The sequence below is a fragment of the Achromobacter sp. NPDC058515 genome, from assembly GCF_042721735.1.
Lineage (GTDB): Bacteria > Pseudomonadota > Gammaproteobacteria > Burkholderiales > Burkholderiaceae_B > Achromobacter.
This window is the reverse complement of the sequence record NZ_JBHXNI010000010.1, coordinates 110,719-225,419: the sequence shown is the minus strand read 5'-3', so window position 1 is coordinate 225,419 and position 114,701 is coordinate 110,719. Positions and strand designations below refer to the sequence as shown.

Genomic DNA, 114,701 nt, shown 5'->3' with positions numbered 1-114,701 from the left:
GGAAAAGCACCTGCAATTGGCCCTGGCGCACTGCAAGCGCCGTGTCCAGGGCGAAGCCTGATGAACCCAACCCAACCTTTATCCGTCGTCGAAGCCGCCGCGAGCGCATGGTTCATGCGCCGGCGCGAAGGCATGCTCGATGCCGGCGCGGAACGCGACTTTCAGGCGTGGCTGGCGGCGTCGCCGCTGCACCGGCAGGAATACGAACGCCTTGCCCAGGTCTGGGACGATATGGCGGCGCTGCCGCGTCCGGCGTCCCGGCCCGCCGCATTGGCGTCCGTGGCGCCCCGCGGACAGCGCGCGCCGGGATTTCCCCGGTTCGCGAAGTGGGGCGGTGCGGTCGCGGCGCTGCTGGTCGCGATGGCGACCGGCTACCAGTACATGCCCGTCAGCTATACCTCGGTGGCCAATGCGTCCACGCAGACCCGCAGCCTGGACCTGCCCGACGGCACCCGCGTCCACGCCAATGTCGGCACGCGGGTCAGCGTGCGCTACACGCTGGCCGAACGGCACATCAGCATCGAAGGCGGCGAGGTATTCATTGACGCCGCGCCCGACCGGCGTCCGCTGATCGTGGCGGCGGGCGACGCTCGACTGCGCGACATCGGCACCGAATTCAACGTGCTGCTCTTGCCGGAGACGCTTCAGGTGGGCGTGCGCAGCGGCACCGTGCTGCTGGATGCGGGGGGAGCGGACGCCATGGCCACCCGCAGGCTGCAGGCCGGCGACACCGTGCAGCTTGCCCGCGGCCCGGGCGGGCAGATGCGGCAGCAGCGGGTTCCGTTGACCGAGGTCGGCGCCTGGCAGGATGGGGTGGTGGTGGTGCATGACGTGACGCTGCAGCAGCTCGCCGCCTATCTGGGGCTGCACCGCGACGCGCCCGTGCGGATCTCGGATCAGCGCGCAAGCAATCTGCGGCTGTCCGGCACGCTGGACCTGCGCCAGCCCGAGGCCTTCCTGGATGTCCTGCCCAGCCTGCTGCCGGTGACGCTGAACCGCAGGCAGGACGGAGCGGTGGTGATCGCCAGCCGCTAGCCGGGCGCTCGTGTTCCAGTGCGAATAATTATTTTTCTCGACACGTTCGGGTTCTGGCCGCTCGTGCGTCTTCCCCTGTGAAGCATCCATTTTTTATTCTGGGGAAAGACCATGGCGCCATGCCATTTTCAACGCCGGCTGAGCGTCGGCCGCTACGCAATCCTGTGCGCGTTGTCCGTGACGGCACTGGCGGGCGCAACCGTCGCGTCCCGGCCGGCCTACGCGCAAAGCGCCGTCTCGCTTGCCTTTGAGCTGCCCGCGGGCAGCATGGCCGATTCGCTGGTAAGCCTGGGCCGCCAGGCCCAGGTGCAGATCCTGTTCAGCCCCGGCTCGGTCGCCGGCATGGAAGCGCCCGCCGTGTCCGGCAAACTGACGCCGCAGGCCGCGCTGGACCGCCTGCTGGCCCGCAGCGGGCTGGTCGCGGTGCCCAGCGGATCGGGATTCATCGTTAGGGCGCCCGCCCCAACGAGCGGCGCGGACGCGACGACGCTGGCGCCGGTGACGGTCACGGGCCGGGACCTGGCCACGACCGAAGGCACGGGCTCCTACACGACCGCTGCGGTCACGATGGGCAAGAGCGTGCAAAGCCTGCGCGAGATCCCGCAGTCCGTGTCGGTGGTGACGCGCCAGTTGCTGGACGACCAGAACCTGGTGAACCTGGACGACGCCATGCGCACGGTGACCGGCGTCACGGTAGAGGCCGGCAGCATCGGCGGCAACCATGGAAATTTCTATTCGCGCGGCTATGCCCTGGACACGATCCAGGTGGATGGCGTCAATACGCCCGCAAGCACCGGCAATGACTTGTCCGCGGGGTTTGGCCTTGCCATCTACGACCGCATCGAAGTGCTGCGCGGCCCGGCCGGCCTGTTCCAGGGCGCGGGGGACCCGGGCGGCACGGTGAACCTGGTGCGCAAGCGCGCGCAGAAGGAATTCGCGTTCAGCGGCCAGGTCATGACGGGGTCATGGGACCGCTACTACGCCGACGCCGATATCACCGGCCCGCTGGACAGCGACGGCCGGCTGCGCGGGCGGCTGGTGGCGTCCTATGACGACCGCCGTTCCTTCGTGGACGGCGTCTATACCCGCAAGCCGCTGTTCTACGGCACCATGAGCCTGGACGTGACGCCGGACACGACGCTGACGGCGGGCGCGACCTACCAGCAGTACAAGGGCCGCCCCTTCTTCGGCCTGCCCGCCTACACCGATGGCCGGCTGCTGGACGTGCGCCGTTCGACCAACCTGGATCCCAGCTGGAACCACATCACCGAGGAAATCACCGAGTACTTCGCGGATGTGGAGCATCGCCTGTCGAACGGCGGGCGCATCAAGGTCAGCGGCCTCTACCGCGAGCAGGACGAGCCCAGCCGCGAATTCGGCTGGTCCGATTGCGCGGTGGACCCGGTCACTGGCGACACTTGCCTGGTGAGCTGGAAATACCGCAGCCACTGGAAAACCTACGGCCTGGACGCTTTCGTGGCCACGCCGTTCGAGGCCCTGGGGCGCAAGCACGAACTGATCGTGGGCGCCGACTATCGCAATATCCACAAGAACTTCCAGTACGGAGGCGGAGACAACGCGGACATCAATCTCTACCACCCGGACAACAACGTTCCCAAGCCGGACTACGAGTTCACCAACGGCAATGACGGCAAGACGGAGCAATACGGCCTGTACGCGCGCGCCAATCTGCGCGTGTCGGATGCCGCAACCGTCATCGCCGGCAGCCGCCTGACCTGGTGGAACAACAAGACAGCCAACCGCAACGCCTACTTCAACCAGTTCACCAACACCGACACCCGCATCAACGGCAAGTTCACGCCGTACCTGGGGCTGGTGGTGGACCTGAACGACCAGCTGTCGGCCTACACCAGCTACACCAGCATTTTCTCGCCGCAGACCACGACCGACGTCAACGGCCAGCCGCTGGACGCGCGCACCGGCAAGCAGCTGGAGGTCGGGCTGAAGGGCGAGTTCCTGGACAAGCGCCTGAACGGCCATGCCGCGCTGTTCCGCATGGACGACGAGAACCGCGCCATGACCGACCCGGACAATCCGCTGTTCTCGATGGCGGCGGGCAAGATGCGCAGCCAGGGCTTCGAGGCGGAGATCAGCGGCAGCCCGGCGCCGGGCTGGGACATCACCGCCGGCTACGCCTACACCACGACGAAGACCTTGAAGGGCACGGAGGACCAGAAGTCGCAGCAGTACGTCTTCATCACGCCGCGGCACACCTTCAATCTCTGGACCAAGTACTCGTTCGCGACCGGCGCGCTGGAAGGCTGGTCGCTGGGGGCGGGGGTGCGCAGCGTCAGCAGCATGTACCGGCTGAACGGCCCGGTGAAGTTCGAGCAGCGCCCGTACACCACGGTGTCCGCGCAGGCCGGGTATCGCTTCAACAAACATGTGGACGCGACACTGACGGTGAACAACCTGTTCGACAAGGTCTACTACCAGCGCGTGTGGGCGGCCTACGGGTCCAACTATTACGGCGAGCCGCGCAGCGTGATGCTGGCCGTGCGCTACGCAATGTGAGGCAGGCGCGGCTCAGGGCTTCAAGCCGATGCGCCGCGCCAGCTTGTGCAGGTTGCTGGGGTCCACGTCCAGCGCGCGTGCGGCCACCGCCCAGTTGCCTTGGTGCGCGTCCAGCGCGCGGCGGATCGCCTGGCGCTGGCAGGCATCCACGGCCTCGCGCAGCGACTGCGCGGGCGCGCCGGCTTCGGGCATGTCCGCCGGATCGTCGGCGAGGGATGCCGGCATGTCGCCATCGGACAGGTCCAGCAGCTTGACGCCCAGGGTCACGATTTCATTGCGGCTGGCGCCGTGGCTCACCGCCTTGATGGCCGCCCGGCTGATGACGTGTTCCAGCTCGCGCACGTTCCCCGGCCAGCGATAGCGGCGCAGCATCTCTTCGGCGTCGGGCGACAGCCGCAGGCTGCGCAGGCCGAGCCGCGCGCGGTTCAGTTCCAGGTAGCGCCCGGCCAGCAGCAGCACATCGTTGCCGCGGTCGCGCAGCGGGGGGATCGGGATCGGATAGACCGACAGGCGGTGGTAGAGGTCGGCCCGAAAGTCGCCGGCGCGCACCAGGTCGCGCAGGCTGCGGTTGGTGGCGGCCACGATGCGCACGTCCACCGTGCGGGGGCGGTCGTCTCCAAGCCGCTGGATTTCGCCGTTCTGCAGGGTGCGCAGCAGCTTGGCCTGCACCAGCAGGGGCAGCTCGCCCACTTCATCCAGGAACAGCGTGCCGCCGTTGGCGGCCTCGAACCGGCCGGGGCGGTCGGCGACGGCGCCGGAGAAGGCGCCCTTGGCGTGGCCGAACAGTTCGCTTTCGGCAAGCGATTCGGGCAGCGCGGCGCAGTTCACGTGCACCAGCGGCTTGTCGCGGCGGCGCGAAAGGCCGTGCACGCGGTGCGCGAACAGCTCCTTGCCCACGCCGGTCTCGCCCAGCAGGAGGATCGGCAATTCCGAGTCGGCCACAACCTCGATCTCGTGCAGCAGGCGGCCGATGGATTCGCTTTGCCCGAGGATCTCGCTGCCGGCGGGGGCGGCATTGTCCGCCGGCGCCGGGCCGCGCGCCACGCGCAGCGCGCGGATCTCGGCTTCCAGGCGGGTGGTCCGCAGCGCGGCCTCCAGCAGCACGATGTAGTCGCGCAGGTCGGATTGGGCCTCGGCGTCGAAGGTGCCGACCTCCAGCGCATCCAGCGTCAGCACGCCCCAGGTCCGGCCTTCGATGTGCAGGCTGGTGCCCATGCAATCGTGCACGGGCAGCGGCTCGCCGGCCATGCCGTTGATCAGGCCGTCGTAGGGATCGGGCAGGGTGCTGTCATGGTGAAAGCAGGTGACGCCGCGCCGGCCCAGGATGGCGGCCAGGCGGGGGTGCTGCTGCACGGCAAAGCGGCGGCCCAGCGCGTCTTGCGTCAGGCCGTCCACGGCGATGGGGCGCAGGTGGTCTTCTTCCAGCTGGAGCAGCGCCACCGCGCCGCAGCGAAAGTGCGTGCGCAAGCTGGAGACCAGCCGCTGAAGGCGGACGGCGGGAGGGAGGTCGGCGACCAAGTCGGCAAGCAGGAGGTTTTGCATGGGTGAATTCTACCGTCTGAAGGTGAATAGAACCCTGCTTTAGGAGGGTTATATCTACCCTTTAATTCGCAAGCGCTTGATAAAACGCAATTTTTTTCTGGCACGGTTTTCGCGTCTATCCCAGTACCGTCAAGATCAATGGAGAGACGCGATGAGCATGGTTGAGCAATCCCTGGGCCAGTTGGCCCGCAGCATTCCCGGCGCGACGCAGGTGTTTCATGAATACGAACTGGATTTTTGCTGTGGCGGCAAGAAAAGCCTGGCGGAGGCGGCAGCCCAGCGTTCGCTGGACGTCGCGCAGATCGAAGCGCGCCTGATCGCGCTGGCCCAGAACCCCGCAGCGGAAAAGGACTGGGGCCTGGCGTCGCCGGCCGAACTGGTGGACCACATCCTGGAGCGCTACCACGAGGTGCACCGGCAGCAGTTGCCCGAGCTGATCCGTCTGGCGCTGAAGGTGGAGCAGGTGCACGCCGACAGCCCGGACTGCCCGACCGGCCTGGCCGACCATCTGCGCGGCATGCAACAGGAACTGGAAAGCCACATGCAGAAAGAAGAGCAGGTGCTGTTCCCCATGCTGGCGCGCGGCCATGGCGGCATGGCGACCATGCCGATCATGGTGATGCGCATGGAGCATGACGACCACGGCGTGGCGCTGGAACGCTTGCTGGCGTTGACCAACAACGCGACCCTGCCGCGCGCCGCCTGCAATACCTGGCGCGCGCTGTACCTGGGCATCCGCCAGTTCAAGGAAGACCTGATGGCGCACATCCACCTGGAAAACAACATCCTGTTCGAAAACGCTGCGGCAGCGGCGGCGCGTCCCCGCGCCTGAAGGGCGCTTGCGGCATTGAAGAAAAGGCGGGGCCCGCCGGCCCCGCGGCATCAGTCGGGAAGGCCGGTATGAATATCGATAAGTTCAAGCAACAGCACGTGGATATCCTGCAAGGCATTGCGTCGCTACGCCGGCTGGCGCAGGCGGGCGTGGCGCGCAACGCGGCCGGGATCGCGCAGGGCATCGTGTCCATCAGCGCCACCATCAAGCTGCATCTGGCGGTCGAGGACCGGGCGCTGTATCCGGCCGTGGCGCGCAGCCGTGACCTCGACCTGGCAAGAAAGGGCCGGGAGTTCCAGGAGGAAATGGACGCGATCGCCGCCGCCTACGAGGCGTTCGCCAGGCGCTGGAACAACGCGCGCAGCCTGGAACTGGACGAAGAGGGTTTTCGCGTCGACGCCAACACGGTGCTGCGCCGCGTCCACGAGCGGATGCAGCGCGAAAACCGCGATCTGTACCCGCGCATTGAAGCGATGTAGCGCCTAGCGGTCCTGGGGCGCGATGCCCTCCAGGCTGCGGCGCAAGGCTTCGTGCGCGGCCAGGTCCACGGGGCGGTGCCTGCGCTCCGTGCTGGCGGGGTGCCTGCCCAGGAAATTGCCGCCCTTGCGGTCGCTGGCCGGCCGCACGGGGCGGGGCACGAAGCCGCCGCCGCAGTTGGGACAGACATTGCCCAATATGCGATCCGCGCAGTCGGCGCAGAAGGTGCACTCAAAACTGCATATCCTGGCCAGGCCGGATGCCGGCGGCAGGGCGGTGTCGCAGTGTTCGCAGGTGGGACGCAAGGCAAGCATGGAAGACTCCTGGGCGGGGGATGCCGACGGGCTAGCGTAGGTCTCCCGGAGCTTACCCGGCCATGCCCGATCCGGACACAAAGGGAATGAAAACGGCCAATCGCGTTGCACGAATCCGGCCCCCGTCGCCTGTACACTCGGAAAACCTTATGGGGCAAGAGGGGATCCTTGATGGCCGGAAGCAGTTTCTTCGCATTGTTCGACGATATCGCCACGATTCTGGATGACGTTTCCGTCATGACCAAGGTGGCGGCCAAGAAGACCGCCGGCGTGCTGGGCGACGACCTGGCCCTGAACGCGCAGCAGGTCAGCGGGGTGCCGGTCAACCGGGAGCTGCCGGTGGTGTGGGCGGTGGCCAAGGGTTCCTTCATCAACAAGCTGATCCTCGTGCCCGCGGCGCTCCTGATCAGCGCGTTCGCGCCCTGGGCCGTGACGCCGTTGCTGATGCTGGGCGGCGCGTTTCTCTGCTACGAGGGCGTCGAGAAGCTGGCGCACAAGTACCTGTCGCACGGCGAATCCGCCGAAGGCCATCACGCGGCGCGCGCCGAAGCCCTGCAGAACGAGGCGGTCGACATGGTCGCCTTCGAGCGCACCAAGATCAAAGGCGCCGTGCGCACCGACTTCATCCTGTCGGCCGAAATCATCGTCATCAGCCTGGGGGCGGTGGCTGGCGCCGACTTCACCCGCCAGGTGTCGGTGCTGTCCATCATCGCCATCGCGATGACGGTCGGCGTCTATGGCCTGGTGGCGGGCATCGTCAAGCTGGACGACCTGGGCCTGTACCTGAGCCAGAAGTCCTCGCAGGCCACGGCCTGGCTGGGCAAGCGCATCGTGGGGGCGGCGCCCTATCTGATGAAGACGCTGTCCGTGGTGGGCACCGCCGCCATGTTCATGGTCGGCGGCGCCATCCTGACCCACGGCATCCCGCCCGTGCATGCCGCCATCGAACATGCCGCCGCGGCGGTGGGCGGGGGCGGCGTCGTCCAGGCGCTGATCTCCACCCTGCTCAACGCCTTATTCGGCGTCGTGGCCGGGGCCGCGGTGCTGGGCGTGGTCGGCATCGTCAAGCGGCTGTTCAAGAAAGGCTGAGGCCGGCGCCGGCGCACAGCGCCGGCGCGTTCTTCTTCAGCAACACTGCGCGGATCGCATCGCAAGCCGCGCGAGCCCCCATCGCTCGTCCTAGGGAATCCCCTGCCTTGTTGTGCCGAATTGCATGCGCCTAAAATTGGCGCCAATTTATGTGATTATTGTTTCGACCACCGGCACAGACCATGCGCCCGCCGACGCGGCCATGGAAACGAGGAAATCATGCAGTCCAACGCAGCACTCGCCATCCAGCCCGACGCCGCCCGCGCACGGGCCATCTACGACCTGGGCCACAGCACCGTCTTTTCCGCGCGCACCGATCCGCGCTTTTCCTATTGCATGTACGTGCCGCCGCATATCGACACGGCCAGGCATCCGATGGAGCTGGTGGTGATCATGCACGGCACGGGCCGGGCGTTCGTGGAGTACCGCGACGCGTTCGCGGAGTTCGCCCGCTGGAACGACTGCATCGTGCTGTGCCCGCTGTTTCCCGTCGGCCCGCTGGGCGACGGCAATCGCGACGGCTTCAAGCAGCTGCGCGAAGGCGAGATCCGCTATGACCAGGTGTTGCTGGACATGGTGGCGGAGGTAGGCGAGAAGTTCGGCCGCGATTTCAAGCAGTTCGCGCTGTTCGGCTATTCCGGCGGCGGCCAGTTCGTGAACCGCTTTGCGCTGCTGCACCCGGAAAGCCTGTGGGCCGTGTCGATCGGCGCGCCGGGCTCGGTGACGCTGCTGGATCCGGGCCAGGACTGGTGGGTGGGCGTGCGCGACGCGGAAGCCCGCTTCGGCAAGCGCATCGACGTCGACGCCTTGAAGCAGGTGGCCGTGCACATGATCGTCGGCAAGGCCGACCTGGAAACCTGGGAAATTACCCACCGCGAAGGCGGCAAATTCTTCATGCCGGGCGCCAACGCCGCCGGCAAGAACCGCCCCGAGCGCCTGGAATCGCTGCGCCGCTCGTTCGAGGCGGCCGGCGTGAACGTGACGCTGGACATGGTGGAAAACGTGCCGCACGACGGCCTGAAGTGCGTCGGCCAGGTCCAGGACTTCCTGGCCACGGCGCTTGCCAGGCTGCGCAATGCGTAACACCGACATCAAGGCGGGCGCACTGCGCGCCCGCGCCGCGCAATAGGAGAGGGCCATGCTGCGTTTCGCGCTATCCCGTATCGTCATGGCCGTGCCCACCCTGCTGATCGTGGCGGTGGCCGTGTTCGTGATGATCCGGCTCATCCCCGGCGATCCCGCCCAATTGCTGCTGGGCGACCTGGCGACGCCGGCCGCGCTGGCGGACCTGCGGGCGCGGCTGGGCCTGGACCAGACCTGGGCCGAGCAGTTCGGCATCTGGTTCGGCAACATGCTGCACGGCGACCTGGGCTCGTCCATCAATACCGGCCAGCCGGTGCTGCCCCTGGTGTGGGACCGCTTCCTGATCAGCGGCCGCGTGGTGCTGGTGGCGGTGCTGTTCGCCGCGCTGGTGGCCGTGCCGGCCGGCATGATCGCCGCCTGGAAGCAGAACAAGGCGCCCGACCTGATCCTGGTGGGCGCGGCGACGCTGCTGGTGTCCATTCCCACGTTCTGGCTGGGCCTCCTGCTCCTGATCTTCTTCGGCCTGAAGCTGCAATGGCTGCCGGTGGTGGGCTATGTGTCCATCGGCGAGGACTGGAAGGCCGGCCTGCTGTACCTGGCCATGCCCATCCTGACGCTGTTCCTGCACGAGATCGGCGTGCTGATGCGCATGGCGCGCGCCAGCACGCTCGAAGTGCTGCGGCTGGACTACATCACCCACGCCCGCGCCAAGGGCCTGTCGGAATCCGCCGTGCTGATGCGCCACGCCTTCCGCAACGCCTTCGGCCCGACCTGGACGCTGATCGGCCTGGTGCTGGGCAACCTGCTGGGCGGCATCGCGGTGGTGGAAACGGTGTTCACCATTCCCGGCCTGGGCCGGCTGCTGGTGGATTCGATCTTCGCCCGCGACTATCCCGTCATCCAGGGCTGCCTGCTGTTCGTGGGCGTGGTCTACGTGATCGTGAACCTGCTCATCGACCTCTGCTACCCCATCTTCGACCCGAGAGTGACCGCCGAATGAAAAAGCGAATTGCAGCCAACGCGCTCCTGGGCGGCCTACTCGTCGCCGTGGTGCTCGTCGCGGCCATCATGGGCGCCGTCTGGACGCCGCATGATCCGCTGAAGATCAACTTCGTCGCGCGGCTGAAGCCGCCCGGCGGGGATTTCCTGCTGGGCACCGACGAGTTCGGCCGCGACGAGCTGTCGCGCCTGCTGGCCGGCGCCTCCAGCAGCGTCTGGATCAGCCTGCTGACGGTGACGTTCGCCATCGTCGCCGGCACGGCCATCGGCACCCTGACCGGCTTTGTGCGCGGCTGGACCGACCGCATCATCATGGCCTTCAACAACGCGCTGCTGGCCTTTCCCGGCCTGCTGCTGGCGCTGGGCCTGCTGGCCGTGGTGGGCGCGAACAAGTACGGCATCATCCTGGCGCTGGGCCTGGCCTATACGCCCTCGGTGACGCGGATCGTGCGCGGCACGGTGCTGTCGCTGCGCGAGAAGGAGTTCATCGAATCCTCCCGCGTGCTGGGCAATTCCGAGCTCTACACCATGTTCCGCCACGTGCTGCCCAACTGCGTGGCGCCGCTGACCGTGCTGGCCACTTCCATGTTCGGCTGGGTGATCCTGGCGGAAAGCGCGCTGTCCTTCCTGGGCCTGGGCGTTCCGCCGCCCGCGCCCACCTGGGGCAACATGCTGGCCGCCGCGCGGCCGTTCATGGCCCAGGCTTCGTATCTTTCCATCCTTCCCGGCCTGGCCATCGCGCTCGCGCTGCTGGGGATCAACCTGCTGGGCGACGCGGTGCGAGACCGTCTCGATCCCCGCATGAGGGGCGTGCAATGAGCGCACTGGTATCCGTATCGAATCTGTCCTTGACGGTGGGCGCGGGTGGACGCGAGATCGTCAGCGGCGTGTCCTTCGAGGTGGCGCCGGGCGAGATGGTCGGCATTGTCGGGGAATCCGGCAGCGGCAAGACCCAGGCCGCGCGCGCCATCATGGGCCTGACCCCGCCGCCGCTGGTGGTGGCGGGCGGCTCCATCCTGTTCGAAGGCGTGGACGTCGCGACAGCCAGCCAGCCCGTGCTGCGCAAGCTGCGCGGCGCGCGCATCGGCATGGTGTTCCAGGAGCCCATGACCTCGCTCAACCCGTCCATGCCCATCGGGCGCCAGCTGGACGAGGGCCTGAAACTGCACCGCAAGGACCTGTCGACCGCCGCGCGCCGCGAACGCATCCTGGAGATGCTGCGACGCGTGGGCATCCGCGATCCGAAGGCGGCGATGGAGGCCTGGCCCCACGAATTCTCGGGCGGCATGCGCCAGCGCATGATGCTGGCGTCGGTGATGCTGCTGGAGCCCGCGCTCCTGATCGCCGACGAGCCCACCACCGCGCTGGACGCAGTGGTGCAGCGCGACGTGCTGGAACTGATGGTGGACCTGACGCGCGAACACCATACGGCGGTGCTGATGATCAGCCATGACCTGCCGATGGTGGCGCGCTACACCGAGCGCATGGTGGTGATGCAGCACGGCAAGGTGCTGGAAACCGGCACCACGGCCGGCATTCTTGAACGCCCGCAGCATCCCTACACGCGCAAGCTGCTGGACGCCATGCCGCGCCGGCTGCCGGCGCGTCCGGCGACAAAGGAAGCGCCCATCGTCGAGGTCAGGAACCTGGTGGTGGACTACGCGGGCCATCAGCGCCTGTTCTCCCGCACGGGCGCCAAGCGGGCGTTGAACGGCATCGACCTGTACGTGAAGCCGCGGGAAGTGGTGGCGGTGGTGGGCGGTTCGGGCTCGGGCAAGACGACGCTGGGCCGGGCCATTGCGGGGCTGCTGGCGCCGACGTCCGGCCAGATCCTGTTCCGCAACCAGCAGGTGAGCCGCCGCTCGGCCGCCTGGCGCGATTACCGGCTGAATTGCCAGATGGTGTTCCAGGACCCGTACTCGTCGCTGGACCCGCGCATGACCATCGGCCAGCTCGTGGGCGAAGGCCTGCGGATGCTGGACGACATGCCCGCCGCCGACAAGCGCCGCCGGGTCGACGAGGTGTTGGCGGAGGTCGGGCTGGGGTCGGAATACGCCAAGCGCTTTCCGCACGAAATGTCAGGCGGCCAGCGCCAGCGCGTGGCGATCGCGCGCGCCATCGTGCGCCGTCCGGCATTCGTGATCGCCGACGAACCTGTGTCCGCGCTGGACGTGACCGTGCGCGCGCAGGTGCTGGACTTGTTTGCCGACCTGCAGGAGCGGCACGGCTTTTCCTGCCTGTTCATCAGCCACGACCTGGGCGTGGTGGAGCAGGTGGCCGACCGCGTGGTGGTGATGCGGGACGGCGGCATCGTCGAGCAGGGCACGCGCGACGCCGTGTTCGACCAGCCGCAAGAGGAATACACCCGCAGCCTGCTGTCGGCGATTCCGGCGCTGGAGTCCACCGATACGGGCGGGGTGCGCCTGCGCTGGCGGCTCGACCAGCAGGAGCCCCTTCTGGCAAGCGCATGAGGGGGGCGGGTTTCCCGGGGGGCGGCGCGCGTCGTTCCCGCCGGGACTTATGCCTAAAATACGCGCTTCGGATTTGATTGACGGGAGTGGTCCATGCCGAAAGCGGCGGCGACACAGCCCGGCCTGGTTGATCGCATTGCCCATGATATTCAAGCGGGCGTGTATGGTCCCGGCGCCTGGCTGAAGCAGATCGACCTGCAGGAACGTTACGACGCCAAGCGTCTGGACGTCCGGCGGGCGCTAGACCAATTGGCCGCCAAGCGGCTGATTGCGCATATCCCGAACCGGGGCTACCACGTGTACGCCATGGATCCGGACCAGCATTTGCAGATCCGCGACATCCGCGTCCTGCTGGAGACCGGCGCCGCCGCGGACCTGATGCCCAACGTCACGGCGGCCAAGGTGCGCGCGCTGCGCACGCTGGCCGAGCGCTTCGCCAAGCTGCTGCAGGACGGCACCTTGCTGGAGCAGTACGAGGTCAACCTGGCCTTTCATGCCGCCCTGTACGACCTGTGCAGCAACCGCGAACTGGCCGCGCTGATCCAGGAGACGCGCGCCCGCGGCCCTGCCGCGCCGGCCAAGGAATGGGTGACTCGTTCACGCATCGAGATTTCCGCCCGCGAGCACTTCGACATGGTTGAAGCCCTCGAAGCGCGCGACGTGAAGCGCCTGCAGAAGATCATTGCCCAGCACGTCGGCCAGGATATTTCCTGAGCCTGCGCGTTCCCTGAAAGAACGGCGGCGCTCCCGGACGGGGGGCCGCTGTTCTTCGTTTCCGCCATCCTTCAGGGATACCCCCGATAGCGCCGCCCAGCATTCTGCTCATAATGGTCAGCTAATTTTGGCGCCAATATATGCGTGAATTTTGCGCCGCACGCCGGGGAGTCTTTGCATGCACCACGTTTTTGTTCCCAGAGCGCTTGCGCTCAGCCTGGCCCTGGCCGCCGCTTGCTCGGCCCAGGCCGCGCAGCTCACCATTGCCCAACCGGCCGACATCCGTTCCACCAACCCCGGCGTCAACCGCGACAACACCACGGACGGCGTGGTGCTCAACATTGTCGAAGGCCTCGTCGGCTACCGCGAAAACGGCACCGTGGGCCCGCTGCTGGCCAAGTCGGTGGACCTGTCCGAAGACGGCCTGACCTATACCTTCAAGCTGCGCGAAGGCGTGAAGTTCCACAATGGCGCCACGCTGACCTCGGCCGACGTGATCTGGAACTGGCAGCGCTACATGGATCCGAAGACGGACTGGCGCTGCCGCAGCGACTTCGACGGCCGCAACGGCCTGAAGGTGACGGACGTGTCCGCGCCGGACGCGCAGACCGTGGTGATGAAGGTGGATCGCAAGTCGGCGGTGTTCCTGGATTCCCTGGCGCGTACCGACTGCGGCATGACGGCCATCATCTCCAGGGATTCGGTCGCGGCGGACGGCTCCTGGATCAAGCCCGTGGGCACCGGCCCTTACGCCTTCAAGGAATGGAAGCGCGGCGAGTACACGCTGCTGACCGCGTTCAAGGACTACGTGTCCCCGCCGGGCGACAAGTCGGACGGCTACGTGGGATCCAAGCGCCCGCTGGTGGAGGACGTGAAGTTCCTGGTGGTGCCGGACCCGTCCACGTCCAAGGCCGGCCTGATGTCGGGCGCCATCGACGCCAGCCAGATCACCAATACCGACGTGGGCGAACTGAAAAGCGCGAAGAACCTGTCGGTGTTCAGCCCGCACGATGCGGTCAAGCACGTGCTGCTGTTCCAGACCGATGACCCGGTGTTGAAGAACGTGAAGATCCGCCAGGCGATCGCGGCGTCGCTGGATATCCCGCAAGTGGTGGCGGCCGCCTCCGAAGGCCTGGGCCAGCTGAACAACTCCGCTGTCTATGCCGGCTCGGCGTACTACAAGGACGCGGAAAAGCGCAGCTACAAGTACGACCCGGCCCGCGCGCAGCAATTGCTCAAGGAAGCGGGCTATAAGGGCGAGCCCGTCGTCATCTACGCCAATAAGCGCGCCCACGTGCCGAGCTACCAGGTCGCGGTGATCGCCCAGGCGATGATGCAGTCGGTGGGCATCAACGCCAAGATCGAGGTGCTGGAATGGGCGACGCAGCTGGACCGCTACAACACCGGCAAGTACCAGATCAGCTCGTTCTCGTTCTCGTCGCGGCTGGATCCTTCGCTGAGCTTCGAGCAGTTCTCGGGCGACAAGGCGAAGCAGCCGCGCAAGGTCTGGGATGATCCCGCGGCGCAGAAGCTGATCGACGAGAGCTTCCTGGAATCCGACCCGGCCAAGCGGCAGGCCCTGTTCGACCAGCTGCATGCCTTGATGCTGGAGCAGACGCCGATGCTGATGCTGTACAACGGGGCGGATGCGTGGGCTAGCAATAGGCGTGTCGAGGGCTTCTCGGTCTGGGAGGGGAAGCCGCGGGCATGGGAGACTAAGGTAGTGGCGAAGTAGGGGTTTTTGTGTGAGGCGGTTGCTGGTTCCTTAGGCGCTTGTTGCTGGTTCTTTAGGCGCTTGTTGCTGGTCCTTGTGACGCTTGCCGTGGGTTCTTGAGACGCCTGGCGCGTCGGGGGCCTGGGGGGCGCGGGGTTCTTGAGGTTCCCGCCACGGGTGGGGTGTGGCGGTGGATCTTGCGGGGCCCGTCCCCGGCCGGGTGTAGTGGTCTCGAACTAGGTGTCTGACACCCATGAGGCGGCGGCTCAACCTGAAGACCGTCTCACACGGGTGTCAGACACCGGCAGATACTGCCTGACCAGGGTCTGATACCGATGAAACGCCGAACTAGGTGTCTGACACCCATAAGGCGGCGGCTCAAGCTGAAGACCGTCTCAGACGGGTGTCAGACACCGGCAGATACTGCCTGACCAGGGTCTGATACCGATGAAACGCCGAACTAGGTGTCTGACACCCATGAGGCGGCGGCTCAAGCTGAAGACCGTCTCACACGGGTGTCAGACACCGGCAGCTCACACGGGTGTCAGACACCGGCAGAGCAATGGCAGGGCCAAGATTTTCGGCTCTTCGCTAATCGCCATTTCAACTCCAGTGCCCATCACCGCGCCTCCCCTTGAAGCGAGCGCCATTGGCGAACCAGCCGACGCATTCGCGCAAGCGAACACCGCATCGACGCCCCAACGCCCATATGCCGAAATGCAGCCGCCCGGGCGGCTGCATTTCGGCGACTCCGCGGATTCCCTGCCCTGACCACGGCGCTAGCAGCGCGACAACCCCAGACACTCGTAGCCCACCGCCCGCATCGCCGGGCGACCTACGAAGATCCTGCTACGGGCAACGCGCCAGCTACCTACGAAGACCCTGCCACGAACAATCCGCCACGTTGCCTACGAAGCCCTCGCCACGCCCCAAGCACCTGCCCCCATGGCAGCAAAGCTCACTTCGCCACCCGTTCCACTTCCCAAGCCCGCGGCTTTTTCACAGCCCATGGCTGGTATCCCTTCACATCCGCCCGATAAGCGCCGATATCCAGCCCGTTATACAAAGGAATGCTGGGCACGTCCGCCAGGAACAGCTTATGCAGTTGATCGAACGAAGCCTGCCGCTTCGCATGGTCCGTGTCCACCGACGCCGCGTCGATCAGCTTTTGCGCTTCCGGGTTGTCCCAGACCTTGCGCGGCTGCTTCGCCTTGTCGCCCGTCACCATCTCGTAGTTCAGCGCCGCGTCCAGGCGGGCGGAGTAGGGGAAGGTCATCATCTGGTAGGTGCCGGCGTTATAGCGGTCGAGCTGCGTGGCCCATTCCACCACCGACAGCTGGGCATTGATGCCCACCGACTGCAGCATCGCCTGGATGATGACGGCGGAGTTATAGGACTGCGGGTAGCGCTTGGTGGTCAGGATCGCCAGTTCCTGGCCTTTGTAGCCGGCTTCCTTCAGCAGCTTCTGCGCCGCTGCCGGATCGTAGTTCCAGCCTTGCTTCTGGGCGGCGTCATAGTAGGGCGACACCAGCGGCACGACGGAATTATTGGGCTGGGCCAGGCCTTCGGTCACGGCGGCGGCCAGTTGCTTGTAGTCGATCGCGTGGGCCAGGGCCTGGCGCATCTTCGGGTTGGACAGCACCGGGTCCTTGGTCTGCAGCAGCAGCGCCGTCATGCTCATGACCGGCGCGTAAGCGACCTTGACGTTGGGCGTGCCTTGCAGCACCGGCACATCGTTGTTGGAGACGTCTTCAATCACGTCGATGTTGCCGCGCTGCAGGGCGGCCTTGGCGGTGGAGTCGTCGGGCACGATCATGAAGCGCACCTCGTCCACCAGCGGGCGCTTGGAGCCGGTGTAGCCGTCGCGCTTGCCGTCCAAGTTGGCGTAGCCCGCGTATTTGGTCAGGCGTATGTACTCGCCGCGCTTCCATTCGGCCAGTTCGAAGGGGCCGGTGCCGATGGGCTTGTCCCAGGCGCCGTCCGCGCGGACGGAGTCCTTGGACAGGATGCCGGTGCCGCCGCAGTCTGTGCGGGCCAGCGAGGCAAGGAACAGGCTGCTGGGCTTTTCCAGGCGATAGACGACGGTGTGCGCGTCCGGCGCTTCCACGCCCGTGACCTTGACGGCGCCGCGTCCGTCGAATTCGCTGGCGCAGCGCCAGCCGGCATTGGCCGCCGTGTAGTGCTGCCAGGTCCACAGCACGTCGGCGGAGGTCAGCGGCTTGCCGTTGTGGAATTTGACGCCGTCGCGCAGCTTGAAGGTGTAGGTCTTGCCGTCGGGGCTGATGTCGACGGACCGGGCCAGCAGCGGACGGACCTCGGCGTCTTCGCCGTAGGCGACCAGGCCCTCGACGATGTGCAGCACCACGGCGTCGCTGTTGCTGTCGCGATTGACGCCCGGTTCGGTCGAGCGGATGTCGGCGGTGAGCGAGATGCGCAGCGGCTGGGCCGTCTGCGCGCTGGCCGCGCCGGCAAGGCCGGCAAGCGCCAGCGCAACCGCGGCGCTCAATTGACGGATCTTCATTGATACTTCCTCGGGTTGCGCGGGCGCGTCGCGGGTCAGGCGGCGGCCAGCAGTTCGGGTTCGGCGGTCAGGCTGTAGCGCGTGAACGTGCGGTTCAGGGCGGGCAGGGGCGCCACTTCCATCAGGCCGGCGGCGGGCTCCATGATCACCATGGCGACCGTGGCGGACAGGTTGTCGTGGCTGCCGGGACGCGGCGGGCGGCAGACGGAATAGGGCGAGCCGAAATCGTCGAACAGCGCGCGCTTCATGTCTTCGCGCGTGAGCTGCTGCTTTTCGTTCAGCAGGCGGCGCACGCGCCAGTCGCGGTAGGCGCTTTCCGGGGTGCTGGCGCGGCCGGTGTCGCGCAGCTTGCCCAGGGCCACTTCGCTGACCCAGTGGTTGGCGTGCACGATCAGGTCGTCGTTGCCCGGATAGATCGGGAAAGCCTCGTCGGTGGTGCATTCGAAGTCCACGCCAAAGCCCGCCGCCATGCCGATCATGATGTTGTTGGAGCAGGACTTGGGCGTGGTGGCGACGGCCTTGATGGCCAGCGCGAAATGCGCCTGTTCCAGCACCTTGCGGCGGATCAGCGACAGCGGCACGCCGAGTTGGCGGAAGTCGCGGTCGGATTCCAGGTAGTTGGCGGTGATGGACACGCCGGCGCTGTTCAGCCCGCTGCGGGCCAGGCCGCCGGCTTCCACGAAGGTCAGGATGTCCGGGCCGTTGTCGTTGCGCACGCGCAGCACGATGGCGGTCTCGGCGCATTCGGCGCGCCAGTCCCAGTTCTGGCCGTGGATCAGGTTGCCGTTGGCCGAGCGGGTGGGCAGGATCAGGGCGCCGGTGCAGCCGTCGCCGGGCTCCAGTTCGGCGGCCTTCTTCTTTTCGGCGCGCGCCTTGGCGACCACTTCGGTGCGGGCGTTGACCATCACGATGTCTTCGAACGGCACGTCGGCGCCGGCCGCGATGCCGCGCATTTCTTCCAGGTAGTGGGGCGCGAAGTCCTCGATCTCGCGCGCGAAGTGGGCGATGAGCTGGGTGCGCGCCATGGCGTCGTAGCCCAGGTCGACCAGCGTCTGGCCGTACATCGCGGCGCTTTTGCGCACGCGGGCGGCGGCCTGCTGGCCATAGGAACGGCCACGGGCTTCTGGCGCGCCGGAAACCGATACGAAGGGGAATTGGGTGGTCTGGGTCATGGACGGGTAGCGGCGCCGGGCGCCGTGAGGACGGAAGGAGGGGAATCGATATGACGAAAATGTTAGCTTATTTTGGCGCCAATATTGCTCAGGGTTTACACCCAATGAAGAACGGCCGCCTGGCGCCAGGCGGCCGTTCGTTCAGTCGGGCCGTGCGTGTTCGGCAGCCAGTTGCGCGCCGGTCTTGAAGCCGGCGCCCGCCGCGCGGAAGCGCTCCAGCAACTGCTCCACCTTTTGCAGGCGGGCCGCGCGGCCGACGCCGTTGTCGGCGCGCGGATGCAGGGTCAGGCAGGCGTAGCCGTCGGCCGCCAGCAGCGCGTCGCCCTGTTCGACCCAGTGCGCGTAGGCGCGGTCCTGCGTGACGCGGCGGCTGAAGTGCGTGGCGTCGCACAGGCCTTCGCTCCACGGCAGTTCCACCATGCCCGGGCCGCCATCGGCGTCCAGGGCATAGGGGGCGTCGTCGTCGATGGCGCTGCTGTCGTAGCGGTAGCCCAGTTGCTGCAGCAGCGGCACGGTCCGCGGCGTAAAGGCGCCGCCGGTCCAGCGAAAGCCCTGCGGCTGGGCGCCTGCCAGCCGCGCCAGCCGGTCGCGGGCGCGCTCGAGCACTTCGCCTTCGCGGTCGCCCAAGGCGCCCAGGTCTTCATAGGCATTGCCTTGGGAAGCGGCTTCGTGGCCGTCGCGCAGGCTTTGTTCCAGCAGGCCGTGGCAGCGTTCGGCCTCGAACACCGGCCAGAAGAGCGTGGCGCGGATGTCTTGCCGGCGCAGCATGTCCAGCACGCGCGCCAGGCCGCCGCCATAGGCGTAGCGGCCGTGCGCGTCGCGCCCGTGCAGCGCCGTTTCAGGCTGGGTGGCGGCTTCCGGGCCGATGCCTTGCACATTGAGGGTGACCAGCACGGTCTTGGCGGCGCTCATGCGCTCCTCCAGTTCTCGGGATGGGCAAGGCAGTGGCTGGCCAGCGCCTGCAGGGTCATGACGTGCACGTCGGGCTGGGCGGCCAGGTAGGCCAGAAAACGGTCCAGCGCGGCGGCGCGGGCGGGCGTGCCGGACCCGCCGGCAGCCTTGGGATGCACGGTCAGGTGCACGTAGCCTTCCGCCTGGCGCAGGGCTTCGAACTCCTGCACCCAGTTGTCATAGGCCTCGGCGGCCAGGCTGTGGCCCGTGAAGTAGAAGGGGTAGTCGTCCAGCGACACGGTGTTGTTGGGCAGCATGATGAAGTCCGCCGCGCCGCGTCCGTCGTCGGGCAGGTAGGGCCGGTCCTGGTCTTTTTCGCTGGCGTCGTAGCAGTAGCCGAGCTTGCGCAGCGTGGGCAGGGTGCGGTGGCTCTTGCGCCCGGATGGCGAGCACCAGCCCACGGGCGTCACGCCCAGTTCCTGCTGGATGATGCGGTGGGTTTTCTCCAGCAGCGCGGGTTCTTCGTCGCCCAGGTCCCAGGCTTCGTGCAGGTAGCCGTGCGCGGCGATTTCGTGGCCGGCCGCCAGGATGTCGTGGAAAACGGCGGGGTAGTGCTCCACGTCATAGCCGCAGGCGAAGAAGGTGGCGGGCATGCGGTGGCGCGCCAGGATCTCCAGGTGCCGCGGCACGCCGCGCCGGATGGCGTAGCGGCCCGCGGTGTAGAGGCCGGCCGGGAACTGCTTGCGGCCCACCTCGACGGCGGGGCCGTCCACGTGGACGGTGACGCAGGCCACGGCGCGCACCGGAGCGGCGTCGGCGGCCCGCAGCCCTTGCGCGCGCAATTCGCGGTCTAGCGGCAGCCAGGGATTGGCGTCGGTGCCGGGCGGGACGCCATAGGGAATCCGTTGCATCAGGTGGCCTTGATGTTGGCGTTCTTGATCAGGCTGCGCCACTTCTCGCTTTCCGTCGCGACAAAGCGGCCCAGCGCTTCAGGCGTGCCGCCATGCAGCTCCAGCCCGTTCTGCGTCAGCTGGGCCAGCGCCGGCTGCTTGAGCGCGCTTTGCACGGCGCCGTTCAGCGTGTCGACGATGCTCTTAGGCGTGCCGGCAGGCACGAACACGCCGTTCCAGCCGATCGCCTGGTAGCCCGGAAAGCCGGACTCGGCCACGGTAGGCACGTCGGGCAGGGCCTGGGCGCGCTGCGCCGAGGTCACCGCCAGCGGGCGCGACTTGCCGCCCTGGATGAACTGCTGCTGGTTGATCACCACGTCCATCAGGATGGGGAACTGTCCGCCCAGGAAATCGTTCACGGCCGCCGCCGCGCCCTTGTACGGCACACCGGGCAGGTCCAGGCCGGCCGTGGCCTTCAGCAGTTCCATGGCCAGGTGCGCCGAACTGCCGTTCTGCGTGATGCCGTAGAAGTACTTGCCCGGATTGGCCTTGATGATCGCCACCAGTTCCTGCAGGTTGCGCGCCGGAAAGGACGGATGCACGACCAGCACGTTGTTGTAGTAGCAGACCATGGACACGGGCTCGAAGTCCTTGATCGGGTCGTAGGCGATGTTCTCGTACAGGCTCTGGTTCACCGTGTGCGTGCCGGTGGAGCCCAGCGCGATGGTGTAGCCGTCCGGCGCGGACCGCGCCGCCTGCTGGGTGCCGATGATGCCGGCCGCACCCCCCTTGTTGATGACGACGACGCTTTGCTTGAGCGCCTCGCCGATGCCCTGGGCCAGCGGGCGGGCCACCAGGTCCGTGCCGCCGCCGGCGGGGAAGGGCACGATGAACTGGATGGGACGCTCGGCCGGATAGCCCGCGGCCCAGGCCCGGCCCGGGCGCGCCACGGCCGCGCCGGCCACGGCGGCAGCCGTGGCCGCAAGGAAGTGGCGGCGGCTCATGCCGCCCCGCGGCGGGTTGCCGCTGCAAGACTGCTTCATACATTTCCCCTAGGGTTTTGTTATCGCATAAATATCATTATTCGATAAAAAACTAGACTTACCAATTAGTATTTATCTATAAATGATAAAAATACGAAAGATGATAGCCTTGGACTTGTTGGGAAGGAAGCATCGATAGCCTGGCTCGATGAGGCCCCCGGCCCCGCAAAAGCGCTGTGATACGCTGCGCCGGTCCCGCGTTGTTCCTTGTCCCCGAACCCCATGTCCACCCTGAAGCGAGCCCTAGCGATTCTTGACCTCTTCAGCCTCGACACCCCGGTGCTCACGGCCGAAGACATCATTTCCCGCCTGTCGTACTCGGCGCCCACGGGCTACCGCTACATCCGGGACCTGTCGGACCTGGGCTATCTGCTGCGCATGACGGGCGGCGGCTACAAGCTGGGGCCGCGCATCATCGAACTGGACCACCTGATCATCGACGGCGATCCGGTGCTGGGCGTGGCGCGGCCGATCATGCGCGAGGTGGTGGACCAGGTCGGCGGCGACGTGCTGCTCAGCGTGATCCACGGCCTGCGCATCCTGAACATCCACCACGAACGCGGCCCCGATGCGCTGGGCATCCCCCACGGGCGCGGCCGCGCGCATCCGCTGTTTCGCGGCGCCACGGCCAAGACCATCGTCGCGTTCCTGCCGCGCAAGGATCAGCGCAAGCTGTACGAGGGGCATGCTGAAGAAGTCCGCGCGCAGGGCCTGGGCGACACGCTGGCCGAATTCACGGCCAGGCTGGACACGATCCGCGTGCAGGGTTTTTATCTGGGGGTGGGAGAGATCTCGCCGGAGCGGGCGGGCATCGCGGTGCCGGTGTTCCAGGAAGACCGCCGCATCTTCGGCGCGCTCACCGTCACCTTTCTGGCGACGCGGCTGAACACGATTGCGCAGGACAAGACTACGGCGCTGCTGCAGTCCGCCGCCCGCCGCATCGAGTCGCTGGCGCTGGCGACGCGCATAAAGGAACAGGCCCCCGCGCCGTAAGCGCCGGGGCCTGCGTTTTCCGGCAAGGCGCCGGTCTACGGGGTCTGCCGCGCCGCTTGCGGAGCGTCCGCGGGCGATCCCATCGCCTGGAACAGCGCCGCCGTTTCCGTCAGGCGGTCGTTGGCGTATTCCAGTTCACGCAGCCGCGCCGCGACGTAATGCTGCTCGGCCGCGTACTCCGTATAAGGCGCGAGCGCGCCCAGCCGCACCCGGCTGGCCGTGTTGCGGTAGGACAGCTCCGCCGCGCGCCGCGACGCTTCGGCCGACGCCAGCGCCTGCCCGTCCGCGTCCAGGCGCGACAGCGTGTCGGCCACGTCGCGGAAGGCGGTCAGCACGGTCTGCTTGTATTGCAGCACCGAGGCCTCGTACCGCTCCTTGGCCGCGCTGCGTTCGGCCAGCAGCGCGCCGCCATGGAAGATGGGCTGCGTGAGCGACGCGCCGATGGCCCAGATGGAGCCGGCGCCAGAGAGCGCGTCGGCCCAGCCGAAGCCGCCCTTGCCCATGGAGGCCGACAGCGACAGGCTGGGAAAGAGTTGCGCGGTGGCTACGCCCACATCGGCCGCGGCGGCTTGCACCACGGCTTCGGCCACCAGGATGTCCGGGCGTGCGGCCAGCAATTCGGACGGCACCACCACCGGCACCTGTTCGGGCACGGCCAGCGTGGCGAAGGCCAGATCGGGTGGCGCCTGATCGGGGCTGCGGCCCAGCAGCACCGCCAGCGCATGCCGCGTGGCGTGCCAGCGCGCGCGCAATCCGGGCAGCGACGCCTCCAGCGTGGCGGCGTCCTGGTCGGCGTCCAGGGCATCGTTCTGCGATGCGGAGCCCAGTTCGTAGCGGCGCTGGGTGTCGCGCGCCACCTGCCGCAGCAGCACCACCTGCTTTTCCGTCAGCGCCACGCGTTCGGCCAGCGAGGCCGAGGTGACGGCGCCGGTGACGATATTGCCGGCCAGCGAGCGCCGCGCGGATTCCAGCTGGAACGCCTGCTGCTCGACCTGCGCCGCCAGCGAGGCGTTGGCGAAGCGCGCGGCGCCGAACAGGTCGAGTTCGTAGGTGGCCTGGATCTGGCCGGTGAAGACGTTGTAGAGCGCCGTGGGCTGGGGCAGGTTGGGCATCGTCAGCGCGCGGTTGCGCGTGGCGCTCGCGCCTGCGTCCACCGAGGGCAGCAGCGAGGAATTCACCTGTCCGCGCAATTGTTCGCGCGCGCCGGCCAGGTTGCGTTCGGCGGCCGCCAGGTCCGGGCTGTTGGCCAGGCCTTCTTCAACCAGGGCGTTCAGCGCCTCGGAACCGTAGCGCTTCCACCATTCGGGCACGGGCTGCGCGCCCCGCTCAAAGCGCTGCGCCACGCCCTGGGCGTCGGCGCCGGCGGCGGGCGCCGGCTCCACGCCGTACTGCGCGGGCTGCGCCACGGCCGGCGGCCTACTGTCCGGCGCGAAGGCGCAGGCGCCCAAGGCCAGCACCAGCGGCAAGGCGGCCAGCCGCCAGGGCGTGGGATAAGTATGCATGCTCATCGTCAGGCTCCTCGTTCCACCGTGTCGCCCGCGTTGGCGCCGGGCGGCACGCCTTCCGGCTCGTCGCGTTCTTCATGGCGCACGCGGAACCAGGCGGCATACAGCGCGGGCAGGAAGAACAGCGTCAGCACCGTGGCGCTGGTGATGCCGCCCATGAGGGCGGTGGCCATGGGGCCGAAGAAGTTGCTGCGCAACAGCGGGATCAGCGCCAGCACCGCGGCCGCGGCCGTCAGCGTGATGGGGCGGAAGCGCCGCACCGTGGCGCCGACGATCGCGTCCACCCGCTTGTGGCCCGCGCTGATGTCCTGCTCGATCTGATCGACCAGGATGACGGAGTTGCGCATGATGATGCCGAACATGGCGATTACTCCCAGCATCGCGACAAAGCCGAAGGGCTTGCCGAACAGCAGCAGCGCGGCCACCACCCCGATCAGCCCCAGCGGCGCCGTCAGCACCACCATCAGCACGCGGGCGAAGCTCTGCAGCTGCACCATCAGCAGCGTCAGCACCGCAACCGCCATCAGCGGCATCTGCGCATTGATGGACGACTGCCCCTTGCCGCTTTCCTCGACCGGGCCGCCCACTTCGATGCGGTAGCCGACAGGCAGTTCGGCGCGCAGGGCGTTGAGCTGCTTGTCGATGGCATGCGTGACGTCGATGCCTTGCGAGCCGCTGGCGACATCGGCCTGCACGGTGATGGTGGGCTGGCGGTCGCGTTCCCAGATGACGCCGTACTCGAGGTCGTAGCGAACCTGGCCCAGGCTGCCCAGCGGCACCGGGCCGTTGGGCGTGGGCATGGCCAGGGTGGCCAGCCGGGCGGGGTCGACGCGCTCTTCGCGCGGCGCGCGCAGGCTGACGTTGATCAGCTTGTCGCGCTCGCGGTACTGCGTCACCGTGTAGCCCGACAGCGTCATGGCCAGGAAATCCGAGATGTCGCTGGAGCTGATGCCCAGTTCGCGCGCCTTCTGCTGGTCGATCTCGAAGCGCACCGACCGCTCCGAAGGCTCGTCCCAGTCGAACTGCACGTTGGCCGAACGCTTGTCGGCGCGGACCTCGGCGGCGACCTTCTCGGCAAGCGCGCGCACCTCGGGAATCTTGTCGCCGCTGACGCGGAACTGCACCTGGTAGCCGACGGGCGGTCCGTTCTCCAGGCGCGACAGCCGGCTGCGGATGGCCGGGAAGTCGCTGCGCAGCATGGGCTCCAGCCACTGCGCCAGCTTTTCGCGGTCTTCCACCGAGTGCGTGGTGATGACCAGCTGGGCGAAGTTGGGGGTGGCCAGCTGCTGGTCCAGCGGCAGATAGAAGCGCGGCGCGCCGGTGCCGACGAAGCTGACGGAATGGTCGATCTCCGGCCGGCCCTCCAGCGCCTTTTCCAGCCGTTCCACCTGACGCAGCGTGGCGGCGAACGACGCGCCTTCCTGCAGGCGGACGTCCACCAGCAGTTCGCTGCGGTCGGAACTGGGGAAGAACTGCTGGGGCACGAACTTGAATCCGGCCATCGACACGACGAACACCACTACCGTGGCCGCCAGCACCAGATAGCGGCGGTCCACGCACCACGCCACCCAGCCGCGCAGGCGCCGGTAGAAGCGGGTGTTGTAGATATCGTGCTCGTGGTCGTCGGGAAGATGCGCTTCGCGCTTGCGCTCGGGCAGGAGCCGATACCCAAGCAGCGGAATCAGCACCACCGCCGCAAACCAGGAGGTGATCAGCGCAATGGCGGAAACCTGGAAGATCGAACGGGTGTATTCGCCGGTGCTGGACTTGGCCAGCGCGATGGGCAAAAAGCCCGCCACCGTGACCAGCGTGCCGGTCAGCATGGGGAAGGCGGTGCTGGTGTAGGCGAAGGCCGCGGCGCGCGCGCGGCTCCAGCCCTGCTCCAGCTTCACGGACATCATCTCCACCGCGATGATCGCGTCGTCCACCAGCAGGCCCAGCGCCAGCACCAGCGTGCCCAGCGACACCTTGTGCAGGCCGATGCCGAACATGTCCATGAACAGCGCGGTGATGGCCAGCACCACCGGGATCGAGATCACCACCACCATGCCGGTGCGCAGCCCCAGGGACACCAGGCTCACGGCCAGCACGATGGCGACCGCCTCGGCCACCGAGCGCAGGAAGTCGTCGACCGAGTGCGACACCGCCTGCGGCATGCTGGAGACTTCCGTCAGCGCCAGCCCCGCCGGAAGCTGGGCCTTCAATTCCTCGAACTTGGCGCCCAGCGACTTGCCCAGGCGCACCACGTCCTGCCCGGGCTGCATGGTGATGCCGATGCCCAGCACCGGTCCGCCGGCCAGGCGCATCTGCTGGGCGGGCGGATCGTCGTAGCCGCGGTGGATCGTGGCGATGTCGCCCAGCCGGACGGACTTGCCGTTCACCCGGATCAGCGTGTCCGCCAGGGCGCGGCTGTCGGGGTACTGCCCGGTGGGCCGGACGAAAATGCGGTCGTCGGCGGTGGTCAGCGTGCCGGCGCTCTCCACCGCGTTCTGCGTGTTGATCGCCTGGGCGATCTGCTGCGGCGACACGCCCAGCCGGGTGAGCTGGGTATTCGTGATCTCGATGTAGATGTGCTCGGGCTGGTCCCCGAAGTAGTCGACCTTGGCCACGCCGGGCACGCGCAGCAGCACCGTGCGCAGCTTGTCGGCATAGTCGTGCAGTTGCGCCGGCGAGAAGCCGTCGCCCTGCAGGGTGTAGATGTTGGTGTAGACGTCGCCGAACTCGTCGTTGAAGAACGGGCCCTGCACGCCCTGGGGCAGCGTCGCCCGGATGTCGCCGACCTTCTTGCGGACCTGGTACCACTGGTCGGCCACCGTGTTGGCGGGCGCCGAGTCCTTCATCGTGTAGAAGATCAGCGATTCGCCGGGGCGCGAGTAGCTGCGCAGGAAATCCGTGTTGGACGTTTCCTGGAGCTTCTTGGCGATGCGGTCGGTGACCTGCTCCTGCACCTGCTGCGCGGTGGCGCCCGGCCAAAGGGTCTGGATGACCATGACGCGGAAGGTGAACGGAGGATCCTCGGACTGCGCCAGCCGGGAATACGACAGTACGCCGAACAGGGTGACCAGCGTGATGATGAAGATGACCAGCGGCTGGTGGCGCAGCGCCCAGGCCGACAGGTTGAACCTGCCTTCCTCGTGGCGATGCGAGTCGGCGCCGGCGTCCTTGTCCGGCGCGCTCATGACTTGAAGTCCTCGGGATGCAGCGGCGGCACCGGCCGGACTTTTTCGCCCGCGGATACGGTGTGCACGCCTTGCCAGACCACGCGTTCGCCGGCCGCGAGCCCCTGCGACAGGGTCACGGTGCGCGCGTCGTAGCGCAGCACTTGCACGCGGCGCAGCTCCAGCGTGTCTTCCTGCGGCTTCACGACCCAGATGGCCGGTTCGGGGCCGTCATGGAACAGGGCGGTGGCGGGCACGGTATAGGTGGCGCGGCCGTTGGCCGAGCGATTGTCGAAGCTGATGTTGGCGGTCATGCCCAGGCGGACCTCGGGCGACGGCGACTCCAGCGTGAGCTTGGCCCGGTAGGTGCGGCTTTGCGGGTCGGCGGCCGGCGCGATCTCGCGCAGCACCGCGGCGAAGGTCTGGCCGGACAGGGGGCCCAGCGTGACGGTGGCGCGCTGGCCGATCGCCAGGCCGGCCAACAGGCTTTCGGGCACGTCGCACAGCGCGTCGACATCGCCCGACCAGGCCAACTGGTAGACGGGCGTGGCCGCCTCGACGTTCTGCCCGGTATCGGCCTGCTCGGCGGTGATGAGGCCGGCGTGGTCGGCCTGCAGCGTGGTGTATTTGAGCTGGTCCGCCGACAGCGCGGCCTGCTGGGCCGCCTGGTCGCGCTGGGCCAGCGCCGAGGCATAGGCGTTGCGGGTCTGTTCCAGCTGCGTTGCGGCGATGAGGTTCTCGCGCGCCTGGGCGCGGTCCCGGTCCAACTGCTGGCGCGCGTATTCCAGCTGATGCTGGGCGGCCGACAACTGCGCGCGGGCGGCGGCTGCGTTCTTGGCGGCGTCGGCGGGGTCCAGCTTGGCCACGACCTGGCCGGCCGCGACGGTGTCGCCCAGCCGGACGTGGCGCTCGATGATCTTGCCGCCCACCCGGAACGACAGCGGCGTGCTGTAGCGCGCCTGCACTTCGCCGGGCAGGGTCCAGGCGGGCAGGCTTTCGTCCGCCTGCGCGGGCATGGCGACGACGGGGCGCGGGGCGGGCGCCGGCGCCTCCTTGCGGCCGCAACCGGCGATGGCCACGGCCAGCGCCAGCGCGGCGGGCAGCGCCAGCAGGCGCGTCCAGCGGCGGGCGGAGTAGGGGGAGGGAAGCGGCGCTGCGGCGGCAGCGGCGTTGCGGGCGACGGTGCGCGCGCAAGGGCCAGGACAATTCACGAAACACCTCGCGGCGCGGAAATGGGCGTAAGAAAGGGCGAGCCAGGCTCGATACGGTCTGAATTCTAATACAGGTATGTATCTGGATTCAATGTTGAATCTGAAAGGCGCGCCAATGCTAAACTCGCGCCATGTCAAAAGTCCGCCTAACCCGAGAGCAGAGCCGTGACCAGACGCGTCAGCGCCTGCTCGACGCCGCGCAATCGATCTTTCTTTCCAAGGGCTTCGTCGCCGCCAGCGTCGAAGACATCGCGGAGCAGGCGGGCTATACGCGCGGGGCGTTCTATTCGAATTTCGGCAGCAAGTCCGAACTGTTCCTGCAGCTGCTCAAGCGCGACCACGAGAGCGTCATGGCCGACATGCGGGCCATCTTCGAAGACGGCGAATCGCGTTCGCAGATGGAAGCGCGCGTGCTCGAGTACTACAGCACCCACTACCGCGAAAACGACTGTTTCCTGCTGTGGATGGAAGCCAAGCTGCAGGCCGCGCGCGATCCGGACTTCCGAGTGGGTTTCACGGCCTGTCTGCGCGAACTGCGCGAGGCCACGACCGAATACATCCGCCAGTTCTCGGCGCACGTGGGCACGCCGCTGCCGCTGCCGGCCGAACAGCTGGCAATGGGCTTGCTGGCCTTGTCGGACGGCATGCAGTTCAGCTACGCCTTCGACCCGCAGGCCGTCACGCCCGAGATGACCGAAGCGGTGCTGGCGGGCTTTTTTCGCCGCGTGGTCTTTGGCGACCCCAAGCCCGAATAGGGCCGCGAGCCGCTATTCCAGCAGCTCCGAAATCTCGATCAGGTTCAGGTCCGGGTCGCGCAGGTAGACCGAGCGGATCTTGCCGGTGGTGCCCGTGCGCGGCACCGGGCCTTCGATGATTTGCGCGCCCGCCTCTTTCAGCCTGACGATCGCCTCGTCCAGCGGCCGGTCGGCGATGAAGCACAGGTCCAGCGCGCCCGGCACGGGCAGGTGGGCCTTGGGCTCGAACTCATGGCCGCGCACATGCAGGTTGATCTTCTGGTTGCCAAAACGCAACGCCTGCCGGCCGGCGCCAAAGGTCTCCAGGCGCATGCCCAGGATGCGGGTGTAGAAATCCACCGTGGCCTCGGGGTCGGTGCAGGTCAGGACCAGGTGATCCAGGCGATCGATCATGAATGTCTCCAGGCGGCGCAAGGCGCGGGCTGCGCGGCGGATCCGCGGTTTCGATTGTCAGCCGGCCCAAGCCCGTGATAGTAATACCGGCAGCGCACCGGTCGGGCTGAGGGGGCCAGCGCCATACTTCGCGACCCTTGGGCGTAAGGAGTGGCAGCATGACTTCGGAATCCCGACCGCGCACGACCATCAACCGGCCCGTTTTCTTCACCTCGGCCCTGTTCACGCTGATGCTGGTGGGATTCGCGATCATCGCGCCCAAGGCGGCCCAGGACCTGTTCGAATCGGTGCAGGCCTGGATCCTCGGCAACGTCAGCTGGTTCTACATCCTGGTGGTCGCCATCATCCTGCTGTCGGTCGCGTTCCTGGCGATCAGCCGCTACGGCGACATCAAGCTGGGCCCCGACCACAGCGAGCCCGACTACCGCAACTTCACCTGGTTCGCCATGCTGTTCTCGGCGGGCATGGGAATCGGCCTGATGTTCTTCGGCGTGGCCGAACCCGTCATGCACTTCATGTCGCCGCCGGTGGGCGAGGGCGGCACGGCGGCCGCGGCGCGCGAGTCCATGAAGATCACCTTCTTCCACTGGGGCCTGCACGCGTGGGCCATCTACGCGGCGGTGGCGCTGACGCTGGCCTTCTTCTGCTTTCGCCACGGGCTGCCGCTGACCTTGCGCTCCGCGCTGTATCCGCTGATCGGCAACCGCATCCACGGGCCCATCGGCCACGCGGTCGACATCTTCGCCATCATCGGGACGGTGCTGGGCGTGGCGACGTCGCTGGGCCTGGGCGTGGCCCAGATGAACAGCGGCCTGAACCACCTGTTCGACATCCCGGTGGGGGTGACGACGCAGATCGTCCTGATCGTCATCACCTGCGGCCTGGCGACGCTGTCGGTGGCAAGCGGGCTGGACAAGGGCATCCGCATCCTGTCCGAAGTCAACATGGTGCTGGCCGTGATCCTGCTGCTGTTCGTGCTGGTCATGGGCCCCACGGTGTTCCTGTTCCAGACCTTCGTGCAGAACACCGGCGCCTATCTGTCCGACATCGTCGGCAAGACCTTCAACCTGTACGCCTACGAACCCACCGACTGGCTCGGCGGCTGGACGCTTTTCTACTGGGGCTGGTGGATTGCCTGGTCGCCGTTCGTCGGGCTGTTCATCGCGCGCATTTCGCGCGGCCGCACCATCCGCGAATTCGTCTGCGGCGTGCTGCTGGTGCCGGCGGGCTTCACCCTGTTCTGGATGACGGTGTTCGGCGACACGGCCATCCACTTCATCCTGATCGGCGGCGTGAAGGACCTGGCGCAGGCCGTGGACGCCGACAGTTCGCTGGCGCTGTTCGCCTTCCTGGAGCTATTGCCCTGGAGCAACGTGATATCCGTCTTCGCCATCGCGATGGTGGCGGTGTTCTTCGTCACGTCCGCCGACTCGGGGGCGCTGGTGGTGGACCTGCTGGCCTCGGGCGGCGCGGACCGCACGCCGGTGTGGCAGCGTATCTTCTGGTCGCTGTCGATGGGAGCGGTGGCCATCGCGCTGCTGCTGGCCGACGGCCTGACCGCCCTGCAGACCGCCACCATCGCGAGCGCGCTGCCGTTCTCCGTCATCCTGCTGCTGTCCTTGTGGGGGCTGTTCAAGGCGCTCAAGCTGGACGCGACCAAGCGCGGCATACGCTACCAGTCGCTGACCCTGTCCCGGCCCGCGCGCGGCGGGCAATCCTGGGAAAGGCGGCTGCGCAACATGGTCATGATGCCGCGGCGCGCCCATGTGCTGCGCTTCATCTCCGACGTGGTGCGGCCGGCGTTTGACGATGTGGCGGAGGCGCTGCGCAAGCAGGGCTACGCCGTGGACGTGCGCGAAGACGAGGAAGACGGCAGCGCGATCCTGGAGGTGTTCCATGGCGAGCACCTGGATTTCTCCTATGCCGTGCAGCCGCTGGCCTTCGTGCGCCCCAGCCTGACGCCCGACGAGGCCGCCGACGAGGAAGAGCGCAAGTACTTCCGCGCCGAGGTCCACCTGCGCGAGGGCGGGCAGGACTACGACATCATGGGCTGGAGCCGCGACGCCGTGATCGGCGACATCCTGGACCAGTACGAGCGGCATCGCCACTATCTGCACATGGTGCGGACCTAGCCGTCCGCTCCCGACTCCCCGAAGCCGCCAGGGTCTGCCTGGCGGCTTTTTTATTGCCCATAGCGCCTCCCTATCCTGAGCATTGCTTAAGCCGCTTTGACGAAAAAGCCGGAATCGTGGATTATCCAAGAATATTCTTGTTTAAATAAAGAGAGCGAATCATGAAGGCGAGATCAGGGGCGTTGACGGCGGGCGCCGTGGCGCTGGTGGTGGCGGGCGCGGGGCTGTACTGGAAATTCGGCGGGGTGCAGCAAACGGGCGGCTGGGCGATGGCGCCCGCCAAGGTGGCGGTGGCGGCGGCCGTGCAGGCCGACTTCCCGATGGCCCTGAGCGGCATCGGTTCCCTGGAGGCGACGCGCCAGGTGCTGGTGCCGGCCGAGGTGGACGGCCGGGTGGCCCGGATTCTGTTTACGCCGGGCGAACAGGTAAAGGCCGGCCAGCTGCTGGTGCTGCTGAACGACGCGCCCGAGCAGGGCGAACTTGCCCGCCTGCAGGCGCAAGCCCGCAATGCGCGGGCCCTGCTGGAACGCACCCGCCGCCTCGTGCCCCAGCAGGCGGCCACGCGCGAGCAGCTCGACCAGGCCCAGGCCGACTACGACCAGGCGGCCGCGGACATCGCGCGGGTGCAGGCGCTGATCGACCAAAAGCGCGTCAAGGCGCCGTTTGACGGCGTGCTGGGCGTGCGCCGGGTGAACCTGGGCCAGTTCGCCCGGGCGGGCGACCCGCTGGTGTCCCTGACCGACGGCTCCTCCATGTACGCCAACATCACGCTGCCCGAGCAGGCGCTGGGCGCGCTGCGCACTGGCCAGCCGGTGACGATCACCGTGGACGCTCACGCCGGGCGCGAGTTCGAGGGCAGGGTGACCACGGTGGAGCCGCAGGTGGATCCGGGCACGCGCACCGTGCGCGTGCAAGCCCTGTTTGCCAACGCCGACGGCGCCCTGGCGGCCGGAATGTTCGCGCATGGGCGGATCGGCCTGCCGGACCGCCCCAACGTGATCACCGTGCCGGAGACCGCCGTCAGCTACAGCGCCTATGGCGATTCCGTCTATGTGGTGGCGCCGCCCAAGCCGGGCGGGCAAGCCGCGGACCCGACTGTCAGGCAGGCCTATGTGAAGACGGCCGAGCGCCTGCGCGGCCGGGTGGTGGTGACCGAAGGCCTGCAGGCCGGCGACCGGGTCGTGACCTCGGGCCAGCTGCGCCTGCACAACGGCGCGGCGGTCGAGATCCTGCCCGGCGATACGGTGGCGCTCGGCAATGCGAAGCAAGCCGTGGCGCAAGCCCGGTAAGGCGCGGAGGCGGACATGAAATTCACCGATCTCTTCGTGCGCCGGCCGGTGCTGGCCCTGGTGGTCAGCACGCTGATCCTGCTGCTGGGCATCAAGGCGCTGAGCGGCCTGCCCGTGCGGCAGTACCCGCTGACCGAAAGCACCACCATCACCATCACCACCCAGTATCCGGGCGCATCGCCCGACCTGATGCAGGGCTTCGTGACGCAACCCATCGCGCAGTCGGTGGCCACCGTCGAGGGCATCGACTACCTGTCCTCGTCGTCCACGCAGGGCCGCAGCGTGATCACGGTGCGGATGAAGCTGAACGCGGACTCCAACAAGGCCATGACCGAAGTGATGGCCAAGGTCAACGAGGTCAAGTATCGCCTGCCGCAAGACGTCTATGACCCGGTGCTGGTCAAGTCCGCGGGCGAGGCGACGGCCGTCGCCTACGTGGGCTTTTCCAGCACCGACCTGTCGCTGGCCGCGCTGACCGACTATCTGTCGCGCGTGGTGCAGCCGCAGCTCTCGTCCATCGACGGGGTGGCCAGCGTGGAGCTGTACGGCGGGCAGAAGCTCGCGATGCGGGTCTGGCTGGACCCGGACCGCATGGCGGCGCGCGGCATTTCGGCGGGCGAGCTGGCCGGCGCGCTGCGCGAGAACAATGTGCAGGCCGCGCCCGGACAGGCCAAGGGCCTGTACGTGGTGTCCAACATCCAGATCAATACCGACCTCGTCAACGTGGCGGAATTCCGCGACCTGGTCGTCAAGCGCGACGGCGGCGCGATCGTGCGGCTGGGCGACGTGGCCACGGTGGAACTGGGGGCGGCGTCCACGGATTCCAGCGGCCTGATGGACGGCGAGCCTGCGGTGTACTTCGGCCTGAACGCCACGCCGGTGGGCAACCCGCTGGTCATCGTGAAGCGCTTGAATGAGCTGCTGCCCAACATCAAGCAGAACCTTCCGCCCGGCACCAGCGTGCAGGTGCCGTTCGAGCTGGCCCGCTTCATCAGCGCGTCGATCGACGGCGTGACCCGCACGCTGCTGGAGGCCATCGCCATCGTGGTCGTGGTGATCTTCCTGTGCCTGGGATCCCTGCGCGCCGTGCTGATCCCCGTGGTGACGATCCCCCTGTCCATGCTGGGCGGAGCGGCCGTCATGGCCTTGTTCGGCTTCAGCGTGAACCTGCTGACCTTGCTGGCCATGGTGCTGGCCATCGGCCTGGTGGTGGACGACGCCATCGTGGTGGTGGAAAACGTGCACAGGCACATCGAGGAGGGCAAGTCGCCCGTGCGCGCCGCGCTGATCGGCGCCCGGGAGGTGGCCGGGCCGGTGATCGCCATGACCATCACGCTGGCGGCGGTCTACGCGCCGATCGGCCTGATGGGCGGGCTGACGGGGTCGCTCTTCAAGGAATTCGCGTTCACGCTGGCAGGCGCGGTGGTCGTGTCGGGCGTGATCGCGCTGACCCTGTCGCCCGTGATGAGCTCCTTCCTGCTGAACAGCCGCGTGTCCGAAGGCTGGATGGCGCGCCGGGCCGAACATTGCTTCGGCCGCCTGGGCGAGGCCTACGGCCGCGTGCTCGATGTGTCGCTGCATCACCGCTGGGTGACCGGGCTGGTCGCCGCGGCGGTGCTGGTCAGCCTGCCGTTCCTGTACAACGCGGCCCAGCAGGAGCTGGCGCCGGTCGAGGACCAGTCCACCGTGCTGACGGCGATCAAGTCGCCGCAGCAGGCCAACATCGACTATGTGGAGAAGTTCGGCAAGAAGTGGGACGACGTCATGAAGACCCTGCCCGAACAGAAAGGGCGCTGGCTCATCAACGGCTCCGAAGGCGTGTCCAACAGCATCGGCGGCGTGGACTTCGTGGACTGGGAGGAACGCGCGCGCTCGGCCGACGAGATCCAGGCCGACATGCAGTCCATGGCCAACCAGATCGAAGGCAGCAACATCTTCGCCTTCCAGCTGCCGTCCCTGCCGGGGTCCACGGGCGGCCTGCCCGTGCAGATGGTCCTGATGAGCGCGTCGGACTACTCCGTGGTCTACGAGGCCATGGAAGGCATGAAGAAGGCGGCGCGCGAAAGCGGCCTGTTCATGGTGGTGGACAGCGACCTGGACTACAACAACCCGGTCGTGCAGCTGAAGGTGGACCGCGCCAAGGCCAACAGCCTGGGCGTCACGATGAAGGCGATCGGCGACACGCTGGCCGTGCTGGTGGGCGAAAACTACGTCAACCGCTTCGGCATGGACGGGCGGTCCTATGACGTCATTCCGCAAAGCCTGCGCGAACAGCGCATCTCGCCCGAGTCGCTCGCGCAGTACTACGTCAAGAGCGCCAGCGGAGCGCAGGTGCCGCTGTCCAACATCGTGTCGGTGTCGATGGGCGTGGAGCCCAACCGGCTGACCCAGTTCAACCAGCTGAACGCCGCGACCTTCCAGGCCATTCCCATGCCGGGCGTCACCATGGGCGACGCCGTGCAGTTCCTGGCCCGGCAAGCGCAGGCGCTGCCGGCCGGCTTCAGCTACGACTGGCAATCGGACGCGCGCCAGTTCAGTCAGGAAGGCTCGGCGCTGATGATCACCTTCATCTTTGCCATCATCGTGATTTACCTGGTGCTGGCCGCGCAGTACGAAAGCCTGCGCGACCCGTTCATCATCCTGGTGAGCGTGCCCATGTCCATCTGCGGCGCCCTGATACCGCTGGCGCTGGGCATGGCCACCGTCAACATCTATACGCAGATCGGGCTGGTGACGCTGATCGGGCTGATCAGCAAGCACGGCATCCTGATGGTGGAATTCGCCAACGAGATGCAGGTCAGCCACGGACTGGACCGGCGCGCCGCCATGGAGCAGGCCGCGCGGATCCGCCTGCGTCCCATCCTGATGACCACGGCCGCCATGGTCATGGGGCTGATCCCGCTGCTGTTCGCGAGCGGCGCGGGCGCCCACAGCCGCTACAGCCTGGGGCTGGTCATCGTCGTGGGACTGCTGGTGGGCACGCTTTTCACGCTGTTCGTGCTGCCCACCGTCTACACCGTGTTTGCGCGGGATCACCGGGCGGCGAACGACACGCCGCGCGCCCGCGAACTGGCAAGGGCCGAGGCCGAGGACGCGCAGGCGTCCGCCGCCGCGGTCCAGCCCTGAAGGAATCGATCATGAATACGCTACATCTCTCCGCGCGCCTGCGCCGCGCCGCCACGGTGCTGCTGGCCGCGCTGGCCGCCGCGGGCTGCGCCGTCGGGCCGGACTACCGCAAGCCCCAGCCCGCGCCCGTGGCCCTGGCCAGCCCCGAGCAGGCGCTGTTTTCCACGGACCAGTTGCAGCGCGACTGGTGGAAGCAGCTGCAGGATCCGCAGCTGGACCGGCTGATCGCCCTGGCTCTGGCCCGCAATCACGACATCCGCATCGCCCAGGCCCGGCTGGCCGAGTCGCGGGCGGCGCTGGACGAAAAGGAACTGGACCAGTTGCCGGCGGTGACCCTGGGCGGCCGCTACGAGCGCAGCCTGTCGCAGGCCAATCCCGGCGTCGCCGGGCAGCGCAACCTGGCCCAAAGCTACCGGGCCGGCTTTGACGCCGCCTGGGAGCTGGACCTGTTCGGCCGGCTGCGCCGGGCGGCCGAAGGCGCGGCCGCGCGCAGCGAGGCCCAGGCCGCGGATCTTGCCCAGGCCCGCATCGTGGTGGCGGCCGAAGTGGCGCGCAATTACTTCGAGCTGCGGGGCGCCGAACAACGGCTGGCCGTGGCCCGCGCCAACCTGGACAGCCAGCGCGACAGCCTGCGCGTGACCCAGGCCATGGTGTCGGCGGGGCGCGGCGACGAAGGCGACCTGGCCAGCGCGCGGGCCGAGCTGGAAACGGTGCTGGCAAGCGTGCCGGTGCAGGTCACGGCCAGGCGGCTGGCGCTGTACCGCATTGCGGTGCTGGCCGGCCTGCGGCCCGTGGAGCTTGGCGAACTGGACGCGGGCAAGCCGCTGGCGCCCCTGGCCGCCCGCCTGCCCATCGGCGACGCGGGCGCCTTGCTGTCCCGCCGTCCGGATGTCCTGGCGGCCGAGCGCAACATGGCCGCCGCGAACGCGGACGTGGGGGTTGCGACCGCCGAGCTGTATCCCCGCATCGACCTGGGCGGATTCCTGGGCTTTGTCGCGCTGCGCGGGTCCGACTTCGGCTCGGCGGACAGCCGAGGCTTCAGCGTGGCGTCGGGCGTGAACTGGCCGGCGTTTCACCTGCCCACGGCGCTGGCCCGCAAGCGCGGGGCCGTGGCGCGTTCCGAGGGCGAAGTGGCGCGCTACGAACAGGCGGTGCTGCGCGCGGTGGAGGAGCTGGAGTCGGCGCTGACCGAGTACGGCCAGACGCAGCAGCGCCTGGGCAACCTGGCCCAGGCCGCCGCGCACAGCGCGCGGGCGGCGGACCTGGCCAGGCTGCGATACCGCGAAGGAAGCACCCCTTATTTGACGGTGCTGGACGCGCAGCGTACGCTTTTGCGCGCCCAGGACGCCGTGGCTGTGGCCGAAACAGAGTCCTACACCCGCCTGATCGCGCTATATAAGGCGCTGGGGGGAGGATGGGAGGCGCCGCCCGAATCGGCGGCGGCCGACTTGCGGCCGCCCGCCGCCGGCTGACCTCGGGCCCCCGTTCGTGGCACCATAGGAAAACTCTTGGAGCATCGTTCCCGTCATGTCTGACAGCCTGTCCCACCCCGTCGCCTGGACGCCGCATCTGCCGGCGGACCGCGTGCTCATGACCTTGAAGACGCGCGGCCCGCAATCCATCGCGGTCATCGCCCGGGCCATGGACGTGACGGCCGAGGCGGTGCGCCAGCAGATGACGCGGCTGCACGCCGACGGGCTGGTCGACTCCGAAAGCCACAGCGCCGGCCGCGGACGGCCCACCCAGATCTGGTTCCTGACCGAGGCCGGCCACGGCCGCTTCCCGGATACCCATGCCGAGATGACGGTGCAGATGATCGGCGCCGTGCGCCAGGTGTTCGGCGACGAAGGCATCGAAAAGCTGATCCAGGTGCGCGAGAACGCCATGCTCAACAGCTACCACCAGGCCATGCTGGGCGCCAAGAGCCTGAAAGGGCGGCTGGAGCGCCTGGTGGACGTGCGCTGCGCGGAAGGCTACATGGCCGAATTGCGCCAGGACGGCGCCGGCTTCGTCTTCATTGAAAACCATTGCCCCATCTGTTCGGCGGCAAAGGCCTGTATGGGCTTTTGCCGCAGCGAGCTGGAACTGTTCCGCGCCGTGCTGGGCGAGGGGGTGCAGGTGGACCGCGAAGAGCACATCCTGGCGGGCGCCCGCCGCTGCGCCTACCGGGTCAGCGCGCGCGCATGACGCTCAAGCAACTCGAAGCCTTCTACTGGGCGGCCACCTGCGCAAGTTTCGCCGTGGCCGCCGAGCGCCTGCATCTGTCGGTGTCGTCGCTGTCCAAGCGCATCACGGAACTCGAGGAAGTGCTGGGCCAGCCGCTGTTTGACCGCAGCGGCCACAAGGCCGCGCTGACAGGCGCCGGCCAGCGGCTGGTGCCGCAGGCGCGCGAACTGCTGGCCGCGGCCGACCAGATCCGGGCCTCCATGGCCGAAACCCCGGGGCTGCGGGGCCGCTGCCGCTTCGGCGTGGGCGAGCTGACCGCGCTGACCTGGCTGCCGCGCCTGATCGGCGTTGTGCGCGCGGCCTATCCCGACCTGGTGCTGGAACCGTATGTGGATATCGGCCAGGTGCTGGAGCAGCGCGTGGCCGACGGCGAGCTGGACTTCGCCGTGATCGCCGGGCGCTCGTCCCGAGCCGGCATCGCGTCCTCGCCGATCGGCCAGGCGCGCTTTTCCTGGGCCGCGGCCCCGTCCGTGCTGGACGGGGAAACCCGCATGACGACGGCGCTGCTGGCCCGCCTGCCGCTGGTGACCTTGCCCGCGGGCGCGGGCACCACGCGCATCATCGACGACTGGCTGGCCGGCCGCGACGCGGCCGGCGAACGCCTCTGCTGCAACAACTGGGGCGCCATCGCGGGCCTCTTGATCGAAGGCACCGGCGTGGGGCTGCTGCCCAGCCATTGGGCAGAGGCGCTGCAGGCCGAAGGCAGCCTGCGCGTCCTGCAAGGCGAGCCCGAGCTGGCGGCCTTGCCTTACGCCTTTCAATATCGGCGCGACGACACGCGCCCGCTGGTGGCCAGGCTGCGCGACGCCGTCGCCGCCGCCGTGGATTTCTCGGCGCCTTGCCGGCTGCCCTGAGCCGCGCGTCCGCAAGGCGGCCGTCCCAGGCGTATATTTAGCGGCGCGACAGCCGCCGGTCTATACAATCGCCGCGCGCCTGGCGCAGAATCCAACAAGAACGTGCGCAACGGGGGGATGGGCCCGGCGATGCAGCACGGCTCGGGGTCTGTTCCTCCTTGCCAGGCGGTGCGCCGCCGGCGCATGGGGAAGCAGGCCGACCTGAATCGACGGAGATCATTCATGCGTAAACTTTGCCTCGCCATGGCCATGGCGGGAATGCTGGTCAGCGGACTGGCGCAAGCCCAGTCCACCTTGCGTATCGGGCTGCAGGACGACCCGGACGTGCTGGACCCCGCGCGCGCGCGCACCTTTGTCGGTCGCATCGTGTTCGCCTCGCTGTGCGACAAGCTGGTCGAGATCACGCCCGACCTGAAGATCGTGCCCCAGCTCGCGCAGTCGTGGACGATCAGCCCGGACCACAAGTCGCTCACGTTCAAGCTTCGCACGGACGCCGTCTTCCATGACGGCACGCCGGTCAATGCCGCCGCCGTCAAGGCCAACCTGGACCGCGCCCGCACCTTGCCCGACAGCAACCGCAAGAGCGAACTGGCCACCGTCGCCAGCGTCGACGCGCCGGACGCCGGGACCGTCGTGCTGAACCTGTCCGAGCCGGACGCCTCGCTGCTGTCGCAGCTTTCCGACCGGGCCGGCATGATGATTTCGCCCGCCAGCTTCGACAAGGACCCCGGCGGCAAGCCGGTGTGCTCGGGTCCGTACCAGTTCAAGGAGCGCGTGCAGAACGATCGCATCGTGCTCGAGAAATTCCCCAAGCATTGGGACGCGGCCAACTACCACTTCGACCGCCTGGTCTTCACGCCGATCCCCGACAACACCGTGCGCCTGAACAATCTGCGCGCCGGCGACCTGGACATCATCGAGCGCGTGGCGCCCAGCGATGCCAAGGCCGTCAAGGACGACCCCAGCCTGCGCCTGGCGCCGGTGACCGGCCTGGGCTTCCAGTCCATCTCCGTGAACCTTGGCAACGGCGCGCGCGCCAACAATCCGCTGGCCAAGGACAAGCGCGTGCGCCAGGCGCTGGACCTGGCGATCGACCGCGACGTGCTGAACCAGGTGATCGGCGAAGGCATGTTTCAGCCCGCCTACCAGCCGTTCCCGCCGGCCAGCTTCGCCTTCAACAAGGACTTCGAGCGCAAGGGCCGGGACCCGAAGAAGGCGCAGGCCCTGCTGAAGGAAGCGGGCTTTGACCGCGTGAAGTTCGAGATCACCTTCGGCAACAACACGACCATGCAGCAGGTGTTCGAACTGGTGCAGGCCATGGGCGCCGAAGCCGGCTTTGACATCACCCTGCGTCCGGTCGAGTTCGCTTCCCTGCAATCGTCGCTTGCCCGCGGCGACTTCGAGGTAGGCCAGAGCGGCTGGTCCGGCCGTGTCGATCCCAGCGGCAACATCCACCAGTACGTCAGCTGCAAGGGCAACCTGAACGACGGTAAGTTCTGCGACGCCGGCGTCGACAAGCTGCTCAACGACGCCCGCGCCGAGGCCGACACCGCCAAGCGCCGCGCCATGTACGACCAGGTCCTGACGGCCATGCAGGACCAGCGCCCCATCGTGTACCTGTTCTACCTGCCGTGGACCTTTGGCGTGCAGAAGAAGCTGGAAGGCTTCGTGCCGTACCCCGACGGCCTGATCCGCCTCAAGGGCGTGAAGTAAGGCCGAGGCAAGCCCACCCCCTACCCGCTGGCGCGGGCCCCCTCAAGGGGGCGGCGCCCTGGAGGTGGGCAGGTGTCTGACACCCCCCAATTACCAGGATTCGCCATGTTTACGACTCGCCCGGAAATCCTCGGCACCTTTGGTGTCGTGACTTCCACCCATTGGCTGGCCAGCGCGGCCGGCATGTCGCTCCTGGAGCGCGGCGGCAACGCATTCGACGCCTGCGCCGCCTCGGCCTTCGTGCTGCAGGTGGTCGAGCCCCACCTGGTCGGCCCGGCCGGCGAAGTGCCCGCCGTGTTCTATTCCGCGCGCACCGGCCGCGTCGAGGTGCTGTGCGGCCAGGGCACCACGCCGGCCGCCGCCACGCTGGAGCGCTATCGCGCCGAAGGGCTCAAGCTCATCCCTGGCAACGGCCTCTTGGCCAGCGTCATCCCGGGGGCGTTCGACGCCTGGATGCTGCTGCTGCGCGACCACGGCACGATGCGCGTGCGCGACGTGCTGGAGCCCGCCATCTATTACGCCGAGCACGGCCATGCGCTGATGCCGCGCATCTCCAATACCATCGCCGGCCTGAAGGACTTCTTTGAAGCGCACTGGCCGACGACCGCCCAGGTCTATGTGCCGGGCGGCAAGGTGCCGGAGGCCCGCAAGCTGTTCCGCAATCCGGCGCTGGCCCGCACCTGGACCCGCGTGCTGAAAGAAGCCGAAAGCGCGGGCGCCGACCGCGAACGCCAGATCGAGGCGGCCCGCGACGCGTTCTACCGCGGTTTCATCGCCGAGGAGATCGACCGTTTTGCCCGCAACACCGACGTCATGGACGAAAGTGGCGCGACCCACCGCGGCGTCATCACGGCGGACGACCTGGCCGGCTGGTCCGCCAGCTACGACAAGCCGCTGACCTACGATTACCACGGCTATACCGTGGCCAAGGCCGGCGCCTGGAGCCAGGGGCCGGTGTTCCTGCAGACGCTCGCGATCCTGAAAGACATGGACCTGGCGGGCGTGGGCCCCACCAGCGCCGAGTTCGTCCATCGCGTCACCGAGGCCATGAAGCTGGCCTTCGCCGACCGCGAGGCCTATTACGGAGATCCGGCTTTCATCGACGTGCCGCTGGACCATCTGCTGTCGGACGGCTACAACGCCGAGCGCCGCAAGCTGATCGGCGAGACCGCGTCGCAAGACCTGCTGCCCGGCCAGGCGCCCGGCTTCGAGGCGCAGGTGGCGCGCGTCATGGACACGCTGGAACGCCTGTCCAAGGTGACCGCGCCCGGCAGCGCCACCAACGAGCCGACGCTTGCCGACATGCGCGCCTCCGCCAAGCGCGGGGACACTACCCACGTGGACGTCATCGACCGCTGGGGCAACATGATCTCGGCCACGCCCTCGGGCGGCTGGTTCCAGTCCTCGCCGGTCATTCCGGAGCTGGGCTTCGGCCTGAACACCCGCGCCCAGATGTTCTGGCTGGAAGAAGGCCTGCCTGGCACGCTCGCCCCGGGCAAGCGTCCGCGCACCACCTTGACGCCGTCCCTGGCGCTGCGCGACGGCAAGCCCTATCTGGCGTTCGGCACGCCGGGCGGAGACCAGCAGGAACAGTGGCAGCTGATGTTCTTCCTGCGCCATGTGCACCATGGGCTGAACCTGCAGGAGTCCATCGACCTGCCCATGTCCCACACCATGCACTTCCCCACGTCCTTCTACCCAAGGGACCGCAAGCCCGGGCACCTGGCGGTGGAGGCGAGCTTTGGCGCCGAGGTCATCGAGGCCCTGCGCCAGCGCGGGCACCAGATCGAGCAGGTGCCGGAATGGTCCGTGGGCCGCCTGACCGCGGCTTCGCGCGATCCGGACGGGCTGTTGCATGCGGCGGCCACGCCGCGCCTGATGCAGGCCTACGCCATCGGGCGCTGACCGCGCGGCGCCCGGCCCGCCATGCGCGGGCCGGGCCTTCGCCGGGCTTCTTGCGGCGCTTCGCCCGCATGGGGTATGTTTGTCCCATGACGCCATCCCAGCAGAGCCCGGCAACAGCGGCTCGACCCCTCACGGGACAAGAACCTCTCTTCATCGTCCTCAATACCGGATCGGGGCGCGGCGACGCGCAGGTCCTGCAGGAAACGATCGGACGCATTCTTGACGAAGCCGGCAGGCGCTACGAACTGATGCCGGTGGACGATCCGTCCCGCCTGGCCGAGGTGGCCAGGCGGGCGGTCAAGCGCGCGCAGGACGAGCAGGGCGCCGTCATCGCCGCGGGCGGAGACGGCACGCTGAGCGCCGTGGCGGGCATCGTGCTGGGCAAGGGCGTGCCCTTCGGCATCCTGCCGCAGGGCACGTTCAATTACTTCGGCCGCCGCTACGGCATCTCGCAGGAGACGGAGGTGGCGCTGCGGGGATTCCTGCAAGGAATCCTGCGGCCCGTGCAGGTCGGCATGCTCAACGGCAGGCTGTTCCTCGTGAACGCCAGCCTCGGCCTGTATCCGCAACTGCTCGAAGACCGGGAAGCCTACAAGCAGAAGTTCGGCCGCAAGCGCTGGGTGGCGCTGTGGTCTGGGCTGGTTACGCTGCTGCGGGCGCCGCGCCAGCTTGGCCTGCAGCTCGAATACGAAGGCCAGGCCCGCAACATGCGTTCGCCGACGCTGGTCGTGGGCAACAACAAGCTTCAGCTCGAGCACATCGGCATCGCCTCCGAAGAGCTGGACCGCAACCGGCTGGTCGCCATGGCGGCGCGGCCGGTCGGCACGCTGGCCCTGTACGGCCTGCTGCTGCGCGGCCTGTTCAGCCGGCTGGGCGATGCCGATCACGTCGTCAGCTTCGCCTTCGACCGGCTGACGGTGCGCATTCGCGGACGCAGCCGGGTCAAGGTGGCGACGGACGGCGAGATTTCCTGGATGAACACGCCGCTCGAATTCAAGGTGGCGGACGAACCGTTGCCGCTGGTGGTGCCGGCGGACTCGGAATACCTGGATCGCTCATGACGCGCATCCTGCATTTATCCGACACGCATTTCGGCACTGAACGCAAGCCGGTGGTCGAGGCCACGCTGGATCTCGCCCGTTCGCTGGCCCCGGACCTGGTGGTGCTCAGCGGCGACATCACGCAGCGGGCCCGGCGCGGCCAGTTCGCCGCCGCCCGCAAGTTCATCCAGCGCCTGTCGCTGCCCGTGCTGGCCGTTCCGGGCAACCACGACATTCCGCTCTTCAACGTGTTCGCGCGCGCGCTCAATCCCTACGGCAACTACAAGCGGGCCCTGGGCGCGATCCTGGAGCCGGTGTTCGAGAACGACGGCGTGCTGGCCATCGGCGTGAACACCACGCGCCCGCGCCGCCGCAAGGACGGCGAGATCTCCGACGCCCAGATCGCGCGCGTGGCCCAGCGCCTGCGCCAGGCGCGCCCGGGGCAATTGCGCATCGTGGTGGCGCACCATCCGGTGCGCGCCAAGGTGGAGTCGGACCTGTCCAACCTGCTGATCGGGCGCGAGCGCGCGCTGGCGGCCTGGGCGCAGGCGGGAATCGACCTGGTGCTGGGCGGTCACATACACTTGCCTTACGTGTTGCCGCTGACCGCGGCGGCGGCGCCGGCCGGCTGGATCGTCCAGGCCGGCACGGCCTGCTCTCACCGCGTGCGGGGCAGCGTGCCCAATTCGCTGAATGTGATCACCCGGCAGGAGCAGGACGGCGCGCCGGTTTGCCATGTCGAGCGCTGGGACTACGCCGCCGGAACGCATGCGTTTGCTCCGGTCGACAAGACCCTCGTCGCGCTGTAGCGTCTGCAAGAGCGAAGCGGGGCGCACTTACCTTACAGATGGAATTCATGACCGATGCCTACGCGGCGTGGGCCGCCGCCCATGCCCTGCACCTCTTTATCGCGCTGCCGCTCATGGCCGGCGCGGCAGCGCTGCTTTTCTTCCGCGCCTATATGGGGCTGTCCGCCAGCGGCCGCGCGGCGCTGTCCGTCGCGGCCACCTGCGCCGCCTTCACGCTCTTTCTGCTGCTGGCCACGGCTGTCGGGCAACGGGGCGCGGTGGTGGCGTTCGACAGCGCGCTGGCCAATGCGCTCAGCATGTCGATGGCGACCTCGCTGCTATGGCTGCTGTCCTGGTTCACTTATCTGGGCGACCGCAATTTCCTGACGGCGCTGAGCGTGCTGATGACGCTCTATCTGCTCTGGCGGGGCCTGTGGCCGCTGGCCCTGTTCTGCGCGGTCGCCACCGGCATGGGCGGCGCGCTCAACTGGATGCTCAAGCATACGTTCGAGCGCGTGCGTCCGGACCATGACCATGGCTACGCCAACGCGGTGGGGTGGAGCTTTCCCAGCGGACACTCCTCGGCCTCGATGGCCGTGTACGGCACTGCCTGCTACCTGATGTGGCGCATGGCGCCGCCGGCCTGGCGCATGCCTTGCGTGGCCATCATGGCCGCACTCATCATGGCCATCGGCCTGAGCCGCATCCTGCTGCAGGTGCATTTCGCGAGCGACGTGGTGGCGGGGCTGGCGGTCAGCCTGGGATGGCTGGCCCTTTGCGTCGCCGTCTCCGAGCGCCTGAGCCTGTCACGCGGAGCGGGTCAACGCGCGCAATAGGCGGGCTTCGGCGCTGATGGCGCCGGCCGCCAGCAAGGGCGCGCAGGTGTAGCGCCCGCCCGCGCTGGCGATCGCCTGGTCCAGCCGGCGCGCGCGCTCGGCGGGCGGCGGATCCAGGTCGACGATCAGCTTGCCGGCGATGGGGGCGCTCACTTCGCCGTCGCTGAACCGTTCCAGGGTGCGGTCGATCTCGCGTTCGCGGGGCAGGGCCAGCACGATGGTGTCCGACTCCGCCAAGGCCTCGCGCGCCGAGGTGGCCAGCGTGGCGCTGCCGCGGAAGTCCTCGCAGCGCTCCGGCTCGATGTCATAGAGGGTCAGCGCGATGTCCGGCTCGGCGGCCAACAGGCGCCGCGCAGCCTGCGTGCCGATGCGGCCCATGCCGACGATGCTGATGCGCAGGCTCATGGCTTGGGCACGGACCACGTGCTCACGATGTGGGCCAGCGGCTCATCCGAGCCTTGCGCGGTCAGGATGACCTCGCCGGCGGACAGCCTGCCCACTTTCAGCAGGCGGGCATTGGCATGGATGGCGCTCGCCGGGCTCTTGCGCAGGAAGTTGATGGTCAGGCTGGCGGTGACGGCGTGGGCCTGCCCGGTGGCGCCCACCACCGCCGCGTACATCGCCAGGTCGGCCAGCCCCATCAGCATGGGACCCGCGACGATGCCGCCCAGGCGCTGGTGCGCATCCCGCGCGGGCAGCACGGCGTGCGCCGTGCCGCGGCCGATATGCAGCACGTCGATCCCAAGCAGCAGCGAGAACGGGTGCTGGTCGGCCAGCAGGATGTGAAAGTCGGCCAGGCTGATCAGGGGCGCGCCGGGCTCGACGGCGGTGGCGGTGGCGTTCATCGTTGTTCCAGAACGTGGCAGTAGTTGTCCAGCAGCGCGTCGGCGTGCTGGCCCAGGGACTTCAGGCGATGGGTGTGCAGCAGCAGCAACAGCCCCATCAAGTAGGTGAATACATTCATCTGCTCGACCTGGACGACCGCGGCCTCCCAGGATTTGGTTCGCGCCAGGGCCGCGCCGATCAGATCGATGCATTGGCGCAGGCGGGCGTTGAGCTTCTCGTCCATTTCGCGGCCCAGGCCGCGTGGTCCCAGACCCTGGAACAGGTACATGCCCAGGGAGAAGTCTGTCCGCCGTTCGGCGTAGTAGCCGAAGAAGGCGCGGATGGCGTTTCGGGCCGCCGCCACGCGCGGGGCCGCGGCTGCGGCGTTCGCCAGGTGCGCATGCAGCCGCTGCAGCGATTCGTCCAGCAGCGCTCCATAGATGGTTTCCTTCCCCGCGAACCACGGATAGATGGCGCCCGTGGTGCAGCCGGCTTCCTTGGCGATCCCCCGGATCGTGGTCTTTTCCAGGCCGTCGCGTTCGAACACGCGCTGGGCGGCGTCGAGAACGATCTGCCGGCGCAGCGCGCTCAGGCGTTCAATGCGCTCGGCGCGCGGGGAGGGGGAGGGCATGGCGCGAAAAAAGGGGTTTCGATGCCGAGAATCATATCGACGATTTTTATTGATAACAATGTTATTGGCTGCATGGGGTGCCTACACTGCGGGTAGGGGGCCGGATTGCTCCGACTACGCTTGGTTGTGGCCGAACGGGGACCGAGTCCTGGGTGCCGACGCCGCGAAGGAATGGCCGGCGAAGGGTCCAAATAATTGGGGCCAGGGCTGTGAGTCGCATGAATAGGTGCTCGACCCGCTAACTAGGGGAAAGCCCTAGGGGGTCCCGTGAAAGCATCATCGCGATGTTGCAATATCCCAACAGGGCTGTCGCAAACCTGCACTTTTCTGACGCCGACCATAGCCAGCCCCCCTGATTTTTGATGCAATAGCGTCAACTTCCCTTCGCGGAGTTAGGGGGGCGGCAGGCTGGTTTGCTGGATTGCTGCTCTTGTCACTCAAATCAACGGAGATTTCTTAAATGAAAAAGACTCTGCTCGCTGCCGCCCTGCTCGCCGGTTTTGCCGGTGTCGCCCAGGCAGAAACGTCTGTCACCCTGTACGGCATCATCGACACGGGCCTCGGCTACAACAAGATCAGCGGTGGTACCGACGCTCAGAACGGTAGCCGTTTTGGCATGATCAACGGCGTCCAGAACGGTTCGCGCTGGGGTCTGCGTGGTTCGGAAGATCTGGGTGACGGCCTGCGCGCTGTTTTCCAACTGGAATCGGGCTTTGACTCGGGTAACGGCAAGTCGGCCCAAGGCGGCCGTCTGTTCGGTCGTCAAGCCACCGTCGGTCTGGCTAGCGACAGCTGGGGCCAACTGGACTTCGGTCGTCAAACCAACATCGCGTCGAAGTACTTCGGCTCGATCGATCCGTTCGGCGCCGGCTTCGGCCAAGCCAACATCGGCGTTGGCCTGAGCTCGACCAACACCGTCCGCTACGACAACATGGTCATGTACCAAACCCCGTCGTTCAGCGGCTTCCAGTTTGGCGTCGGCTACTCGTTCAGCGCTGATGAAGCCAACGTTCCCGCCACTGGCGCGACGAACCCGGATCGCGTTGGCTTCCGTACCGCCGACAACGTCCGTGCCATCACGACCGGTCTGCGCTACGTGAACGGCCCGTTGAACGTGGCTCTGTCGTACGACCAACTGAACGCTTCCAACCGTCAATCGCAAGCTGAAATCGACGCTACCCCGCGTTCGTATGTCATCGGCGGTTCGTACGACTTCGAAGTGGTCAAGCTGGCTCTGGCCTACGGTCGCACGACCGACGGCTGGTTCGGCGGCCAATCGATCGCCACCGGCGGCGCCTCCGGCTCGTCGAGCCTGGGCTTCGGCGGCAACATCTTCCGCGACGGCTTCCGTTCGAACTCCTACCTGCTCGGTCTGTCGGCTCCGATCGGCGGTGCTTCGAGCCTGTTCGGTTCGTGGCAGCGTGTTGACCCCTCGAACGACAGGCTGACTGGCGACGACGCCACGATGAACGTCTACTCGCTGGGCTACACCTACGACCTGTCCAAGCGCACCAACCTGTACGCCTACGGTTCGTACGCCAAGAACTTCGCCTTCCTGGACGACATCAAGTCGACCGCCGTCGGCGTCGGTATCCGCCACCGCTTCTAATCCAACGCAGGGCGCAAGCCCTGTCTGGATTCAAAGCGAAAGCGAGCGAGCGGGCTTCGGTCCGTTCGCATAAAGCCACCCCTCCGGGGTGGCTTTTTTTCGTCTTCTGGGCTGTTTTTTTGCTTCCGGCAGGTGCTTGTCAGCAGGGTCCTGTAGACTGCGGCATCCGTGCAGAAAACTGCGATTGTTCCATTTGAGGAATGCAGTCTTTCACCCGCTATTCAAGCTACAGAGTTCAGCCGGAAGTAACCGCGCGAATGCTACAATCCTAAGGTTTGCGCATTTGACGGACGCCTGAATGAACCTGCAACAGTATTTTCCCGTCCTGCTGTTTATCGTAGTGGCCACCCTTATCGGGTTCGCGCTTCTAACGGCCGGCTCCCTCCTTGGCCCGCGGCGTCCTTACGCTGAGAAGCTGTCGCCCTATGAGTGCGGCTTCGAAGCTTTTGAAGACGCTCGCATGAAGTTTGACGTGCGCTACTACCTGGTGGCGATTCTGTTCATTCTTTTCGACCTGGAAATCGCGTTCCTGTTCCCGTGGGCCATCGCCCAGGGTACGGTCGGGCTCGTCGGTTTCTGGACGGTCATGGTTTTCCTAGCCGTGTTGACCGTCGGCTTCATCTACGAATGGAAAAAGGGCGCGCTGGACTGGGAATAACCCGCCGGGTTTTTTCACAGCACGCTATCAGAGACGAATATGGCTATAGACGGCATTCTCAAGCAAGGGTTCATCACAACCAGCGCCGACAAGTTCCTTAATTGGGCGAAGACCGGCTCCATGTGGCCCATGACCTTCGGTCTGGCCTGTTGCGCGGTTGAGATGATGCACGCGGGCGCGGCCCGCTACGACCTGGACCAGTTCGGCATCATCTTCCGGCCGAGTCCGCGCCAGTCCGATCTGATGATCGTCGCTGGCACGCTGTGCAACAAGATGGCGCCTGCGCTGCGCAAGGTCTACGACCAGATGCCCGAGCCGCGCTGGGTGGTCTCCATGGGCTCCTGTGCCAATGGCGGCGGCTACTACCACTACTCGTATTCGGTGGTCCGCGGCTGCGATCGCATCGTACCGGTAGACGTCTACGTGCCGGGCTGCCCGCCCACGGCCGAGGCGCTGGTCTACGGCTTGCTGCAAATGCAGAACAAGATCCGTCTGACCAACACGATTGCGCGCTGATCCTTCGTCCGTTCCGGCGGCCGGCTCAGCCGCCCCGGAACTTGCGAAACCAGCGTATCGGTTCACCTAAGCGTACAAGATGATGACCAGGCTCGAATCCCTGAAAAACAATTTGCAGACCACCCTCGGCGCGGATATTGCGTTGACCGAGGCGCTGGGCGAGCTGACGCTCGAAGTGCCCGCGGAACAGTGGTTCTCCGTCTGCAACAAGCTGCGCACCGAAGCCGGCCTGCGCTTTGAAACCTGTATCGACCTCTGCGGCGTTGACTACCTGACCTGGGGCAACGGCACGCGCCAGCTGCCCGAGGAAGCCAACGTCCGGATCCACCGTTCGCGCTATGCCGTGGTGGCGCATGTGCTCTCCATCGAGAACAACTGGCGCCTGCGCGTGCGCACCTGGGCCGCCGACGACGAATTCCCGATCGTGGCCTCCCTGATGGAATGCTGGCCGACCGTGGGCTGGTTCGAGCGCGAAGCCTTCGACCTGTACGGCATCGTCTTCGAAGGCCACCCGGACCTGCGCCGCATCCTGACCGACTACGGCTTTATCGGCCATCCGTTCCGCAAGGATTTCCCGCTGTCGGGCACCGTCGAAATGCGCTACGACCCCGAACAACGGCGCGTCATTTACCAGCCGGTCACGATCGATCCGCGCGAGATCACCCCGCGCGTGGTGCGCGAAGACACCTACGGCATGGGGCGTTAAATCATGGCAGATATCAAGAACTACACCCTGAACTTCGGTCCTCAACACCCGGCCGCGCACGGTGTGCTGCGCCTGGTGCTGGAGCTCGACGGCGAGGTGATCCAACGCGCCGATCCGCACATCGGGCTCCTGCACCGCGCCACCGAAAAACTGGCCGAGCACAAGACCTACATCCAGGCGCTGCCCTACATGGACCGCCTGGACTACGTGTCCATGATGTGCAACGAGCACGCCTATGTCATGGCCATCGAAAAGCTGCTGGGCGTAGAAGCCCCGCTGCGCGCGCAGTACATCCGCGTGATGTTCGATGAGATCACCCGTCTCCTGAACCACCTGATGTCGCTGGGCTCGCACGCGCTGGACGTGGGCGCCATGGCGGTGTTCCTGTACGCCTTCCGCGAGCGCGAAGACCTGATGGACTGCTACGAAGCGGTCTCGGGCGCGCGCATGCATGCGGCCTATTACCGTCCGGGCGGCGTCTACCGCGACCTGCCGGACACGATGCCCCAGTACGGCGACTCCAGCAAGTATCGCGGCGACAAGGAAATGCGCATCATGAATGACGCGCGTTCGGGCTCGCTGCTGGACTTCATCGAAGACTTCACCAATCGCTTCCCCGGTTGCGTCGACGAGTACGAAACACTGCTCACCGACAACCGCATCTGGAAGCAGCGCCTGGTGGGCATCGGCGTGGTCGATCCCGACCGCGCCAAGGCGCTGGGCTTCACCGGCCCGATGCTGCGCGGCTCGGGCGTGGCCTGGGACTTGCGCAAGACGCAGCCCTACGAAGTCTACGACCTGCTCGATTTCGACATCCCCGTGGGTGTCAACGGCGACTGCTACGACCGCTACCTGGTCCGCATCGCCGAGATGCGCGAAAGCAACCGCATCATCCGCCAGTGCGTGGAATGGCTGCGCAACAACCCGGGCCCGGTCATGATCGAGAATCACAAGATCGCCCCGCCGTCGCGCACCGCCATGAAGACCAACATGGAAGAGCTGATCCATCACTTCAAGCTCTTCACCGAAGGCTTCCACGTGCCCCCGGGCGAGGCATATGCCTCGGTGGAACACCCGAAGGGCGAATTCGGCATCTACCTGGTGTCCGATGGCGCCAACAAGCCTTACCGCCTGAAGATTCGGGCCCCCGGCTTTGTCCACCTGCAAGCGCTGGATGAAATGTCGCGCGGTCACATGATCGCCGACGCCGTCACCATCATTGGTACGCAGGACATCGTTTTCGGCGAAATCGATCGCTGATCCGCCCAGACAGTCACGAGCACGCCCGCATAACCCGGATTCAAACTATGCTGCTTTCCGAACAGGCCTACCAGAAAATCGACCGTGAACTCGCGAAGTTCCCGGCCGACCAGCGGCAGTCCGCCATCATGGCCTCGCTTGCCATCGCGCAAGAAGAGAAGGGCTGGTTGGCTACCGAAGTCATTGAAGATGTGGCCAACTACATTGGCGTTCCGCCCATCGCGGTCCAGGAAGTCGCCACCTTCTACAACATGTTCGACGTCAAGCCCGTCGGCAAGAACAAGATCGCCGTCTGCACGAACCTGCCCTGTGCCTTGCGCGATGGCGACCGTGCCGGCGAATACCTCAAGCGCAAGCTGGGCGTCGACTATCGCCAGACGACCGCCGACGGCCAGTTCACCCTGGTCGAAGGCGAGTGCATGGGCGCCTGCGGCGATTCCCCCGTGCTGATCGTGAACAACAAGCATATGTGCGTGCGCATGACCGACGAGAAGCTGGACGCGCTGGTCGCGGCCCTCAAGGTGCAAGGAGAGTCGGCATGAACGCGCCCGACCTTTACAAGCAGTTCGCGCAGGGGCTGGACCCCAACCCGCTGAACGACCTGTCCAACTCGATGTGCCTGCACGGCCGGCACATCCAGCCGCAGATCATGGCCGACGTCGACGGCGCCAACTGGCGCCTGGCCGACTACGTCAAGCGCGGCGGCTACGAAGCCCTGAAGAAGATCCTGACCACCGGCATGAAGCCGGAGGACGTGATCGCCGAAGTCAAGGCGTCGGGCCTGCGCGGCCGCGGCGGCGCGGGCTTCCCGACCGGCCTGAAGTGGAGCTTCATGCCGCGCGCCTTCCCGGGCCAGAAATACCTCGTCTGCAACTCCGACGAAGGCGAGCCCGGCACGTTCAAGGACCGCGACATCCTGCGCTTCAATCCGCACATCGTGATTGAAGGCATGGCGATCGCGGCCTACGCCATGGGCATCAGCGTCGGCTACAACTACATCCACGGCGAGATCTTCGAAGTCTACGAGCGCTTCGAAGAAGCGCTGGAAGAGGCGCGCGCCGCCGGCTTCCTGGGCGACAGGATCCTGGGTTCGGACTACAGCTTCCAGCTGCACGCGTTCCACGGCTACGGCGCCTACATCTGCGGCGAAGAAACCGCGCTGCTGGAATCGCTGGAAGGCAAGAAGGGCCAACCGCGCTTCAAGCCGCCGTTCCCGGCCAGCTTCGGCCTGTACGGCAAGCCCACCACGATCAACAACACGGAAACGTTCGCGGCCGTGCCGTGGATCATCCGCAACAGCGGCCAGGCCTACCTCGAAGTCGGCAAGCCGAACAACGGCGGCACCAAGCTGTTCTCGATCACCGGCGACGTCGAGCGTCCCGGCAACTACGAGATCCCGATGGGCACGCCGTTCTCGACCCTGCTGGAATTGGCGGGCGGCATGCGCGGCGGCAAGAAGCTGAAGGCCGTGATCCCTGGCGGATCGAGCGCCCCGGTGCTGCCGGCCGACGTCATCATGGAATGCACGATGGACTATGACTCCATCGCCAAGGCCGGCTCGATGCTGGGCTCGGGCGCCGTGATCGTCATGGACGAAACGCGCTGCATGGTGAAGTCGCTGCTCCGCCTGTCGTACTTCTATTTCGAGGAAAGCTGCGGCCAGTGCACGCCGTGCCGCGAAGGCACCGGCTGGCTCTACCGCATGGTCCACCGCATCGAAAACGGTCACGGCCGTCCGGAAGATCTGGACTTGCTGGACAACGTGGCGGGCAACATCATGGGCCGCACCATCTGCGCCCTCGGTGACGCCGCCGCCATGCCCGTCCGTGGCTTCCTCAAGCATTTTCGCGACGAATTCGCGCACCACATCGAGCATAAGTCTTGTGTGGTCCCGCAATATCTGTAGGTCTCAGGAACAGCAATGGTTGAACTAACCGTCGACGGCAACAAGGTCGAAGTGCCCGAAGGCAGCATGGTCATGCATGCCGCCCAGAAAGTCGGGCTTTACGTGCCGCATTTCTGCTACCACAAGAAACTGTCCATCGCGGCCAACTGCCGGATGTGCCTGGTTGAAGTGGAAAAAGCGCCCAAGGCGCTGCCCGCCTGCGCCACGCCCGTGACCAACGGCATGGTCGTCCACACCTGCTCGGAGAAGGCTCGCGCCGCTCAGAAGTCGGTGATGGAATTCTTGCTCATCAATCACCCGCTCGACTGCCCGATCTGCGATCAGGGCGGCGAATGCCAGCTCCAGGATCTGGCGGTGGGCTACGGCGGCTCCTCCTCGCGTTACCAGGAGGAAAAGCGCGTCGTTTTCCACAAGGACCTCGGTCCGCTGGTTTCCGCCGAGGAAATGAGCCGCTGCATCCACTGCACCCGCTGCGTGCGCTTCGGCCAGGAAATCGCCGGCGTCATGGAACTGGGCATGCTGGGCCGTGGCGAGCACTCCGAGATCACGACCTTCGTGGGCCGCTCGATCGAGTCCGAACTGTCGGGCAACATGATCGACATCTGTCCGGTGGGCGCGCTGACCTCCAAGCCCTTCCGCTACAGCGCGCGCACCTGGGAACTGGCTCGCCGCCGTTCGGTCAGCCCGCACGACAGCCTGGGCGCCAACCTGGTGGTCCAGGTCAAGGGCGACCGCGTGATGCGCGTGGTTCCGTTCGAAGACGAAGCCGTCAACGAATGCTGGATCAGCGACCGCGACCGCTTTTCGTACGAAGGCCTGAACAGCGAAGACCGCCTGTCCGCCCCGATGATCAAGGGCACCGACGGCAAGTGGCAGGAAGCCTCCTGGGCCGACGCGCTGCAAGCCGTGGCCCAAGGCCTGTCGCGCGTTCGCGACAGCTTTGGCGCCGGCCAGATCGGTGCGCTGGCGTCCGAGTACGCCACCACCGAGGAATACGCGCTGCTGGGCCGCCTGGTCCGCGCGCTGGGCTCCGAGAACATCGACTTCCGCCTGCGCCAGACCGACCCGGCGTTCGACGCCGCGCTGACCGGCGCGCCGTGGCTGGGCATGCCCATCGCCGAACTCGACAACCTGGACCGCGTCCTGGTCGTCGGCTCGTTCCTGCGCAAGGATCACCCGCTGATGGCTCAGCGCCTGCGCCAGGCCGCCAAGCGCGGCACGCAGATCCTGATGGTCGACAGCGCCGCCGACGATCCCCTGCTGCCCGTTACCGCCCGCATCACCGTGGCGCCCTCCGAGCTTGCGCGCGCGCTGGCCGAAGTGGCTGTCGCCCTGGCGCAGGCCAAGGAACAGGCCGTGCCGGCCGAGTTCGCCTCGGTCGCTCCGGGCGAAAACGCCAAGCTCATCGCCGCCAGCCTGGCTTCCGGCGGCAACACCGCCGTGCTGATGGGCAACCTGGCCGTCGCCAGCGCCCAGGCTTCGACGCTGGCCGCCAACGGCCGCGCCGTGGCTGAGCTTGCCGGCGGCCGTTTCGGCTTCCTGACCTCCGGCGGCAACACCGTCGGCGGCTACCTCGCTGGCGCCGTTCCGGGCAAGGGCGGCAAGACCGCCGCCGCCATGCTGGCCGAGCCGCTGAAGGCCTACGTGGTCCTGCACGCCGAGCCGCTGCTGGACGCCGACAATGGCCAGCAGGCCATTGCCGCGCTGCGCGGCGCGCAGTTTGCCGTGGCGCTGACGCCTTACCGTTCGGCCGCGGCCGAATGGGCCGACGTCATGCTGCCGGTGTCGCCGTTCACCGAAACCTCGGGCACTTTCGTCAACGCGCAAGGCCTGGCCCAGAGCTTCAAGGGCACGGTCACGCCGTTCGGCCAGACCCGCCCGGGCTGGAAGGTCCTGCGCGTGCTGGGCAACGTCCTGCACCTGGCCGGCTTTGACGACGAGACCTCCGAGTCCGTGCGCGACGCCGCGCTGGCTGGCGGCATCGAAGGCCGCCTGTCCAACGACATCAAGGCCCCGCTGGGCCTGGGCCAGGCCGCCACCGGCCTGGAGCGCGTTGCCGACGTGCCGATCTACCGCACCGACGCCATGGTTCGCCGTTCGGAGCCGCTGCAAGCGGCCCCGGCCTCGAAGAAGCCCGCTGCCGCCATGAACGGCCGCACGCTCACCAGCCTCGGCCTGACGGCCGGCGTCAAGGTCCGCGTGTCGGGCGGGCAGGGCGCCGTCGAACTCGAAACCGTGCAGGATGATGCCGTGGCCGATCGCGCCGTGCGCATTTCCGCAGCCTTTGAAAACACCGCAGCCCTGGGTGGCGCATTCGGTCAAATCAGCGTGGAGCGTGCCTGATGGAATGGCTCAATGTTCTTGAAAGCCACGGTCAGGCATTGCTGGGCCCGACGGTCTGGTTGGTCCTCTGGACCCTCATCAAGATCGTGGTCATCGCCGTGCCTATCATTCTGTGCGTCGCCTACCTGACGTACTGGGAGCGCAAGATGATCGGCGCCATGCATGTGCGCATGGGTCCGAACCGCGTCGGTTTCAAGGGGCTGCTGCAGCCGTTTGCCGACGTGTTCAAGCTGCTGACCAAGGAAGTCATCGTTCCGAGCCAGGCCAACAAGGTGCTGTTCGTCGTGGCTCCCGTGGTCACGCTGATGCCCGCGCTGGCCGCCTGGGCCGTGGTGCCCTTCGGTCCGGACGTCGTGCTGGCCAACGTCAACGCCGGCCTGCTGTACATCATGGCCATCACGTCCATCGGCGTGTACGGCGTGATCGTCGCCGGCTGGGCGTCGAACTCCAAGTACGCATTCCTGGGCGCGCTGCGCGCCTCGGCGCAGATGCTGTCCTATGAACTGGCCATCGGCTTCGTGCTGGTGACGGTGCTGCTGGTGTCGGGCAGCCTGAACATGTCCGAGATCGTGCACGTGCAGAACCGCGGCTGGTTTGCCGAGAAGGGCCTGACGTTCATGTCGTGGAACTGGCTGCCGCTGTTGCCGCTGTTCGTGATCTACGTGATCTCGGCCGTTGCCGAAACCAACCGCCACCCGTTCGACGTGGTGGAAGGCGAATCGGAAATCGTGGCCGGCCACATGGTCGAATACTCGGGCATGGCGTTCGCGCTGTTCTTCCTGGGCGAGTACGCCAACATGATCCTGCTGTCCTGCATGGCGTCGATCATGTTCCTGGGCGGCTGGGCTTCCCCGATCGATATCGCGCCGCTGACCTGGATTCCGGGTTGGATCTGGCTGGGTCTCAAGACGTTCTTCGTGGTCTCGTTGTTTGTGTGGTTCCGCGCATCGTTCCCGCGCTACCGCTATGACCAGATCATGCGCTTGGGTTGGAAAATCTTCATCCCGCTGACCGGCGTTTGGCTGGTCGTGGTGGCGATCTGGATGCAGACGCCCTGGAACATTTGGCGCTAAGCCGCCAGGCAGAGGCAGGATATGGAAGCGATCAAGGATTTTTTCGGCAGTCTGATGCTGACCGAATTGCTCAAGGGCATGCGCCTGACGGGCAAGTATTTTTTCAAGCGCAAGGTCACCTTGCGCTATCCGCAGGAAAAGACGCCGACGTCGCCGCGTTTTCGTGGCCTGCATGCGTTGCGCCGCTATCCCAACGGGGAAGAGCGCTGCATCGCGTGCAAGCTTTGCGAAGCCGTGTGCCCGGCGCTGGCGATCACGATCGAGTCGGACCAGCGCGAGGACGGCACCCGCCGCACCACGCGCTACGACATCGACCTGACCAAGTGCATTTTCTGCGGCTTCTGTGAGGAAAGCTGCCCCGTGGACTCCATCGTGGAAACGCATATCCACGAATACCACGGCGAAAAGCGCGGCGACCTGTATTTCACCAAAGACATGCTGCTCGCCGTGGGCGACCGCTACGAAGCCGACATCGCCCGCCGCCGGGCCGAAGACGCTCCTTACCGTTGAAGCCCAGGGTCTGATCCATGACTTTTACCACTGTCCTTTTTTACATACTGGCCGCCGTGCTGGTGATCGCGGCGTTCCGCGTGATCACCGCCCGCAGCGCGGTCACCGCAGTCCTGCACCTGATCCTTGCCTTCGCCAACGCGGCCATGCTGTGGATGCTGCTTGGCGCCGAGTTCCTCGCGCTCCTGCTGGTGCTGGTGTACGTGGGCGCCGTGATGGTGCTCTTCCTCTTCGTCGTGATGATGCTGGACATCCGCATGGACGCCCTGCGGCTGGGCATGAAGACCTACCTGCCCCTGGGCCTGGTGATCGGTCTGGTGCTGGTGCTGGAAGTGTCCTTCGTGCTGGGCTCCATCTGGTACGGCGCCGGTCCGCCCGCGCCGGTCCCCAGCGACTACAACAACGCCCGCGCCTTGGGCGAGGCGATGTACACGCAGTACATCTACGCGGTTGAAGTCGGCGCCGCGCTGCTGCTGGTGGGCATGGTCGCCGCGATCGCGCTGACCCTGCGCCGCCGCCGCGACGTGAAGTACAACGACCCGGTCGCCGCCGTGCGCGTGCGCTCGAAGGACCGCTTCCGCATGGTGAGCATGCCCGCCCAGAGCGAGCGCGCCCAGGCCAAGCGCGACGCTTCGAACGGCGTTGCCGCGCCCCAAGGAGAAAAAGAATGACGCTGACGCTGGCCCACTACCTGATCCTCGGGGCGATCCTGTTCGCCATCGGGATCTTCGGCATCTTCCTGAACCGCCGCAACCTGATCATTCTCCTGATGTCCATCGAGCTCGTGCTCCTGGCCGTCAACATGAATTTCGTGGCGTTCTCCAGCTGGTTCGGCGACACCTCCGGCCAGGTGTTCGTGTTCTTCATCCTGACCGTGGCCGCCGCTGAAGCGGCGATCGGCCTGGCCATCCTGGTGCTGCTGTTCCGCAACCTGAACACGATCAACGTTGACGAACTCGATCGCCTGAAGGGCTGACGGGGTATTGGAAGAAAATGTCTAGCTCACCCAATCTCTACCTGCTCATCGCGCTGGCGCCGCTGGCCGGAGCAATTCTTGCGGGCCTCTTCGGCACCGGGTTCCTCGGCCGTCCGATCGGCCGCCGCGCCTCCCACGTCATCACCATTCTGGGCGTGCTCATCTCCACCATCGGTTCGGTGGTGGTGCTGGCCGACGTGCTCAACGGCCTGCGCTTTGACGGCGCGGTCTATACCTGGAGCCTGATCGGCCAGACCAAGCTGGAAATCGGCTTCCTGATCGATCCGCTGTCGGCCATGATGATGGTCGTGGTGACCTCCGTGTCGCTGATGGTGCACATCTACACCATCGGCTACATGGCGGATGATCCCGGCTATCAGCGCTTCTTCTCGTACATCTCGCTGTTCACGTTTTCCATGCTGATGCTGGTGATGTCGAACAACATGGTGCAACTGTTCTTCGGCTGGGAAGCGGTGGGCCTGGTGTCGTACCTGCTGATCGGATTCTGGTACACGCGCCCCACGGCAATCTTCGCCAACATGAAGGCGTTCGTGATCAACCGCGTCGGCGACTTCGGCTTCGTGCTGGGCATCGGCCTGCTGTTCGCCTACGCCGGCACGATGCACTACGGTGAAGTCTTCGCCCAAGCCGACAAGCTGGCCGCGATGACGCTGCCGGGTTCGGACTGGATGCTGCTGACTGTCGCCTGCATTTGCCTGTTCATCGGCGCCATGGGCAAATCGGCCCAGGTTCCGCTGCACGCCTGGCTGCCCGACTCGATGGAAGGCCCGACCCCGATCTCCGCCCTGATCCACGCCGCCACCATGGTGACGGCCGGCATCTTCATGGTTGCGCGCTTCTCGCCGCTGTTCGAGCTGTCGGACGTGGCGCTGTCGTTCATCATCGTGATCGGCGCCATCGGCGCGCTGTTCCTCGGCATCCTCGGCATCATCCAGACCGACATCAAGCGCGTCGTCGCGTACTCCACGCTGTCGCAGCTGGGCTACATGACGGTGGCGCTGGGCGCGTCGGCCTACTCGGTGGCGATTTTCCACCTGATGACCCATGCGTTCTTCAAGGCCCTGCTGTTTCTGGGCGCGGGTTCGGTCATCATCGGCATGCACCATGACCAGGACATTCGCAACATGGGCGGCCTGCGCAAGTACATGCCCATCACCTGGATCACCTTCCTGCTGGGCACCCTGGCGCTCGTCGGCACGCCGTTCTTCTCGGGTTTCTACTCGAAGGAAAACATCATCGAGGCCGCCGGCCACGCGAATGTCTGGGGCGCAAGCTTTGCCTACTACGCCGTGCTGATCGGCGTGTTCGTGACCTCGCTGTACTCGTTCCGCGTGTACTTCCTGGTCTTCCACGGCAAGGAGCGCTTCGATACCAGCGACCATGGCCACGGCCATGATGCGCACGGCCACGACGACCATGGCCATGACGACCACGGCCATCACGGCGGCAAGCCGCATGAGTCGCCCTGGGTGGTTACGCTGCCGCTGGTGCTGCTGGCGATCCCGTCGGTGCTGATCGGCGCCTGGGCGGTCGACCCGATGCTGTTCGGCAAGTTCTTCGACGGCGCCATCAAGGTGCTGCCGCTGCAGCATCCCGCCATGCACGTCCTGAGCGAGGAATGGCACGGCTGGGTGGCCTATGGCCTGCACGCCTTCCGCACCCTGCCGTTCTGGCTGGTGGTGGCCGGCGGCGTCATCGCCTGGTATTGCTACCTGATCAACCCGAAGGTTCCGGCCGCGATCAAGTCCCGCCTGTCGTTCGTGAACAAGGTGCTTGAAAACAAGTACTACGTGGACTGGGTCAACGAGCAGATCATTGCGCGCGGCATGCGCTGCCTGGGCCACGGCCTGTGGCAGACCGGCGACCGCGGCATCATCGACGGCTTCCTGATCAACGGTAGCGCCCGCGTGGTGGGCTGGGTGGCAGCGGTCAGCCGCCACCTCCAGTCCGGCTTCATTTATCACTATGCGTTCGCGATGATTATCGGCGTCATGGCGCTGGTGACTTTCTTTGTGCTGATTCCCCAATGATGGCAAGCGAGATGGCATCCAACACTTTCCCCTGGCTCACGCTTGCGATCTTTGTTCCGATCGTGTTCGGCCTGCTGGTGCTGGCGGTGGGCCGTGACGACCGTCCCGGCCTGACGCGCGGCCTGTCGCTCGTCGGCGCAATCGTCGGTTTCCTCGTCACGATCCCGCTCTACACCAGTTTCGACTCCTCCACGGCCGCCATGCAGTTCGTGGAGAAGGCCCCCTGGATCGAGGCCTTCAACGTCAATTACCACCTGGGCATCGACGGCATCTCGATGTGGTTCGTCCTCCTGACCGCGTTCATCACCATCATCGTGGTGCTGGCAGGCTGGGAAGTCATCACCAGCCGCGTCGCGCAATACATGGCCGCCTTCCTGATCCTCTCGGGTCTGATGGTGGGCGTGTTCTGCGCGCTGGACGGCATGCTGTTCTACGTGTTCTTCGAAGCCACGCTGATCCCGATGTACATCATCATCGGGGTCTGGGGCGGCGGGAACCGCGTGTACGCGGCGTTCAAGTTCTTCCTGTACACGCTGATGGGCTCGCTCCTGACGCTGGTGGCGTTCATCTACCTGTGGCACGCCTCGGGCGGTTCGTTCGACATCCTGACGTGGCAGCAGACCAAGCTGGGCTACACGCCGCAGATCCTGATCTTCGTGGCGCTGCTGGCGGCTTTCGCGGTCAAGGTCCCGATGTGGCCGGTCCACACGTGGTTGCCGGACGCTCACGTGGAAGCGCCCACGGGCGGCTCCATCGTGCTGGCGGCCATCATGCTGAAGCTGGGCGCCTACGGTTTCCTGCGCTTCTCGCTGCCGATCGCGCCCGACGCCTCGCACAGCCTGGCCGGCATGATGATCACGCTGTCCTTGATCGCCGTGATCTACATCGGCCTGGTCGCGATCGTCCAGGACGACATGAAGAAGCTGGTGGCCTATTCGTCGGTTGCCCACATGGGCTTCGTGACGCTGGGCTTCTTCATCTTCAACACGGCCGGCGTCGAAGGCGCCATCGTGCAGATGATCTCCCACGGCTTCGTGTCGGGCGCCATGTTCATGTGCATCGGCGTACTCTATGACCGCATGCACTCGCGCCGCATCGCCGACTACGGCGGCGTGGTCAACGTGATGCCGCGCTTCGCCACGTTCTTCATCCTGTTCTCGATGGCCAACAGCGGCCTGCCGGCCACCAGCGGTTTCGTCGGCGAATTCATGGTGATCATGGGCGCGGTCCAGCACAACTTCTGGATCGGCCTGCTGGCGGCTACCGCCCTGATCCTGGGCGCTGCGTATTCGCTGTGGATGGTCAAGCGCGTGGTCCTGGGCGACGTGGCCAATGACCATGTGCGCGAGCTGACCGATATCAACCGCCGCGAATTTGTGATTCTTGGCGTGATGGCGATCGCCGTGTTGTACATGGGGATCTATCCCAAGCCCTTTACCGACGTGATGCACGTGTCGGTGGAAGCCCTGCTGCAACACGTTGCCGTCTCGAAACTGTAAGACAAGACAATGATGCAATCCCAAATCGATTTCGCCCTGGCGACGCCGGAAATCCTTCTGCTGATTTTTGGCCTGGCTATCCTGCTCGTCGACGCGGTCAGCAATCACCCTGAGCGCAAGCCGACGTTTCTGCTGACCATGCTTGCCCTGGGCGTGCTGACCGTCGTGTCGGCCGTGCAGTGGAAGAACGGCGTTGCGGGCTCGACCTTCAACGGCCTGTACGTCACCGACGACCTGTCGCATCTGCTGAAGATCGCGTCCTATATCGCGGTGGCGGTGACGCTGGTCTACGGCCGCGTCTATGCGCAAGTGCGCGACATGCTCAAGGGCGGCGAACTCTACGTCCTGACGCTGTTCGCCCTGCTGGGCCAGATGGTCATGATCTCCTCCGGGAACCTGATCTCGATCTACCTGGGCCTGGAGCTGATGTCGCTGGCGCTGTATGCGCTGATCGCGCTGCGCCGCGACAACGTCGTGGCCACCGAAGCCGCCATGAAGTACTTCGTGCTGGGCGCGCTGGCCTCGGGCTTCCTGTTGTACGGCATGTCGATGATCTACGGCGCCACGGGCCACCTGGACCTGACCGAAGTGTCCAAGGTGATCGCCGCCGGCCGCGCCGAGAAAATGGCGCTGGTGTTCGGCATCGTGTTCCTGGTGTCGGGTCTTGCGTTCAAGCTGGGCGCCGTGCCGTTCCACATGTGGGTGCCGGACGTCTATCAGGGTTCGCCGACCGCGGTCACGCTGATCCTGGGCGGCGCGCCCAAGCTGGCGGCCTTCGCCATCACGCTGCGCCTGCTGGTCGACAGCCTGCACGGCCTGGCCGCCGACTGGCAGCCGATGCTGATGATCCTGGCGGTGCTGTCGCTGGCCATCGGCAACCTGACCGCCATCGCGCAGAGCAACTTCAAGCGCATGCTGGCCTATTCGACCATCTCGCACATGGGCTTCGTGCTCCTGGGCCTGATGTCGGGCGCGGTCGCCGGCAAGCCGGAGCTGTCTTCCGCCGCCTACGGCGCGTCGCTGTTCTACATGCTGACCTACGTGCTGACCACGCTCGCCAGCTTCGGCATCGTGCTGCTGCTGTCGCGCCAGGGCTTCGAGTGCGAGCACATCGACGACCTGAAGGGCCTGAACCGCCGCAGCCCGTGGCATGCCGCCATCGTGCTGCTGCTGATGTTCTCGCTGGCCGGCATTCCGCCGCTGGTGGGCTTCTATGCCAAGCTGGCCGTGTTGCAGGCCCTGATCAGCGCCGGCCATGTCACGCTGGCCGTGATCGCGGTGATGTTCTCGCTGATCGGCGCGTTCTACTACCTGCGAGTCGTCAAGGTCGTGTACTTCGATGAGCCGGCGGCCGATGCCGCGCCCATGGTCGCCACCGCCGCGCAGCGCGGCGTGCTGTCGGTCAATGGCGCCCTGATCCTGCTGCTGGGCCTGCTGCCGGGCGGGCTGATGGCCCTGTGCGTCCAGGCCATCAAGTCTTCGCTGAGCCTGTAAGGGACGGATAGCAGCCATGAACCAGACCCTGGCGGTATGGCTGTTGATCGCGCTGGCGCTCGTCAGCGCGAACCTTCCCTTCCTGACCGAGCGGGTATTCGCCGTCGTGCCCTGGAAGCAGGGCGGGGCGGCGGCGGTCAAGCCGTTCTGGATGCGCCTGATCGAGGTGCTGGTGTTCTACGCGATCGTCGGCGCGCTGGGATTCGCGTTTGAATCCGCGCTGGGCAATCGCTTTGCCCAGACCTGGGAGTTCTACGCGATCACGCTCAGCCTGTACCTGGTGCTGGCTTATCCGGGTTTCGTGTACCGGTATTTGTTCAAGCGCCACCCTCGCTTGCGCGCCTGAAGGCCCGCCAAAGCCATAAACGCCCCGTCAGGGGCGTTTTTTTTATCCGTCCATGGATATGCGTCAACTCGGCATGGGAACGCCTTGCAGGCCGTTCTAGCTGTTTTTCAGGCTGGCGGTCAGCCGCGTAATCGGGTGCAAAACCCGGTGCTTGCCCGTAACTTCTGCGTCGCCAAGTTCCGTTATATGCCCCTATATATGACGAAAATCCGTTAACAGGTGTTGTTTTTTTCATCTTTTAGATGAATTCCACTCCTGTATTCAGGTCTGGTTCAGCCGGAATGATCACAATCGCAAACGTGAAAAAAACAAGAATCGTTGCTATTTACATTCTGGAGAAGCCGGTTTGAAGCCCCAAGACTCGTATTCACTGAATACGCTTACCACGTCCCTCGCCGCAGCCATCGCTGCGCCCGCGCTGTTCATCAGCCCCTATGCCTCAGCCCAGTCCACCGATGCGGGCGTGACGCAACTGTCTCCGGTGCGTGTGGAGGGAGAGGGTTCCCCATACCAGACGTCGACCGTGCCGTCGCCCAAGATGACGGCGCCGCTGCTGGATACGCCGCGCACCGTGCAGGTCGTGCCCAGGCAGGTGATCCAGGATCAGGCCGCGTCGTCCCTGCAGGACGTGCTGCGCAACTCCCCGGGCATCACGTTCGGCGCGGGCGAGGGCGGCCGGCCGGGCGGGGATCTCCCGATCATCCGCGGCCAGAATTCCGCGGGCAGCATTTTCCTGGACGGCATCCGCGATTCGAGCACCCAGGTGCGCGACACGTTCAATCTGGAACAGGTGGAGATCATCAAGGGGCCGGACTCGGTGTATTCGGGCCGCGGCGGCGCGGGCGGCAGCATCAATATGGTCAGCAAGGCCCCCAAGGCGACCGACTTCACCGAAGCCACCGCGCAGATCGGCACGGACAACAACTACCGCGCCACGATCGACAGCAACTGGCGCCTTGCGGAGAAGGCGGCATTCCGGCTGAACGTCATGGGCAACAAGGGCGACGTGCCCGGCCGCGACGACGCCGTGGATTTCGAGCGCTGGGGCGTGGCGCCGTCGCTGATGCTGGGCGTGGGCACGCCCACGCGCATCACTCTGAGCTACTACCACTACCAAGACGACAGCATGCCCGACTACTCCATTCCGTATGACCCGAAGACGGGCCAGCCGGTGACGGAGACGATGGGCGTGAGCCGCAAGGCCTTCTATGGCCTGACGGGCCGCGACTTCATGAAGACGCGCGACGACGTTGTGACTGCCGACTTCCAGCACGACTTCTCGGACAAGCTGCAGTTGCGCAACGTGATCCGCTATGGCCGCGGCACGACGGACTTCGCGGCGACGAACCCCGACGACAGCAGAGGCAATGTGCCCAATGGCCTGGTCTATCGTTCGCTCAAGTCGGGCTACTACGTCACCAAGAGCTTTGCGAACCAGACGGACCTGACGGGCGAATTCGAGACCGGCAGCCTGAAGCACTCGTTCGACCTGGGCTTCGAGTACAGCAATATCAAGCAGGACAAGGACGGCTACACCGAAAAAGGCGTGCCGGCGGGCGGCAGCAACTGCGTGACGGGCACGTCGAACGGCAGGAACGTCTACGCGAACCCGGCGCTTTGCGCCTCGCTGTGGGACCCGGACCCGGGGACCGATTACCCGGGAAGCCTGGACCGCAACAACAACCCCGCCCGCTACAACACGGACACGGTGGCGATTTACGGCTTCGACACCATCAAGTTCAACGAGCAGTGGCAGGCCAGCCTGGGCGCCCGCTGGGACAACTACCGCACCAGCGGCAGCAACATCGCGCGCGGCCGCAACGATCCGGCCAGCGTGCCGGCGTTCTACAGCACCAGCCGCGAAGACAGCCTGTTCAACTACCAGGTCGGCCTGGCTTACAAGCCGGCGCCTAACGGCACGATCTACGCCACCTACGGCACCTCCTCGACGCCGTCGGCGATCGCCTCCAGCGCCGTCAGCGATGCCACTTCGATCTCGAACTCGTCCCTCGAGCCGGAAAAGAGCCGCACGGTGGAAGTGGGAACCAAGTGGCAGATCCTGGACGACAAGCTGACGCTGTCGGCGGCTGCATTCCATGACACCCGCAAGAACACGAGCGTGGCCGTGTCCGCGACCGAAGTGGCGCAGGTGGGCGAAGCGAAGGTGCGCGGCATCGAACTGGGCTTCTCGGGCAGCATCACGCCCAAGTGGAACGTGTTCGGCGGCTACACCTTCATGGACAGCGAAATGACCAAGGGCGCCTACAACAGCGGCGCCGTGGGCCAGGACCTGCCCAACACGCCGCGCAACGCCTTCAGCCTGTGGACCACCTACAAGGTGCTGCCCAAGCTGACGGTGGGCGGCGGCGCCTACTACGTGGACAAGGTGTACGGCAATTCGGACGCCACCAGTAATGCCGACGGCACGCCCAAGGCGCGCTGGGTGCCTTCGTACTGGCGCTTCGACGCCATGGCGGGCTACGAATTCAGCGAGCACATCTCGGCGCAGCTGAACGTGCTGAACATCTTCGACGAAACCTACTACACCAAGGCCTACGCCGCGCACTATGCGGCGCTGGGCACGGGCCGGGCGGCGCTGCTGTCCCTGCGCGTGCGGTACTGATCCGCCCGTCGCGGCAATGAAAAAGCCACCGCGAGGTGGCTTTTTCAATTGGCCCGGCCGCCGGCCGGAAGCTGCGGTCAGCTTTCGAACCAGTTCAGCACGCCGTCCAGCCCGGAGACGTTCAGCGCGTAGCGCGTCTGCTGGCGCACCAGCGGCTTGGCGTGATAGGCCACCGGGAAGCCCGCCGCGGCCAGCATCTTCAGGTCGTTGGCGCCGTCGCCCATGGCGATGATCTGGTTCTGCGCCGCGCCGTGCGCGCGCGCGAACTCGCGCAGGTAGGCCGCCTTGGCGTCGGCGTCCAGGATGTCGCCCACCACTTGTCCGGTCAGCACGCCGTTGGCGATCTCCAGCGTGTTGGCGTGCGCGCTGTCGAGCTTCAGGCGTGCGCGCAGGCGGTCCGTGAAAAAGGTGAAGCCGCCCGAAACCAGCAGCACCTTGATGCCGGCCGACTGCGCGGTGGCGATCAGGCGCTCGGCGCCGGGGTTCAGGCGCAGCTTTTCCGTGTAGACCTGTTCCAGCGCCTCGGCCGGCGCGCCCTTGAGCAGCGCGACCCGCCGCCGCAGGCTTTCGGCGAAATCCTTGATCTCGCCGCGCATGGCGGCCTCGGTGATTTCCGACACCTTGTCCTTCACGCCGACCACGCCCGCGATCTCGTCGATGCACTCGATGTTGATCAGGGTGGAGTCCATGTCCATGGCCAGCACCTTGCAGTCCGCCAGCTTCAGGCCCGCGGGCACGAAGGCGGCGTCGACGCCGCGGCTTTCGGCCCAGGCCACGACTTCGGCGCGGGTCGCGGCGTCATGCTGCACGTCGAGCAGGCGGGCGGCGGTATTGCTGATGCGCGCCACGCCCTGGGCCTGCGCCAGCGCGGCCAGCTGCTCCGCGTGTTCGATGACGAGGCCGGGGGATTGGACGACAAGGTGATGGGTAGTCATAAGGGGGGGTAGGAAAGGGTGGCGTGGATTACTTCAGGGCGCGCAGGACGGCGCGCACGGCGTCGGCGCGGGCGGGGATCTGCGCCGCCTTGATCTCAACTCGCAATTTATCCTGTCCGGCGAGCTTGATGTGGCGTTGGCGTTGCACGAGTTCGATGATACGGGCGGGGTCGACCACGGTCTTGGGGCCGAATTGCAGCAACGCCTGCGTTTCGCTGGCATCGATCTTGACGATGCCCAGGGGCTGGGCGGCCAGGCGCAGGCGATGCGTGGCGAGCAGCGTCTGCGCGGCCTCGGGCAGCTTGCCGAAGCGGTCGATCAGTTCTTCCTGGATGCGGATCAGGTCGTCTTCGTCGGCGGCGTGGGCCAGGCGCTTGTAGATGCCCAGGCGCGCATGCACGTCGGCGCAATAGCCGGAAGGCAGCAGCGCCGGGGCATGCAGGTTGACCTCGCAGGCCAGGTTGAAGGGCGCGTCCAGGTCGGGCTCTTCGCCGGCGCGCAGCGCGCGGACGGCCTCGTTGAGCATCTCGTTGTACATCGAGAAGCCCACTTCCTGGATGTTGCCGGACTGCGAATCCCCCAGCACCTCGCCCGTGCCCCGGATCTCCAGGTCGTGCATGGCCAGGTAGAAGCCCGAGCCCAGTTCCTCCATGGCCTGGATGGCCTCCAGGCGCTTCTTGGCGTTGTTCGTGATGGCGTCCTCGCCCGGCGTCAGCAGGTAGGCGTAGGCCTGGTGGTGGGAACGCCCGACCCGCCCGCGCAGCTGGTGCAGCTGGGCCAGCCCGAAGCGGTCCGCCCGGTGGATCACGATGGTGTTGGCGCTGGGCACGTCGATGCCGGTTTCGATGATGGTGGTGCACAGCAGCACGTTGTAGCGCTGCTGGTAGAAGCCCTTCATCACCTGTTCCAGTTCGCGCTCGGGCATCTGGCCGTGCGCCACGGCGATGCGCGCCTCGGGCACCAGCTCTTCGAGGCGGGCCCGGCGGTTGTGGATGGTCTCGACTTCGTTGTGCAGGAAGTAGCACTGGCCGCCGCGCTTGAGCTCGCGCAGCAGGGCTTCGCGCAAGGTGCTGCCGTCCTCGCGCCGCACAAAGGTCTTGATGGCCAGGCGCTTCTGAGGCGCGGTGGCGATGACGGAGAAATCGCGGATGCCTTCCAGCGACATGCCCAGCGTGCGCGGGATGGGGGTGGCCGTGAGCGTCAGCACGTCGACCTCGGCCCGCAGCGCCTTGAGCGCTTCCTTCTGGCGCACGCCGAAGCGGTGCTCCTCGTCGATGACCACCAGGCCCAGGCGCTTGAACTTGACGTCCTTGGACAGGATCTTGTGGGTGCCGATGACGATGTCGACCCGGCCGTCGTTGATGCCTTCGATGGCGGCCGCCACTTCCTTGGGCGAGCGAAAGCGCGACAGTTCCACGACGCGCACCGGCCAGTCCGCGAAGCGGTCGGAGAAGGTCTGCGCGTGCTGCTCGGCCAGCAGCGTGGTGGGGCACAGCAGGGCGACCTGCTTGCCGTTGGCCACGGCCAGGAAGGCGGCGCGCAGCGCCACTTCGGTCTTGCCGAAGCCCACGTCGCCGCAGACCAGGCGGTCCATCGGGCGGCCCGAGGTCATGTCGCCGATCACGGCTTCGATGGCGGCGGCCTGGTCGGCGGTTTCCTCGAAGCCAAAGCCCTCGGCGAACGCCTCGTAGTCGTTTAACGGCAGGTTGAAGGCGAAGCCCTCGCGCGCCGCGCGCTGCGCATAGAGCGCCAGCAGTTCGGCGGCGGTGTCGCGGACCTGCCTGGCCGCCTTGCGGCGGGCCTTGTCCCACTGGCCCGAACCCAGCTGGTGCAGCGGCGCGGCCTCCGGATCGGCGCCGCTGTAGCGGGCGATCACATGCAGCTGCGACACCGGCACGTACAGGGTGCTGCCGTTGGCGTATTCAAGATGGAGGAATTCCATCTCGCCTTCGCCCATGTCCATGTTGACCAGGCCGTGATAGCGGCCGATCCCGTGCTGCGCGTGCACGACGGGGTCGCCGGCGCGCAGCTCGGACAGGTCGCGCACCATGGCTTCGACGTTGCTGGCGCGTTCCTGGGCGCGCTTGCCGCGCCGGCCGGCGCCGGCCATCCCCGGATACAGGTCGTTTTCGGTCAGGAAGGCCAGGTTGGCGGCGGGCAGCTCGAAACCGGTGCCCAGCGCCGCGGCGACGATGCCGAAGTGCGCGTCCGAATCCAGGAAGGCTTCGATGGTGTCCGGCTGCGCGTCCGGGGTGACGCCGAATTCGTTCAGCATCTGCACCAGCGTTTCGCGGCGGCCCGCCGAGTCGGCGCACAGCAGCACGCGGGTCTGGCCGGTCTGCACCAGCGCGCGCAGCTTGGCGATGGGGTCTTCGGAGCGGCGCGCCACGCTGACGTCGGGCGCGGCGCGGAAGTCGGGATGCGGCTGGCCCGCGGCCAGCGACAGGCGGCGGAATTCCTTGAGCCGGGCGTAGAGGGATTCGTTGTCCAGGAACAAGGCGGACGGCGGCAGGACCGGCCGTTCGCGGTCGCTCTTCAGGAAGCTGTAGCGGCTGGACGTGTCCTGGTTGAAGCGCTGGATCGCATCATCGATGTCGCCGACGGTGACCGTGACCGTGCCCTCGGTCAGGTAGTCGAACAAGGTGGCCGTTTCTTCGAAGAAGAGCGGCAGATAGTATTCGACGCCGGCAAACGGAATGCCGTTGCCGATGTCCTTGTAGGGCAGCGCGCGCGACGGATCGCCTTCGAAGATCTCGCGAAAGCGGGCGCGAAAGCGTGTGCGCGAGTCCTCGTCCATCGGAAACTCGCGGCCGGGCAGGAGCTGGACTTCGCGCACCGGATACAGGCTGCGTTGGGTATCCACGTCGAAGCTGCGGATGGTTTCGATCTCGTCGTCGAACAGGTCCAGGCGGTACGGCACCACCGACCCCATGGGGAACAGGTCGATCAGCCCCCCGCGCAGGCAGAATTCGCCCGGCGCCGTCACCTGGGTGACGTGGTTGTAGTTGGCCAGGGTCAGTTGGGCGCGCAGGGCGGCCTCGTTCAGCCTGTCCTTCTGCTTGAACGAAAAGGTGTAGGCGGCCAGGAACGAGGGCGGGGCCAGCCGGTACAGCGCCGTTGTGATGGGCACAGTCAGCACGTCCACCGTTTTCGTCATCAGCGAATGCAGCGTGTGCAGGCGCTCGGAGATCAGGTCCTGGTGCGGCGAGAAGGCGTCGTAGGGCAGCGTTTCCCAGTCGGGCAGCTGGCGCACGCGCAAGCCGGGGGCAAACAGCTGGATCTCTTCCGCCAGCCGCTGGGCCTCCAGCGGCTCGGCCGTCAGGATGACCAGCGGCGCTTTGGCCTGGCGCGCCAGGTCCGCCAGCAGCCAGGCGTCGCCCGAGCCCGGAGGCCGGGGCTGCGCATAGCGCGCGCCGGGCTTCAGCGCGGACAGGGTAGGGGCCGTCGCGGGGACGGGAGGCGCGGCAGTGGCGGAGGCGGAGGGGGAGGGCATCAGGCTGGAAGCGGACATCAAGCGGAAGATTATAAAATCACCGCACCATGTCTGACTCAATCATCGCGATCGTGCCCGCTGCGGGTGTCGGGGCCCGCGCCAGCCGGCCCGGGCACGAAGCCGTTCCCAAACAGTATCGTCCACTCAATGGACAGCCCATGCTGCGCCACGCCGTATGCGCCTTGCTGGCGGATGAACGGGTGACCCAGGTGCGGGTGGCCGTGACGCCCGGCGACGGCTGGGTGGACGCGGCGCTGGCCGGCCTGCCCCGCACCGTGTGGCGGGCTTGCGGCGGCGCCACGCGCGCCGATACCGTGGCCGGCGCGCTGGCCGACAGCGGCGTGGACGACGACGCCTGGGTGCTGGTGCACGACGCGGCGCGCCCGGGCCTGCCCGCCGCCGCGCTGGGCCGCCTGATAGACGCCTGCCTGGCGGATCCCGTGGGCGGCCTGCTGGCCCTGGCGGTGGCCGATACGGTCAAGGCCGGCCATGCGCGGGTGGAGCGCACGCTGGACCGCAATGGCTTGTGGCTGGCGCAGACGCCGCAGATGTTTCGGGCCGGCGTGCTGCGCGATGCGCTGACGGCGGCCTCCGTGAATGGCGTTGCCGTCACCGACGAGGCCTCGGCCATCGAGGCGGCCGGCTATGCGCCATTGCTGGTCCCGGGCGCCATGCGCAATTTCAAGGTGACGTGGCCGGATGATTTTGAACTGATGGAAAAATGGCTATGAGCATTCCTTTCCGCGTCGGCCAGGGCTTTGACGTGCACGCACTGGTCGAAGGCCGGCCGCTGATCATCGGCGGGGTCACGATTCCCCACACCCATGGGCTGCTGGGGCATTCCGATGCGGACGTGCTGCTGCACGCGATCACCGACGCGCTGCTGGGCGCGGCCGGCTTGGGCGATATCGGCCGGCATTTCCCCGACACCGATCCCGCCTTCAAGGGCGCCGACAGCCGCGTGCTGCTGCGCGAAGCGATGGCGCGGGTCCGCAAGGCTGGCTGGACGCCGGTCAATATCGACGCCACCTTGCATGCGCAGGCGCCCAAGATCGGGCCGCATGCGCCGGCCATGGTGAAGAACATCGCCGCGGATACCGGGCTGGCCGAGACCGAGGTCAACATCAAGGCCAAGACCAACGAGGGCCTGGGCTACCTGGGCCGCAAGGAAGGCATCGCGGCCACCGTCGTGGCCCTGCTGGCGCGCGCGGGCTCCTGAAAGCCAATGCCGGCGCCCGCTGCGGGCGGCCCGGCATTTACTTTGCAATACATCTTTAACAAATGAATAAGCGGATCGGTTTGATCTGGAATACTCTGCGCCCACTCAAATCTGACTAATTAGGGACATTCAGATGTATTTACGTGGCGTGGGGCTGCTGGTCTTGCTTGCTGCATTTGGTTCACCCGCGCATGCTGAATACGAACAGCAGCTCGGCCCGCTCGCAGGCACTGTCCGGCAGCAGCTGTTGAAAGGGTGGACTGCGGGCGTGCAGGACGGCTGGTTCACATTGCGCAATAGCGAGGTGCCTGGCGGCGAGCAGACCCTTTACTTGAATGTCGGGCCTGCGCCGGACACGGGCCGCATCACCGACGTCAACGTGGTCGTCAGTTCAAAGAGCCCGAAGGCTTCCATCGGCGTGGCCCTGAACAACCACGCGCGCAATAGCCTGTGCCTGCTTGAAATCACGGCGGGCAAGAACACGCTGCTCTTTTGCCTCGAGGGCGACAAACGCACCGATATCGCCTCGGTCCCCAATGTCGCAAAGCTGGATGGCTCCGACCGCATCAAAGTGGTGGAAGTGCCGGGCGCCGCCCGGTTTCTCGTGAATGGCCAGAAAATCGGCGACGTCGAGAACGTGCCCGCGCTGGGTTCCCAGATCGGCATCATGGCTTACGACGAAGGCACCTTCGGCATTGCCGATTTTGCGATCAATTCCAATCTGAATCCCAAGCAATCCGACGCCAGCCCGCAATCCGGCGGCCTGCCGGCGCGCGGCGGCAGCGGCGGGGCGGGGGCGCAGCAGAAGCCGCAAGCGCCTGCCCCGGCTCCGTCGGCGACGCCGGCACCGGCACCGTCCAGCAACACCTCCGGCCTGCCGGGAGCCGGTCCTTACCCCCGATTTGGTGGCGATACCCTGCGCATCGTCGGGGTCTACATCGGGATCATGCGCAGCATTTTCATGCATGAATTCGGGCATGCGCTGATCGGCGAGCTGGAACTGCCCTCGACGGGCGCCGAGGAAGACGCGGTCGATATCTACTCGGCCTTGCAGATCGTCGAGCCGACGATGTATCCCACGAACGACAAGGACTTGAATGTCATGGCTCGCGAGGCCGCGACCTACGCCGCCTTGCAGTGGTACTACAGCGGCAAGCTGGCTGAACGGAAGGGGGCTTCCGCGACGTCCGCCTGGCAGGACGAGCACACGGGCGATCTCAAGCGCTTCCGCAACATGCTGTGCATCATGTATGGCGGCAACCCCAGTGTTTTTGAGCCGGTGGCCAAGCATGTAGGCTTTGAAGACCGGACCAAGGCGCGCTGCACGGACGAATTCCAGAAGCAGAACCGCGCCTGGCGCAGGATTCTGGCGCCGCACACCCGCGTAGGCCCGTGGACACCCGATGGCCAGCAGCCGGTCGGCGCCCCCGGCGCCCCGGTCAATGTGGTCTTCGAGCCCTCGAAGCGCAAGATCGGCAATCTTTTTGCGAACAATCTTTCCGACGCGATCACGAACAACATCAAGCTGCTTGGGGAAACCTATGTGCTGCCCCGGCCGGTGAACGTGGTTTTCAAGGACTGCGGACAGCTCAATGCCTGGTACAGCCCGCGCGAAGGCGCGATCACCATGTGCTATGAGCTGATCGAGAACATCGCGGTGATGATTTCGGACATTGAAACGGGAACCGTGGGCGGGGAAGTCGTCGCAAAGGAAGGTGCTCCCGCGACGCCGCCCCGTCAACAGCCGCCTGCCGGGCAGGGCATGCCCCCCTTGCCCAGCGGCGCCTTCGATGAGCTGAAGGACAGCGGCGTGCCGGCGACGAACATGCTGTTTTCCGCGCCGTACAAGGGCCCCACGCCCAACAGGCACACCCGGGCCCAGGTGATAACGACGCCGGACCTGGTCAAGCTGATCACGAACGACAAGAACATCCTCATCATCGATACCAGCGGGCTGCGGGAAACGCTGCCGATCGCCTATCCGCTGAGCGATGCCGGTTCGGATGGCAGCGTCACTGACCAATTGCAGGGCGCGCTTGATGCCTGGCTGCAAAAGAAAGCCGGGGGCGACCGGAAAGCCCCCGTCGTGTTCTTAGGGGGCGGCATGAACGACCGCTCGTCCTACAACGCGGCATTGCGCGCGGGGATGCTGGGCTGGTCGGCCTATTGGTATCGCGGCGGCATCGAAGCCTGGGTCGCAAACGGCCTGCCGACCTCGCCGGTCAAGGCGGCCAAGGACTGAGCGCCGTTCAAAGCAAAAAAAACCGCCTGTGCGCGACAGGCGGGTTTTTTTATTGCCGTCGGGCGGGCTTACTTGCCTTGGGCAGCCAGCGCCAGCGCGGCGGCGTTGACGACCGAGGCGATACGGCCGGCGTCGCGCAGCTGTTCGGTCGACAGGCCGTCGTTCTTCAGGTTCTCGTAGTGCGAGGCCACGCAGAAATGGCACTTGCCGATGATGGAAGCCACCAGGGCGAACAGTTCGAAGCGCTTTTTCTCCACGCCGCCATGGGTGGCGTAGGCGTTCATGCGCAACTGGGCCGGCAGGCTCTTCAATTGGGCGTCGCCGGTCATTTCCACGTAGGGATACCAGGTGTTGTTCATGCCCATGAGGGCCGAGGCGGTCAGCGCCGCGTTGGCGTCGCCTTCTGACAGGCCGCTCTTGAAGGCTTCCACCAGCACCGGGCTGCGCGCGGCGTAGGCGGCGGACAGCGCGGCGCCCACGGCATCTTCAGGGGCCAGGGTCGAGCGGGCGATCACGGCGTCCAGATTCAGGCGGATGTCCTTGGCCCAATCCGGGAGCTGTTCCTTAATGGTCGTAAGAAATTCCATAGTTTTTACCTATAATCTAGAGCAGTTAAAGCCCGGCGCGGGGCCTGCGGACAGGCCCCGGACCGGGCTGGAAATTACAGCGTGGCGCCGCCAACCGTACGGTTGCACGGGCACAGCTCGTCGGTTTGCAGACCGTCGAGCAGACGCAGAACTTCTTCCGGATTACGGCCGACGTTCAGGTTGTTCACCGAAACGTGCTGGATCGTGTTGTCCGGGTCAACGATGAAGGTGGCGCGCAGCGCAACGCCAGCACCCTTTTCGCGGACGCCCAGCTGGTCGATCAGGGCGCCGGTGGTGTCGCCGAATTGGTAGTGACCCAGCTTGTTCAGGTCCGGGTGCTCACGACGCCATGCCAGCTTGACGAATTCGTTGTCGGTCGAGCCGCCCAGCAGGACGGCGTCGCGGTCTTCGAAGTCCTTGGCCAGCTTGTTGAAGCCGACGATTTCGGTCGGGCAAACAAACGTGAAGTCTTTCGGGTAGAAGTAAATCACCTTCCACTTGCCGGGGAACGAGCTTTCGGTGATGTCTTCAAACGCCGACACGCCGTTTTCTTCGTGCTGGTTGAAGCCGGGCTTTACGCCGGTGACCTTGAAGGGCTCGAGTTTGTCGCCAACAGTTTTCATGTGTACTCCCAGTAGTTGTTGGTGGAGATAAGGCAGTGCCTTAAACCATAAATTCTACGCTATGGATTATCGTTGTCTAATTGATAATTCCTAAACTTGGCTTTGGGCAACTCTATCCTCGCGGTCAGGCCGCCGCCCTCGCGCGGCAGCATCCGCAAGGAGCCGCCGACGTGCTTGAGGAGGCGCTCCACGATCGCCAGGCCCAGGCCCGCGCCGCTCACGCCGGTGCGCGCCGCTTCGCCCCGGGAGAAGGGCCGCAGCAGCCGGTCCACGTCTTCGGGGGCGATGCCCGGACCTCGGTCGGACACCTCGATGACGATCATGCTGCCTTCAGCTTGCAGCGTCATGACCAGATGCGCCATGCCGTCCGTGGAACGGCCGTAGCGGCGCGCGTTTTCGATCAGGTTGCTGACGATGCGCTTGAGGTCCAGCGCGGTGATCCGGGCGCGCAGCCCGGGTTCCAGCGACGCCTCCAGGTCTCCGCCGAGCGATGCGGTATGGCTGCGCTCGCGTTCGTAGAGTTCGGCCAGGACGGCGGAGATATCGGTCGCCAGTTGCGGCAGCGTGCCTGCGGGACGGGCGTACTCCATCAGCTGGCCGATACTGTGGTCAATCTGGCCCAGGTCTTCGTCGATGGCCTGGCGGGCGTCTTCGGAAACGCCGCTCAGCTCGATCTCCAGCCGCATGCGCGCAAGCGGCGTGCGCAGGTCGTGCGAAATGCCGGCCAGCATCAGTTCCCGGTCGGCTTCAGCCTGCCTGAGGTCCTTGGCCATGCGGTTGAAGGATGCGTTCAGATCGCGGATTTCCAGCGGCCCCTGCTCGGGCAGGGCGGCGGGCGTTTCGCCGCGCGACAGCACCTGCGCGGCCCGGGCGAGCCGCGACAGCGGCCGGTTGACGAACCCCACGCTGACCGCGGCCCCCACCAGGGACAGCAGCAGCGCCGTGGCGCCCCAGCCCAGCCATTCGATCCCGCCGGTCAGCCCGATCTGCTCCCGCTCGAAGACCAGCCAGTACAGGTCTTTTTCTATCTGGAAGCTGACCCAGAAGCCAGGCACCTGGTTCACGCCCCAGGCAATCTGCGTTTCCGGGCCGAAGCGCGTGCGGATGTGCTGGGCAACGCGTTGCCAGTAGTCGTCGTCGGGGAGGGCCTCGGCAAAGTCGGTGACTTCGCGCGGGTAGACCTGGATGCCTTCGTTGGTGGCCAGGTCCAGCAGGAGCTTGCTGCGTTCGCCGTTATGCGAGTAGATCAGCGCGGTGCGCGTGATATTGACGGCCGTGATCACCCGCTGCGCCATCTGATTGGCGCGCGGTCCCAGCTCCATGCTGAAAAATACTTGTAGCCACGCACCCAGGCTGACCAGCATCAGCGCGGCGAGCAACAGGAACGTGCGGCCGAACAAGCCGAGCCGCAGACGCGATGTCAGGTTCCTGAATGTTCTCCGCAGGCGCGGCACGACGCTGCGCTCCTGCCCGGGGCGGGCGAGTCGATCAGCTACCACCGTCCGGCACGAACACGTATCCGAGACCCCAGACGGTCTGGATGAATACGGGCTTGGACGGATTGGGTTCGATCAGTTTGCGCAGGCGCGAGATCTGGACGTCGAGGCTGCGATCGAAGGCTTCGTATTCGCGGCCGCGGGCCAATTCCATGAGCTTGTCGCGCGAAAGAGGAATCTTCGGATGGCGCGCAAACACCTTGAGCACCGAGAATTCACCCGTGGTGATGGGCACCTGTTCGCCGTTGCGCGTGAGCGTGCGGGTGGACAGGTTCAGCACGTAGGGGCCGAAGGCGATGGATTCGTTTTCCTGGCTGGGGGCGCCAGGATGCTCCTCGGTGCCGCGGCGGCGCAGAATTGCATTGATGCGCGCCAGCAGTTCCCGGGGGTTGAACGGCTTGGACAGGTAGTCGTCCGCACCCATTTCCAGGCCGACGATGCGGTCGATTTCTTCCGCCTTGGCCGTCAGCATGATGATGGGGGTATTGTCGTGGCCACCGCGCAGCCGGCGGCAGATGGATAGGCCATCTTCTCCGGGCAGCATCAGATCCAGCACGAGCAGGTCGAAATGCTCGCGTTGCCAGAGTTTGCCCATCTCTTTGGCGTCTTCGGCGACGAAAACGTTGAATCCCTGCTCGGACAAATACCGACGCAGCAAATCGCGCAAGCGCGGATCATCGTCGACGACGAGGATTTTTCGGGTGGGGGTGGTGTTTTGCGTATTCATGGCCGGAAATGTAACAGTGACAAGAACCAGCGGCTAGTGGGCGTTCACAAGATATTACACATTGCGAACCCTGGTTGAAATCCCCCTTACAACCGGGGGCAAAGCTGGCTTATTTCGTACAATCTGCATCTATGGAACTAAACCTGCTGGCTCTGGAAACCTCTTCGTCCCGTTGTGGCGTGGCCCTTTTGCGCGCGGTCGACGGCCGTCTGGAGGTCAGTGCCAGGGAGCACGAAGGGTCCCAGGAGCATGCGGAACGGCTCTTGCCCATGGCCAACGAGCTGCTCGCGCAGTCTGGCCTGGCGCCGGGCGCCCTGCATGCCGTGGCCTTTGGCCAGGGGCCGGGCGGCTTCACGGGCCTGCGCGTGGCCTGCGGCGTGGCCCAGGGCATGGGGCTGGGCCTGGGCATCCCGGTGTTGCCGATCGTTTCGCACCAGGCCGTGGCGGCTCAGGTGGCCGCCGCGCAGAGCGAGGCGATCGTCGTGGCGCTGGACGCCCGCATGAATGAGGTTTACCTGGCGGTTTACCGCCGGTCCGGCGGTTCCAAGGATGAACCTGTCTGGGAAGTCCTGCAAGCGCCCATGCTGATCGCGGCGGCCGAAGTCGTGCCGTGGACGGCCCATCACCTGCCGGTCTGGTCGGTCCAGGCCGCCCAGCCCCTGGGGCTGGTGCTGGCCGGCGACGCCTGGGATGCGTACGCCGCCGACATGACCCACTCCCTGCAGTGGCGCCGAGCGGCCGACGCGCAGCGTCCCGAGGCGGCCAGCGTGGCCCGCCTGGCACGCCAGGGCTGGCTGCGCGGTGAAGCCGTGGCGCCCGAACTGGCCGCGCCGCTGTACGTGCGCGACAAGGTGGCGTTCACCACCGCCGAGCGCATGCGCGGCGAGGGCGGCAACCCCCGCGCCCAGCCCTCGCTGGCTCCCCTGGTCCCGCAGCCGCTGACGGATGCGGATCTGGATGAAGTGGTGGCGCTGGAAGCCCACGTGCAGTCGTTCCCCTGGACCCGCGGCAATTTCGCGGATGCCCTGGCGGCGGGCTACGGCGCCTGGACCTTGCGCCGCGAAGGGAAGCTGGCCGGGTTCTGCATCGTCATGTTCGCGCCCGACGTGGCCCATCTGCTGGTGATCGCCGTCTCCAAACACCTGCATCGCCAGGGGCTGGGCGGCGAACTCCTCGACTGGTGCGAACAGCGGGCGCGCGAGCGCGGGCTGGAAGGCGTGCTGCTCGAAGTCCGGCCGTCCAATACGTCGGCCGTCAGCTTCTACAAGCGTCACGGCTATCTTCAGATCGGCGTGCGCCGGGCGTATTACCCCGCCGAGAAGGGCGGGCGGGAAGACGCGCTGGTCATGCAGAAGCGCTTTGAGACCGCAACGGGAGCGCCGGCATGAGCCCGCTCGACGCCGCGCCGCCGTCTTCCGCGCCGCGCATCAACCCGTTGCAGCGCATCTGGCTGCGCGAGATCGGCATGGAGCGGCTGTGGCTGCGCCCCGCGCCTGCGGCCCCCCGCCCGGCGGTCGCGCCGCCAGCCGAGGTTTCCAGGCAGGCTGCGCCGGTTCCGCCTCCCGCCGCGATGACCGAGGCGCCGGCCCCGATGCCGCCCGCCGCGCCGCAGGCGGCCGCCGGCCCCGCGGCGGAGCCCGCGCCGGCGCGTCCGGGCGTGCCGGCTTCGATCCTGAACCGCAGCGGCCCTCCGCCGCGCCCCGCGCCCAAGGCCGAGGCCAAGGCGGCCGAGCCGCCGCCCATCCCAGTGGCCGAGGCGGTCAAGAATTCCAATCTGGAGCAACTGGCCGAACAGGTCGTGGCGTGCACCGCCTGCGGCTTGTGCCAGGGCCGGCGCCACGCGGTGTTCGGCCAAGGCGCTTCGCCCACGCGCTGGCTGGTCGTGGGCGAAGCGCCCGGCGAGCAAGAGGACCGCCAGGGCCAGCCCTTCGTGGGCCGTTCCGGGCAGTTGCTGGACGCCATGCTGTCGGCCGTGGGCATGAGCCGCGAACGCGACGTGTTCATTACCAACGTCATCAAATGCCGCCCGCCGGGCAACCGGAATCCCAAGCCCGAGGAAATCGCGGCCTGCAGCCCATACCTGATGAGGCAGATCGCCTTGCTCAAGCCCGAGCGCATCCTGGTGCTGGGCCGGTTCGCGGCCCAGACATTGCTGGGCACGGACGCCACCATCGGCAGCCTGCGCGGCCGCATCCATCAACTGAAGACGGACGAGGGCGCCGAGATTCCCGTGGTCGTGAGCTATCACCCGGCCTACCTGCTGCGCAGTCCGTCCGAGAAGGCGCGCGCCTGGCAGGACCTGAAGCTGGCCTCCCGGACGCTCTGAACGCCCTCCGGGCGGCGGCCAATAAAAAACCGGGCGTGCGCCCGGTTTTTTATTGGAATATCAACCGCTTAGTGCGATGAATCCAGTGCGCGGCCATGGCCTTCCTGGCCGATCTGGTCGTGCAGGTCGGGGTTGGCCAGCATGTTGCGCTTGCTCCAGCGCATGAAGACCACCATCAGCACGAAGACCACGGTGCCGAAGATCACGATGATCACGTTGATCGGCAGCTCCAGCCACAGCAGCAGGGTGTACATCGCCACCATCAGCAGGATGTTGAGCTGTTCATTGAAGTTCTGCACGGCGATGGAGTGGCCGGCCGACAGCAGCACGTGGCCGCGGTGCTGCAGCAGCGCGTTCATCGGCACCACGAAGAAGCCGGCCAGGCCGCCCGTCAGCAGCAACAGCAGATAGACGCTCCAGGGCTGGTAGACCAGCGGCATCAGCAGCACGACCAGGCCCATGGCGGCGCCCACCGGCAGCACGGCCAGCGCGCGGCGCAGCGGGATGCGGCCCGCCAGGATCGATCCCACCACCGTGCCCAGCGCGGCCACGCCCATCAGCATCGAGGCCTTGTCGAGCTGGTAGCCCAGATGGCTGCGGCCCCATTCGATGACGATGAGCTGCAGTGTGGCGCCAGCGCCCCAGAACAGGGTGGTGACGGCAAGCGAGATCTGGCCGAGCTTGTCTTTCCAGAGCACACAGACGTAGCCCCAGAAGGTGCGGACGAGGCGGACCGGGTTCTTCTGCTGGGGCGGGTAGCGCACATGGGTGCGCGGAATCATCAGGTTGCACAGCGCCGCCAGCAGATACACAAAGGCGATGACGAGGATCGCGGCTTCGGCCGGCGTATGCACCAGCTTGCTGATCAGGGGGTGGCTGAGCAGGGCGGAAGACACCGACGACGAAATGAGCAGCCCGCCCAGGACCGTGCCCAGGATGATGGAGAAGACCGTCAGGCCCTCGATCCAGCTGTTGCCCTTGACCAGCATGGTCGGGGGCAGCATTTCGGTGACGATGCCGTACTTGGCGGGGGAGTAGGCGGCGGCGCCGATGCCGACCACGGCATAGGCCGCGCAGATCAGGTAGGTCTGGTATTGGGGGGCGACGCCCAGGCTGGCGTACGAGAACATCAGCATGCAGCCGGCGACTTTCAGGGCGTTGGTGGAGAACATCACCCGGCCCTTGGGAAAAGAGTCCGCCAGGGCGCCGACAAATGCGGCCAGCACGACATAGGCCAGGGCGAACGACCACTTCATCATGGGCGCCAACCAGTCGGGGCCGTGCAGCTCCTGTATCAAGGCGATCGCTGCAATGAACAGCGCATTGTCCGCCAATGACGAGAAGGCCTGCGCGGCCATGACCAGATAGAAACCACGTTTCAAGAATGTCCCCGTTCTTTGGCCTCTGTCCGGCCAGTCCGCGTGAAAATTATGTGTCGTGCCAAAAAGTGTCACGGAGTATAGCCGGACGCTTGAGGCGAGCCATTGCGCGTTTGCCCGCGGGTTGACCGTTGCCAACGTTTGGGGACAGACTGCCTGCGGTATCATACGACCCATATGAGAGCCGGCCCTTATGGGGCCGGTTTGCAATCCGTGCGGCAGGTCCGTTAACGCCTTTCGTTCAACCCCCCCCGTCGTCATCGTACTGTGCGTCTTACTCAGCTAAAACTCGCCGGCTTCAAGTCCTTCGTCGATCCCACCGTGATTCCCGTGCCCAGCCAACTGGTGGGCGTGGTGGGTCCCAATGGCTGCGGAAAATCGAACATCATTGACGCCGTGCGCTGGGTGCTTGGCGAAGCCAAGGCCTCGGAACTGCGCGGCGAGTCCATGCAGGACGTCATTTTCAACGGCTCCGGCAACCGCAAGCCGGCGGCGCGGGCTTCGGTGGAAATGGTGTTCGACAACAGCGAGGGGCGGGCCGCGGGCCAATGGAGCACCTACGCCGAAATCGCCGTGCGCCGCGTGCTGACGCGCGACGGCACCAGCAGCTATTTCGTCAACAACCAGCAGGTCCGGCGCCGCGACATCCACGACATCTTCCTGGGCACGGGCCTGGGCGCGCGCGGCTACGCCATCATCGGCCAGGGCATGATCAACCGCCTGATCGAGGCGCGCCCCGAAGAGCTGCGCGTCTTCCTGGAAGAAGCCGCGGGCGTGTCGCGCTACAAGGAACGCCGCCGCGAGACCGAAAACCGCCTGTCCGACACGCGCGAGAACCTGACCCGCGTCGAAGACATCCTGCGCGAATTGAACAGCCAGCTTGAAAAGCTGGAAGCCCAGGCCGAGGTGGCCACGCGCTACCGCGAACTGCAGGCCGACGGCGAAAAGAAGCAGCATTCGCTGTGGTTCCTGAAGGAAACCGGGGCGCGCGAGGAGCGCGCCAGGAAGACCCAGGAAATGGCCCAGGCGCAGAACGAGCTGGAAGCCGCCATTGCCGGCCTGCGGGCGGGCGAGGCCGCGCTGGAATCCCGGCGCCAGGCCCACTACGCCGCCAGCGACGCGGTCCATACCGCGCAAGGCGCGCTGTACGAGGCCAACGCCCAGGTCAGCCGCCTGGAAGCCGAAATCCGCCATGTGGTGGACTCCCGCAACCGCCTGCAGGCGCGCCGCGACCAGCTTTCCCAGCAGATCGCGGAATGGACCAGCCAGCGCGAGCACTGCACGGAACAGATCGCCCAGGCCGAAGACGACCTGGCCACGGCCGCCGCCCGCACCGAAGAGGCGCGCGCCACGGCCGAAGACGCCCAGGCGGGCCTGCCCTCGGTCGAGCAGCGCGTTCGCGAGGCCGCCGCCGGCCGCGACGAGATGCGCGCGGCGCTGGCCCGCGTCGAGCAGAACCTGGCCCTGGTGGCCCAGACCCAGCGCGACGCCGATCGCCAGATGCAGACCCTGGAGCAGCGCCGCGAGCGTCTGCAGCAGGAGCTGCGCGAACTGCACAGCCCGGACCCGGTGCGCCTGGAACAACTGGCCGGCGACCGCGTCGCGGGCGAAGACCAGCTGGAAGCCGCCCAGGAAGAACTGGCCACCCTGGAAGGCCGCGTGCCGGAAGCGGATGCCGAGCGCAGCCGCGCCCAGGGGGCCGCCCAGACCGACGCCCAGAACCTGGCGCGCCTGGAAGCCCGCCTGTCGGCGCTGGTGAAACTGCAGGAAGACGTGCAGAAGCAGGGCGCGCTGGAACCCTGGCTGGCCAAGCATGAACTGGCCGGGCTGTCGCGCCTGTGGCAGAAGCTGCATGTGGAGCCGGGCTGGGAAACCGCCCTGGAATCCGCGCTGCGCGAACGCATGGCCTCCATGGAAGTGCGCAACCTGGACTGGGCGCGCGCCTTCGCCGAGGACGCGCCGCCCGCCCGCCTGGCGTTCTACCAGTTGCCGGCCGCGGCCCCCGCGCCGCCCGCGCCGGCCGGCCTGACGCCGCTGGCCAGCCTGCTGCGCATCACGGACCCCGACCTGCGCACGCTGCTCAACGAGTGGCTGGCCGGCATCTATACCGCCGCCGACGTCGGCCAGGCCCTGGCCTCGCGGGCAAGCCTGCCGGCCGGCAGCGCCTGCGTGGTCAAGGCCGGCCACCTGATCGACGCGCACAGCGTGCGCTTCTACGCGCCGGACTCCGAGCAGGCCGGCCTCCTGGCCCGCCAGCAGGAAATCGAGAACCTGCAGCGCGAGATCAAGGCCCAGCAGCTGATCGCCGACCAGGCGCGCGCCGCGGTCGCCCGCGCCGAAGCGGCCTGGCAGCAGGTGTCCCAGGCCATTGCCCCGGCGCGCACCCGCGTGGCCGAGGTCACGCGCCGGGTGCATGACATCCAGCTGGAGCACTCGCGGCTGCAGCAGCAGGCCGAACAGTCCGGCGAGCGCGCCTCGCGCCTGCGCCAGGACCTGGAAGAAATCAAGGTCCACGAGGAAGACCTGCGCGCCACCCGCGAAGAGGCCGAGGCCCGCTTCGAGGCCCTGGACGAGGAGCTGGCCGAGCACCAGTCCAAGTTCTCGGATGCCGAAATGGACGGCGAAACGCTGGCCGCCCAGGCCGAAGCCGCCCGCACCCGCCTGCGCGAGCTGGAACGCGCCGCCCAGGAAGCCGAATTCGCCGAACGCGGCATCCAGGTCCGCATCACCGACCTGCAGCGCAACCAGCAACTGGCCGCCGACCAGAGCCAGCGCGGGACGGTCGAGCTTGAGCAGCTGTTGGGAGACCTGGTCGAACTGGACGCGTCCGCGTCGCAGGCCGGCCTGCAGGACGCCCTGGAAACGCGCGCCGAGCGCGAGGAAGCGCTGTCGCGCGCGCGCCAGGAAATGGAAAACCTGTCCGCCTTGCTGCGGGGCGCCGACGAAGACCGGCAGCAGCAGGAGCAGACGCTGGAACCGCGCCGCGCGCGCATCATGGAATTGCAGTTGCAGGAACAGGCGGCCCGCCTGGCCGAAGAGCAGTTCACCGAACAGCTCAACGCGCGGGAAGTCGACCGCGAGGCGCTGGCTCAGTTCCTGGCCAACCAGCCCGACGAATGGCGCCGCGCCAGCTGGCTGCAGCAGGAAGTGGGCCGCATCTCGCGCCAGATGGAGTCCCTGGGTTCCGTCAACCTGGCCGCGCTGGATGAATTGAACACCTCGCGCGAGCGCAAGGGGTTCCTGGATTCGCAGCACCAGGACCTGATGACCGCCATCGAGACCCTGGAAGACGCCATCCGCAAGATCGACCGCGAAACGCGCGAACTGCTGCAAGAGACGTTCAACGTCGTCAACGGCCACTTCGGCGAGCTCTTCCCCAAGCTGTTCGGCGGGGGCGAGGCCAGGCTGAGCATGACGGGCGAGGAAATCCTCGACGCCGGCGTGCAGGTCATGGCCCAGCCTCCCGGCAAGCGCAACAGCACGATCCACCTGCTGTCGGGCGGCGAAAAGGCCCTGACCGCGACGGCCCTGGTGTTCGCGCTGTTCAAGCTGAACCCCGCTCCGTTCTGTTTGCTGGACGAGGTGGACGCGCCGCTGGACGACGCCAACACGGAACGCTATGCGAACCTTGTTTCCAACATGAGCGAGCAAACCCAGTTCCTGTTCATCTCGCACAACAAGATTGCGATGCAGATGGCCAAGCAATTGATCGGCGTGACCATGCAAGAGCAGGGGGTTTCGCGTATCGTTGCGGTAGATATAGATTCGGCCGTGCAAATGATGGCCTCCGAAGCGGCATAAACCCAATATTTAGAAAGGCGCCGCCCTTCTGGCGCGGGATTTACACATGAGTGATTTGCAGATCGGGCTGATAGCCCTGGGCGTCTTGCTGATACTGCTGGTGTTGGGATTCAACTGGTGGCAGGACCGGCGCGTCCGGCGCAAGATGCAAACCCATTTCCCCACCTCCGAGCAGGATCCCCTGCTGGGTGCGGGAGCGGCCACCGGCGCCGCCGCGTCAGGCGCCACCGCAGCCGCGGTCCGCCGCGAGCCCGGCATGGGCGGCGACGCCCCTCGCGCGCAGCCCGGCCAGCCCGCCCCGGTGGATCCCGGCAGCGATGCCGACGACTCGGAAGAACCCGATCCCGCCTGCGAAGTGGTCATCGAGATCAACTTTGCCGAAGCCGTGCGCGGCGCGGACCTGCTGCCCTATATGCAAAGCCTGCGCAATGTCGGCCGCAAGCCCATGCGCGTGTTCGCCGAAACCGACCAGCGCCGCCACCGCGCGCGCATCCATGCCGGCGAATCCTATGCCTCCATGCAGCTGGCCGTCTTGCTGGCCAACCGCAGCGGTCCGCTGACCGCCATCGAATGGTCGCAGGCCTGGGCCCGCGCCCAGGACATGGCGGAACGCTTCGACGCCACCATCGAGGGGCCTGACCAGCAGGCGGTCCTGGAGCAGGGCGCCCGCCTGGACGACACCTGCGCCGCCCTGGATACCCAAGTGGGCCTGACCCTGCTGCTGGGCACGGCCCAGCCCGCGGCCGAGGTGCTGTCCGTGGCGCGCGACGCCGGCTTTGTCGCCGACGGCAACCGCCTGGCCTGGCCCGCCGAGAACGGCGTGGCCCGCTTCACGCTGGCGCGCGCCGACGGCGCGGCCTTCGATGCCGGCATGGGCGGCATCGAACGCCTGTACCTGCTGCTTGACGTGCCGTGCAGCCCGGCGGACAGCCGCGCCTTCGGGCGCATGGTGGACGTGGGCCGCGACCTGGCCGCGCGCCTGCGCGCCGAGCTGGTCGACGACCAGGGCAAGCCCCTGGCCGACGGCTCCGAAACCGTCATCGACGAACGCCTGCAAGTATTGTTCGGCCAGCTTGAGCAAGCGGGCCTGCCCGCCGGCAGCGAGCGCGCCCAAAGGGTGTTTGCGTAATGCGCAGCGTGTCGGGTGGCGACAACGCGGCGCAAGCCGCGGCGCGCTTGCGCGCCGAGATCGAACAGCACAACGTCCGCTATTACGTCTACGACGAGCCCTCCGTCTCGGATGCCGAGTACGACGGCCTGATGCGGGAACTGCAGGCCCTGGAGGCCGAGCACCCCGAACTCGTGACGCCGGAATCGCCGACCCAGCGCGTGGGCGCCGCGCCCGTATCCGCCTTTGGCAGCGTGCGGCACGTGGTGCCCATGCTGTCCTTGAACAATGCTTTCGACGAGGAAGAGGTTGTCGCGTTCGACCGCCGCGTGACCGACACGCTGCGCGGCGCGGGCCTCTTGGGTCCGGCGCAGCAGCCCGACTATTTCTGTGAATTGAAGCTCGACGGCCTGGCGATCAGCCTGCGCTACGAGGACGGCCGCCTGGTGCAGGCCGCCACCCGCGGCGATGGCCAGACAGGCGAGGACGTCACGTCCAACATCCGCACGATCAAGGCGATTCCGCTGCAGTTGAAGGGCAACGCCCCGAGGGTGCTGGAGGTGCGCGGCGAGGTGCTGATGAACCGCGCCGACTTCGAAAAGCTGAACCAGGCTCAGGCCAGGCGCGACGAAAAAGTGTTCGTCAATCCGCGCAATGCGGCCGCGGGCAGCCTGCGCCAGCTGGACCCTCGCATCACGGCCAAGCGGCCCTTGCGTTTCTTTGCCTATGGTTGGGGCGAGGTCCACGGCCTGCCGGGCGCCGGCCTGTTCGACGAAGCTTCGGCGGGCGCCGCGCAAGCCTCCCAGCTGCCCGAAAAGTCGCACGGCGCCATGCTGGAATGGCTGGCCTCCCTGGGCCTGCCTGTCAATGTGGTGCATAACCATCGGGCCACCGGCGCCGAAGGCCTGATGGCCTTCTACGCCAAGGTGGGCGCAACGCGCTCGGGCTTGCCCTACGACATCGACGGCGTGGTCTACAAGGTGGATTCGCTGCCGGCCCAGAAGGTCCTGGGCTTCGTGGCGCGCGCGCCGCGCTTTGCGCTGGCGCACAAGTTCGCCGCCGAAGAGGCCACCACCACCTTGCTGGACATCGAGGTCCAGGTGGGCCGCACCGGCGCCATCACCCCCGTCGCGCGCCTGAAGCCCGTGTTCGTGGGCGGCGTCACCGTCACCAACGCCACGTTGCACAACGAAGACGAGATCCGGCGCAAGGATGTGCGCATCGGCGACACGGTCATCGTGCGCCGCGCGGGCGACGTCATTCCCGAAGTGTTGGGGCCGGTGCTGGAAAAGCGGCCGGACGACGCCAGGGAATTCGCCATGCCCACGGCCTGCCCGGTCTGCGGCTCGGCCATCGAACGGCTCGAAGACGAGACCATCGCGCGCTGCACCGGCGGCCTGTTCTGCGGCGCGCAGCGCAAGCAGACGCTGTGGCACGCCGCGAGCCGCAAGGCGCTGGACATCGAAGGGCTGGGCGAGAAGCTGGTGGACCAGCTGGTCGACAGCGGCCGCGTCAAGACGCTGGCCGACCTGTACAGCCTGCGTCCACTGGAACTCGTGGGCCTGGACCGCATGGGCCAGAAGTCCGCCGACAACCTGGTGGCGGCCATCGAAAAGGCGCGGGCGCCCGGACTGGGCCGCCTGCTGTTCGCGCTGGGGATCCGCCACGTGGGCGAGACCACCGCGCGCGACGTGGCGCGCCATTTCGGCAGCATCGACGCCATCATGGACGCCGATGAAGACGCCTTGTCCTCCGTGCCCGACGTGGGGCCGGTGGTGGCGGCGTCCATCCGCCGCTTCTTTGCCGAGCAGCACAACCGCGACGTGATCGCGCAGCTGAAGGCGCAGGGCGTGGACCCGGTGGCTGAAGCGGCGCCGCAGGGCACCACGCTTGCCGGCAAGACTTTCGTGCTGACGGGCACGCTGCCCAACTGGACGCGCGAAGAGGCCTCCATGCACATCCAGGCGGCCGGCGGCAAGGTCAGCGGCTCGGTTTCCAAGAAAACCGCCTACCTGGTGGCGGGCGAGGATTCGGGCAGCAAGCTCGTCAAGGCCCAGGAACTGGGCGTGACGGTGCTGGACGAAGACGGGCTGAAGACGCTGCTGGGGATGGGCGGCTGAAGCCGCCGGGCCCTAGATATTGCTGCGCGGCATGGCGCTGCGGATGGCTGCGGCCGCGCGTTGCAGCGCCGGCAGATGCTGGGCTTTCAGTTCGTCCGGCGAACGGGAGCCGAGCACCATGCTGACGCTCAGGCCCGCGACCGCCTTTCCTTCGTGGTTGTGCAGGGGAACGGCGACGCCGGCAAAGCCATCCACCAGTTCGCTTACCGAAATGCAGTAGCCGTCCTGGCGCACTTGCCGGATGAGCTTGCGCAGCGCGCTGCGTGAGACGGTCGTGTAGGGCGTGAGGCGCTTCAAGTCGGCGCTTTCCAGGTATTCGTCCAATCGTTCGTCGTCGAGCGTCGACAGCAATGCCCTGCCGAGCGAATGCGCGTAGGCCGGCAGCCTGCTGCCCACGGACAAATCCAGTTTGAGCAGCTTGGGCGCTTCTTCGCGGGCCAGAAACACGACGTGCTGCCGGTCCAGCACGCCCAGGGAGCACGTTTCCCCCACGCTGTGCGCCACTTCCTGCATCGTCGCCCGCGTCAGCTTCGGCAGGCTCAACGACGCGAAATAGGCATATCCCAAGTCCATCACCTTGGGCGTGGGCGCGAAATTTCTGCCGTCCAGCCGCACATATCCCAGTTTTTCGAGCGTCAGCAGGATGCGGCGCGACGCCGCCCGCGTCACGCTCAATTGCTCGGCCGCCTCTTGCACGGTGACGCTCGCGACGCCCGTGGCGTAGATCTGCAGCAATTGCAGCCCATTGGCCAGGCTGTCGAGAAACTCCTCTTTCCTTTCCTTCGGTTCCGGCAATCTGTTGTCCATGTGCTTGGCGATCGTGTTGGTCGAGCCGTGATTGTAGTTTGACATCTGGCGCAATCTCCATAAAATGCGAATTAGCGAACAATTGTTCGTTAATTAGATGGGAAGGCCGGAAAGCTCAAAGCCGGTACGCCCACGCACTTATGGAGACATGCCATGCGCAGGAGACTGTCGCGCGCCGTCGGCGCGCTTGTATTCGCGTTCGCCGCGACCGCAGCCAGTTCGGCCGCCGTTGCCGCCGACGCCTTTCCCAGCAAACCCATCCGCTTCGTGGTGCCGGCCGCCGCAGGCGGACCTACCGAGATCGTGACGCGCCTGCTGGCGGAACGGATGACGCAGAGCATGGGGGTGTCCGTCATCGTCGAGGCAAAGCCGGGCGCGGGCGGGAACATCGGCGCCGACGCGGTCGCCAAGGCGGCGCCCGATGGCTACACGATCCTGATGGGCACGATAGGCACCAACGCCATCAACCAGACCCTGTACAAGGCGATGCCATTCCAGCCGCTCAAGGATTTCGCGGCGGTGACCCAGGTGGTCTCGTATCCGCTGGTCGTGGTCGTGAACCCCAAGCTGCCGATTTACTCGGTGGCGGACCTCATTGCCTACGCCAAGGCGCACCCCGGCAAACTCAACCGGGCGTCGGGCGGGAGCGGCACATCGATGCATATGTCCGGCGAACTGTTCAACGAGATGGCCGGCGTGCAGATGCAGCACATTCCCTACAAGGGCAGCCTGCCCGCCCTCACGGATGTGATCGGCGGGCAGGCAGACCTGGCTTTCGACAGCCTGGTCATTGCGCAGCCCTTGATCAAGGCCGGAAAGCTGCGGGCCATCGCCGTGACGGGGCCGTCGCGCTCTCCCGCGGCGCCCGATATCCCGACGGTGGCCGAGACGCTGCCCGGATACGCCATGACGTCGTGGATAGGCGTGTTCGCGCCCGCCGGCACGCCGCGTCCGGTCGTCGACCGCCTGCAGCAGGAAATTGCCCGCGCGCTGGCCGATCCGCGCGTCCGGGAGCAGTTGACATCCCAGGCGGCCGATCCGGTGGCCAGCACTCCCGACGACTTTGCCCGCTTCACCGCCGACGAAACCGAGAAATGGGCGCCCGTCGTCAAGGCGTCCGGCGCATCGGTTTCATGAATCCACAGAACGAGGAGTCTTTCATGCAGTCCATTGATTTTTCGGCACGCCGCAAGCGCGTGGCCCAGCATGCGCGCGCGCTTGGATATGACGCCTATCTGGGCACCCGCCAAGGCGCATTGCACTACTTGAGCGGCGCGTTCATGCCGTGGCGCGGGGCGGTGCTGGTGACCGCCGACGGGCATTGCGAATTCATCTACTGGGCCATGGACGCCTCGCGCGTGCGCGCCGAGGGGCATGAGATGGAGATGCATGAGTTCGAGTTCTCGGACTTTCCGCAATTGATACGCCAGCGCCTTGAGCACCATGGGCTGACGCGGGGCAGGGTTGCGCTGGACCTGGCCCATCCGGGGGCCGCGCAAGTGGCTCCGGGCATGCTCACCGCCGCCGAGTACTTCGACCTGAAAGAACATCTTCCTGACATCCGATTCGAAAACGGCGTGGATGTGATCGACGATGTCATGCTGATCAAGGACGCCGCAGAGATCGCGCGGCTGCGCCTTGCGGCGGAAGTGTCGGACTATGGGTTCGAGCAAGGCAGGGACGCGGTGCGCGTCGGCGCCACCGAGAACGAAATTGCGGGGGAAATCGAGCGCGCGATCCGGCGGCGGGGCAGCACCTGGTCGTGGGCGGTGACGGGGGGCACCGAAGTCGGGGCGGGGGAACGCACGGGCTTTCTGCGCGGGGTCACCCAGCAGGCGACCGACCGCGCAATCCAGGCCAACGAATTCGTCATCCTGGACTTGCACCCGCTGCTGGATCTGTACATGGCGGACACCGCCTTGCCCGTCTTTCTGGGCAAGCCGGACGCGGCCCAGAGCAAGATGATCGATTGCTGGGAAGAGACGGTCCACACCATGCTCGATTCGCTGACGCCCGGGCGGCCCATCGCCGAGTGCGCGAGCCGCGGAATCGCCATATTCGAAAAGCATGGGTTAAGCGAGTTCGGCCTGCCGCTGTTTGGCCATGGCCTGGGCACCTGCGCGCGCACCAGGCCTTTTATCAACCTGCGCAGCCGCGACGTCGTGACGCCGGGCATGGTGGTGGCGCTTGGCACGCACTTGTACCGGCCGGGCGTGGGCGGAATGCGGCTCGAATACCCGGTGCTGATCGGCGAACACGGCGCCGAGCCGCTGGTGCGCACCGAGGCGCGCGTGCATCGTCTTCCCTGATACTGCTTGCCGGAGTCTAACCATGAAAGCGAATCCCCTGAGTTCCCTGATCGGCGCCGAAGTGCGCGGCGTGGATCTTGAAGCGCTGGACGACACGGGCTTTGAGGCGGTGAACGCCTTGTTCCTTCGCCACCAGCTGCTGGTCTTCAAGGACCAGCGCCTGTCGCCCGAAGGCCAGTTGCGCTTCAGCCGCCGTCTGGGCGAGCTGGATATCCATGTGCTGGCCCAGTACAACCATCCCGACTACCCCGAGATATTCGTGCTGTCCAACGAGGTAAAGAACGGCGTGCCCGCGGGCATCGCCGACGGCGGTTCGTACTGGCACTCCGACTTCGCCTTTCGCGAGTGCCCCGCCAAGGCCACGATCCTCAATGCCCGGTTGATTCCGCCCGAAGGCGGCAATACCCTCTTCGTCAACATGTACCAGGCCTATGAGGAACTGGACGACGCGACAAAATCCCTGGTGGCGGGCCTGCGGGCGATTCACCGCTACCGGCGCAAGAGCACGCGCGCCGACGAAGGGACGCGAGTGACGATGGACGCGAGTCAACTGGCCGGCACGCCGGACGTGGAGCATCCCATCGTGCGCACCCACCCGGAGACGGGCCGCCGGGCGCTGTACGTGCACCCGGGCATGACGGCAGAGGTGTCCGGCTGGGGAGAGGCCGAGAGCCAGGAACTGCTGGAAAAGCTGTTCGCGCACTGCACACAGGAGAAGTATCAATATGCGCTGCAATGGGCGCCGGGCGACGTGGTGATGTGGGACAACCGCTGCGTGATGCATAAGGCGACGACGCGCGAGCTCCCGGCCAGCATGCGCCGCACGATCCATCGCACCACGGTCATGGGCGAGCGCCCGGTCTAGGAGCAGAAAATGTCCGCATGCGCGCCGCCAGACTACGAGGCCACGGCCGGAGTGACGCAGCTTGACGCATTGCCGCTCGATGGCGGCGGCAGCCTGGCGCCCGCCAGGCTGGCCTGGTCGCGGTTCGGCCCGGCGCCCGCGCGCGCGCGATCGGTGGTGATGCTTCTGCACGGCATATCCGGCAGCCAGCAGGCTTTGCGCATGGACCGGGAGCCCTCGCATGCCGATGCCGGCTGGGCGAGTCCGTGGCTGGGGCCGGGTTTGGCGCTGGATACCCGCCATACCTGTGTCCTGGCGCCGAATGCGCTGGGCTCCTGCTTCGGCAGCAGTGGCCCGGCCGGCCGGGCGGCAGGCGCATTTCCGGCCGTTTCAATCGCCGACGGCGTGCGCCTGCAAGGAGAATGGCTGCGCGCGATGGGTGTGGAGCGCCTGGATGCCGTGGTGGGATACTCCTATGGCGGCTACCAGGCGTTCCAATGGGCCGTGGCGTCGCCCCTGCCGGTCGGGCGGGTCGTGGCGCTGGCGTCGGCTCCACGCGGCAGCGGAAGCGAGGCGGATGTGCTGCGCCTGCGCGGGCTTGCCGCCGCGCTGGAGGCGGGCGACTTGGACGCGTGGAACGGCTGGGTCGAGATGCGATGCGCGACCTTGCGCGGCCATGGCTATGGCCGATGGCTCGCCGACGCCGGAGAGCCCGATCCTGAGCTGCGCCTACGGGCGGAGGCCTCGGCCTGGGCCGCGCGCTTTTCGCCCTGGTCCATGGCGGCGCTCAGAGCGTCCGCCTGCCGCTACGACACGCTCAAGGCCTTGCTGACGACGTCAACGCCGGTGCATTGGTTGCGCTGTGAATCGGACGCGCTCTTTCCGCCCGACGATCCTAGCGTCCAGATGGAGGCGCCGTACCCCTCCAACATCGTGAGGACAAGGGTCGCCGGCCGGTACGGCCATCTGTCGCCCTTGCTGGAAGGCAGTCTCTGGCGGACGTATCTGGCGCGGGCGCTGGCTTAGGAAGCGGTGGGGGGCCGTCCCCGGGCGGGCAGCGGATCTGGCCGCGCAAGGAGGGCAGGCAAAAAAAACTGCCCGCGATTGCGGGCAGTTTCTTGTCTGGCGCAGGCTTACTGAATCTTGGCCTTGTCGCGCAGCTGCTTCTGGTAGTCGGCCAGGGTTTGCTGGCGCAGCATTTCTTCCAGTTGCGGACGCACTTGATCCAGCGGCGGGAATTCCACCGGGCGGGTGTCGTCAACCATGATGATGTGCCAGCCGAATTGGGTCTGCACCGGCTTGTCGACCAGTTCGCCCTTCTTCAGCTGCGTCACGGCCTGCGCGAACGGCTGGACGTAGTTGGTCGGGGGAGCCCAACCCAGGTCGCCGCCCTTTTCGGCGCTGCCGGGGTCCTTGGAGTTCTTCTTGGCCAGGTCGTCGAACTTGCCCTTGTTGCTCTTGAGCTGGGCCAGCAGGTCATTGGCCGCCTTCTCGTCCGCGACGAGGATGTGACGGACCTTGTATTCCATCTTGCCGGCCTGTTCTTTCTTGATCTTCTCGTATTCCGCCGTGACCTTGGCGTCCGAAACCGGGTTCTTGGCCAGGTAGTCGGCCATCAGGGCGCGGACCAGGATGCCTTGGCGGGCAAGTTCGATTTCAGTCTGGACGTCGGCTTGCTTGGCGATTCCGCTCGATTCGGCGGCTTGCACGAAGATCTGGCGGTTGATCATTTCCTGCTTGACCTGTTCGCGCAATTGCGGCGAATCGGTCGCGCCCTGGCTGACCAGCAGCTTGACGAATTGATCCAGATTCTTCTGCGGGATGGCCTTGCCGTTGACGGTAGCCACGTTCTGCGCAAAAGCAGGCACAGCGATGACGCAGGCCGCAGCCAGCATGACGATGCGTTTCATGAATATCCTTTTACTTTCTATTTGGGAGCCTGGGCATCTAGCGCAAGCGCATGAATCGGATAAGGGATCAAATCTTGCAAATGATGATACACCAGCCTATGCCGCGCAACGGCGGAGAGCCCCGCAAAGCAAGGCGCTACGATGATTACGCGATAGTGGCCGGCGCCGTTTTTACTGCCTTCGTGGCCGGCATGCAAATGCGAGTCGTCCAGGATATCCAGGCTGACAGGTTCCAGGACGGCGAGCCGTTCCCGGATCAGGGTGATGCGATCGGTGGTTTCTGACATGGCGGCAAGGTGAAAGTTCCGGCGCGCCGGCCCTGGTGGCGGGCGCGCCATGAGGGGGCCGTCGGCCGGTTCAGGGCTGTCCGGGCGGGGTGCCGGAGCCCGAGGGCGTGTTCTCCTCGGTCTGGATGTGCTTGCCCAGCCACACCGACTGCGCGATCACGAAAACGACCATCAGCCCCATCAGGCCAAAGGCCTTGAAGCTGACCCATTGCGACTCGGTGAAATGGCCGGAAAACGCCACATACAGGTTGAGCGCGCCGGCGACCAGGAAGAAGGCGGCCCAGACCATGTTCAGCTTGTCCCACGCCGCATCCGGCAGCTGGATCTGCTTTTCCATCAGGCGGCGGATCAGGTTGCGGCCGAACAACAGGCGGGCAAACACCAGCGCGCCGCCGAACATCCAGTAGAGCACCGTGGGCTTCCACTTGATGAAGACGTCGCTGTGCAGCCAGATGGTGGCTCCACCGAAAACGAGGATGACCGTGAGGTTGATCCAGTGCATGGCTTCGGTGGCCCGGCCGGTCGCCTTCAGCCAGACGATCTGCAGCACCGCCGCCGCCATGGCGACGCCGGTGGCGATGAAGATGTCCGTGAACCGGTAGGCGATGAAGAACAGGAACAGCGGAAACAGGTCGAACAGAAACTTCTTCATTCAGTCTTCTATGGGTTCAAACGTCATCGACAGGGAATTGATGCAGTAGCGCAGGCCGGTGGGCTCGGGGCCGTCGGGAAAGACGTGTCCCAGGTGCGAGTCGCAGACGTTGCACAGCACCTCGGTGCGCACCATGCCGTGGCTGGCGTCGCGCTCTTCGCGCACCAGCGCGGGGTCCAGCGCCTGGAAGTAGCTGGGCCAGCCGCAGCCGGCGTCGAATTTGGTGTCGGATGCGAACAGCGCCGTGCCACAACCCACGCAGCGGTAGATGCCGTGCGTGAACGTATCCCAGTAACGCCCCGTGAATGCGCGTTCAGTACCCTTTTCTCGGGTGACAACGTATTCTTCGGGGGAAAGCTGGGCCCGCCATTCGGCGTCGGATTTGCGTACTTTTTCCATATGAGCTCTTGGAGTCCCGATGCCCGAAATGGTTCGGGCATAATCCCGCCCCATGTTAATCGAGTTTGACCAGGCGGTAGTATCCACGCCCCAGGCGGAAGTGTTGCGCGGGGTGAGCGCGACCCTGGCCGAACGCCGCATCGGCATCGTCGGCCCCAATGGCGCCGGCAAGAGCACCCTGGCGCGCCTGATCAACGGGCTGGTGATGCCGTCCTCGGGCAGCGTGCGGGTCGACGGCCTGGACACGCGGCAGGACCTGAAGGCCGTGCGGGGGCGGGTCGGCTTTGTCTTCCAGAACCCCGAGAACCAGATTGTCTTTCCCATCGTGCGCGAAGACCTGGCGTTTGGCCTGAAGCGCCTGGCGCCCGACCGCCAGCAGCGCGAGGCCCGGATCGAAGCCCGGCTGGGCAGCCTGGGCGTGGGGCATCTGGCCGACCGCAGCAGCCACACCCTGTCCGGCGGCGAGCGCCAGCTGGTGGCGCTGGCGGCGGTGCTGGTCATGGAGCCGGCGCTGATCGTGTTCGACGAGCCCACCACCCAGCTGGACCTGCGCAACCGCAACCGCGTGCGCAACGCCATCGCCGGGCTGCCCCATGACGCCATCGTCGTTAGCCACGACCTGGAACTGCTGGAGGATTTCGACCGGGTGCTGGTCGTGCGCGACGGCAATATCGCGGCCGACGACGCGCCGGCCGCGGCCCTGCGCTGGTATCGGGAGCATTGCGCATGATGGAGCCGCTATACCTGGCGGGCTCCTCGCCGCTGCACCGCCTGCCGGCGTGGCTGAAGTTGCTGGCGCTGATGGCGGCGGGCGCGGGTTTGTTCATGCTGCGCGACCCGCGCTGGCTGGCGCTGGCGTTTGCCGTGTCGGCGGCCTTGGTGTGGTCCACGGGCGCAGGCCTGGCGGCCGTGTGGCGCCAGGTGCGCGGGCTGCTCTGGGTGCTGCTGGCCGTGGCGCTGTTCACGGGCTGGTTTCAGGGCGCGGTCGAGGCGCTTGCCGTCGTGTTGCGCGTGGCTGCGATGGTCGGCCTGGCGTTGGCGGTGACGCTCGCCACCCGCACATCGGACCTGATCGCCGTGTGCGAGAGGGCGCTGGCGCCGCTTGAACGCATTGGCCTGGTGGACGCCGGCAAGGTGGCGCTGGCGCTGGCCTTGACGCTGCGCTTCGTGCCCGAAATCTGGCGCAACTTCCAGGAAATCCGCGAAGCCCAGGCGGCGCGCGGGCTGGGGGCCAATCCCGTCGCGCTGATCGTGCCGCTGATCGTGCTGACTTTGAAGCGCGCCCAGGAAGTCTCGGAAGCCATTGATGCGCGCAGCCCCTGACGGCGGCGCGCTCGTCTTGAAAACAAAGGGGAAACCATGAAATCCAACAACACGGTGCTGGTCGCGCTGTTTGCGGCGCTGATCGTCGTCCTGAGCCTGATGCCGCCGATTCCGTTGCCCGGCATCCCGGTGCCCATCACCTTGCAGACGCTGGGCGCCATGCTGGCCGGCGCGATGCTGGGGCCGCTGCGCGGCGCGTTGGCCTGCCTGTTGTACCTGGCGCTGGCCGCAGTGGGCCTGCCCGTGCTCCCCGGGGGGCGCGGCGGGCTCGGCGCCTTCTTCGGCCCGACAGGGGGCTTCCTGGTCGGCATGGTGGCGGGCGCTTTCGTGACCGGCTGGCTGGCGCGCCAGTTGGCGGCCCGCGCCACGGGCGCCTGGATGCGTTGGGCAGGCTATGTGACCGCCTGCGTCATCGGCGGGATTGCGGTGGTGTACGCCTTCGGCGTGCCCTGGCTGGCCGCCGTGACGAAGATGGAGCTGTCCAAGGCCGCGACGGCGGTGGCTGTGTTCCTGCCGGGCGATCTGATCAAGGCCGTCGTGGCGGCCTGGGTGGCCTCGCGCGTCGAGCGCGTGTGGCCGCTGCTGGGGCGCTGACGGGGCGCAAGGGCCGTCCAAGGGAATCCCCCAACTGACGCGCGGTTTTCTTTTCTAGTACAAGTTCGCCATTAACGAATGCGTTTGCTAAAAGAGGTTTTCCGTAGCACATCAGGGAATTACCGTAGTTGCGCGAAGTCATTTGATACTCTTTTAACCCTATAATATTTTTTTCTGTATAACTTTAAACAGGCTCGCTTCGCCTCGCTCGAGGCACATAAGAGCCACCACAGGAGACAAAAATATGCGCAAGCACTTCGGCTTGTCCGCGGCGGCTGCCGCTGTAGCCCTGACCCTGCCGCTCCTGGCGAGCGCACAGGTCAAGGTAGGCGTCACGGTGTCCAGCACCGGTCCCGCCGCGTCGCTGGGTATCCCCGAGCGCAATACCGTGGCGCTGCTGCCCAAGGAAGTGGCCGGCCAGAAGATCGAATGGATCGTCCTGGACGACGCCACCGACACGACGCAAGCCGTCAAGAACTCGCGCAAGCTGGCTTCGGACGACAAGGTCGACGTGCTGATCGGCACCTCCGTGACGCCGGGCTCGCTGGCCATGGTGGACGTGGCCGCTGAAGCCAAGGTCCCGATGATCAGCGTGGCCGCCAGCGCCAAGATCGTCGAGCCCGTGGACGACAAGCGCCGCTGGGTCTTCAAGACCCCCCAGAACGACGCGCTGATGGCCGGCGCCCTGGCCGACGCCATGGCCAAGTCCAAGGTCAAGACGCTGGGCTTCATCGGCTTTGCCGACGCCTACGGCGACGGCTGGCTGGACGTGATGCAAAAGGCCGCCAAGGCCAAGGGCATCGAGATCGTCGCCGTTGAAAAGTACGGCCGCACCGACACCAGCGTGACGGGCCAGGTGCTCAAGCTGGTTGGCGCAAAGCCGGACGCCATCCTGATCGCCGGCGCCGGCACCCCGTCCGCGCTGCCGCAAAAGGAACTGAAGGCCCGCAACTACGGCGGCACCATCTATCAGACCCACGGCGCCGCCAACAACGATGTGCTGCGCGTCTGCGGCAAGGATTGCGACGGCATGCTGCTGCCGGCCGGCCCGCTGCTGGTCGCCGCCCAGCTGCCCGACAGCAACCCGGTGAAGAAGTCGGCCCTGGCCTACGTCGAAACCTACGAAAAGGCCAACGGCGCCGGTTCGACCAATACGTTCGGCGGCCACATGTGGGATGCCGGCCAGCTGGTCGTGGCCGCATTGCCGGTGGCGCTGAAGTCGGGCGCCAAGCCCGGCACGCCCGAGTTCCGCGCCGCGATGCGCGACGCGCTGGAAGGCGTGAAGGACCTGGCTGCCTCGCAAGGCGTGTTCAACATGTCGCCCACCGACCACGCCGGCTTTGACGAGCGCTCGCGCGTCATCGTCAAGGTGGAAGGCGGCAAGTGGGTCTACCAGCCCGGCCTGTAAGTCCCCAGGATTGCCCGATCCACGGGTGCGCGGCGCATGGCGTCGCCTGTATGGCGCCACTCGCGCGGCACCCGAGCAATGCTTCGCACCGGCCTTTCCGGCCGGTGTGTCGTATCAGTGTTCCGGGAGGGGTCGGAACACAAAGAAACCACAAGGTAGTTGTTAGATGGATTCATCAATTGCGCTGATCCTGCTGCAAGACGGTGTCGTCAACGGCGCTATCTATGCCCTTCTGGGCATGGCTCTGGTGCTGGTTTTCGCCGTTACGCGCGTCATTTTCATTCCCCAGGGCGAGTTCGTGGCGTTCGGCGCCCTGACCCTGGCCATGCTGGTGGATGGCAAGGTGCCCGGCACCGCCTACCTGCTGCCGCTGTTGGGCGCCGTCTGCCTGGCGCTTGAGCTGCTGCGCGCCTTGCGCGCGCGCAGCGCCGCCGGCCTGCCCAAAGCCCTGGTCACCTGCGTCGTCCTGCCCTTGGCCCTGCTCTGGCTGATCACGAGCTACACCGCCGCCGATAATTCGCTGTGGCTGAACATGCTGCTGACGCTGCTGCTGGTGGTTCCGATGGGCCCGATGGTCTATCGCATCGTCTACCAGCCGCTGGCTGAAGCCACCGTGCTGGTGCTGCTGATCGTCTCCGTGGCCGTGCACTTCGCGCTGATGGGCCTTGCGCTGGTGTTCTTCGGCGCCGAGGGCTGGCGCACGCCGGCGTTCGTCAGCGGCCAGGTCGACCTGGGCTTCATGGTCTGGTCCGCCCAAAGCCTGTTCGTCGTCGCGACTTGCGCGCTGCTCATCGTTGCCTTGTGGCTGTTCTTCGGCAAGACGCTGTACGGCCGCGCGCTGCGCGCCACCGCCGTCAACCGCCGCGGCGCCCGCCTGGTGGGCATCAGCACCACCATGTCCGGCAGCCTGACGTTCACGCTGGCCGTGGGCATCGGCGCCATGTCCGGCATGCTGATCGCGCCCATCACCACCGTCTACTACGACACCGGCTTCCTGATCGGCCTGAAGGGCTTCGTGGGCGCCATCATTGGCGGCCTGGCCAGCTACCCGATCGCGGCGGCGGGCTCGCTGCTGGTCGGCGTGCTGGAATCCTTCTCGTCCTTCTGGGCCAGCGCCTATAAGGAAGTGATCGTCTTTACCTTGATTATCCCGGTTCTGGTCTGGCGTTCGTTCAGCACCCATCACGTGGACGAAGAGGAGTAAACGCCATGAACCGCATTCTGCTTGCCGTATTCCTCGTGGTCCTGGCGGGCCTGCCCCTGGTGTCGGCCACGCCCGAATTCTGGGTGACGCAACTCAATTACATCGGCCTGGCCAGCCTGGTCGTGCTGGGCCTGGTGCTGCTGACCGGCGTCGGCGGCCTGACGTCCTTCGGCCAGGCGGCGTTCGTCGGCCTGGGCGCCTACACCACCGCGTACCTGACCACGCAATACGACGTGTCGCCCTGGCTGGCGCTGCCGGCGGGCCTGGTGCTGACGGCCGTGGTGGCCTATCTGCTGGGCGCGATCACGCTGCGCCTGTCGGGCCACTACCTGCCGTTGGGCACCATCGCCTGGGGCCTGTCGCTGTATTTCCTGTTCGGCAACATCGACTGGCTGGGCAAGCACGACGGCATCGCCGGCATCGAGCCCATCAGCATCTTCGGCATCTCGCTGGCCAATGGCCGCCACATCTACTACCTGATCTGGGTGTTCGTGCTGCTGGCGCTCTGGGCGACCCGCAACCTGCTGAATTCGCGTCCCGGCCGCGCCATCCGCGCCTTGAAGAGCGGGGCGGGCATGGCCGAGTCGATGGGCGTCAACACCGCCGCCTACAAGGTCGTGATCTTCGTCTGGGCCGCCTTGCTCGCCTGCGTGTCGGGCTGGCTGTACGCGCACATGCAGCGCGCCGTCAGCCCCAGCCCGTTCGGCATCAACTACGGCATCGAATACCTGTTCATGGCGGTGGTTGGCGGCGCGGGCTATGTCTGGGGCGCCTTGCTGGGCGCAAGCGTCATCCTGGTGCTGAAGGACCAGCTGCAGAACCTGCTGCCCAAGCTGCTGGACACGAACGCCAACTTCGAGATGATCGTCTTCGGCGTCCTGCTGATCCTGATGCTGCAGTACGCGCGCAACGGCCTGTGGCCGATCCTCGCGGCCTGGTGGAGCAGCATTACCGGCGCCGACGGCTCGCGCCGCAACCTGGCGCCGCCCGTCTCGGCGCCCGCCCTGCCGGCGCGCGAGCGTCCGCAGCCGGGCCAGGTGGTGCTTGAAGTCGACGCCATCCGCAAGGAATTCGGCGGCCTGGTCGCCGTCAACGACATCACCTTCAAGGTCAGCTCCGGCGAGATCATGGGCCTGATCGGCCCCAACGGCGCCGGCAAAAGCACGACCTTCAACCTGATCAGCGGCGTGCTGCCGGTGACGCGCGGCAAGGTCACGTTCATGGGCCAGCGCATCGACAACCGCTCGGCGCGCGAGATCGCCAAGCTGGGCGTGGGCCGCACGTTCCAGCACGTCCAGCTGCTGCCGGGCATGACCGTGCTGGAAAACGTGGCGCTGGGCGCGCACCTGCGCTCGGACGTTGGCGTGCTGGCCGGGGCCTTGCACTCGGACCGCGCCCGCGAGGCGCAGTTGCTGCACGAAGCCGCCCAGCAGATCAAGCGCGTGGGCCTGGGCGAATACCTGTATGAACAGGCGGGCAACCTGGCGCTGGGACAGCAGCGCATCCTGGAGATCGCGCGGGCCCTGGCCTCGGACCCGGTGCTGCTGCTGCTGGACGAACCCGCCGCCGGCCTGCGCTACAAGGAAAAACAAGACCTGGCGCGCGTGCTGGAGCAGCTGCGCGCGGAAGGCATGAGCATTCTGCTTGTCGAACACGATATGGATTTTGTGATGCGCCTGACCAACCACCTCGTGGTGATGGATTTCGGCACCAAGCTGGCCGAAGGCGTGCCGGCCGACGTGCAAAAGAACCCGGCGGTGCTGGAAGCCTATCTGGGCGGCATCGATGACGACCTGCCCGAAGCGGACCAGGCCAAGCCCGTGTCCGCAGGAGGCGTGTGATGAGCGCGACGCAACCTTCCGTTCTTGAAGTCACCAGCCTGTCGGCCCGCTACGGCAAGGTCGGCGCGCTGGCGGGCGCCACGCTCACCGTGCCCGCTGGCAGCATCGTGACGGTGATCGGCGCCAACGGCGCCGGCAAGTCCACCATGCTAAACGCCGTCATGGGCTCCTTGCCCCAGACCGGCCATTCGGCCGGCAAGGTGCAGTACGCCGGCGCCGACGTGTCGGGCTGGCCGGTGGAGCGCCGCGTGGCGGCCGGCATGTCGCTGGTGCCCGAGCGCCGCGAGCTGTTCGGGACCATGTCGGTGGAGGACAACCTGCTGCTGGGCGGATTCCGCCGCTACCGCGCCCGCGAAAGCGGCTGGCGCGACACCCTGAACGAAGTCTTCGACCTGTTCCCGCGCCTGCGCGAACGGCGCGCGCAGCAGGCAGGCACGCTGTCCGGCGGCGAACGCCAGATGCTGGCGGTCGGCCGCGCGCTCATGGCCAAGCCCACCTTGCTGATGCTCGACGAACCCAGCCTGGGTCTCGCCCCGCGCATCGTGCGCGAGATCTTCCACATCATCGCGCGCCTGCGCGAAACCGGCGTGGCGATCCTGCTGGTCGAGCAGAACGCCCGCGCGGCGCTGCAGGTGGCGGACTACGGCTACGTGCTGGAAACCGGCGAAGTCATCCTGCACGGCCCGGCGCGCGAACTGGCCGGCGACCCCAAGGTGATCGAAAGCTATCTGGGCCTGGGCAAGAGCGCCGAAGCGGCCTGACCGCGTCGCGCCCAACCCGCGAAAACGCCGGACGCCGCAAGGCGCCGGCGTTTTTCTTTGCCCTCCGCCGGGGCGCAGCCCTCATGCGCCGGCTTCGCAGGGGGCGGGCCGCCTCATGCCTGGGGCGTCCAGCGCAGTATCAGTTCCTGTCCCATCGCCGGATCCGAGGTGGAGGGCGCGCCGGTTTCGATGCGTCCGGCCAGCCGGCGCACGAAAGCGGGGTCGTCCCTGTCATGCACGCTGATGTCGTACCAGCCGCCCACGCGCGCCATGTCCCATGAAAGGATGACGGTTTCGCCCGGGGCCAGCGCGGCGCCGGCATCGCGGGGATGGCCGTAGGCATTGGCCGCGACGCGGCAGGCGCGGACCTGGGCGCCGGGGTTATGCACCGACAGCCGCAGCGGCGCGCCGGTCCCGTCGTAGGAGGCCGTCACTTCGAGCGGCGGCGCTGCGGGCCGGGCACTGCCCGCGCAGTGCCGGTGAAATCCGTTGGGTCCCAGCACCCACAGGTCGTAGCGTCCGCCGTCCGGCGTGTCCCAAGCGTCCTCCAGGCTCTTGCCGGCCTCCACCGTATAGCGGCGCGGGCCCGCTTCCAGATGCTGCCGGTCGTACACATGCAGCACCGCGCCGGCCGCGCCCGTGTTCTCGAAGCGCAGCACGACGCGGCGGCCTTCGACGCGGGCATGCGCGTGCAGCGCATAGGGCAGCGCGCGCGAGGGCCGGGTGCCGGCCTGCTGCCGCGCGAGCGCGGGCCGGATCGGCGCGGGCGGCGCGACGGTGCCCGGCAGCGCCGCGGCCTGGGCGGCGCGCTCGGCGGTGGCGGGCAGGCGGCGCAGGAGATCTTCGGGGTCCGGCGCGGCGAAATCGAAGACCGAGGTCAGGTCGCCGCATACCGCCCGGCGCCAGGGCGAGATATTGGGCTCCGCCACGCCAAAGCGCTGCTCCACGAAGCGCAGCACCGAGGTGTGGTCGAACACCTGGGAATTGACCCAGCCGCCCTTGGTCCAGGGAGACAGCACATACATGGGCACACGCGGGCCCAGCCCGTAGACGCCGTGCAGGTGCGCGGGCGTGTCGTCCTTTTCCACGCCCGCGAGACGCTCGTGGTATTCGCCCCGGGTGTCCGCCGTGGACGCGCCGGCCAGCCGGCCCGAGGCGTCGCGCGAGGGCGGGGCGGGCGGGGGCATGTGGTCGAAGAAGCCGTCGTTCTCGTCGAACATCAGCAGCAGCACCGTCTTGCTCCAAACCTCCGGGTTGGCGGTCAGGGCGTCCAGCACGCGGGCCGTGTAGTCCGCGCCCTGGGCGGGGCTGGACGGGCTCGGGTGCTCGGAGCCGGCCCTGGTGGCGCAGATCCACGACACCTGGGGCAGCGCGCCGTCCAGCACGTCCTGGCGCAGGAGGTCCAGGTCGCGGGTGGTCAGCGCCTTTTCCTTCAAGGCCGCCAGGGATCCAGGCAGGCCCAGGTAGGCGTCGCGATAGGCCTTGAACCCGGCGGTGGGATTGAGCGAATAGTTGTCCGCCATGTTCTGGTAGATGCGCCAGCTGATGCCGGCCTGCTCCAGCCGCTCGGGGTAGGTAGTCCAGGCATAGGCGCCGGCGGGATCGCCGCCGGTGAGCTTGTTGTAGACATTGCCCAGCCCGGGGCCGTTGCCGCGGCCCTCGCCGTCGTTCGTGCCCGTCCAGAGGAACAGGCGGTTCGGATTGGTGCCGCCGGTGAACGAGCAGTGGTAGGCGTCGCACACCGTGAACGCGCGCGCCATGGCGTACTGGAAGGGCATGTCGCTTTCCGTGAAGTACGCCATCGAATGGTTCTTCTTGGCGGCCGGCCAGTTGCCCATGCGGCCCGCGTCCCAGGCGTCCTGGGCATTGGACCAGGTGTGCGGCGTGCTGGCCACGCGCATGGTCTCGTAGGCTTCGCGCGTGTCCAGGCGATACGGCAGCACGGTGCGCGGGGCGCCGTCGCCGGGCTTGTCGTTGTACTGGGCCCAGACGGTGCGGCGCGGCGCATCCGGGCTGTCGGGCACCGGGATGGGGAAGCGGTCGCCAAAGCCGCGCACGCCCGCCAGGCCGCCGAAGTAGTGGTCGAACGAGCGGTTCTCCTGCATGAAGATCACGATATGCTCGACATCGCGGATCGTGCCAGTGCTGCGGTTGGCGGGAATCGCCAGGGCGCGGCGGATAGCCGCCGGAAACAGCGCCAGCGCGCTGCCGGCGCCGGCCAATGAGGCGCTGTTGCGGAGAAATTCGCGTCTGCTGGGCATGGGGTTCGCCTTGCGGTCCGAAGCCGGCAGCGTACGCGGCTTTTCTTTTATTTCGCTGACGGCCAGCGTCCGCCGAGCGCCCGGGTGGCCTCGGCCGCGGCATCCTGGGCCAGTTTGGCCATTTTCTTGACGGCGGCCGCGGAGAAGCGTTCCTTGGGGCCGGACAGGGAGATGGCGCCGCAGATGTCGCCGTCGGGCCCGAACACCGGGCTGGCGACGGCGGCGCAGTTGGGATCGCGTTCGCCCATGGACGTGAGCATGAGGCCCGCTTGCGCGGGCGCCTGGCCCTCTACCAGGTAGGCGGTGAGCAGCTTGCCCGCCGCGCCCTTGTCCAGCGGGAGGAGGTCGCCCACGCGGATGCGGTCCAGCGTGGAATGGTGCGAATCCACGCGCAGCACGCACACGCGCGACTCGGCATCGTGATAAACGTGGAACGACGCGCTTTCCGTGCCCTTGTCGACCAGCTGCTGCAGCAAGGGCAGGATGGTTTCCGTCAGGCGGTAGGTGGCTTCATAGGCGCGCCCCAGATGGTGGGCGTAAGGCCCCAGGGCGTAGCGCCCATCGGCGCGGCGCACCACCAGCGCCGCCTTTTCAAGCGACGCGATGAGCCGCAAGAGCGTGCTCTTGTAAAACCCCGTGGCTCGGGAAAGATCGGCAAGCGTGATGGGATCGGTGCGTTGCGCGACGGCCCCGACGATGGTCAGGGCGCGTTCGACGGCGGCGACGCCGTCGGTGGAATTATCCTGAGTAGGGGTACGACTCATTGGAATGATAGGGGTGATTAGGCGGTGGTTCCCGACTCCGGGTCGATCACCCGGCTGATGACCGGGAAGTAGCGGTTGCCATGGCCCTGGGCGAGCGCGGCGTCGAACCAGTGGTCAACGTTGCGGGCGCCCAGCGCCTCTACGCCGGTCTGTTCAGCCAGCGCCAGCGCGTAGCGCAGGTCTTTGCGGGCGTATTCCACAGGGAAGGCTTTTTCGGGAAAGTCTGCGGGCAGAATAGCCTTTAAGCCGTGGTTGCGCAACGCGAAGCTATCGGCGGAACCGCGTGTGAAGGTCTCCAGCAGAACCTGCGGATCGACGCCGGAACGGCGCGCGATGGCGCGGGCTTCCGACAGCGCCACGACGGTCTCGAACAGCACCATGTTGTTCAGGATCTTCACGACCTGGCCGCTGCCGACGGGGCCGCAGTAAGTGATCTCGTTGGCGAAGGTCGCGACCAGCGGCCTGACCCGCGCAAAGGTCGGTTCGTCGCCGCCGATCATGACGGACAGGGTGCCGGCCTCCGCGGCGGCGCGCGTGCGGGCGACGGGGGCGTCGATGAAGGTTGCGCCGCGGGCGGCGAATTCGCCGGCCAGTTCGCGCGTCACGTCCACCGGCGAGGTGCTCAGGTCGACGATGAGCTGGCCGCTGCGCGCATTCGCCAGCAGGCCGTCGGCGGCGCGGGCCAGCTGCGCGACGACCTCGCCGGACGGCAGCGACAGGAACACCACGTCGCATTCGCGCATGATCTGCGCCGCCGTCGCGGCTGCCACGCCATGCGGGGCCAGGCGCTGCAAGGGGGCGGGATCGTTGTCGCAGCCCAGCACGGGCAGTCCGCCCTTGGCGGCCAGGTTGCGGCAGATGGGTTCGCCCATGACGCCCAGGCCGATGAAGCCGGCTCGTTGAAATTCAGGCATGAGAATAGTCTCCGAAGAAAAAAGGGGTAGGCCGACGGTGCGGCCTTGAAGGGAAGGGGGCGCGGCGCGCGCGGGCTACATGCCGAAGTAGATGCCCTTGGATTGCTGGTACAGCCGCAGCCCGCTGACGCCTTTCTCGCGCCCGATTCCGCTTTGCTTGAAGCCGCCGAACGGCGTGGATATGGAAAGCTGCTTGTAGGTGTTGATCCACACGCTGCCCGCTTCCAGGCGCTTGGCCAGGCGCCAGGCGCGGCGGTAGTCGGCCGTCCAGATGCCGGAGGCCAGGCCATAGGCGCTGTCGTTGGCCTGGTCGACCAGGTCGTCCTCGTCCTCGAAGGCGAGCGCGCACAGTACGGGGCCGAAGATCTCCTCGCGCACCACGTGGGCATCGCGCGCCAATCCGCCCAGGATGGTGGGCCGGTAGAAGGCGCCCGCCGCCAATGCGGCCTCGTCGGGGCGTTGCCCGCCCAGCAGCACTTGCGCGCCGTCGCGTTTTGCCGACTCGACCATGGCTTCGATCTTCTCGCGATGGCCGAAGGACGCGATCGGGCCCATCTGCGCGCCCTCGGCGTCGGGCAGGTCCACCTTGAGGCGGCTGGCGCGCGCCACCAGTTTTTCGATGAAGGATTCGGCGATGCTGCGCTGGACATACAGCCGCGAGCCGGCAACGCAGGATTGCCCGCTGCCTTCGAAGATGCCGCCGATGACGCCCTCGATGGCCGCATCCTGGTCCGCGTCCGCGAACACGATGTGCGGCGACTTGCCGCCCAGCTCCAGCGCGACGGGCATCAGCTTTTCGGCCGCGGCATGCGCGATGGCGCGCCCGCTCGCGGTGCCGCCGGTGAACGACACCATGCGCACGTCCGGATGTTCGACCAGGCGGCGGCCCACGGTGGCTCCCAGGCCGGTGACCACGTTGAGGATGCCCGGAGGCAGGCCGGCTTCCAGCGCGATGCGGCCCAGCGCCAGGGCGGGCGACGAGGTGACCTCGGACGGCTTGAGGATCACGGCGTTGCCTGCCGCCAGCGCGGGCGCGACCTTCTGCGCCTCCATCGTCAGCGGCGAGTTCCACGGGGTGATCGCCACGACCACGCCATAGGGGTCGTAGTGCGTCATCGACAGATAGTTGCCGCGCGGCGGCGTGACTTCGGCGCCCAGCGTTTCGCAGACGCCGGCGTAGTAGCGGAAGGTGGCCGCGGCGCTGGCGACCTGGGCCTTGCATTCAGCCCAGACCTTGCCGTTCTCGATCATCTGCAGGCGCGCCAGCAACGGCGCGTTCTGCTCCATGCCGTCGGCGATGCGGCGCAGGATCGCGCCGCGCTGGTGCGGCAGCATGTCGCGCCAGGCGGCGCGGCGCTGGGCTTGCCAGGCGGCGTCGATGGCCTGGTCGACCTGCGCGTCGGACGCCGCGCTGATCAGGTGGTTGCAGGCGCCGGTGGCCGGATTGACGGACTGGAAGGCGGCGTCGCCTTGCGCGATCCATTCGCCGCCGATCAGCATGGATTTCAGGGTTTCCGAGGGTTCGGACATGAAGTTTTGTTCCTCTCTTGATGGGATTTCCCGGACCGGCCGCAGGCGCCCGGAACGCATTTATTCGTTGACAGTCTTGGTCCGAAAAAATATAAAATAGAATAAGCGTTCTGTCTACTGGAACGATAAGAATAAACAAACCGTCTATCGATGACAAGAGGAGACATCCCCATGCAAGGCAATTGGTTGCGCGCCCTGGCTTGTGCCACGGCGCTGTTCGCGGGAACGGCGCTTGCCGGTTCCTATCCTTCAAAACCCGTGTCCATGGTCGTGCCGTACCCGGCCGGCGGCGCGACCGACGTGGTGGCGCGCGCGGTCGCGGAAAAGCTCACGCAGTCGTGGGGGCAGACCGTCATCGTCGAGAACCGCGCCGGCGCGGGCACGACCATCGGCGCCAGCGCCGTGGCGCGCGCGCAGGGCGACGGCTACACGCTGTTCATGACCACGTCCGCCCACACGATCAGCGGCCATCTCTACACCAAGCTCAACTACGACCCGGTCAAGGACTTTGCGCCCATCACGCTGGTCACCAAGGTGCCGCTGGTGCTGGTGGTCAACCCGTCCATTCCCGCCAACACCCTGCAAGAGTTCCTGGCCTACCTCAAGCAGAACGGCGGATCGGTCAACTTCGCTTCCCCGGGCAACGGGACGGCGCAGCATCTGAGCGGCGAACTCTTCAAGATCGCGACGCAATCGGCCATCACGCATGTGCCGTACCGCGGCGACGCGCCGGCCTTCACGGATCTCGCGGGCGGGCAGGTGCAGATGATGCTGGCCACGATCACGTCGGCCCTGCCGCTGATCGAGTCCGGCAAGCTGCGCGCGCTGGCCGTGGCCAACGGCAAGCGGGTGCAGGCGCTGCGCAACGTGCCGACCTTTGCCGAAGCGGGCATGCCAGGCTTTGAGGCCGCGACGTGGTTCGGCCTGCTTGCGCCGGCGGCCATGCCGCAGGCCCAGGCGCAGCGCATCTACGAGGACGTGTCCAGGATCGTGGCCACGCCCGAAATGCAGGCGCGCATCGAAGGCCTGGGCGGAGAGGTGGTCAACAGCACGCCGCAGGCGTTCGCCGCCTTCATGTCGCAGGAACAGGAGAAGTGGGGCCAGGCCGTCAAGGCTTCGGGCACCGTAGCCGCGCAGTAACCACAACGCGTCCGTAGCTCCGCGCCGAAGCAGCGCGGGGCACGGATTCAGGCAATCACGGAGGAGACACATCATGACATTTTCGAAATGGCTGGCGGCAGGCGCGTTCGCTTTGTCCGCGGCGGCCCCCATGGCGGCAAGCGCCGCGGACTACCCCAGCGCCCCGGTCAAGTTCGTCGTGGGCTTCAGCCCCGGCAGCACGATCGACTCGGTGGCGCGCATCGTCGGCGAGGCCTTGTCCTCCCGCATGGGGCAATCGTTCGTCGTGGAAAACAAGACCGGCGCCAACGGCATGATCGCCGCGCGCGCAGTCGCCCAGGCCAAGCCGGACGGCTACACCATCCTGGTCAGCAATTCCAGCTCCATCACGGTCAACCCCTTGCTCTACAAGGATCTCCAGTACGACCCGCTGAAGGACTTCGAGCCCGTCTCCACGGTGGTGTCGGTGCCCTTCATCCTGACGATCAACGCGGAGAATCCGCGCGTGGCGGGCGTGACCGACGTCAAGTCCCTGGTGGAACTGGCCAAGCGCAATCCCAATACGGTCAGCTACGGTTCGGCCGGCAACGGCAACCTGATGCACCTGGCGGGCGCCCAGCTTGCCACCATGTCCAACGTGCAGATGCTGCATGTGCCGTACCGGGGCGCGGCGCCGATGGAAGCGGGACTGATGTCCAAGGAAGTGGACTTCGGCTTCGACACCCTGTCTGGCGTGCCGCTCATCAAGGCCGGCAAGCTCAAGGCGCTGGCGGTTTCCACCGCCGAGCGCTGGCATGACCTGCCCGACGTGCCCGCCGTGGCCGAGCTGGGCTATCCGGGCTTTGACATCTCCTTCTGGGTCGGCATCTTCGCGCCGGCGGGCACGCCGCCCGCGGTGGTGGACAGGCTGAACCGCGAGATCGCGGCGGTGGCCAAGGATCCGGTCGTGCGCGCGCGGCTGGCGGCGCAGGGCAATCCTTCCACGCAGTCGCCGCAGGCCTTCCGGCAGAAGATCGCCGACGAGCTCAAGCAGAACGATGCGCTCATCAAGCGCGCAAACATCAAGATCGATTGACCCGGCGGCAATCGCCGCATCGGCAATGGGCAGGGAGGAGCACAAGGTGTCCTGGGAAAAAGAACTGCAAGAACTGGCGCTGCGCAAGGAACTGGCGGCGCGCATGGGCGGCGAGGCGAAAGTGCGCCGGCACCGGGAAGGCGGCAAGCTGCCGGTGCGCGAGCGCATCGCGGGCATGGTCGACCCGGAATCGTTTCGCGAGGTGGGGGCGCTGACGGGCAGCGCGGAATATGACGCCGAAGGCCGGTTGACGGACCTTACGCCGTCCAACCTGCTGATCGGCCGCGCCAAGGTGGAAGGGCGGCCGGTCGTCGTCGCCGCCGACGATTTCACGGTGCGCGGCGGCGCCAACGACGGCGCGGTCGGCGACAAGCTGGTCGAGGCCGAACGCATGGCGCAGGACCTGCGCCTGCCGCTGCTGCGGCTGGTCGACGGCACGGGAGGCGGCGGCTCCGTGCGCAACATCGAGATCAAGGGCCACACCCTGTTGCCCAAGCTGCGCATGTGGCCGCTGATGGCGCAGAACCTGGCCACCGTGCCCGTCGTGTCCCTGGCGCTGGGATCGGTGGCGGGCCTGGGCGCGGCGCGCGTGGCGGCCAGCCATTACGCCGTGATGGTGCGCGAGACCTCGCAGCTCTTCATCGCGGGCCCCCCGGTCGTGGCCCGTATCGGCCAGAAGCTGGAGAAGAACGAACTGGGCGGCAGCGACATCCACACCCGCAATGGCGTGGTGGACGACGAGGCCGACTCGGAAGCGGCCGCCTTCGCCATGGCGCGGCGCTTCCTGTCGTACCTGCCGCGTTCCGTGCATGAACTGCCGCCGCGCGCGGACGGCCCCGGCCGCGCCGCCGCCGGACAGGACTGGCTGCGGGGCGCCATCCCCGCCGACACGCGCGCCGTGTACAAGATGCGGCCCATCGTCGAGGCGCTGATGGACGAGGGATCGTTCATGGAGATCGGCAAGCGCTGGGGCCGCGCGGTGATCACGGGCCTGGCCCGCATCGACGGCTGGCCGGTGGCGGTGTTCGCCAGCGACCCCTATCACTACGGCGGCGGCTGGGACGGCCCCGCCGCCGAAAAGTTCACCCGCCTGCTGGACCTGGCCGAGACCTTCCACCTGCCGGTGGTGAACCTGGTGGACGTGCCGGGCTTCCAGATCGGTCTGAACGCCGAGAAGGCCGGCGCCATGCGTTACGGCGTGCGCGCGCTGACGGCGGTGGCGCAGTCCACCGTGCCCTGGTGCTCGATCATTGTGCGCAAGGCCTTCGGCGTGGCGGCGGGCGGCCACCAGAGCGCGGGCCGCTTCAATTTCCGCTATGCCTGGCCCTCGGCCCAATGGGGCTCGCTGCCCGTGGAGGGCGGGCTGGAAGTCGCCTACAAGGCCGAGATCGAAGCCGCCGCCGACCCCGAGGCCAAGATGCGCGAAATCGAGGCGCGGGTGCGCGGCCTGACCTCGCCGTTCCGCAGCGCCGAAGCCTTCGTCGTGGAAGACATCATCGATCCCGCCACCACCCGGACCGTGCTGGAAGAGTTCGTGGAACTGGCGGCGCCCTTGCGCGAAGCCGGTCCGCGCGCCTTCGGCTACCGGCCGTGACGCCCCGCCTGGAGCACAACATGAAACGAGTCATCGTGGCCAATCGGGGCGCCGTCGCCCGCCGCGTCATCCGCGCGCTGCGCGCGCTCGGCATGGAGTCCGTCGCCGTCTATTCCGAGGCCGACCGCGACCTGCCTCATCTGCGCGAAGCGAACCTGGCGGTTCCGATCGGGCCCGCGCCCGCCGCGCAAAGCTACCTGAACCGCGAAACGCTGCTGCGCGTGGCGCGGGAGTCCGGCGCGGATGCGCTGCATCCCGGCTATGGATTCCTGTCCGAGAACGCGGATTTTGCCGAGGCCGTGGAACAGGCGGGCATGATCTTCGTGGGCCCGTCGCCGCGCTGGATCCGCATGCTGGGGCACAAGACCCAGGCGCGCGACGCGATGCGGGCGCTGGGCATGCCGATGGCGCCGAGCAGCGCGGTGCTGGACGGCGGCCTGGATGCCGTGCGCCGGGCCGCGCAGGACCTGGGCTATCCCGTGCTGATCAAGCCGGCGTCCGGAGGCGGCGGGATCGGCATGATCCCCATGAACGGCCCGCAGGATGTCGAGGCGCAGTGGGGACGGGCGCGGCTCATCGCCGAGCGCAGCTTCGGCGGGTCCGACCTGTATCTGGAAAAGCTGCTTTGCAACCCGCGGCATGTCGAATTCCAGTTCCTGGCGGACCGGCACGGGCAGCTGCGCTGCCTGTATGAACGCGATTGCTCGACCCAGCGGCGGCACCAGAAGGTGCTTGAAGAGGCGCCCGCGCCCGGCCTCGCACGCGCCGCGCTGCAGGACATGGCCGCCCGGCTGGAAGGCATGCTGTCGGGACTGGGATACGACGTGATCGGCACCGTCGAGATGCTCTACACGCCCGAATCCGGTTTCTCCTTTCTGGAAATCAATACCCGCCTGCAGGTCGAGCATGCGGTGACGGAAGCGGTGACCGGCGTCGACCTGGTGGCCGCGCAGCTCAGGCTGGCGGCCGGCGAGCGGATGGAGGCGGTGCTGCGCGAGGTCCCGCCCTTGAGCGGGCATGCGCTGGAGGCCCGCGTCTACGCCGAGGACCCGGTGCGCTTTCTGCCGTCGCCCGGCTTGCTTCGGGTATTTGCGCCGCCCGCGCTGCCGGGCGTGCGCATCGAGACGGGCTACGCAGAGGGCTGCCGGGTGTCCAGCCACTACGACCCGATGCTGGCCAAGGTGATCGCGCACGCGGCGACGCGCGAGCAGGCGCTGGACCTGCTGAAGGCCGCCCTGGCGCAGTTCCGCGTCGAGGGCGTCAAGACCAATATTCCTTTCATCCAGCGGGTGCTGGACGACCCGGACTTCCGCGCCGGCCGGGTGTGCACCGGCATGGTCGGCCGCATTCTGGAAGCCGCGCCAGTTGCGGCGCAAGCCGCGTGAGCACGCGAATGGTTCCAACCGAATAATCCCAGGAGAAGACAATGTTCAAAGTGGAAACGCCCGTGGTGGGCCGTGTGGTCGCCGTAACTGTTCGCCCGGGCCAGCGCGTCGAGGCCGGCGACAGCGTGGTCAAGGTCGAATCGATGAAGATGGAGATTCCGGTGGAGGCCGAGCGCGCGGGCATCGTCGCGCGCGTGCTGGTCGGGGAAGGCGACGAGGTGGACGAAGGCCAGATCGTGGTCGAACTGGAGTGAGGCGGCCATGCTGATCCATACGGAACGGATGGAGTCGGGCCGCGTCGCGCTGGTGCAACTGCGCAATCCACCGGTCAACAGCCTGAGCGCGGCGCTGCGCGCGGAACTGCATGCGGCGCTCGAGGCCGCCCTGGCGGACGGCGAGGTGCGCGCGCTGGTGCTGGCGGGCGACGGCGGCTTTTTCTGCTGCGGCGCCGAGATCCGCGAGTTCAACACGCCGATGTCCACGCGCGAACCGACGCTGCGCTCGGTCATCGCGCTGATCGAAGGGGCGTCCAAGCCCGTGGTCGCGGCGATCCATGGCGCGGCGCTGGGAGGTGGCCTGGAGCTGGCGCTGGGCTGTCACTACCGCGTGGCGCTGGAAGGCGCGTCGCTGGGCCTGCCCGAAGTGAAGCTGGGCGTGCTGCCCGGGGCGGGCGGCACGCAGCGGCTGCCGCGGATCGTCGGCGTCGAGCGGGCGCTGAAGATGATTGCGGAGGGCGACGCCATCGGCGCCGCGGCCGCCGCGGACTGGGGGCTGGTCGACGAGGTGTATGCCGACGGGCTGCTGCAACAGGCCGCCGCGTACGCGCTGGCCGTCGCCGACGCGCCGCTGGCCGGCCGCAACGTCGGTGCGCGGCGGGTGGAGGCGCCGGCGGACGCGGGCGTGTATGACCGCGCCCGGGAGCAGGCGGCCCGTCGCTATCGCGGCTGCGTGGCGCCCTTGGCTTGCGTGGCCTGCGTGGAGCATGCCGTCGGCGCGACGCTCCAGGACGGGCTGGCTTTTGAGCGCGAGCGCTTCCTGGAACTGGTCAATGGCAGCCAGTCCAAGGCGCAGCGCCATCTGTTCTTTGCAGAGCGCGCCGCGGTCAAGCTGCCGCAGGAATGGAAGGCCGCGGACGTGATCGCCACGGTGGGCGTGGTGGGCGCGGGCACGATGGGCGGCGGCATTGCGATGAGCCTGGCCAACGCCGGACTCGACGTGGTGCTGGTCGAACGCGACGCGCAGGCGCTGGAGCGCGGCTGGTCGGCGATCCGCAAGCATTACGCCGCGACGGCGGCCAAGGGCAAGCTGTCCGCGGCGCAAGTGGAAGAGCGCCTGGCGCGGATCCGCACCAGCCTGGAACTGGGCAGCCTGCGCGACGCCGATCTGGTGATC

The 114,701-nt window shown here is 66.9% G+C and carries 97 protein-coding genes (2 of these 97 only partly in view); 67 read left to right on the top strand and 30 right to left on the bottom strand.

Annotated features, from left to right (window positions below; genetic code table 11):
- The 3 genes from ACFWP0_RS18650 to ACFWP0_RS18640 form a co-directional block, all read left to right on the top strand.
- Positions 1-61: the final stretch of an RNA polymerase sigma factor gene (locus ACFWP0_RS18650; protein WP_377844469.1), read on the top strand. Its footprint begins 482 nt before the window's first position; 61 of the gene's 543 nt are visible here — the last part of the coding sequence; its start codon lies beyond the left edge, outside the window; it ends in the stop codon at positions 59-61.
- Positions 61-1,035, top strand: coding sequence for a FecR family protein (locus tag ACFWP0_RS18645; RefSeq protein ID WP_377844467.1), 975 nt, complete (start codon positions 61-63; stop codon positions 1,033-1,035). Before ACFWP0_RS18650 ends, ACFWP0_RS18645 begins: the two co-directional genes overlap by 1 nt.
- Before the next feature lie 111 nt (positions 1,036-1,146).
- Complete coding sequence (locus tag ACFWP0_RS18640) at positions 1,147-3,570, top strand: TonB-dependent siderophore receptor (protein WP_377844465.1); 2,424 nt, start codon at positions 1,147-1,149, stop codon at positions 3,568-3,570.
- Positions 3,571-3,582: 12 nt separating this feature from the next.
- Here the strand turns inward: ACFWP0_RS18640 and norR are convergent, their stop codons facing one another.
- Complete coding sequence (gene norR / locus ACFWP0_RS18635; protein WP_377844463.1) at positions 3,583-5,112, bottom strand: nitric oxide reductase transcriptional regulator NorR; 1,530 nt, start codon at positions 5,110-5,112, stop codon at positions 3,583-3,585.
- A 151-nt stretch (positions 5,113-5,263) separates the two neighbouring features.
- On the opposite strand from norR, the gene ytfE reads away from it, so the two are divergent.
- Together ytfE and ACFWP0_RS18625 are read left to right on the top strand one after the other, a co-directional pair.
- Positions 5,264-5,944 carry an iron-sulfur cluster repair protein YtfE gene (ytfE, locus tag ACFWP0_RS18630; RefSeq protein WP_377844462.1) on the top strand — a complete coding sequence of 227 codons (681 nt, stop codon included), beginning with the start codon at positions 5,264-5,266 and terminating at the stop codon, positions 5,942-5,944.
- Between the two features lie 68 nt (positions 5,945-6,012).
- Positions 6,013-6,423 (top strand): hemerythrin domain-containing protein, encoded by a 411-nt coding sequence (locus ACFWP0_RS18625; protein ID WP_377844460.1) that lies wholly within the window; start codon positions 6,013-6,015, stop codon positions 6,421-6,423.
- 3 nt (positions 6,424-6,426) lie between these two features.
- On the opposite strand, the gene ACFWP0_RS18620 is transcribed toward ACFWP0_RS18625, so the two are convergent.
- Entirely contained in the window at positions 6,427-6,735 is a 309-nt protein-coding gene (locus ACFWP0_RS18620; RefSeq protein ID WP_377844458.1) for a DUF1272 domain-containing protein, read from the bottom strand.
- Positions 6,736-6,906: 171 nt separating this feature from the next.
- Here ACFWP0_RS18620 and ACFWP0_RS18615 point away from each other — a divergent pair, with 171 nt between their 5' ends.
- The 7 genes from ACFWP0_RS18615 (at position 6,907) to ACFWP0_RS18585 (ending at position 14,826) form a co-directional block, all read left to right on the top strand.
- On the top strand, positions 6,907-7,824 hold the full coding sequence (locus tag ACFWP0_RS18615) for a DUF808 domain-containing protein (protein ID WP_377844457.1): 918 nt from the start codon (positions 6,907-6,909) through the stop codon (positions 7,822-7,824).
- A 219-nt stretch (positions 7,825-8,043) separates the two neighbouring features.
- Positions 8,044-8,907, top strand: a complete 864-nt coding sequence (locus ACFWP0_RS18610) for an alpha/beta hydrolase (protein ID WP_377844455.1) — start codon at positions 8,044-8,046, stop codon at positions 8,905-8,907.
- A gap of 55 nt (positions 8,908-8,962) precedes the next feature.
- The gene (locus ACFWP0_RS18605) at positions 8,963-9,907 is read left to right on the top strand and encodes an ABC transporter permease (RefSeq protein WP_377844452.1); all 945 of its coding nucleotides are present in this window, start codon (positions 8,963-8,965) and stop codon (positions 9,905-9,907) included.
- Entirely contained in the window at positions 9,904-10,725 is an 822-nt protein-coding gene (locus ACFWP0_RS18600) for an ABC transporter permease (protein WP_377844450.1), read from the top strand. The genes ACFWP0_RS18605 and ACFWP0_RS18600 overlap by 4 nt, the downstream gene beginning before the upstream one ends.
- Positions 10,722-12,377 carry an ABC transporter ATP-binding protein gene (locus ACFWP0_RS18595; RefSeq protein WP_377844447.1) on the top strand — a complete coding sequence of 552 codons (1,656 nt, stop codon included), beginning with the start codon at positions 10,722-10,724 and terminating at the stop codon, positions 12,375-12,377. Before ACFWP0_RS18600 ends, ACFWP0_RS18595 begins: the two co-directional genes overlap by 4 nt.
- Before the next feature lie 93 nt (positions 12,378-12,470).
- The gene (locus ACFWP0_RS18590; protein ID WP_377844445.1) at positions 12,471-13,091 is read left to right on the top strand and encodes a GntR family transcriptional regulator; all 621 of its coding nucleotides are present in this window, start codon (positions 12,471-12,473) and stop codon (positions 13,089-13,091) included.
- A gap of 178 nt (positions 13,092-13,269) precedes the next feature.
- Positions 13,270-14,826, top strand: a complete 1,557-nt coding sequence (locus ACFWP0_RS18585; protein WP_377844443.1) for an ABC transporter substrate-binding protein — start codon at positions 13,270-13,272, stop codon at positions 14,824-14,826.
- A 937-nt stretch (positions 14,827-15,763) separates the two neighbouring features.
- Here ACFWP0_RS18585 and ACFWP0_RS18580 read toward each other — a convergent pair.
- The 5 genes from ACFWP0_RS18580 to ACFWP0_RS18560 form a co-directional block, all read right to left on the bottom strand.
- On the bottom strand, positions 15,764-17,326 hold the full coding sequence (locus ACFWP0_RS18580; RefSeq protein ID WP_377844441.1) for an ABC transporter substrate-binding protein: 1,563 nt from the start codon (positions 17,324-17,326) through the stop codon (positions 15,764-15,766).
- Positions 17,327-17,361: 35 nt separating this feature from the next.
- Positions 17,362-18,498: a C45 family autoproteolytic acyltransferase/hydolase gene (locus tag ACFWP0_RS18575; protein ID WP_377844440.1), complete on the bottom strand. Its 1,137-nt coding sequence runs from the start codon at positions 18,496-18,498 to the stop codon at positions 17,362-17,364.
- A gap of 141 nt (positions 18,499-18,639) precedes the next feature.
- Entirely contained in the window at positions 18,640-19,410 is a 771-nt protein-coding gene (locus tag ACFWP0_RS18570) for a polysaccharide deacetylase family protein (protein ID WP_377844438.1), read from the bottom strand.
- On the bottom strand, positions 19,407-20,300 hold the full coding sequence (locus ACFWP0_RS18565; protein WP_377844436.1) for a polysaccharide deacetylase family protein: 894 nt from the start codon (positions 20,298-20,300) through the stop codon (positions 19,407-19,409). The genes ACFWP0_RS18570 and ACFWP0_RS18565 overlap by 4 nt, the downstream gene beginning before the upstream one ends.
- Positions 20,300-21,322 (bottom strand): Bug family tripartite tricarboxylate transporter substrate binding protein, encoded by a 1,023-nt coding sequence (locus tag ACFWP0_RS18560; RefSeq protein ID WP_377844434.1) that lies wholly within the window; start codon positions 21,320-21,322, stop codon positions 20,300-20,302. The genes ACFWP0_RS18565 and ACFWP0_RS18560 overlap by 1 nt, the downstream gene beginning before the upstream one ends.
- Before the next feature lie 222 nt (positions 21,323-21,544).
- Here ACFWP0_RS18560 and ACFWP0_RS18555 point away from each other — a divergent pair, with 222 nt between their 5' ends.
- On the top strand, positions 21,545-22,315 hold the full coding sequence (locus ACFWP0_RS18555; RefSeq protein WP_377844433.1) for an IclR family transcriptional regulator: 771 nt from the start codon (positions 21,545-21,547) through the stop codon (positions 22,313-22,315).
- Between the two features lie 35 nt (positions 22,316-22,350).
- Here the strand turns inward: ACFWP0_RS18555 and ACFWP0_RS18550 are convergent, their stop codons facing one another.
- From ACFWP0_RS18550 to ACFWP0_RS18540, 3 genes are read right to left on the bottom strand one after another with little or no spacing between them, the layout of a single operon-like run.
- A complete protein-coding gene (locus tag ACFWP0_RS18550; RefSeq protein WP_377844431.1) occupies positions 22,351-23,823 on the bottom strand; it encodes an efflux transporter outer membrane subunit in 1,473 nt (490 codons plus the stop codon).
- Positions 23,824-23,825: 2 nt separating this feature from the next.
- Entirely contained in the window at positions 23,826-26,999 is a 3,174-nt protein-coding gene (locus ACFWP0_RS18545; RefSeq protein WP_377844430.1) for an efflux RND transporter permease subunit, read from the bottom strand.
- On the bottom strand, positions 26,996-28,189 hold the full coding sequence (locus ACFWP0_RS18540; protein WP_377844428.1) for an efflux RND transporter periplasmic adaptor subunit: 1,194 nt from the start codon (positions 28,187-28,189) through the stop codon (positions 26,996-26,998). The genes ACFWP0_RS18545 and ACFWP0_RS18540 overlap by 4 nt, the downstream gene beginning before the upstream one ends.
- A gap of 131 nt (positions 28,190-28,320) precedes the next feature.
- Here ACFWP0_RS18540 and ACFWP0_RS18535 point away from each other — a divergent pair, with 131 nt between their 5' ends.
- Positions 28,321-28,944: a TetR/AcrR family transcriptional regulator gene (locus ACFWP0_RS18535; RefSeq protein ID WP_377844427.1), complete on the top strand. Its 624-nt coding sequence runs from the start codon at positions 28,321-28,323 to the stop codon at positions 28,942-28,944.
- Between the two features lie 12 nt (positions 28,945-28,956).
- Here ACFWP0_RS18535 and ACFWP0_RS18530 read toward each other — a convergent pair whose 3' ends face one another.
- Entirely contained in the window at positions 28,957-29,337 is a 381-nt protein-coding gene (locus ACFWP0_RS18530; RefSeq protein WP_377844424.1) for a VOC family protein, read from the bottom strand.
- Between the two features lie 158 nt (positions 29,338-29,495).
- Here ACFWP0_RS18530 and ACFWP0_RS18525 point away from each other — a divergent pair, with 158 nt between their 5' ends.
- From ACFWP0_RS18525 to ACFWP0_RS18475, 11 genes are all read left to right on the top strand, one after another.
- Entirely contained in the window at positions 29,496-31,469 is a 1,974-nt protein-coding gene (locus tag ACFWP0_RS18525; protein WP_377844423.1) for a BCCT family transporter, read from the top strand.
- A 161-nt stretch (positions 31,470-31,630) separates the two neighbouring features.
- Positions 31,631-32,758 (top strand): efflux RND transporter periplasmic adaptor subunit, encoded by a 1,128-nt coding sequence (locus ACFWP0_RS18520; RefSeq protein WP_377844421.1) that lies wholly within the window; start codon positions 31,631-31,633, stop codon positions 32,756-32,758.
- 15 nt (positions 32,759-32,773) lie between these two features.
- Positions 32,774-35,884, top strand: a complete 3,111-nt coding sequence (locus ACFWP0_RS18515) for a MexW/MexI family multidrug efflux RND transporter permease subunit (RefSeq protein WP_377844419.1) — start codon at positions 32,774-32,776, stop codon at positions 35,882-35,884.
- An 11-nt stretch (positions 35,885-35,895) separates the two neighbouring features.
- Positions 35,896-37,356 (top strand): efflux transporter outer membrane subunit, encoded by a 1,461-nt coding sequence (locus ACFWP0_RS18510; protein ID WP_377844417.1) that lies wholly within the window; start codon positions 35,896-35,898, stop codon positions 37,354-37,356.
- Between the two features lie 55 nt (positions 37,357-37,411).
- Complete coding sequence (locus ACFWP0_RS18505) at positions 37,412-38,071, top strand: helix-turn-helix transcriptional regulator (RefSeq protein WP_377844414.1); 660 nt, start codon at positions 37,412-37,414, stop codon at positions 38,069-38,071.
- Positions 38,068-38,964, top strand: coding sequence for a LysR family transcriptional regulator (locus ACFWP0_RS18500; protein ID WP_377844412.1), 897 nt, complete (start codon positions 38,068-38,070; stop codon positions 38,962-38,964). The genes ACFWP0_RS18505 and ACFWP0_RS18500 overlap by 4 nt, the downstream gene beginning before the upstream one ends.
- Before the next feature lie 222 nt (positions 38,965-39,186).
- The gene (locus ACFWP0_RS18495; protein ID WP_377844410.1) at positions 39,187-40,677 is read left to right on the top strand and encodes an ABC transporter substrate-binding protein; all 1,491 of its coding nucleotides are present in this window, start codon (positions 39,187-39,189) and stop codon (positions 40,675-40,677) included.
- 105 nt (positions 40,678-40,782) lie between these two features.
- On the top strand, positions 40,783-42,582 hold the full coding sequence (locus ACFWP0_RS18490) for a gamma-glutamyltransferase family protein (protein ID WP_377844409.1): 1,800 nt from the start codon (positions 40,783-40,785) through the stop codon (positions 42,580-42,582).
- Positions 42,583-42,668: 86 nt separating this feature from the next.
- Complete coding sequence (locus ACFWP0_RS18485) at positions 42,669-43,643, top strand: diacylglycerol/lipid kinase family protein (protein ID WP_377844407.1); 975 nt, start codon at positions 42,669-42,671, stop codon at positions 43,641-43,643.
- Positions 43,640-44,431 carry a metallophosphoesterase family protein gene (locus tag ACFWP0_RS18480; protein WP_377844405.1) on the top strand — a complete coding sequence of 264 codons (792 nt, stop codon included), beginning with the start codon at positions 43,640-43,642 and terminating at the stop codon, positions 44,429-44,431. Before ACFWP0_RS18485 ends, ACFWP0_RS18480 begins: the two co-directional genes overlap by 4 nt.
- A gap of 47 nt (positions 44,432-44,478) precedes the next feature.
- A complete protein-coding gene (locus tag ACFWP0_RS18475; RefSeq protein WP_377844403.1) occupies positions 44,479-45,246 on the top strand; it encodes a phosphatase PAP2 family protein in 768 nt (255 codons plus the stop codon).
- Here ACFWP0_RS18475 and ACFWP0_RS18470 read toward each other — a convergent pair.
- Genes ACFWP0_RS18470 through ACFWP0_RS18460 form a run of 3 tightly spaced genes read right to left on the bottom strand, consistent with a single transcriptional unit; the run spans position 45,217 to position 46,702 of the window.
- Complete coding sequence (locus tag ACFWP0_RS18470; protein ID WP_377844401.1) at positions 45,217-45,651, bottom strand: NAD(P)-binding domain-containing protein; 435 nt, start codon at positions 45,649-45,651, stop codon at positions 45,217-45,219. The genes ACFWP0_RS18475 and ACFWP0_RS18470 overlap by 30 nt on opposite strands.
- A complete protein-coding gene (locus tag ACFWP0_RS18465) occupies positions 45,648-46,091 on the bottom strand; it encodes a PaaI family thioesterase (protein WP_377844400.1) in 444 nt (147 codons plus the stop codon). Before ACFWP0_RS18465 ends, ACFWP0_RS18470 begins: the two co-directional genes overlap by 4 nt.
- Positions 46,088-46,702 (bottom strand): TetR/AcrR family transcriptional regulator, encoded by a 615-nt coding sequence (locus tag ACFWP0_RS18460; protein ID WP_377844398.1) that lies wholly within the window; start codon positions 46,700-46,702, stop codon positions 46,088-46,090. Before ACFWP0_RS18460 ends, ACFWP0_RS18465 begins: the two co-directional genes overlap by 4 nt.
- Positions 46,703-47,162: 460 nt before the next feature.
- On the opposite strand from ACFWP0_RS18460, the gene ACFWP0_RS18455 reads away from it, so the two are divergent.
- From ACFWP0_RS18455 to ACFWP0_RS18375, 17 genes are all read left to right on the top strand, one after another.
- Positions 47,163-48,311: a porin gene (locus ACFWP0_RS18455; protein ID WP_377844395.1), complete on the top strand. Its 1,149-nt coding sequence runs from the start codon at positions 47,163-47,165 to the stop codon at positions 48,309-48,311.
- 298 nt (positions 48,312-48,609) lie between these two features.
- Positions 48,610-48,969: an NADH-quinone oxidoreductase subunit A gene (locus tag ACFWP0_RS18450; protein ID WP_006217959.1), complete on the top strand. Its 360-nt coding sequence runs from the start codon at positions 48,610-48,612 to the stop codon at positions 48,967-48,969.
- Positions 48,970-49,008: 39 nt separating this feature from the next.
- The gene (locus ACFWP0_RS18445; protein WP_006217960.1) at positions 49,009-49,485 is read left to right on the top strand and encodes an NADH-quinone oxidoreductase subunit B family protein; all 477 of its coding nucleotides are present in this window, start codon (positions 49,009-49,011) and stop codon (positions 49,483-49,485) included.
- Positions 49,486-49,564: 79 nt separating this feature from the next.
- The gene (locus ACFWP0_RS18440; protein ID WP_377844394.1) at positions 49,565-50,191 is read left to right on the top strand and encodes an NADH-quinone oxidoreductase subunit C; all 627 of its coding nucleotides are present in this window, start codon (positions 49,565-49,567) and stop codon (positions 50,189-50,191) included.
- A gap of 3 nt (positions 50,192-50,194) precedes the next feature.
- Entirely contained in the window at positions 50,195-51,451 is a 1,257-nt protein-coding gene (locus tag ACFWP0_RS18435; protein WP_377844392.1) for an NADH-quinone oxidoreductase subunit D, read from the top strand.
- A gap of 47 nt (positions 51,452-51,498) precedes the next feature.
- Positions 51,499-51,993, top strand: coding sequence for an NADH-quinone oxidoreductase subunit NuoE (gene nuoE / locus ACFWP0_RS18430; RefSeq protein WP_171664325.1), 495 nt, complete (start codon positions 51,499-51,501; stop codon positions 51,991-51,993).
- Positions 51,990-53,357, top strand: a complete 1,368-nt coding sequence (nuoF, locus tag ACFWP0_RS18425; protein WP_377844391.1) for an NADH-quinone oxidoreductase subunit NuoF — start codon at positions 51,990-51,992, stop codon at positions 53,355-53,357. The genes nuoE and nuoF overlap by 4 nt, the downstream gene beginning before the upstream one ends.
- A 15-nt stretch (positions 53,358-53,372) precedes the next feature.
- On the top strand, positions 53,373-55,700 hold the full coding sequence (gene nuoG, locus ACFWP0_RS18420; protein ID WP_377844389.1) for an NADH-quinone oxidoreductase subunit NuoG: 2,328 nt from the start codon (positions 53,373-53,375) through the stop codon (positions 55,698-55,700).
- Positions 55,700-56,773, top strand: a complete 1,074-nt coding sequence (nuoH, locus tag ACFWP0_RS18415; RefSeq protein ID WP_377844388.1) for an NADH-quinone oxidoreductase subunit NuoH — start codon at positions 55,700-55,702, stop codon at positions 56,771-56,773. The genes nuoG and nuoH overlap by 1 nt, the downstream gene beginning before the upstream one ends.
- Before the next feature lie 21 nt (positions 56,774-56,794).
- Complete coding sequence (gene nuoI, locus ACFWP0_RS18410) at positions 56,795-57,283, top strand: NADH-quinone oxidoreductase subunit NuoI (RefSeq protein ID WP_377844386.1); 489 nt, start codon at positions 56,795-56,797, stop codon at positions 57,281-57,283.
- A 17-nt stretch (positions 57,284-57,300) separates the two neighbouring features.
- Positions 57,301-57,954: an NADH-quinone oxidoreductase subunit J gene (locus ACFWP0_RS18405; RefSeq protein WP_377844385.1), complete on the top strand. Its 654-nt coding sequence runs from the start codon at positions 57,301-57,303 to the stop codon at positions 57,952-57,954.
- Positions 57,951-58,259, top strand: a complete 309-nt coding sequence (nuoK, locus tag ACFWP0_RS18400) for an NADH-quinone oxidoreductase subunit NuoK (protein ID WP_377844383.1) — start codon at positions 57,951-57,953, stop codon at positions 58,257-58,259. Before ACFWP0_RS18405 ends, nuoK begins: the two co-directional genes overlap by 4 nt.
- Positions 58,260-58,276: 17 nt before the next feature.
- Entirely contained in the window at positions 58,277-60,310 is a 2,034-nt protein-coding gene (gene nuoL / locus ACFWP0_RS18395) for an NADH-quinone oxidoreductase subunit L (RefSeq protein ID WP_377844381.1), read from the top strand.
- On the top strand, positions 60,307-61,809 hold the full coding sequence (locus ACFWP0_RS18390) for an NADH-quinone oxidoreductase subunit M (RefSeq protein ID WP_377844378.1): 1,503 nt from the start codon (positions 60,307-60,309) through the stop codon (positions 61,807-61,809). The genes nuoL and ACFWP0_RS18390 overlap by 4 nt, the downstream gene beginning before the upstream one ends.
- Positions 61,810-61,818: 9 nt before the next feature.
- The gene (gene nuoN / locus ACFWP0_RS18385) at positions 61,819-63,303 is read left to right on the top strand and encodes an NADH-quinone oxidoreductase subunit NuoN (protein WP_377844375.1); all 1,485 of its coding nucleotides are present in this window, start codon (positions 61,819-61,821) and stop codon (positions 63,301-63,303) included.
- A 16-nt stretch (positions 63,304-63,319) separates the two neighbouring features.
- Complete coding sequence (locus ACFWP0_RS18380; RefSeq protein ID WP_377844373.1) at positions 63,320-63,649, top strand: DUF2818 family protein; 330 nt, start codon at positions 63,320-63,322, stop codon at positions 63,647-63,649.
- A gap of 346 nt (positions 63,650-63,995) precedes the next feature.
- Entirely contained in the window at positions 63,996-66,272 is a 2,277-nt protein-coding gene (locus ACFWP0_RS18375) for a TonB-dependent receptor (RefSeq protein WP_377844371.1), read from the top strand.
- A gap of 77 nt (positions 66,273-66,349) precedes the next feature.
- Here ACFWP0_RS18375 and serB read toward each other — a convergent pair whose 3' ends face one another.
- Positions 66,350-67,207, bottom strand: a complete 858-nt coding sequence (gene serB, locus ACFWP0_RS18370; RefSeq protein ID WP_377844370.1) for a phosphoserine phosphatase SerB — start codon at positions 67,205-67,207, stop codon at positions 66,350-66,352.
- Positions 67,208-67,235: 28 nt separating this feature from the next.
- Positions 67,236-70,718, bottom strand: a complete 3,483-nt coding sequence (gene mfd, locus ACFWP0_RS18365; protein WP_377844368.1) for a transcription-repair coupling factor — start codon at positions 70,716-70,718, stop codon at positions 67,236-67,238.
- A gap of 29 nt (positions 70,719-70,747) precedes the next feature.
- Between mfd and ispD the strand changes: the two genes are divergently transcribed.
- The 3 genes from ispD (at position 70,748) to ACFWP0_RS18350 (ending at position 74,161) form a co-directional block, all read left to right on the top strand.
- Complete coding sequence (ispD, locus tag ACFWP0_RS18360) at positions 70,748-71,431, top strand: 2-C-methyl-D-erythritol 4-phosphate cytidylyltransferase (protein WP_377844367.1); 684 nt, start codon at positions 70,748-70,750, stop codon at positions 71,429-71,431.
- Positions 71,428-71,919 (top strand): 2-C-methyl-D-erythritol 2,4-cyclodiphosphate synthase, encoded by a 492-nt coding sequence (gene ispF / locus ACFWP0_RS18355; protein WP_377844365.1) that lies wholly within the window; start codon positions 71,428-71,430, stop codon positions 71,917-71,919. The genes ispD and ispF overlap by 4 nt, the downstream gene beginning before the upstream one ends.
- Positions 71,920-72,166: 247 nt before the next feature.
- Positions 72,167-74,161, top strand: a complete 1,995-nt coding sequence (locus tag ACFWP0_RS18350; protein WP_377844363.1) for a DUF4344 domain-containing metallopeptidase — start codon at positions 72,167-72,169, stop codon at positions 74,159-74,161.
- Positions 74,162-74,229: 68 nt separating this feature from the next.
- On the opposite strand, the gene ACFWP0_RS18345 is transcribed toward ACFWP0_RS18350, so the two are convergent.
- The 4 genes from ACFWP0_RS18345 to ompR all read right to left on the bottom strand — a co-directional run bounded on the left by ACFWP0_RS18345 (position 74,230) and on the right by ompR (position 77,594).
- On the bottom strand, positions 74,230-74,748 hold the full coding sequence (locus ACFWP0_RS18345) for a carboxymuconolactone decarboxylase family protein (protein WP_057284725.1): 519 nt from the start codon (positions 74,746-74,748) through the stop codon (positions 74,230-74,232).
- A gap of 74 nt (positions 74,749-74,822) precedes the next feature.
- Positions 74,823-75,371 carry a peroxiredoxin gene (locus ACFWP0_RS18340; protein WP_006217982.1) on the bottom strand — a complete coding sequence of 183 codons (549 nt, stop codon included), beginning with the start codon at positions 75,369-75,371 and terminating at the stop codon, positions 74,823-74,825.
- Positions 75,372-75,430: 59 nt separating this feature from the next.
- Positions 75,431-76,825, bottom strand: coding sequence for an ATP-binding protein (locus ACFWP0_RS18335; protein ID WP_377844555.1), 1,395 nt, complete (start codon positions 76,823-76,825; stop codon positions 75,431-75,433).
- Positions 76,826-76,859: 34 nt separating this feature from the next.
- Positions 76,860-77,594 (bottom strand): two-component system response regulator OmpR, encoded by a 735-nt coding sequence (ompR, locus tag ACFWP0_RS18330; protein WP_003813882.1) that lies wholly within the window; start codon positions 77,592-77,594, stop codon positions 76,860-76,862.
- 131 nt (positions 77,595-77,725) lie between these two features.
- Between ompR and tsaB the strand changes: the two genes are divergently transcribed.
- Entirely contained in the window at positions 77,726-78,982 is a 1,257-nt protein-coding gene (gene tsaB / locus ACFWP0_RS18325; protein WP_377844360.1) for a tRNA (adenosine(37)-N6)-threonylcarbamoyltransferase complex dimerization subunit type 1 TsaB, read from the top strand.
- The gene (locus tag ACFWP0_RS18320; RefSeq protein ID WP_377844357.1) at positions 78,979-79,920 is read left to right on the top strand and encodes a uracil-DNA glycosylase; all 942 of its coding nucleotides are present in this window, start codon (positions 78,979-78,981) and stop codon (positions 79,918-79,920) included. Before tsaB ends, ACFWP0_RS18320 begins: the two co-directional genes overlap by 4 nt.
- Before the next feature lie 68 nt (positions 79,921-79,988).
- Here the strand turns inward: ACFWP0_RS18320 and lplT are convergent, their stop codons facing one another.
- Positions 79,989-81,302, bottom strand: a complete 1,314-nt coding sequence (lplT, locus tag ACFWP0_RS18315) for a lysophospholipid transporter LplT (RefSeq protein ID WP_377844355.1) — start codon at positions 81,300-81,302, stop codon at positions 79,989-79,991.
- Positions 81,303-81,566: 264 nt separating this feature from the next.
- On the opposite strand from lplT, the gene smc reads away from it, so the two are divergent.
- From smc to ligA, 3 genes are read left to right on the top strand one after another with little or no spacing between them, the layout of a single operon-like run.
- Positions 81,567-85,100, top strand: coding sequence for a chromosome segregation protein SMC (gene smc / locus ACFWP0_RS18310; RefSeq protein WP_377844353.1), 3,534 nt, complete (start codon positions 81,567-81,569; stop codon positions 85,098-85,100).
- 46 nt (positions 85,101-85,146) lie between these two features.
- Positions 85,147-86,229 carry a cell division protein ZipA C-terminal FtsZ-binding domain-containing protein gene (locus tag ACFWP0_RS18305; protein WP_377844351.1) on the top strand — a complete coding sequence of 361 codons (1,083 nt, stop codon included), beginning with the start codon at positions 85,147-85,149 and terminating at the stop codon, positions 86,227-86,229.
- Positions 86,229-88,328, top strand: a complete 2,100-nt coding sequence (gene ligA / locus ACFWP0_RS18300) for an NAD-dependent DNA ligase LigA (RefSeq protein WP_377844349.1) — start codon at positions 86,229-86,231, stop codon at positions 88,326-88,328. The genes ACFWP0_RS18305 and ligA overlap by 1 nt, the downstream gene beginning before the upstream one ends.
- A gap of 12 nt (positions 88,329-88,340) precedes the next feature.
- Here the strand turns inward: ligA and ACFWP0_RS18295 are convergent, their stop codons facing one another.
- Positions 88,341-89,180 carry an IclR family transcriptional regulator C-terminal domain-containing protein gene (locus ACFWP0_RS18295; RefSeq protein ID WP_377844347.1) on the bottom strand — a complete coding sequence of 280 codons (840 nt, stop codon included), beginning with the start codon at positions 89,178-89,180 and terminating at the stop codon, positions 88,341-88,343.
- A 108-nt stretch (positions 89,181-89,288) separates the two neighbouring features.
- Here ACFWP0_RS18295 and ACFWP0_RS18290 point away from each other — a divergent pair, with 108 nt between their 5' ends.
- From ACFWP0_RS18290 to ACFWP0_RS18275, 4 genes are read left to right on the top strand one after another with little or no spacing between them, the layout of a single operon-like run.
- On the top strand, positions 89,289-90,272 hold the full coding sequence (locus tag ACFWP0_RS18290; RefSeq protein WP_377844346.1) for a tripartite tricarboxylate transporter substrate binding protein: 984 nt from the start codon (positions 89,289-89,291) through the stop codon (positions 90,270-90,272).
- Between the two features lie 23 nt (positions 90,273-90,295).
- Complete coding sequence (locus ACFWP0_RS18285; protein WP_377844344.1) at positions 90,296-91,444, top strand: M24 family metallopeptidase; 1,149 nt, start codon at positions 90,296-90,298, stop codon at positions 91,442-91,444.
- Positions 91,445-91,466: 22 nt separating this feature from the next.
- On the top strand, positions 91,467-92,309 hold the full coding sequence (locus ACFWP0_RS18280) for a TauD/TfdA dioxygenase family protein (RefSeq protein ID WP_377844343.1): 843 nt from the start codon (positions 91,467-91,469) through the stop codon (positions 92,307-92,309).
- A gap of 9 nt (positions 92,310-92,318) precedes the next feature.
- Positions 92,319-93,314 (top strand): alpha/beta fold hydrolase, encoded by a 996-nt coding sequence (locus ACFWP0_RS18275; RefSeq protein WP_377844341.1) that lies wholly within the window; start codon positions 92,319-92,321, stop codon positions 93,312-93,314.
- A gap of 107 nt (positions 93,315-93,421) precedes the next feature.
- Here ACFWP0_RS18275 and ACFWP0_RS18270 read toward each other — a convergent pair whose 3' ends face one another.
- From ACFWP0_RS18270 to msrB, 4 genes are all read right to left on the bottom strand, one after another.
- Complete coding sequence (locus tag ACFWP0_RS18270; protein ID WP_377844339.1) at positions 93,422-94,198, bottom strand: peptidylprolyl isomerase; 777 nt, start codon at positions 94,196-94,198, stop codon at positions 93,422-93,424.
- Positions 94,199-94,215: 17 nt separating this feature from the next.
- Positions 94,216-94,485: a BolA family transcriptional regulator gene (locus tag ACFWP0_RS18265; protein ID WP_171664302.1), complete on the bottom strand. Its 270-nt coding sequence runs from the start codon at positions 94,483-94,485 to the stop codon at positions 94,216-94,218.
- A gap of 70 nt (positions 94,486-94,555) precedes the next feature.
- Entirely contained in the window at positions 94,556-95,137 is a 582-nt protein-coding gene (locus ACFWP0_RS18260) for a septation protein A (protein ID WP_377844337.1), read from the bottom strand.
- The gene (msrB, locus tag ACFWP0_RS18255; protein ID WP_377844335.1) at positions 95,138-95,536 is read right to left on the bottom strand and encodes a peptide-methionine (R)-S-oxide reductase MsrB; all 399 of its coding nucleotides are present in this window, start codon (positions 95,534-95,536) and stop codon (positions 95,138-95,140) included.
- Positions 95,537-95,588: 52 nt separating this feature from the next.
- Between msrB and ACFWP0_RS18250 the strand changes: the two genes are divergently transcribed.
- From ACFWP0_RS18250 to ACFWP0_RS18220, 7 genes are all read left to right on the top strand, one after another.
- On the top strand, positions 95,589-96,266 hold the full coding sequence (locus ACFWP0_RS18250) for an energy-coupling factor ABC transporter ATP-binding protein (protein WP_377844333.1): 678 nt from the start codon (positions 95,589-95,591) through the stop codon (positions 96,264-96,266).
- Complete coding sequence (locus ACFWP0_RS18245; RefSeq protein ID WP_377844331.1) at positions 96,263-96,859, top strand: energy-coupling factor transporter transmembrane component T family protein; 597 nt, start codon at positions 96,263-96,265, stop codon at positions 96,857-96,859. The genes ACFWP0_RS18250 and ACFWP0_RS18245 overlap by 4 nt, the downstream gene beginning before the upstream one ends.
- Before the next feature lie 36 nt (positions 96,860-96,895).
- Positions 96,896-97,453: a biotin transporter BioY gene (locus tag ACFWP0_RS18240; RefSeq protein WP_377844329.1), complete on the top strand. Its 558-nt coding sequence runs from the start codon at positions 96,896-96,898 to the stop codon at positions 97,451-97,453.
- Positions 97,454-97,697: 244 nt separating this feature from the next.
- Entirely contained in the window at positions 97,698-98,861 is a 1,164-nt protein-coding gene (locus tag ACFWP0_RS18235) for an ABC transporter substrate-binding protein (protein WP_377844327.1), read from the top strand.
- A gap of 166 nt (positions 98,862-99,027) precedes the next feature.
- The gene (locus tag ACFWP0_RS18230; protein WP_377844326.1) at positions 99,028-100,065 is read left to right on the top strand and encodes a branched-chain amino acid ABC transporter permease; all 1,038 of its coding nucleotides are present in this window, start codon (positions 99,028-99,030) and stop codon (positions 100,063-100,065) included.
- 5 nt (positions 100,066-100,070) lie between these two features.
- On the top strand, positions 100,071-101,906 hold the full coding sequence (locus ACFWP0_RS18225) for an ATP-binding cassette domain-containing protein (RefSeq protein ID WP_377844324.1): 1,836 nt from the start codon (positions 100,071-100,073) through the stop codon (positions 101,904-101,906).
- Positions 101,906-102,667 (top strand): ABC transporter ATP-binding protein, encoded by a 762-nt coding sequence (locus ACFWP0_RS18220; RefSeq protein WP_377844323.1) that lies wholly within the window; start codon positions 101,906-101,908, stop codon positions 102,665-102,667. The genes ACFWP0_RS18225 and ACFWP0_RS18220 overlap by 1 nt, the downstream gene beginning before the upstream one ends.
- Positions 102,668-102,780: 113 nt before the next feature.
- Here the strand turns inward: ACFWP0_RS18220 and ACFWP0_RS18215 are convergent, their stop codons facing one another.
- The 4 genes from ACFWP0_RS18215 to ACFWP0_RS18200 form a co-directional block, all read right to left on the bottom strand.
- Positions 102,781-104,928, bottom strand: a complete 2,148-nt coding sequence (locus ACFWP0_RS18215) for a phosphocholine-specific phospholipase C (RefSeq protein ID WP_377844321.1) — start codon at positions 104,926-104,928, stop codon at positions 102,781-102,783.
- A 47-nt stretch (positions 104,929-104,975) separates the two neighbouring features.
- Entirely contained in the window at positions 104,976-105,692 is a 717-nt protein-coding gene (locus ACFWP0_RS18210) for an IclR family transcriptional regulator (protein ID WP_377844319.1), read from the bottom strand.
- Positions 105,693-105,709: 17 nt separating this feature from the next.
- Positions 105,710-106,606: an NAD(P)-dependent oxidoreductase gene (locus ACFWP0_RS18205; RefSeq protein WP_377844317.1), complete on the bottom strand. Its 897-nt coding sequence runs from the start codon at positions 106,604-106,606 to the stop codon at positions 105,710-105,712.
- A 75-nt stretch (positions 106,607-106,681) separates the two neighbouring features.
- Positions 106,682-108,136, bottom strand: a complete 1,455-nt coding sequence (locus ACFWP0_RS18200) for an aldehyde dehydrogenase (RefSeq protein WP_377844315.1) — start codon at positions 108,134-108,136, stop codon at positions 106,682-106,684.
- 171 nt (positions 108,137-108,307) lie between these two features.
- Between ACFWP0_RS18200 and ACFWP0_RS18195 the strand changes: the two genes are divergently transcribed.
- The 6 genes from ACFWP0_RS18195 to ACFWP0_RS18170 all read left to right on the top strand — a co-directional run.
- A complete protein-coding gene (locus ACFWP0_RS18195) occupies positions 108,308-109,276 on the top strand; it encodes a tripartite tricarboxylate transporter substrate binding protein (RefSeq protein ID WP_377844313.1) in 969 nt (322 codons plus the stop codon).
- Positions 109,277-109,349: 73 nt separating this feature from the next.
- Entirely contained in the window at positions 109,350-110,330 is a 981-nt protein-coding gene (locus tag ACFWP0_RS18190; protein ID WP_377844311.1) for a Bug family tripartite tricarboxylate transporter substrate binding protein, read from the top strand.
- A gap of 46 nt (positions 110,331-110,376) precedes the next feature.
- Positions 110,377-111,924 carry an acyl-CoA carboxylase subunit beta gene (locus ACFWP0_RS18185; protein ID WP_377844309.1) on the top strand — a complete coding sequence of 516 codons (1,548 nt, stop codon included), beginning with the start codon at positions 110,377-110,379 and terminating at the stop codon, positions 111,922-111,924.
- A 20-nt stretch (positions 111,925-111,944) separates the two neighbouring features.
- Positions 111,945-113,309 (top strand): acetyl/propionyl/methylcrotonyl-CoA carboxylase subunit alpha, encoded by a 1,365-nt coding sequence (locus ACFWP0_RS18180; RefSeq protein ID WP_377844308.1) that lies wholly within the window; start codon positions 111,945-111,947, stop codon positions 113,307-113,309.
- Positions 113,310-113,350: 41 nt separating this feature from the next.
- On the top strand, positions 113,351-113,563 hold the full coding sequence (locus tag ACFWP0_RS18175) for an acetyl-CoA carboxylase biotin carboxyl carrier protein subunit (protein ID WP_377844306.1): 213 nt from the start codon (positions 113,351-113,353) through the stop codon (positions 113,561-113,563).
- Between the two features lie 7 nt (positions 113,564-113,570).
- A protein-coding gene (locus tag ACFWP0_RS18170; RefSeq protein WP_377844304.1) for a 3-hydroxyacyl-CoA dehydrogenase NAD-binding domain-containing protein crosses the window boundary here: on the top strand, positions 113,571-114,701 show its 5' portion. 957 nt of this gene lie beyond the right edge of the window; only the first 1,131 of its 2,088 coding nucleotides appear in the window; it begins with the start codon at positions 113,571-113,573; the stop codon falls past the right edge of the window.

Coding starts and splice junctions, on each gene's coding strand:
- ACFWP0_RS18190 (WP_377844311.1), top strand. CDS start 109,350: ATGACATTTTCGAAATGGCTGGCGGCAGGCGCGTTCGCTTTGTCCGCG.
- ACFWP0_RS18520 (WP_377844421.1), top strand. CDS start 31,631: ATGAAGGCGAGATCAGGGGCGTTGACGGCGGGCGCCGTGGCGCTGGTG.
- ACFWP0_RS18240 (WP_377844329.1), top strand. CDS start 96,896: ATGAAATCCAACAACACGGTGCTGGTCGCGCTGTTTGCGGCGCTGATC.
- ACFWP0_RS18510 (WP_377844417.1), top strand. CDS start 35,896: ATGAATACGCTACATCTCTCCGCGCGCCTGCGCCGCGCCGCCACGGTG.
- ACFWP0_RS18500 (WP_377844412.1), top strand. CDS start 38,068: ATGACGCTCAAGCAACTCGAAGCCTTCTACTGGGCGGCCACCTGCGCA.
- ACFWP0_RS18490 (WP_377844409.1), top strand. CDS start 40,783: ATGTTTACGACTCGCCCGGAAATCCTCGGCACCTTTGGTGTCGTGACT.
- ACFWP0_RS18345 (WP_057284725.1), bottom strand. CDS start 74,748: ATGGAATTTCTTACGACCATTAAGGAACAGCTCCCGGATTGGGCCAAG.
- tsaB (WP_377844360.1), top strand. CDS start 77,726: ATGGAACTAAACCTGCTGGCTCTGGAAACCTCTTCGTCCCGTTGTGGC.
- ACFWP0_RS18470 (WP_377844401.1), bottom strand. CDS start 45,651: ATGAGCCTGCGCATCAGCATCGTCGGCATGGGCCGCATCGGCACGCAG.
- nuoF (WP_377844391.1), top strand. CDS start 51,990: ATGAACGCGCCCGACCTTTACAAGCAGTTCGCGCAGGGGCTGGACCCC.
- ACFWP0_RS18455 (WP_377844395.1), top strand. CDS start 47,163: ATGAAAAAGACTCTGCTCGCTGCCGCCCTGCTCGCCGGTTTTGCCGGT.
- ACFWP0_RS18565 (WP_377844436.1), bottom strand. CDS start 20,300: ATGCAACGGATTCCCTATGGCGTCCCGCCCGGCACCGACGCCAATCCC.
- msrB (WP_377844335.1), bottom strand. CDS start 95,536: ATGGAAAAAGTACGCAAATCCGACGCCGAATGGCGGGCCCAGCTTTCC.
- ACFWP0_RS18480 (WP_377844405.1), top strand. CDS start 43,640: ATGACGCGCATCCTGCATTTATCCGACACGCATTTCGGCACTGAACGC.
- ACFWP0_RS18280 (WP_377844343.1), top strand. CDS start 91,467: ATGAAAGCGAATCCCCTGAGTTCCCTGATCGGCGCCGAAGTGCGCGGC.
- ACFWP0_RS18390 (WP_377844378.1), top strand. CDS start 60,307: ATGATGGCAAGCGAGATGGCATCCAACACTTTCCCCTGGCTCACGCTT.
- ACFWP0_RS18320 (WP_377844357.1), top strand. CDS start 78,979: ATGAGCCCGCTCGACGCCGCGCCGCCGTCTTCCGCGCCGCGCATCAAC.
- ACFWP0_RS18220 (WP_377844323.1), top strand. CDS start 101,906: ATGAGCGCGACGCAACCTTCCGTTCTTGAAGTCACCAGCCTGTCGGCC.
- ACFWP0_RS18610 (WP_377844455.1), top strand. CDS start 8,044: ATGCAGTCCAACGCAGCACTCGCCATCCAGCCCGACGCCGCCCGCGCA.
- nuoE (WP_171664325.1), top strand. CDS start 51,499: ATGCTGCTTTCCGAACAGGCCTACCAGAAAATCGACCGTGAACTCGCG.
- ACFWP0_RS18290 (WP_377844346.1), top strand. CDS start 89,289: ATGCGCAGGAGACTGTCGCGCGCCGTCGGCGCGCTTGTATTCGCGTTC.
- ACFWP0_RS18590 (WP_377844445.1), top strand. CDS start 12,471: ATGCCGAAAGCGGCGGCGACACAGCCCGGCCTGGTTGATCGCATTGCC.
- ACFWP0_RS18580 (WP_377844441.1), bottom strand. CDS start 17,326: ATGAAGATCCGTCAATTGAGCGCCGCGGTTGCGCTGGCGCTTGCCGGC.
- ACFWP0_RS18450 (WP_006217959.1), top strand. CDS start 48,610: ATGAACCTGCAACAGTATTTTCCCGTCCTGCTGTTTATCGTAGTGGCC.
- ACFWP0_RS18495 (WP_377844410.1), top strand. CDS start 39,187: ATGCGTAAACTTTGCCTCGCCATGGCCATGGCGGGAATGCTGGTCAGC.
- serB (WP_377844370.1), bottom strand. CDS start 67,207: ATGACTACCCATCACCTTGTCGTCCAATCCCCCGGCCTCGTCATCGAA.
- nuoH (WP_377844388.1), top strand. CDS start 55,700: ATGGAATGGCTCAATGTTCTTGAAAGCCACGGTCAGGCATTGCTGGGC.
- ACFWP0_RS18215 (WP_377844321.1), bottom strand. CDS start 104,928: ATGCCCAGCAGACGCGAATTTCTCCGCAACAGCGCCTCATTGGCCGGC.
- ACFWP0_RS18305 (WP_377844351.1), top strand. CDS start 85,147: ATGAGTGATTTGCAGATCGGGCTGATAGCCCTGGGCGTCTTGCTGATA.
- ACFWP0_RS18435 (WP_377844392.1), top strand. CDS start 50,195: ATGGCAGATATCAAGAACTACACCCTGAACTTCGGTCCTCAACACCCG.
- ACFWP0_RS18275 (WP_377844341.1), top strand. CDS start 92,319: ATGTCCGCATGCGCGCCGCCAGACTACGAGGCCACGGCCGGAGTGACG.
- ACFWP0_RS18475 (WP_377844403.1), top strand. CDS start 44,479: ATGACCGATGCCTACGCGGCGTGGGCCGCCGCCCATGCCCTGCACCTC.
- ACFWP0_RS18235 (WP_377844327.1), top strand. CDS start 97,698: ATGCGCAAGCACTTCGGCTTGTCCGCGGCGGCTGCCGCTGTAGCCCTG.
- ispD (WP_377844367.1), top strand. CDS start 70,748: ATGTCTGACTCAATCATCGCGATCGTGCCCGCTGCGGGTGTCGGGGCC.
- ACFWP0_RS18595 (WP_377844447.1), top strand. CDS start 10,722: ATGAGCGCACTGGTATCCGTATCGAATCTGTCCTTGACGGTGGGCGCG.
- ligA (WP_377844349.1), top strand. CDS start 86,229: ATGCGCAGCGTGTCGGGTGGCGACAACGCGGCGCAAGCCGCGGCGCGC.
- ytfE (WP_377844462.1), top strand. CDS start 5,264: ATGAGCATGGTTGAGCAATCCCTGGGCCAGTTGGCCCGCAGCATTCCC.
- nuoN (WP_377844375.1), top strand. CDS start 61,819: ATGATGCAATCCCAAATCGATTTCGCCCTGGCGACGCCGGAAATCCTT.
- ACFWP0_RS18260 (WP_377844337.1), bottom strand. CDS start 95,137: ATGAAGAAGTTTCTGTTCGACCTGTTTCCGCTGTTCCTGTTCTTCATC.
- ACFWP0_RS18530 (WP_377844424.1), bottom strand. CDS start 29,337: ATGATCGATCGCCTGGATCACCTGGTCCTGACCTGCACCGACCCCGAG.
- ACFWP0_RS18550 (WP_377844431.1), bottom strand. CDS start 23,823: ATGAGCATGCATACTTATCCCACGCCCTGGCGGCTGGCCGCCTTGCCG.
- ACFWP0_RS18555 (WP_377844433.1), top strand. CDS start 21,545: ATGTCCACCCTGAAGCGAGCCCTAGCGATTCTTGACCTCTTCAGCCTC.
- ACFWP0_RS18195 (WP_377844313.1), top strand. CDS start 108,308: ATGCAAGGCAATTGGTTGCGCGCCCTGGCTTGTGCCACGGCGCTGTTC.
- ACFWP0_RS18515 (WP_377844419.1), top strand. CDS start 32,774: ATGAAATTCACCGATCTCTTCGTGCGCCGGCCGGTGCTGGCCCTGGTG.
- ACFWP0_RS18615 (WP_377844457.1), top strand. CDS start 6,907: ATGGCCGGAAGCAGTTTCTTCGCATTGTTCGACGATATCGCCACGATT.
- ACFWP0_RS18645 (WP_377844467.1), top strand. CDS start 61: ATGAACCCAACCCAACCTTTATCCGTCGTCGAAGCCGCCGCGAGCGCA.
- ACFWP0_RS18380 (WP_377844373.1), top strand. CDS start 63,320: ATGAACCAGACCCTGGCGGTATGGCTGTTGATCGCGCTGGCGCTCGTC.
- ACFWP0_RS18270 (WP_377844339.1), bottom strand. CDS start 94,198: ATGAAACGCATCGTCATGCTGGCTGCGGCCTGCGTCATCGCTGTGCCT.
- ACFWP0_RS18640 (WP_377844465.1), top strand. CDS start 1,147: ATGGCGCCATGCCATTTTCAACGCCGGCTGAGCGTCGGCCGCTACGCA.
- ACFWP0_RS18265 (WP_171664302.1), bottom strand. CDS start 94,485: ATGTCAGAAACCACCGATCGCATCACCCTGATCCGGGAACGGCTCGCC.
- ACFWP0_RS18585 (WP_377844443.1), top strand. CDS start 13,270: ATGCACCACGTTTTTGTTCCCAGAGCGCTTGCGCTCAGCCTGGCCCTG.
- ACFWP0_RS18440 (WP_377844394.1), top strand. CDS start 49,565: ATGATGACCAGGCTCGAATCCCTGAAAAACAATTTGCAGACCACCCTC.
- ACFWP0_RS18620 (WP_377844458.1), bottom strand. CDS start 6,735: ATGCTTGCCTTGCGTCCCACCTGCGAACACTGCGACACCGCCCTGCCG.
- mfd (WP_377844368.1), bottom strand. CDS start 70,718: ATGTCCGCTTCCAGCCTGATGCCCTCCCCCTCCGCCTCCGCCACTGCC.
- ACFWP0_RS18460 (WP_377844398.1), bottom strand. CDS start 46,702: ATGCCCTCCCCCTCCCCGCGCGCCGAGCGCATTGAACGCCTGAGCGCG.
- nuoI (WP_377844386.1), top strand. CDS start 56,795: ATGGAAGCGATCAAGGATTTTTTCGGCAGTCTGATGCTGACCGAATTG.
- ACFWP0_RS18525 (WP_377844423.1), top strand. CDS start 29,496: ATGACTTCGGAATCCCGACCGCGCACGACCATCAACCGGCCCGTTTTC.
- ACFWP0_RS18340 (WP_006217982.1), bottom strand. CDS start 75,371: ATGAAAACTGTTGGCGACAAACTCGAGCCCTTCAAGGTCACCGGCGTA.
- ACFWP0_RS18535 (WP_377844427.1), top strand. CDS start 28,321: ATGTCAAAAGTCCGCCTAACCCGAGAGCAGAGCCGTGACCAGACGCGT.
- ACFWP0_RS18210 (WP_377844319.1), bottom strand. CDS start 105,692: ATGAGTCGTACCCCTACTCAGGATAATTCCACCGACGGCGTCGCCGCC.
- ACFWP0_RS18545 (WP_377844430.1), bottom strand. CDS start 26,999: ATGAGCGCGCCGGACAAGGACGCCGGCGCCGACTCGCATCGCCACGAG.
- ACFWP0_RS18445 (WP_006217960.1), top strand. CDS start 49,009: ATGGCTATAGACGGCATTCTCAAGCAAGGGTTCATCACAACCAGCGCC.
- nuoG (WP_377844389.1), top strand. CDS start 53,373: ATGGTTGAACTAACCGTCGACGGCAACAAGGTCGAAGTGCCCGAAGGC.
- nuoK (WP_377844383.1), top strand. CDS start 57,951: ATGACGCTGACGCTGGCCCACTACCTGATCCTCGGGGCGATCCTGTTC.
- ACFWP0_RS18205 (WP_377844317.1), bottom strand. CDS start 106,606: ATGCCTGAATTTCAACGAGCCGGCTTCATCGGCCTGGGCGTCATGGGC.
- ispF (WP_377844365.1), top strand. CDS start 71,428: ATGAGCATTCCTTTCCGCGTCGGCCAGGGCTTTGACGTGCACGCACTG.
- ACFWP0_RS18465 (WP_377844400.1), bottom strand. CDS start 46,091: ATGAACGCCACCGCCACCGCCGTCGAGCCCGGCGCGCCCCTGATCAGC.
- ACFWP0_RS18600 (WP_377844450.1), top strand. CDS start 9,904: ATGAAAAAGCGAATTGCAGCCAACGCGCTCCTGGGCGGCCTACTCGTC.
- ACFWP0_RS18285 (WP_377844344.1), top strand. CDS start 90,296: ATGCAGTCCATTGATTTTTCGGCACGCCGCAAGCGCGTGGCCCAGCAT.
- ompR (WP_003813882.1), bottom strand. CDS start 77,594: ATGAATACGCAAAACACCACCCCCACCCGAAAAATCCTCGTCGTCGAC.
- ACFWP0_RS18250 (WP_377844333.1), top strand. CDS start 95,589: ATGTTAATCGAGTTTGACCAGGCGGTAGTATCCACGCCCCAGGCGGAA.
- norR (WP_377844463.1), bottom strand. CDS start 5,112: ATGCAAAACCTCCTGCTTGCCGACTTGGTCGCCGACCTCCCTCCCGCC.
- ACFWP0_RS18505 (WP_377844414.1), top strand. CDS start 37,412: ATGTCTGACAGCCTGTCCCACCCCGTCGCCTGGACGCCGCATCTGCCG.
- ACFWP0_RS18200 (WP_377844315.1), bottom strand. CDS start 108,136: ATGTCCGAACCCTCGGAAACCCTGAAATCCATGCTGATCGGCGGCGAA.
- ACFWP0_RS18605 (WP_377844452.1), top strand. CDS start 8,963: ATGCTGCGTTTCGCGCTATCCCGTATCGTCATGGCCGTGCCCACCCTG.
- ACFWP0_RS18405 (WP_377844385.1), top strand. CDS start 57,301: ATGACTTTTACCACTGTCCTTTTTTACATACTGGCCGCCGTGCTGGTG.
- ACFWP0_RS18180 (WP_377844308.1), top strand. CDS start 111,945: ATGAAACGAGTCATCGTGGCCAATCGGGGCGCCGTCGCCCGCCGCGTC.
- ACFWP0_RS18575 (WP_377844440.1), bottom strand. CDS start 18,498: ATGACCCAGACCACCCAATTCCCCTTCGTATCGGTTTCCGGCGCGCCA.
- ACFWP0_RS18295 (WP_377844347.1), bottom strand. CDS start 89,180: ATGTCAAACTACAATCACGGCTCGACCAACACGATCGCCAAGCACATG.
- ACFWP0_RS18225 (WP_377844324.1), top strand. CDS start 100,071: ATGAACCGCATTCTGCTTGCCGTATTCCTCGTGGTCCTGGCGGGCCTG.
- ACFWP0_RS18245 (WP_377844331.1), top strand. CDS start 96,263: ATGATGGAGCCGCTATACCTGGCGGGCTCCTCGCCGCTGCACCGCCTG.
- ACFWP0_RS18175 (WP_377844306.1), top strand. CDS start 113,351: ATGTTCAAAGTGGAAACGCCCGTGGTGGGCCGTGTGGTCGCCGTAACT.
- ACFWP0_RS18560 (WP_377844434.1), bottom strand. CDS start 21,322: ATGAAGCAGTCTTGCAGCGGCAACCCGCCGCGGGGCGGCATGAGCCGC.
- ACFWP0_RS18625 (WP_377844460.1), top strand. CDS start 6,013: ATGAATATCGATAAGTTCAAGCAACAGCACGTGGATATCCTGCAAGGC.
- ACFWP0_RS18570 (WP_377844438.1), bottom strand. CDS start 19,410: ATGAGCGCCGCCAAGACCGTGCTGGTCACCCTCAATGTGCAAGGCATC.
- ACFWP0_RS18230 (WP_377844326.1), top strand. CDS start 99,028: ATGGATTCATCAATTGCGCTGATCCTGCTGCAAGACGGTGTCGTCAAC.
- ACFWP0_RS18485 (WP_377844407.1), top strand. CDS start 42,669: ATGACGCCATCCCAGCAGAGCCCGGCAACAGCGGCTCGACCCCTCACG.
- nuoL (WP_377844381.1), top strand. CDS start 58,277: ATGTCTAGCTCACCCAATCTCTACCTGCTCATCGCGCTGGCGCCGCTG.